94 protein-coding genes and 1 pseudogene (1 of these 95 running past the window's edge) are annotated in these 115,343 nt (G+C 36.0%); 34 read left to right on the forward strand and 61 right to left on the reverse strand.

What is annotated here, in order from left to right; all coding sequences use genetic code 11:
- Position 1: 1 nt before the first annotated feature.
- On the reverse strand, positions 2 to 577 hold the full coding sequence (locus FHY47_RS07045) for a hypothetical protein (RefSeq protein ID WP_148629955.1): 576 nt from the start codon (positions 575 to 577) through the stop codon (positions 2 to 4).
- 118 nt (positions 578 to 695) lie between these two features.
- On the reverse strand, positions 696 to 1,148 hold the full coding sequence (locus tag FHY47_RS07050) for a DUF6434 domain-containing protein (RefSeq protein WP_316245993.1): 453 nt from the start codon (positions 1,146 to 1,148) through the stop codon (positions 696 to 698).
- Positions 1,149 to 1,749: 601 nt separating this feature from the next.
- Here FHY47_RS07050 and FHY47_RS07055 point away from each other — a divergent pair.
- Together FHY47_RS07055 and FHY47_RS19560 are read left to right on the forward strand one after the other, a co-directional pair.
- Positions 1,750 to 2,310 (forward strand): DUF421 domain-containing protein, encoded by a 561-nt coding sequence (locus tag FHY47_RS07055; protein WP_262365976.1) that lies wholly within the window; start codon positions 1,750 to 1,752, stop codon positions 2,308 to 2,310.
- The gene (locus tag FHY47_RS19560) at positions 2,259 to 2,432 is read left to right on the forward strand and encodes a DUF421 domain-containing protein (RefSeq protein ID WP_262365977.1); all 174 of its coding nucleotides are present in this window, start codon (positions 2,259 to 2,261) and stop codon (positions 2,430 to 2,432) included. Before FHY47_RS07055 ends, FHY47_RS19560 begins: the two co-directional genes overlap by 52 nt.
- Before the next feature lie 182 nt (positions 2,433 to 2,614).
- Here the strand turns inward: FHY47_RS19560 and FHY47_RS07060 are convergent, their stop codons facing one another.
- Positions 2,615 to 2,815, reverse strand: a complete 201-nt coding sequence (locus tag FHY47_RS07060; protein ID WP_066107773.1) for a cold-shock protein — start codon at positions 2,813 to 2,815, stop codon at positions 2,615 to 2,617.
- A gap of 328 nt (positions 2,816 to 3,143) precedes the next feature.
- On the opposite strand from FHY47_RS07060, the gene FHY47_RS07065 reads away from it, so the two are divergent.
- Together FHY47_RS07065 and trhO are read left to right on the forward strand one after the other, a co-directional pair.
- Positions 3,144 to 4,142, forward strand: a complete 999-nt coding sequence (locus tag FHY47_RS07065) for an acrylyl-CoA reductase family protein (RefSeq protein WP_139891625.1) — start codon at positions 3,144 to 3,146, stop codon at positions 4,140 to 4,142.
- Positions 4,143 to 4,355: 213 nt separating this feature from the next.
- Complete coding sequence (gene trhO, locus FHY47_RS07070) at positions 4,356 to 5,321, forward strand: oxygen-dependent tRNA uridine(34) hydroxylase TrhO (protein ID WP_066107775.1); 966 nt, start codon at positions 4,356 to 4,358, stop codon at positions 5,319 to 5,321.
- Positions 5,322 to 5,440: 119 nt separating this feature from the next.
- Here the strand turns inward: trhO and FHY47_RS07075 are convergent, their stop codons facing one another.
- On the reverse strand, positions 5,441 to 6,160 hold the full coding sequence (locus tag FHY47_RS07075) for an SGNH/GDSL hydrolase family protein (RefSeq protein ID WP_066107778.1): 720 nt from the start codon (positions 6,158 to 6,160) through the stop codon (positions 5,441 to 5,443).
- A 303-nt stretch (positions 6,161 to 6,463) separates the two neighbouring features.
- Here FHY47_RS07075 and FHY47_RS07080 point away from each other — a divergent pair, with 303 nt between their 5' ends.
- Positions 6,464 to 6,730 (forward strand): ribosomal maturation YjgA family protein, encoded by a 267-nt coding sequence (locus FHY47_RS07080; protein ID WP_306821545.1) that lies wholly within the window; start codon positions 6,464 to 6,466, stop codon positions 6,728 to 6,730.
- Between the two features lie 42 nt (positions 6,731 to 6,772).
- Here FHY47_RS07080 and FHY47_RS07085 read toward each other — a convergent pair whose 3' ends face one another.
- Positions 6,773 to 7,399 carry a histidine phosphatase family protein gene (locus FHY47_RS07085; protein WP_306821544.1) on the reverse strand — a complete coding sequence of 209 codons (627 nt, stop codon included), beginning with the start codon at positions 7,397 to 7,399 and terminating at the stop codon, positions 6,773 to 6,775.
- Between the two features lie 204 nt (positions 7,400 to 7,603).
- Between FHY47_RS07085 and FHY47_RS07090 the strand changes: the two genes are divergently transcribed.
- From FHY47_RS07090 to rarD, 3 genes are all read left to right on the forward strand, one after another.
- Positions 7,604 to 8,956, forward strand: a complete 1,353-nt coding sequence (locus FHY47_RS07090; RefSeq protein WP_139891623.1) for a 3' terminal RNA ribose 2'-O-methyltransferase Hen1 — start codon at positions 7,604 to 7,606, stop codon at positions 8,954 to 8,956.
- Positions 8,946 to 11,537, forward strand: coding sequence for a polynucleotide kinase-phosphatase (locus FHY47_RS07095; protein WP_148629957.1), 2,592 nt, complete (start codon positions 8,946 to 8,948; stop codon positions 11,535 to 11,537). The genes FHY47_RS07090 and FHY47_RS07095 overlap by 11 nt, the downstream gene beginning before the upstream one ends.
- A 160-nt stretch (positions 11,538 to 11,697) precedes the next feature.
- Positions 11,698 to 12,609 carry an EamA family transporter RarD gene (gene rarD / locus FHY47_RS07100; RefSeq protein ID WP_066107787.1) on the forward strand — a complete coding sequence of 304 codons (912 nt, stop codon included), beginning with the start codon at positions 11,698 to 11,700 and terminating at the stop codon, positions 12,607 to 12,609.
- Between the two features lie 531 nt (positions 12,610 to 13,140).
- Here the strand turns inward: rarD and FHY47_RS07105 are convergent.
- Entirely contained in the window at positions 13,141 to 14,781 is a 1,641-nt protein-coding gene (locus FHY47_RS07105; RefSeq protein WP_139891621.1) for a hypothetical protein, read from the reverse strand.
- A 274-nt stretch (positions 14,782 to 15,055) separates the two neighbouring features.
- On the opposite strand from FHY47_RS07105, the gene FHY47_RS07110 reads away from it, so the two are divergent.
- Positions 15,056 to 16,231 carry an ROK family transcriptional regulator gene (locus tag FHY47_RS07110; protein ID WP_139891620.1) on the forward strand — a complete coding sequence of 392 codons (1,176 nt, stop codon included), beginning with the start codon at positions 15,056 to 15,058 and terminating at the stop codon, positions 16,229 to 16,231.
- Positions 16,232 to 16,484: 253 nt separating this feature from the next.
- Here the strand turns inward: FHY47_RS07110 and FHY47_RS07115 are convergent, their stop codons facing one another.
- Together FHY47_RS07115 and ypfJ are read right to left on the reverse strand one after the other, a co-directional pair.
- Positions 16,485 to 16,922 carry a VOC family protein gene (locus tag FHY47_RS07115; protein WP_139891619.1) on the reverse strand — a complete coding sequence of 146 codons (438 nt, stop codon included), beginning with the start codon at positions 16,920 to 16,922 and terminating at the stop codon, positions 16,485 to 16,487.
- 113 nt (positions 16,923 to 17,035) lie between these two features.
- The gene (gene ypfJ, locus FHY47_RS07120; protein WP_139891618.1) at positions 17,036 to 17,863 is read right to left on the reverse strand and encodes a KPN_02809 family neutral zinc metallopeptidase; all 828 of its coding nucleotides are present in this window, start codon (positions 17,861 to 17,863) and stop codon (positions 17,036 to 17,038) included.
- A gap of 255 nt (positions 17,864 to 18,118) precedes the next feature.
- Here ypfJ and FHY47_RS07125 point away from each other — a divergent pair, with 255 nt between their 5' ends.
- On the forward strand, positions 18,119 to 18,409 hold the full coding sequence (locus FHY47_RS07125) for a hypothetical protein (RefSeq protein WP_066107799.1): 291 nt from the start codon (positions 18,119 to 18,121) through the stop codon (positions 18,407 to 18,409).
- 285 nt (positions 18,410 to 18,694) lie between these two features.
- Here FHY47_RS07125 and FHY47_RS07130 read toward each other — a convergent pair whose 3' ends face one another.
- The 3 genes from FHY47_RS07130 to FHY47_RS07140 all read right to left on the reverse strand — a co-directional run bounded on the left by FHY47_RS07130 (position 18,695) and on the right by FHY47_RS07140 (position 33,072).
- The gene (locus FHY47_RS07130) at positions 18,695 to 26,278 is read right to left on the reverse strand and encodes a Cna B-type domain-containing protein (protein WP_187393444.1); all 7,584 of its coding nucleotides are present in this window, start codon (positions 26,276 to 26,278) and stop codon (positions 18,695 to 18,697) included.
- A 503-nt stretch (positions 26,279 to 26,781) separates the two neighbouring features.
- Positions 26,782 to 31,662, reverse strand: coding sequence for a SpaA isopeptide-forming pilin-related protein (locus FHY47_RS07135; protein WP_187393445.1), 4,881 nt, complete (start codon positions 31,660 to 31,662; stop codon positions 26,782 to 26,784).
- A 654-nt stretch (positions 31,663 to 32,316) separates the two neighbouring features.
- Positions 32,317 to 33,072: an aminoglycoside adenylyltransferase domain-containing protein gene (locus FHY47_RS07140; protein ID WP_148629963.1), complete on the reverse strand. Its 756-nt coding sequence runs from the start codon at positions 33,070 to 33,072 to the stop codon at positions 32,317 to 32,319.
- A gap of 993 nt (positions 33,073 to 34,065) precedes the next feature.
- Here FHY47_RS07140 and FHY47_RS07145 point away from each other — a divergent pair.
- Genes FHY47_RS07145 through FHY47_RS07160 form a run of 5 tightly spaced genes read left to right on the forward strand, consistent with a single transcriptional unit; the run spans position 34,066 to position 36,142 of the window.
- On the forward strand, positions 34,066 to 34,371 hold the full coding sequence (locus tag FHY47_RS07145; RefSeq protein WP_148630294.1) for an antibiotic biosynthesis monooxygenase family protein: 306 nt from the start codon (positions 34,066 to 34,068) through the stop codon (positions 34,369 to 34,371).
- Positions 34,371 to 34,556 (forward strand): hypothetical protein, encoded by a 186-nt coding sequence (locus tag FHY47_RS07150; RefSeq protein ID WP_148629965.1) that lies wholly within the window; start codon positions 34,371 to 34,373, stop codon positions 34,554 to 34,556. The genes FHY47_RS07145 and FHY47_RS07150 overlap by 1 nt, the downstream gene beginning before the upstream one ends.
- A 27-nt stretch (positions 34,557 to 34,583) precedes the next feature.
- On the forward strand, positions 34,584 to 34,739 hold the full coding sequence (locus tag FHY47_RS18890; RefSeq protein WP_187393446.1) for a hypothetical protein: 156 nt from the start codon (positions 34,584 to 34,586) through the stop codon (positions 34,737 to 34,739).
- 4 nt (positions 34,740 to 34,743) lie between these two features.
- A complete protein-coding gene (locus FHY47_RS07155; RefSeq protein ID WP_148629967.1) occupies positions 34,744 to 35,394 on the forward strand; it encodes a cobalamin B12-binding domain-containing protein in 651 nt (216 codons plus the stop codon).
- Entirely contained in the window at positions 35,381 to 36,142 is a 762-nt protein-coding gene (locus FHY47_RS07160; RefSeq protein ID WP_148629970.1) for an STAS domain-containing protein, read from the forward strand. Before FHY47_RS07155 ends, FHY47_RS07160 begins: the two co-directional genes overlap by 14 nt.
- Before the next feature lie 451 nt (positions 36,143 to 36,593).
- On the opposite strand, the gene FHY47_RS07165 is transcribed toward FHY47_RS07160, so the two are convergent.
- Complete coding sequence (locus FHY47_RS07165; RefSeq protein WP_187393447.1) at positions 36,594 to 39,113, reverse strand: immunoglobulin-like domain-containing protein; 2,520 nt, start codon at positions 39,111 to 39,113, stop codon at positions 36,594 to 36,596.
- Between the two features lie 413 nt (positions 39,114 to 39,526).
- Here FHY47_RS07165 and FHY47_RS18895 point away from each other — a divergent pair, with 413 nt between their 5' ends.
- A complete protein-coding gene (locus tag FHY47_RS18895; protein ID WP_187393448.1) occupies positions 39,527 to 39,664 on the forward strand; it encodes a hypothetical protein in 138 nt (45 codons plus the stop codon).
- Between the two features lie 91 nt (positions 39,665 to 39,755).
- Positions 39,756 to 40,145 carry a (deoxy)nucleoside triphosphate pyrophosphohydrolase gene (locus FHY47_RS07170; protein WP_139892367.1) on the forward strand — a complete coding sequence of 130 codons (390 nt, stop codon included), beginning with the start codon at positions 39,756 to 39,758 and terminating at the stop codon, positions 40,143 to 40,145.
- 41 nt (positions 40,146 to 40,186) lie between these two features.
- On the opposite strand, the gene FHY47_RS07175 is transcribed toward FHY47_RS07170, so the two are convergent.
- The 10 genes and pseudogenes from FHY47_RS07175 to FHY47_RS07220 form a co-directional block, all read right to left on the reverse strand.
- Complete coding sequence (locus FHY47_RS07175) at positions 40,187 to 42,997, reverse strand: DEAD/DEAH box helicase (protein WP_139892368.1); 2,811 nt, start codon at positions 42,995 to 42,997, stop codon at positions 40,187 to 40,189.
- 635 nt (positions 42,998 to 43,632) lie between these two features.
- Positions 43,633 to 45,108 carry a hypothetical protein gene (locus tag FHY47_RS19205; protein ID WP_257469128.1) on the reverse strand — a complete coding sequence of 492 codons (1,476 nt, stop codon included), beginning with the start codon at positions 45,106 to 45,108 and terminating at the stop codon, positions 43,633 to 43,635.
- Between the two features lie 12 nt (positions 45,109 to 45,120).
- Positions 45,121 to 48,576: a DUF6079 family protein gene (locus FHY47_RS07185; protein ID WP_148629974.1), complete on the reverse strand. Its 3,456-nt coding sequence runs from the start codon at positions 48,574 to 48,576 to the stop codon at positions 45,121 to 45,123.
- 18 nt (positions 48,577 to 48,594) lie between these two features.
- On the reverse strand, positions 48,595 to 49,452 hold the full coding sequence (locus tag FHY47_RS07190; protein ID WP_148629976.1) for a DUF4007 family protein: 858 nt from the start codon (positions 49,450 to 49,452) through the stop codon (positions 48,595 to 48,597).
- Positions 49,453 to 49,871: 419 nt separating this feature from the next.
- Positions 49,872 to 54,107 carry a hypothetical protein gene (locus FHY47_RS07195; protein WP_139892370.1) on the reverse strand — a complete coding sequence of 1,412 codons (4,236 nt, stop codon included), beginning with the start codon at positions 54,105 to 54,107 and terminating at the stop codon, positions 49,872 to 49,874.
- 31 nt (positions 54,108 to 54,138) lie between these two features.
- Entirely contained in the window at positions 54,139 to 54,975 is an 837-nt protein-coding gene (locus FHY47_RS07200; RefSeq protein WP_148629978.1) for a DUF4007 family protein, read from the reverse strand.
- The gene (locus FHY47_RS07205; protein ID WP_148629980.1) at positions 54,972 to 60,194 is read right to left on the reverse strand and encodes an ATP-binding protein; all 5,223 of its coding nucleotides are present in this window, start codon (positions 60,192 to 60,194) and stop codon (positions 54,972 to 54,974) included. The genes FHY47_RS07200 and FHY47_RS07205 overlap by 4 nt, the downstream gene beginning before the upstream one ends.
- 5 nt (positions 60,195 to 60,199) lie before the next feature.
- Positions 60,200 to 61,708: a hypothetical protein gene (locus tag FHY47_RS07210; RefSeq protein WP_139892373.1), complete on the reverse strand. Its 1,509-nt coding sequence runs from the start codon at positions 61,706 to 61,708 to the stop codon at positions 60,200 to 60,202.
- 13 nt (positions 61,709 to 61,721) lie between these two features.
- Positions 61,722 to 63,479, reverse strand: coding sequence for a hypothetical protein (locus FHY47_RS07215; RefSeq protein ID WP_139892374.1), 1,758 nt, complete (start codon positions 63,477 to 63,479; stop codon positions 61,722 to 61,724).
- Positions 63,480 to 64,621: 1,142 nt separating this feature from the next.
- Positions 64,622 to 64,943 (reverse strand): annotated as a pseudogene (locus FHY47_RS07220) (pyrophosphohydrolase domain-containing protein).
- 456 nt (positions 64,944 to 65,399) lie between these two features.
- Here FHY47_RS07220 and FHY47_RS07225 point away from each other — a divergent pair.
- The 5 genes from FHY47_RS07225 (at position 65,400) to melA (ending at position 70,914) form a co-directional block, all read left to right on the forward strand.
- Complete coding sequence (locus tag FHY47_RS07225) at positions 65,400 to 66,407, forward strand: LacI family DNA-binding transcriptional regulator (RefSeq protein WP_148629983.1); 1,008 nt, start codon at positions 65,400 to 65,402, stop codon at positions 66,405 to 66,407.
- A 91-nt stretch (positions 66,408 to 66,498) separates the two neighbouring features.
- Positions 66,499 to 67,755 carry an ABC transporter substrate-binding protein gene (locus tag FHY47_RS07230; RefSeq protein ID WP_148629985.1) on the forward strand — a complete coding sequence of 419 codons (1,257 nt, stop codon included), beginning with the start codon at positions 66,499 to 66,501 and terminating at the stop codon, positions 67,753 to 67,755.
- Between the two features lie 94 nt (positions 67,756 to 67,849).
- Positions 67,850 to 68,731, forward strand: a complete 882-nt coding sequence (locus FHY47_RS07235; RefSeq protein ID WP_148630296.1) for a carbohydrate ABC transporter permease — start codon at positions 67,850 to 67,852, stop codon at positions 68,729 to 68,731.
- Complete coding sequence (locus FHY47_RS07240; RefSeq protein ID WP_148629987.1) at positions 68,731 to 69,561, forward strand: carbohydrate ABC transporter permease; 831 nt, start codon at positions 68,731 to 68,733, stop codon at positions 69,559 to 69,561. The genes FHY47_RS07235 and FHY47_RS07240 overlap by 1 nt, the downstream gene beginning before the upstream one ends.
- Positions 69,562 to 69,588: 27 nt before the next feature.
- Positions 69,589 to 70,914, forward strand: coding sequence for an alpha-glucosidase/alpha-galactosidase (melA, locus tag FHY47_RS07245; protein WP_148629989.1), 1,326 nt, complete (start codon positions 69,589 to 69,591; stop codon positions 70,912 to 70,914).
- Positions 70,915 to 71,085: 171 nt separating this feature from the next.
- Here the strand turns inward: melA and FHY47_RS07250 are convergent, their stop codons facing one another.
- From FHY47_RS07250 to FHY47_RS07290, 9 genes are all read right to left on the reverse strand, one after another.
- Positions 71,086 to 71,610 (reverse strand): FmdE family protein, encoded by a 525-nt coding sequence (locus tag FHY47_RS07250; RefSeq protein ID WP_148629991.1) that lies wholly within the window; start codon positions 71,608 to 71,610, stop codon positions 71,086 to 71,088.
- Positions 71,611 to 71,726: 116 nt separating this feature from the next.
- On the reverse strand, positions 71,727 to 72,410 hold the full coding sequence (locus FHY47_RS07255; RefSeq protein WP_148629993.1) for a GNAT family N-acetyltransferase: 684 nt from the start codon (positions 72,408 to 72,410) through the stop codon (positions 71,727 to 71,729).
- Between the two features lie 14 nt (positions 72,411 to 72,424).
- Positions 72,425 to 73,531, reverse strand: coding sequence for a mandelate racemase/muconate lactonizing enzyme family protein (locus FHY47_RS07260; RefSeq protein WP_148629995.1), 1,107 nt, complete (start codon positions 73,529 to 73,531; stop codon positions 72,425 to 72,427).
- A gap of 12 nt (positions 73,532 to 73,543) precedes the next feature.
- Complete coding sequence (gene nhaC / locus FHY47_RS07265) at positions 73,544 to 74,977, reverse strand: Na+/H+ antiporter NhaC (protein ID WP_148629997.1); 1,434 nt, start codon at positions 74,975 to 74,977, stop codon at positions 73,544 to 73,546.
- Between the two features lie 43 nt (positions 74,978 to 75,020).
- Complete coding sequence (locus FHY47_RS07270) at positions 75,021 to 76,127, reverse strand: amidohydrolase (RefSeq protein ID WP_316245995.1); 1,107 nt, start codon at positions 76,125 to 76,127, stop codon at positions 75,021 to 75,023.
- Positions 76,128 to 76,710: 583 nt separating this feature from the next.
- Complete coding sequence (locus FHY47_RS07275; RefSeq protein ID WP_148629999.1) at positions 76,711 to 77,412, reverse strand: MBL fold metallo-hydrolase; 702 nt, start codon at positions 77,410 to 77,412, stop codon at positions 76,711 to 76,713.
- Between the two features lie 413 nt (positions 77,413 to 77,825).
- On the reverse strand, positions 77,826 to 78,188 hold the full coding sequence (locus FHY47_RS07280) for a YciI family protein (protein ID WP_148630001.1): 363 nt from the start codon (positions 78,186 to 78,188) through the stop codon (positions 77,826 to 77,828).
- Positions 78,189 to 78,982: 794 nt separating this feature from the next.
- Positions 78,983 to 79,180, reverse strand: coding sequence for a DUF4177 domain-containing protein (locus FHY47_RS07285; protein ID WP_148630004.1), 198 nt, complete (start codon positions 79,178 to 79,180; stop codon positions 78,983 to 78,985).
- A 434-nt stretch (positions 79,181 to 79,614) separates the two neighbouring features.
- Positions 79,615 to 80,166, reverse strand: coding sequence for a ribonuclease FAU-1 family protein (locus FHY47_RS07290; protein WP_187393449.1), 552 nt, complete (start codon positions 80,164 to 80,166; stop codon positions 79,615 to 79,617).
- Positions 80,167 to 80,437: 271 nt separating this feature from the next.
- Here FHY47_RS07290 and FHY47_RS18900 point away from each other — a divergent pair, with 271 nt between their 5' ends.
- Complete coding sequence (locus FHY47_RS18900) at positions 80,438 to 80,596, forward strand: hypothetical protein (RefSeq protein ID WP_187393450.1); 159 nt, start codon at positions 80,438 to 80,440, stop codon at positions 80,594 to 80,596.
- Between the two features lie 27 nt (positions 80,597 to 80,623).
- Here FHY47_RS18900 and FHY47_RS07295 read toward each other — a convergent pair whose 3' ends face one another.
- From FHY47_RS07295 to FHY47_RS07370, 17 genes are all read right to left on the reverse strand, one after another.
- The gene (locus FHY47_RS07295) at positions 80,624 to 81,073 is read right to left on the reverse strand and encodes a GNAT family N-acetyltransferase (RefSeq protein ID WP_148630008.1); all 450 of its coding nucleotides are present in this window, start codon (positions 81,071 to 81,073) and stop codon (positions 80,624 to 80,626) included.
- Positions 81,074 to 81,206: 133 nt separating this feature from the next.
- On the reverse strand, positions 81,207 to 81,335 hold the full coding sequence (locus FHY47_RS19210; RefSeq protein WP_262365978.1) for a hypothetical protein: 129 nt from the start codon (positions 81,333 to 81,335) through the stop codon (positions 81,207 to 81,209).
- Positions 81,332 to 81,649 carry a hypothetical protein gene (locus FHY47_RS07300; protein ID WP_262365979.1) on the reverse strand — a complete coding sequence of 106 codons (318 nt, stop codon included), beginning with the start codon at positions 81,647 to 81,649 and terminating at the stop codon, positions 81,332 to 81,334. The genes FHY47_RS19210 and FHY47_RS07300 overlap by 4 nt, the downstream gene beginning before the upstream one ends.
- Before the next feature lie 169 nt (positions 81,650 to 81,818).
- Complete coding sequence (locus FHY47_RS07305) at positions 81,819 to 82,232, reverse strand: hypothetical protein (RefSeq protein WP_262365980.1); 414 nt, start codon at positions 82,230 to 82,232, stop codon at positions 81,819 to 81,821.
- Positions 82,205 to 82,825: a metalloprotease family protein gene (locus tag FHY47_RS07310; protein ID WP_148630010.1), complete on the reverse strand. Its 621-nt coding sequence runs from the start codon at positions 82,823 to 82,825 to the stop codon at positions 82,205 to 82,207. The genes FHY47_RS07305 and FHY47_RS07310 overlap by 28 nt, the downstream gene beginning before the upstream one ends.
- 161 nt (positions 82,826 to 82,986) lie before the next feature.
- Positions 82,987 to 83,505: an NUDIX hydrolase gene (locus FHY47_RS07315; RefSeq protein ID WP_148630012.1), complete on the reverse strand. Its 519-nt coding sequence runs from the start codon at positions 83,503 to 83,505 to the stop codon at positions 82,987 to 82,989.
- 245 nt (positions 83,506 to 83,750) lie between these two features.
- Complete coding sequence (locus FHY47_RS07320) at positions 83,751 to 83,942, reverse strand: YdcF family protein (RefSeq protein WP_187393451.1); 192 nt, start codon at positions 83,940 to 83,942, stop codon at positions 83,751 to 83,753.
- A 285-nt stretch (positions 83,943 to 84,227) separates the two neighbouring features.
- Entirely contained in the window at positions 84,228 to 84,443 is a 216-nt protein-coding gene (locus tag FHY47_RS07325; protein WP_148630016.1) for a PspC domain-containing protein, read from the reverse strand.
- Between the two features lie 180 nt (positions 84,444 to 84,623).
- A complete protein-coding gene (locus FHY47_RS07330; RefSeq protein ID WP_066104513.1) occupies positions 84,624 to 84,803 on the reverse strand; it encodes a hypothetical protein in 180 nt (59 codons plus the stop codon).
- A gap of 237 nt (positions 84,804 to 85,040) precedes the next feature.
- On the reverse strand, positions 85,041 to 85,484 hold the full coding sequence (locus FHY47_RS07335; RefSeq protein WP_148630018.1) for a GNAT family N-acetyltransferase: 444 nt from the start codon (positions 85,482 to 85,484) through the stop codon (positions 85,041 to 85,043).
- A gap of 195 nt (positions 85,485 to 85,679) precedes the next feature.
- Positions 85,680 to 85,919: a hypothetical protein gene (locus tag FHY47_RS07340; protein ID WP_148630020.1), complete on the reverse strand. Its 240-nt coding sequence runs from the start codon at positions 85,917 to 85,919 to the stop codon at positions 85,680 to 85,682.
- Between the two features lie 2 nt (positions 85,920 to 85,921).
- A complete protein-coding gene (locus FHY47_RS07345) occupies positions 85,922 to 86,164 on the reverse strand; it encodes a hypothetical protein (protein ID WP_148630022.1) in 243 nt (80 codons plus the stop codon).
- Between the two features lie 171 nt (positions 86,165 to 86,335).
- Positions 86,336 to 86,983 carry a CPBP family intramembrane glutamic endopeptidase gene (locus FHY47_RS07350; protein ID WP_148630024.1) on the reverse strand — a complete coding sequence of 216 codons (648 nt, stop codon included), beginning with the start codon at positions 86,981 to 86,983 and terminating at the stop codon, positions 86,336 to 86,338.
- 490 nt (positions 86,984 to 87,473) lie between these two features.
- A complete protein-coding gene (locus tag FHY47_RS07355; protein WP_148630026.1) occupies positions 87,474 to 87,794 on the reverse strand; it encodes a hypothetical protein in 321 nt (106 codons plus the stop codon).
- A 145-nt stretch (positions 87,795 to 87,939) separates the two neighbouring features.
- Positions 87,940 to 88,263 carry a hypothetical protein gene (locus tag FHY47_RS07360; RefSeq protein ID WP_139892401.1) on the reverse strand — a complete coding sequence of 108 codons (324 nt, stop codon included), beginning with the start codon at positions 88,261 to 88,263 and terminating at the stop codon, positions 87,940 to 87,942.
- A 237-nt stretch (positions 88,264 to 88,500) separates the two neighbouring features.
- Entirely contained in the window at positions 88,501 to 89,106 is a 606-nt protein-coding gene (locus FHY47_RS07365; protein ID WP_148630028.1) for a uridine kinase family protein, read from the reverse strand.
- Between the two features lie 309 nt (positions 89,107 to 89,415).
- On the reverse strand, positions 89,416 to 89,928 hold the full coding sequence (locus FHY47_RS07370; protein WP_066104534.1) for a GNAT family N-acetyltransferase: 513 nt from the start codon (positions 89,926 to 89,928) through the stop codon (positions 89,416 to 89,418).
- Between the two features lie 280 nt (positions 89,929 to 90,208).
- Here FHY47_RS07370 and FHY47_RS07375 point away from each other — a divergent pair, with 280 nt between their 5' ends.
- From FHY47_RS07375 to FHY47_RS07385, 3 genes are all read left to right on the forward strand, one after another.
- Positions 90,209 to 91,270 carry a YkvI family membrane protein gene (locus FHY47_RS07375; protein WP_148630030.1) on the forward strand — a complete coding sequence of 354 codons (1,062 nt, stop codon included), beginning with the start codon at positions 90,209 to 90,211 and terminating at the stop codon, positions 91,268 to 91,270.
- Positions 91,271 to 91,799: 529 nt separating this feature from the next.
- Positions 91,800 to 92,240, forward strand: a complete 441-nt coding sequence (locus FHY47_RS07380) for a LytTR family DNA-binding domain-containing protein (RefSeq protein WP_148630032.1) — start codon at positions 91,800 to 91,802, stop codon at positions 92,238 to 92,240.
- A 10-nt stretch (positions 92,241 to 92,250) separates the two neighbouring features.
- The gene (locus FHY47_RS07385) at positions 92,251 to 92,700 is read left to right on the forward strand and encodes a DUF3021 domain-containing protein (RefSeq protein WP_225983598.1); all 450 of its coding nucleotides are present in this window, start codon (positions 92,251 to 92,253) and stop codon (positions 92,698 to 92,700) included.
- Positions 92,701 to 92,906: 206 nt separating this feature from the next.
- On the opposite strand, the gene FHY47_RS07390 is transcribed toward FHY47_RS07385, so the two are convergent.
- Positions 92,907 to 93,620 (reverse strand): GntR family transcriptional regulator, encoded by a 714-nt coding sequence (locus FHY47_RS07390; protein ID WP_066104544.1) that lies wholly within the window; start codon positions 93,618 to 93,620, stop codon positions 92,907 to 92,909.
- A gap of 266 nt (positions 93,621 to 93,886) precedes the next feature.
- On the opposite strand from FHY47_RS07390, the gene FHY47_RS07395 reads away from it, so the two are divergent.
- Positions 93,887 to 94,483, forward strand: coding sequence for a DUF624 domain-containing protein (locus FHY47_RS07395; protein ID WP_148630034.1), 597 nt, complete (start codon positions 93,887 to 93,889; stop codon positions 94,481 to 94,483).
- Between the two features lie 85 nt (positions 94,484 to 94,568).
- Here FHY47_RS07395 and FHY47_RS07400 read toward each other — a convergent pair whose 3' ends face one another.
- From FHY47_RS07400 to FHY47_RS07415, 4 genes are all read right to left on the reverse strand, one after another.
- Positions 94,569 to 95,450, reverse strand: coding sequence for a carbohydrate ABC transporter permease (locus FHY47_RS07400; RefSeq protein ID WP_139063833.1), 882 nt, complete (start codon positions 95,448 to 95,450; stop codon positions 94,569 to 94,571).
- Between the two features lie 2 nt (positions 95,451 to 95,452).
- Complete coding sequence (locus FHY47_RS07405) at positions 95,453 to 96,334, reverse strand: carbohydrate ABC transporter permease (protein WP_066104552.1); 882 nt, start codon at positions 96,332 to 96,334, stop codon at positions 95,453 to 95,455.
- Positions 96,335 to 96,470: 136 nt separating this feature from the next.
- Positions 96,471 to 97,775, reverse strand: a complete 1,305-nt coding sequence (locus tag FHY47_RS07410; protein WP_148630036.1) for an ABC transporter substrate-binding protein — start codon at positions 97,773 to 97,775, stop codon at positions 96,471 to 96,473.
- A gap of 155 nt (positions 97,776 to 97,930) precedes the next feature.
- Positions 97,931 to 98,866, reverse strand: a complete 936-nt coding sequence (locus FHY47_RS07415) for a glycoside hydrolase family 113 (protein ID WP_140462073.1) — start codon at positions 98,864 to 98,866, stop codon at positions 97,931 to 97,933.
- A 455-nt stretch (positions 98,867 to 99,321) separates the two neighbouring features.
- Here FHY47_RS07415 and FHY47_RS07420 point away from each other — a divergent pair, with 455 nt between their 5' ends.
- From FHY47_RS07420 to FHY47_RS19215, 3 genes are all read left to right on the forward strand, one after another.
- On the forward strand, positions 99,322 to 100,515 hold the full coding sequence (locus tag FHY47_RS07420; protein ID WP_187393452.1) for an AGE family epimerase/isomerase: 1,194 nt from the start codon (positions 99,322 to 99,324) through the stop codon (positions 100,513 to 100,515).
- A 155-nt stretch (positions 100,516 to 100,670) separates the two neighbouring features.
- On the forward strand, positions 100,671 to 100,964 hold the full coding sequence (locus FHY47_RS07425) for a hypothetical protein (RefSeq protein WP_148630039.1): 294 nt from the start codon (positions 100,671 to 100,673) through the stop codon (positions 100,962 to 100,964).
- Positions 100,965 to 101,047: 83 nt separating this feature from the next.
- Positions 101,048 to 101,182, forward strand: a complete 135-nt coding sequence (locus FHY47_RS19215; protein WP_262365981.1) for a hypothetical protein — start codon at positions 101,048 to 101,050, stop codon at positions 101,180 to 101,182.
- 198 nt (positions 101,183 to 101,380) lie between these two features.
- On the opposite strand, the gene FHY47_RS07430 is transcribed toward FHY47_RS19215, so the two are convergent.
- The 4 genes from FHY47_RS07430 to FHY47_RS07445 all read right to left on the reverse strand — a co-directional run bounded on the left by FHY47_RS07430 (position 101,381) and on the right by FHY47_RS07445 (position 106,957).
- On the reverse strand, positions 101,381 to 102,265 hold the full coding sequence (locus FHY47_RS07430; protein ID WP_148630041.1) for an ROK family protein: 885 nt from the start codon (positions 102,263 to 102,265) through the stop codon (positions 101,381 to 101,383).
- A 95-nt stretch (positions 102,266 to 102,360) separates the two neighbouring features.
- The gene (locus FHY47_RS07435; protein ID WP_066104572.1) at positions 102,361 to 103,752 is read right to left on the reverse strand and encodes a glycoside hydrolase family 1 protein; all 1,392 of its coding nucleotides are present in this window, start codon (positions 103,750 to 103,752) and stop codon (positions 102,361 to 102,363) included.
- A gap of 21 nt (positions 103,753 to 103,773) precedes the next feature.
- Positions 103,774 to 106,008, reverse strand: coding sequence for an alpha-galactosidase (locus tag FHY47_RS07440; RefSeq protein WP_148630043.1), 2,235 nt, complete (start codon positions 106,006 to 106,008; stop codon positions 103,774 to 103,776).
- The gene (locus FHY47_RS07445; RefSeq protein WP_066104581.1) at positions 106,001 to 106,957 is read right to left on the reverse strand and encodes an acetylxylan esterase; all 957 of its coding nucleotides are present in this window, start codon (positions 106,955 to 106,957) and stop codon (positions 106,001 to 106,003) included. Before FHY47_RS07445 ends, FHY47_RS07440 begins: the two co-directional genes overlap by 8 nt.
- Before the next feature lie 531 nt (positions 106,958 to 107,488).
- Here FHY47_RS07445 and FHY47_RS07455 point away from each other — a divergent pair.
- Positions 107,489 to 107,983: a GNAT family N-acetyltransferase gene (locus tag FHY47_RS07455; protein WP_077248051.1), complete on the forward strand. Its 495-nt coding sequence runs from the start codon at positions 107,489 to 107,491 to the stop codon at positions 107,981 to 107,983.
- A 216-nt stretch (positions 107,984 to 108,199) separates the two neighbouring features.
- Here FHY47_RS07455 and FHY47_RS07460 read toward each other — a convergent pair whose 3' ends face one another.
- The gene (locus FHY47_RS07460) at positions 108,200 to 109,279 is read right to left on the reverse strand and encodes a hypothetical protein (RefSeq protein ID WP_187393453.1); all 1,080 of its coding nucleotides are present in this window, start codon (positions 109,277 to 109,279) and stop codon (positions 108,200 to 108,202) included.
- 386 nt (positions 109,280 to 109,665) lie between these two features.
- On the opposite strand from FHY47_RS07460, the gene FHY47_RS07465 reads away from it, so the two are divergent.
- Positions 109,666 to 110,061, forward strand: coding sequence for a SpoIIAA family protein (locus tag FHY47_RS07465; RefSeq protein WP_066104589.1), 396 nt, complete (start codon positions 109,666 to 109,668; stop codon positions 110,059 to 110,061).
- A gap of 311 nt (positions 110,062 to 110,372) precedes the next feature.
- Positions 110,373 to 111,107: a glucose 1-dehydrogenase gene (locus FHY47_RS07470; protein ID WP_066104599.1), complete on the forward strand. Its 735-nt coding sequence runs from the start codon at positions 110,373 to 110,375 to the stop codon at positions 111,105 to 111,107.
- A gap of 84 nt (positions 111,108 to 111,191) precedes the next feature.
- On the opposite strand, the gene FHY47_RS07475 is transcribed toward FHY47_RS07470, so the two are convergent.
- From FHY47_RS07475 to FHY47_RS07485, 3 genes are all read right to left on the reverse strand, one after another.
- Positions 111,192 to 112,451: a cytochrome P450 family protein gene (locus tag FHY47_RS07475; protein ID WP_066104602.1), complete on the reverse strand. Its 1,260-nt coding sequence runs from the start codon at positions 112,449 to 112,451 to the stop codon at positions 111,192 to 111,194.
- 344 nt (positions 112,452 to 112,795) lie between these two features.
- Positions 112,796 to 112,993, reverse strand: a complete 198-nt coding sequence (locus tag FHY47_RS07480; RefSeq protein ID WP_139892411.1) for a GH32 C-terminal domain-containing protein — start codon at positions 112,991 to 112,993, stop codon at positions 112,796 to 112,798.
- A gap of 432 nt (positions 112,994 to 113,425) precedes the next feature.
- Positions 113,426 to 114,400 (reverse strand): ADP-ribosylglycohydrolase family protein, encoded by a 975-nt coding sequence (locus FHY47_RS07485; protein ID WP_262365982.1) that lies wholly within the window; start codon positions 114,398 to 114,400, stop codon positions 113,426 to 113,428.
- Positions 114,401 to 114,585: 185 nt separating this feature from the next.
- Between FHY47_RS07485 and FHY47_RS07490 the strand changes: the two genes are divergently transcribed.
- Positions 114,586 to 115,343: the 5' portion of a YkvI family membrane protein gene (locus FHY47_RS07490; RefSeq protein WP_066104608.1), read on the forward strand. Its footprint extends 340 nt past the window's final position; the window shows 758 of its 1,098 coding nt (coding positions 1-758); it begins with the start codon at positions 114,586 to 114,588; its stop codon lies beyond the right edge, outside the window.

The raw sequence follows: 115,343 nt of genomic DNA on the forward strand, positions 1-115,343 counted from the left end.
ATTAATTCTTTTTACTCAAATCAAAACGAATTATTTCTTCTTTTCCCAAGGATACAATTAAAGTTGCCTCCAGTGCGTTCTCTTTTAAATGTTCTAACTTGTCTACAGAAGGTACTGGAAGAACTTCCTCTGTTTTTTCTTCAACACCTAAATCATAATAGATGGTGAATTCTCCTGTTTCTTTTTCTTCAATAATAGCAGTATAGGAATAGCCGAAGCCCAAGCCTGAACCTTCATAATCTGCCGGTTCAAAAATATTAAAGCCCATCACTTCATTAGAGGCGGTTACTAATTTTTCGTCAGGTTCAATCCTAGCCTCCAAGCCTACTCCTTTACTTATGTCTCCAATCTTTTTATTTCCTACATTTTTAATCACAAATGTGTAATACAGGGCTGTAGGCACGACTTCTTTTCCTGCGTTCTTACCTTCCTGCAGAATAGTGGATCCCGTTTTGTTTTTATCATTCACAATCTCTGCTTCTGCACTGACCAGTTCTAGACGTGTGTTCGTGGAGCAAGCGCTAAAAATGCTGATAAAGACAAATAGGAACGTAAACAACAAACTAAATCGTTTCATGCAACCTCCTTTTTTTTCCTGCCTATTATGTTTGATAGGAAGATCTTGGGGATTTCTCACACATGGTTAGATGAATAGCGATTGCTGCTTGGGAGCTGCTTGATCTTCTTCCAGGCTTCTACCGCATCTTTGTGCTGCTTCCCTTGATTGTTCGGGTCAGCATAATAGTCATGGATGAATTGATTGTATTCAAATTGTGGGGAACTTTTTCCGTATAGGATGGATCTTTTTTCCGTTTTTCTTCCTCATACCAGGCATTTACCGCCTCACGGTAAGTGTTCCCGACATGATTTTTAAAATAATTCTGGATGTGGGTAGTAAAATGAAATGTAGGAATGACCGTTTGAAAAAATACTCTTACTTCTTGACTGCAACGGTGATTTTCTTTGATGATTGTATCGAGGCTTAAGATTTTTTCGGGTGTTTGTGGTTTCACATAGGCCCTTACTTTTCTAACCGGCTTTTTTATTTCTCCTGTTTCATGAAAGGCTTCGATTCGATTGGAAATCTCTATCTTTGCTGAAACAGCAAGTCCATTTTCTCTGCAAAATATTTGCAATTCTTCCTTCACCCAATAAAATTCTCTAAAACTTTGGACACTACTACTTCTAGTAAGCTTATGTCTCAGTATAATCCACCTCCATATATATCCATTTAATTATAGAAAACTAGTACTTATTTAGCAACGTACATGACAAAAATGAATTTACTAAAATTAACAGGAGAAATATATTAGCCACGATTTTAATTATATGCTATAATCTAGTCAACCTTTAAAACTGTTATACTATTTTATGCTTTACTGTTTCAATTGCCTTGCTCTCTTCGCCTTGAGCAGGGCATTTTTATTTCTTCCACTAAACTACCTTATACCAGCACAAAAGAAGTTGATATAATAAGGTTTAAACCACCTTGGATTAATCCTCCGAAATTCATTTCTGAATATCCCAGTACATCTACCCGTTTTAATATGGTTTACATTTCACGCCTGTTACACTAATTCTCTCAGCTGTATAATGTTCTACTTTTATATTATGAATAATGGATAATGCCATAGAACCATCTTGGATTAGCAATTACAGGTAATAGCTAATTGGTATATTCAATGCTTTTTTTAAGCATAATGAGAAGATAAACATTACTGTACTGTGAGAATTTTGGAGGATAGAAACGTGGATTTGATAAGTTTAGGCTTAATAGCAATGAAAGTAATCGTTGGATTTATATCTCTAAACATTATACTCATTTTAACTGGAAGAACCTCCATTTCTCAATTAACACCATTTCATTTTGTTTTTATTCTGTTACTCGATGATTTTTTAGGACGTATCATCTATGAAAATAATGTAAGTATTTTAAAATATCTATATGCAATTGGAATATGGACTTTTTTAATGATTATTTTAGAGTATGCCACGCTTAAGTTTACAAAGATTAGATTTTTCATTCAGAGGAAGCCAGTTCTATTCATTAGAAATGGAATAATTGATTATAAAGCAGCCAAAAAAGCAAGGTTGGATCTAAATCAAATATTGAGCATGTTACGGCAAAAAAGTGTTTTTTCTGTAAGAGAAGTTGAATTTGCAATATTAGAATCTAATAGGCAAATAAGTATCGCTCTGAAATCTAAATATAAAAATCCAACAATCGAGGATTTAAACCTTACTGAAAAACACAAATCGTGCTACCGCAAACCCTTATTAGCGATGGGAAAATTATACTTGGTAATTTAGCAGAATGTGGATTTGATGAAAATTGGTTAATTAGTGAGTTGAATAATAAAGGTTATGATTTAAAAAGCATTTTTTATGCTGAGTGGAAAAGTGATGAAGGAATACACATTTCACCTAAATAAAAACACTGTGTATAAACATTTTCTAGTAGAGATAGATAGTTTTCCGTACAATAGTTCTAAATCCTTACGAAATACATACTAATAATACTCATGCAAAATTAAAATGAATCATTCAACAAAGCTTAAACAAAAGAAAAACAGATCCTGTAACCAGGATCTGTTTTATTTATGTGTCGATCAGATTAGTTTTTTTGAACGTTAGTAGCTTGTGGTCCACGTTGACCTTGTTCTACTTCAAAAGTAACTTCTTGACCTTCGTCAAGTGTTTTGAAACCTTCACCTTGGATAGCTGAGAAGTGTACGAATACATCGTCTCCACCTTCGCGCTCGATAAATCCGAAACCTTTTTCTGCGTTAAACCATTTTACTTTACCATGTTCCATTTTTTGTTGCCTCCTAGTGTGCTAACACACAATTGTATTACTATCCTTGCTTTTCGATCGTAAGACGACAATAATTGTTCAACTTTCAACCACATCAAACAAAAATAATTCTACCTAATAATAACAGGTTCTGGACTGAAGTGCAAACGATTACCTCAATTATTTTTAAATTTTTCTTCAAATCATGATTTTTTTGAAACTCTTTTGCAAAATTATACCTATTAAAGCGATGGTAAATAAAACAAATCATCAAAAATCACTTTTACAAAGACGGTTCAACGTTCATTATATAATGGTATATAGTGAAGAAAAGGAGCTGGTAAGAATAATGGATCAAAGCTATAAAGCGTTAATCGTAGATAAACAGGATGAACAAACAGCAATCAAATTTATAGAAAAACCGTTACATACCCCACAAGATGGCGAAGTTCTCATAAAAGTAAAATATTCAGGTGTAAATTATAAGGATTGCCTAGCTACAATTCCGAATGGAAATATTGTGACTTCCTACCCGATGGTACCAGGCATCGACCTAGCAGGTACAATTATTTCATCGACTGACACTCGCTTTAAAGAAGGTGATGAGGTAATTGCCACGAGCTACGAAATCGGTGTATCCCGTGATGGAGGATATGCGGAATATGCTTATATTCCTGCTGATTGGGTTGTCTCACTGCCAAAAGGGCTCACTCTCAAAGAAGCCATGATCATTGGTACAGCTGGATTTACCGCTGCATTATCCGTCCAGCGTTTGGAGGAAAATAAGGTAACTCCTGATCAAGGTCCTGTGATTGTTACTGGAGCTACAGGCGGTGTAGGCAGTTTCGCGGTCTCCTTCTTAGCAAAACTCGGATTTACCGTTGAAGCCAGCACAGGAAAATTAGAGGAAGCTGAGTACTTAAAATCAATCGGTGCTGCGAATGTAATCTCAAGGGATGAAGTATACAACGGTAAGGTTCGCGCCTTAGGAAAACAGCGTTGGTCCGCTGGTATTGACCCTGTTGGCGGGGAACCTTTAGCATCTCTTTTAAGCCAAATTAAATATGGCGGTTCTGTTGCTGCCAGCGGACTGACGGCTGGCACGAAGATTCCCTCCTCCGTATTCCCATTTATATTAAGAGGGATTAATTTATTAGGCATTGATTCTGTACAATGCCCGATGAATACACGCCAACAAATTTGGGAACGTTTAGCTACGGATTTAAAGCTCAATCAGTATGAGAATCATATCCAGCAAGAAGTAAAGCTCGAAGAACTGCCAAATGTATTTCCTGTCCTTCTAAAAGGTGAAGCACGCGGCAGAACAATCGTTGTTTTCCCGGATTAAAGAACTCTATTCAACACCAATTCTTTTCAATAGAAGAATTGGTGTTTTTTTATGCACTAACCACCTATCTCTTTATTTTCCAGAGGAAATAAGTTGTTTAATTAGCACATTTTACTAACAATTGTTATAATGTTTTGATGTGTAAGAAAAGTATCTAAAAATCACCTTTTGAATACGTATCTTGCAAATATTAAAAAATAGGTGGTAAGAACCATGACAGAAAACAAACCATACAGAGTTTTGCTTTATTATTTTTATACTCCAATTGAAGATCCAGCTGCATTCGCGGCAGAACACCTTGCATTTTGTAAGGGGATTGAACTGAAAGGCCGTATACTTGTGGCCAAAGAAGGAATTAATGGTACGGTTTCCGGTACTGTGGAACAAACAAATGCTTATATGGATAAGATGAAGAACGATCCTCAATTCGAAGGGATTGTATTTAAAATAGATGAAGCAGACGGTCATGCGTTTAAAAAAATGCATGTGAGACCACGCCCTGAGCTTGTTCATTTATCTTTAGAAGATGATATTAATCCGAACGAATTAACTGGACAGTATTTGAGCCCAAAAGAATTTTTCGAGGGCTTACAGGATGAAAACACAATTGTTTTAGATGCGCGTAATGACTATGAATATGAACTTGGACATTTCCGCGGCGCCATCAAGCCGGACATTGAAACGTTCCGCGAGCTTCCTCAATGGGTTCGTGATAATAAAGAAATGTTTGAAGGAAAACGCGTCCTAACCTATTGTACAGGCGGAATCCGTTGTGAGAAATTTTCCGGTTGGTTAGTAAGAGAAGGATTTAAAGATGTCGGTCAGCTCCATGGCGGGATTGCCACATATGGGAAAGATCCGGAAGTACAAGGTCAATTATGGGATGGACAAATGTATGTATTCGATGAAAGAATCGCTGTTCCAATTAACCAAGTAGAACATGTGATCGTCGGAAGAGATCACTTCGATGGTGAACCGTGTGAACGCTACGTTAATTGTGCAAACCCTGAATGTAACGATCAAATTCTTTGCAGTGAAGAAAATGAGCATAAATATATGCGCAGCTGCACGGATGAATGTCGTGTACATCCTCGCAATCGTTATGTTGTAGAGCATAACTTAACTGAGGAAGAGGTTGCAGAAAGACTGCGTAAACTAGAATTAATTTCAGCTGAGTAATATAATTAAAGGAGACCTTTCGATTGAGAGGTCTCCTTTTAATTATACGATTATAACTTTTCATCTGCGGCTATTATAATCACCTTATTCCGCTCTCGAATTCTTCATAATAACCAAAATTATTGTTCCTGCAGTACTTTTTGCGGGGCTAGCTTACCTAAGTTATCATAAATCTCAGCCGCCATAACCTTATAGCCTTTTTCGGTCAGATGAATGCCATCTTCACTAATTAAATCCTTTAACTGACCTCTGTTTTTCAGCGCATTCCTTACATCAATCAGGAATACATCCATTTCTTCTGCTATATTTTTTACGGTTCGATTATACTTACTGTGCCAGTAGGCTATTCCCCCCACCTTGCATATCCATTGACTCACTTCTGTACCGAAACGCGTGGAAATTGTCTGATAATAGCGAGCCGGATCCAATGGAGGCAGCGTGGTTAAAACCGGTGTAATTCCATTTGATTTTAATTTGGTAATAAGCTCTTTTAAATTATTGGCATACCGTGATAGAGGCACTTTTGGCTGATGCTCGTCATTCGGTTTAGCCGCTACTTCCTTCCAAACAAAGTCACAATCATTCCCGCCAATCCCAATAATCACGTAGGTCGGTTCTTCTTGAATAACATCCTTTTCAAGTCTGGATAAAAGTAAATCAGAGTTATCATTGAATACTCCCTTATTGATCACTTCTGCCCGGCTAATCTCTGGATTCAATTTATCCTCTGACATAAGCTTTTGTAAATAGGCAGGATAATTATTTCTTAAAATTCTCAAACGACCCTTAACATAGGATACTCCCCTAGTTAAACTATCACCAAAGCATATTAATTTCATAGGCCATCCCTCATATCTCTTAGTAGTTTCTGTGTTGCAAAGCATGATAATCCTTTGTTACTTTAATTATATCAAGAATATTTCAAAAATTACTTGATAGATGTTTATATTCTTATAGATTAAAATTTGCCGTTATAAAAAATAGTAAATGAGTGAATGAATATGAATCCAACCAACCATATAAATAGATTCTTTTATTTAGCAACCATTACTCTATGTATCATTCTCGGATTAGCTTCCCGTATATATAGTTCGATCCTGCATCCTTTTGTAGCTCAGCATGCCGGAGATGCTTTATAGGCAATGATGGTCTATTTTGGGTTTCGATTTCTTTTCGTTCAAAAGAAACCATTTACTGCTTTTTGGTTCAGCGTCCTATTCAGCTTCGGGATTGAATTCAGCCAGTTATATCAAGCAGCATGGATCAACCAAATACGAAACACAACCATCGGGGCTTTAATCCTCGGTAAGGGATTTCTGTGGATAGATCTATTGCGGTATACACTGGGTATTATGATGGCAGTAATCATAGATTGGTCGAAAATAAACTCTATTAAAACAAATAAATGATAAATTCAATCAGCCTACCTTTCCTCTTCTGATATAGACATCCTATATAATAATCTGTCTATGTGATAAATCCCCTTCCAGGACGATGTTAAAACCATCTTCCTCTATCTTTACAACAGTAAGACTCGTATCATGGATAAAAGGAGGATCCCATAGGCTCTCAATAGAGGTGTTTTTGAAAATAGAATAGAAGCATTTTATGACAACGGAGTGAGTAACAATCAGGATATTGCCTGATTCATATTCATGCTGAATACGATTCAATATGTTCACCGCCCGTTCTTTAACTTCTACAAATGTTTCCCCTTTTACAGGCTTATATAAATGGGGATTGTTCCAGAAAGCATCAAACTCGTCTGGATAGGCAGCCTCGATGACTCCTTGTGTTTCTCCCTCCCACTCTCCCATGTTAATTTCTTGTAGATTTTCATCAAAGGCTAGCGGAATATCCCGATTACCCATAATATATGCTGCTGTATCTGCCGCTCTGCCACTCGGGCTTGAATAAATAGCAGTTAAATTAATATCCTGCAGTCCTTTGCCCAGTGAGATCGCATTTTGGACACCCTTTCCTGTTAAGGGTGAATCTAATCTTCCTTGCATTCTTTTCTCCGTATTCCAAACTGTTTCTCCATGCCTAGTTATATAGAGTGTAATCAAATTTCCCATCCCCCTAAATTAACGCTACTCTGTATTCTGTATAGAATCTCATTGCTATTCTTGCAGATTTCTTCCTAGCAGTAAGTCCACTTAGTTTATTCTATCCTTCATTACCAAACCCCTCTTGGAACCAGAAATAATATGTGACCCTCCATAGTTTAAAATGGTATTATTAGTTTATTATCTTAATATTTTCCATATCGGAGTGATACGATGCAGTTAACTATGAAAGCAACCGGTGATCATGTAAAAGTCTTATCCTACCTGCTTGCTAAAAACCCAGCCTCCTTGTATGAACGGTCCAGTAAAGGACATTTAGTTCGTCTTTTTTATAGTAGATTTGAAGAAAAAGAAGTGGAAGCGACTATATTTGTTACACCTGATCCAATCGAGCTGTTGGATCGCCATTCCAATCAATATGAAATTACACATTATATAAATGATCGAGAATTTGCCGTAAGCAGTATTTTCTGCTCTTTTATACGGAATGCTCTTGGAACTGCCCTGAATGGACAGCCGAAAGAGGAATATAGACAATGGGTCAGCCATGCTTTTCCTTTTCAATTTACCCTTGGACCTGTTTCATCAGAACTAACGGATCAAGAAATAGAACGTTTATTTAGTCCGCTGGGGTTTGAAATCGCCATTACACATGGGAAAAATACGTCCTCCCCAACTAAATCGGCAAGAATGATCACCCTGGATGGGGTAACAACTCTACAAAATGCTTTAAGACAGTTATTTGTCCTCATCCCTGTTCTTGATAACTATAAGCACTATTACATAGACGAAAAGGAAGTTGAAAAGCTTCAACGTTATGGACAAGGATGGCTTGAGAATCATCCAATGAGGTCATTCATTTTACAAAGGGCATTACGATTCAAAGAATTATATGACCCAACAGAAGCACCTAAAAAGCTGGATAAGGAGCAAAAAACTCCATCCAAACCATCTCTGGCTGCCCTTCGCTATGAAAAAATACTGAAAACAGTCAGTGAACTTGATGATAAAGAGACAATTGTAGATATGGGTTCAGGTGAGGGAAAGCTTTCTCTCAAACTAGGATTTCTGGATGGAGTTAAAGAAATCCTGGCAGTCGAGCCATCTGAGCATATGACATTACAGGCAATCAAAAGGTTCGAAAAAGTGGCAGGCAAGGTAGGATTCCTTTCTCCCACACTGATTTGGGGTTCGCTTTTTTATTATGATGAACGTTTAAAGAATAAGGATTGCATGATTTTATGCGAGGTCATTGAGCATATTGATGAGGCACGTTTACCCAAAATCATGAGAATGATCCTGGAGGATTATCGGCCAAAAACTCTTATTATCACAACACCAAATAAAGAGTACAACGCTGTATATGACTTACATGAACACTTCCGCCATTCAGACCATCGCTTTGAATGGTCGAGGCAGCAATTTGAGGACTGGTGCAGGATGAACGTCGCCAATCAGCCATATACTCTTCAGTTTCAAGAAATTGGCGATATTCATGAACTGTATGGCTCACCTACTCAAATGTGCATTTTCAAACGAAAGGAAGGCCAATCAGATGAACATTAACATACCAAGTGCCGGGATTATCCTTTTAGTCGGTCCGTCCAATTCCGGTAAAACCACTCTGTTATCCAAATTAATCAATAATCAAACACTCCTCCCTTCCGAGGTTGTAAGTTCAGATGCTTTCCGAAAAATCGTTGGGGATACCGATTTTATAGATTGGAAGAACCGCTCCAAAACAGAAGCAGATTATCTGGTGGAACACTATCATTCCATCTCAAAAAAAGCATTTGAGGTCATATACTCTGTCATAGAGGCTAGATGTCAGCTAAATAAGCTAACTTTCATTGATGCCACTCATCTTAAGGCCGATGATCGAAAAAAATATATTGATATTGCCAGGAAGCACCACTTACCTATCATTGCCATCATACTGGATACCGATCAACAAACACTTTTGGAACGGGATGAAAAGCGCGAGCAGCCAAGAGGAAAACGCCGAATTAAACAGCAATTTCAGACCTTCAAAAGCGAAAAACGTTTTATCAAAAAGGAAGGCTTCCGAGCAATTTATGCAATTAAGGATATAGATGAAGTCTATCTTCACAGGATGGAAAATCCGCTATATATGGAGGTCGGCAGCGGCCTTGATCTAATTGGTGATATACATGGCTGCTATGAGGAAATGATTGAATTACTTGAAAAGCTTGGTTATCAAGCTCAGGATAGTGGCTTATACATTCATCCAAATGGCAGAAGATTTGTGTCTGTTGGAGATATTATGAGCCGTGGCCCCTACTCGTTAAAAACGATGCGATTTTTCGAGCGTCATATTGAACATGGTTTAGCGTACATGATTGATAGCAATCACGGATGGAAAATCGCCCGCTGGCTGGATGGGCGAAAAGTTACCCTCAAGCATGGAGATGAGCAGACGGCAGACGAGTTTAAACAATTTGAAGACAGGTACGGCTTTGAAGAAGCAAATATACTTAAAAATAAGATGAAGAAGATGCTGATAGAAGCCCCTTCCCATTATGTGTTTTTACAAAATGACGTACCTGTACTGGTTTGTACTCACGCCGGGATAAAGGATGACTATATCGGCAGACAATCTCAGGAAATCAGTGATTTTTGCCGATATGGAGATACAGACGGCTTTGATGAAGCTGGAAAACCGCGCCGGAAGGATTGGTTTGTTAATCATAACAGCAGTCCCCTCATTATATGGGGACATGATCCGAAACCTCAGCCCCTGCGCATCAATAACACGATAAATATAGATCAGGGTGTTGTTTTTGGCGGCCAGCTCACTGCCTTCCGTTATCCGGAGGAAAAATTCGTCAGCGTAAAAGCCCGGCAGGATTATTCAAACAGCGATGACAACCCCTTGATGGAATGGGAAAGGAATCGATTAAATCCGCCTAATATCGGCAGCTTTATAAATGGGTATTCTGTCCTGACAGAAGAGTTCGGTGAAGTAAAATTGTATAAGGAGCATGTGAAGGCTGCCATTGATACAGTTTCCCATTTCACCATCCCTATAGAAAAATTGCTCTATATTCCGCCAACCATGAGTCCAACTCCAAAGCCCTCTCAGCTGCCGGATTATTTAGAGCATCCGAGGGAAGCGATTGATTATTATCGCAGTCATGGTATTGAAAGAATGATTGCTGAGAAGAAGCATATGGGTAGCCGTGCTGTTTTATTACTATTCAAGGATCAGCCCTCCGCTCTTCATTATGTTGGATATGAAACGCTTGGCGTTATTTATACGCGAAGAGGTCGATGCTTCTTTGATTCCATTACTGAGGAGAAGGTAGTTCACGAATTACATTCTGATTTGATCAATCATGGCTATTTCGAGAAATATGATACAGATTTTGTTTTGCTGGATGCGGAAATTATGCCGTGGAACCTGAAAGCGAAGGAGCTTATCCAAAACCAATATGCGCATGTTGCTGAAAATGCCATCATGGATCGCGATTCTCTCAAAAACAAGCTGGAACAGGCCGTATCAGCAAATTCTGAACTGCACGGCTGGCTAAACGAATATACTGAAAAACTGGCAAATGCGCAGAATTTCAAAGAAGTATATGAAACCTATTGCTGGGAAGTCGAGGATATTCACCAGATTCAGATTGCTCCCTTTCATGTGCTGGCCCATAGCAAGGAAACCTTTTTTGACCACCCGCATCTATGGCATATGCACATGAATCATGAATTCGGCGCTCTATCCAAATTCTTTATTGAAACTGAATATAAAGTAATCGATAGCGAGGCGAGCGAGCAAGATGTCATAGAATGGTGGAGGGAAATGACTGAGGAAGGACACGAAGGCATTGTCATCAAGCCTGAAACTTTTATCGCTAAAGAACGAGGCAAGCTGTTGCAGCCCGCTATTAAAGTAAGAGGCAGAAAATATTTATCGATTATTTATGGGATGGATTATTTATCCCCCGCTAATCTAGCACGCTTGAAAAATAGAAACACCTCCAAAAAACAAAAGTTGGCGTTACGTGAATTTGTTCTGGGAGTTGAAGGCATTCGCCGCTTTGTCAACGGAGATTCCCTGCAGCGCGTACATGAATGTGTCCTTGGCACACTCTCTCTCGAATCAGACCCGGTCGACCCAAGGCTGTAAGATACAGAACGAAGGAAGATGAACCTGTTGTGATTGCCAGGTTCATCTTCCTTTAGGTAAAACTATAATGATAACTATCACAATTAATATTTTCGTTTCAACTGTTCAGCAGTATAATAGGTTGATATAAATGAATGTTATAGTAGAAAGAAGTGTAAGCATGGAGAATCAAGCAAAAGAGAAAAAGCTCGGCATTTTAGCTGGTGGCGGAGCTTATTTTTTATGGGGATGCCTACCGGTCTATTGGAAATTAGCCGGTGATGTATCTGATTTGGAAATCCTGGCACACCGTATTTTATGGTCCTTTGTGTTTATGGTGCTGCTCGTCTTTTGTTTCGGAAAGTCAAAGGATGTTTTTGGGGAAATCACCACCATCCTTAAACAGCCTAAATTGACGTTAGCAATCACCCTAGCAACCCTATTAATCTCAGCCAACTGGTTTATCTTTATTTTTTCAGTCAATAGCAATAATATCTTATCCGCCAGCATGGGCTATTATATCAATCCAATCGTCAATGTCATACTGGCAACCATCTTCCTAAAGGAAAGGCTGAGCAATGGCGAAAAGATAGCTGTATTATCTGCGGCAATTGGCGTAATCATTCTGACATGGAGCCAGGGCTCAATCCCGTGGCCTGCTATATGCATGGCAATGACCTTCGGATTATATGGACTCATTAAGAAAATGGTTCAAATCAATCCGTGGACAGGCTTAACACTCGAAACGATGATCATTGCACCATTCGCACTCATTTATCTGTTATTCTTTGCTGAGCATTCCTTTTTATCATACAGTACCCAAGTTGATTTAGTTCTTATGGGAGCGGGGATTGTAACCGCAATTCCGTTATTGCTGTTTGCCGAAGGAACGAAACGAATCAGTTATACGATGATTGGATTTTTACAGTATTTAGCTCCAACCCTCATGCTAGTGATGGCTGTCGTGATCTACGATGAAACATTCACCCTGATTCAAGGTATATCATTCCTGTTTATCTGGATTGCCTTAATCATTTATACAGCATCCAATCTGTTCAGATCCGCAAAGAGCAGAAAAGCTGCAGCGAATTAATGTATTTCGTATGGATGGACCGGTGGAGGAAACTAAGATGTTTCCTCCACCGGTTTTTTCGTTTGTAGCGTAAGGCGGCTTAACGTGTGTCTCTGTTGCTGGCTAAATAATGCGCCAGATGCTATTTTTTCATTGAATTCAACGAGGGATGCTAACTAGATTGCCAGTTTCAAGAGGTAATTCTCTCTATTAGGTGATATGGAATCAAAGATTTCAAGCAATCGAGCCGAATTCTATTGTAATGGAGCCGATTACGAGAATAATAGAGCCAAACTCAGTCTTAATCAAGCCGACCTAGACTATAATTGAGCGAAAACAGCCAATAATTGGGCCAACCCTCATTTTCATGAGCGAAAGTATAAGCAATCGAGCGAAAATTTTACCCATTGAGCGTGCATAACAGTGATTGAGCGAATCTATCAAACTATACACTAATTACTCCTGAAAAAGTACCTCTCTCTTACACCACAAAAAAGAGATGTCGATCAGCCCCCGAAAGACTAATCTAAACATCTCTTTTCATGCTGCTACTTAAAAATAAGCAAGTTGATATTGTTCATAATACTGCTCAAGTTCATCCACAGTAGTTTTATAAAGAGGCAGCGGGTCGGATTCATCTCCATCAAAAATGAAGTTTAAATCCTGTTCGCTTACTTTTTTGAACATGAAGGACGTATCCTCCACATCTGTATCCACTTTAATATATTCAGAGTCGGAGTCTTCTATGTTCAATTCCAATACAAGCTCTTCCTCTTCATCATACATAACAAGATACCCCATATTACAATCGGCACCCGTAATGATTTCGAAAAAGTATGGACCATATTCCTCTCCATACCCATCCAACTTCTCCTCTTCCGTGCCCTCTACTCCCCAAATACCGTCTATATCTGCGAGAGATAATGTCTTGCTATAGACCAGCTGATTACCGTAATAAATCCTCGTATAGGAATCAGCATGGTCAAATGTGTGTAGTTCATCCGTGTCATGAACACTTACGGATTTTATTTGGCCATCCTCGGTATTGTAAACGACATGGTCCACATATGACACGAAACCGGTGACATCATCCGCTATTTTCTTTCCATCTAGAATTAAAGAATGATTAGCAGATAAATAAATAATTTTATCATCTACAATGGACCAGCAAAGCCGGCTGCTGGAATCCATCATCACATTGGGGGCAATTTCCTCAGGAACACCTGATTGTTTTACTTTATACATCGCCTGTGTCTCATCTAAATAATAGATATCATCATTGAGTATAAAGAAGTCCACAACTCCCTCTGCGAGTAAATCAGATTTCTGATCTTCCATCTGCTTCATAAGCAATTGCTGGTTTCCATTTAAATAAATATAGGAATCTTCCTTCATTTCATAATCGAGAACATCAGAAGCGACTCGAACTGGTTCATTTTCAGCAGATAGGCTGTAAAGCTCCCCTATATCACCCTGATAATCTGCTAAATAGGAATAGTGCCCAGAATCATCAACCTGAAATCCCCCGTAATCATGGCTATCTGCATGAAGATGGACATTCTCAGTCTTTTCTAAATCCCTGATGTATAATTCACCATCATCCGTACTGATGAGTAACCTGGTACCACCCTCTGATTCCTGGAAATTAACCACCTTTGAAGCGATTTTTTCTTCACCGCTATCTTTTGTAAAGATATATAAGTCCATATTTTCATTGATATAGAATAATCGTTTACCGTCTATAGATAATCTGTATTGGACAATATCTGAACGAACTTTCCGAGGTTTACTCTCATCAAAGATCACGTATAACTGATTATTTTCATCAGTCAAATAGGCAAGAGTGCTCTCATCAAAGGAAAGCAGATACGGTATTCTACTGGCAGAAACCTGTTTAGCTATTCTTTTTTTCTCCCCATCTTTATAGCTGTACAAATCATCGTCACCATTTATATACATGAGCCCGCGATGCTCATCCCGATAATGAATCGTATCCTCCCTAACATTTGAATCAACCTTTTCGATATCAGACTCATGTTCTTTCATATACAGGTCCGTACCTTTTAACATAACATACGCATCATCATTCACTTCATGCTCCCGATAAGTGGAAGTACCATTCTTGTCCGAACAACCTGTAAGAACAATCAATAAGCATAGAGAAAGCAACATCGATGGTATCTTAATAGCCAAAGAACTCCCCTCTTCCAAATATATTAATAGATAAAAAAATTATATCATAATAATAATTATTATTTTAATATTATAAATAATTATAATATTACATTCTCGTTAGAATGCAGAGGTTCCTGAATGATTAAGTATCGCGCCTTACCCATACCAGTCTTTATGATTGATCATCTATTTCGTTACATTTAGCTTACATTCCTCTGGCGGATGAACTTGTTTTTTGTTTTGAAAGAGTATGGTATAACTATCAATAGAGATAGAAAGAAGGAGTATAGATATGAAGTGGAATCAGCAAACCATTAAAATCAATAATAAACTAAAAATATTGGAGTCCATTCGAGATAATGCACCTATATCAAGAGCTGATTTAGCGCAAAAACTCGGCCTGACAAAGGGCACGGTCTCCACCCTTGTCAACGAGCTTTTGGAAGCGAATATCTGTTATGAAACGGGGCCAGGGGAATCGAGTGGCGGCAGGCGTCCGGTCATGCTTCTTTTTCAGCATTCGGCTGCTCATGTGATTGGTATTGATATTGGAGTGAATTACATACTTGGCGTTCTTACAGACCTTAATGGCAACATCATTAAAGAACTCAAACAGCCAGCTATGAATCCAAACTATGACGAAGCTGTACAGATTATAAATGAGTTAATTCGTTCTCTCCTCACTTCAGCTCCTGCTAGTACATATGGCGTTGTTGGGATTGGGCTGGCTGTTCCAGGAATGGTAAACATAGACGGGGAACTTCTGCTCGCTCCTAATTTAGATTGGAAACAGAAGCAATTAAAGAACCAAATCCAGGACGAATTTAATCTGCCTGTCATAATCGAAAATGAAGCAAATGCAGGTGCCTTTGCGGAGAAAAAGATAGGTCCCGGACAATCATCAAACAATACGGTTTATATAAGTGCCGGAATTGGAATAGGAGTTGGAATGATTTTAAACGGTGAACTCTACCGTGGATCTAATGGGTTTGCCGGTGAAATGGGCCATATGATCATTCAATATGATGGATTGCCATGTTCATGCGGAAGTAAAGGGTGCTGGGAATTATATGCTTCTGAAAAGGCATTGATTAAAAAGGCTTCCACCCTCCTCCCATCAAATGAAGAATGGACGCTCGAAAAATTAATTGAACAAGCAGAGAACAATAAACAGATACAAGCAATCTTTACAGAAACCGCAAAGTACCTTGGGATCGGCATTGCCAGCATCGCGAACACGTTGAATCCCGAGCAAATCATTATCGGAAACCGCCTTGCTATGGCAAAAGATTTATTAAAGAATGAAGTTGAACATGTTGTAGGAGAATGTGCCCTGGATGCTTCCAAATCCCAGTTGCAGATTCAGTTTTCCAATTTATCCATCTATTCAGCTGCTCTTGGAGTCTCAGCCTTCGCGGTTGAAAATTTTATTCAAATGGTTTGTAAACAATCAAAGGTTAACCTATAAAGGTTGGCCTTTTTTATTGCCTCCCGTAACAAAGTGGATAAGAATGTTTAAGCAGAAGTAAATTCTATGGTCAGACTGGAAGAAAACATTTAGACTAGCAAAATCCAATTCTAAAGGTACCCATACAGTCAAAAGAAAAATCACACAAAAATGAACTGTATGAGCGATTACCGTAACGTAGAGCCAGCAATATCGGTTCCAAGGTAACTAAAGTTTTTTTGTACCTATAAAGGTAGATTAACATCCTCCAATTCTATTCAATAACCAACATGTTGGACTCATCAAATTGCCACATCTCACCATATGCCACTTCCCAATAATATCCGTCCGGATCTGTAAAATAACCTCCATATCCGCCCCAGTCTGTCTTTTCAGGCTGTTTCACAATTTTTGCGCCAGCCTGCTCCGCTTTTTCCATAACACGGTCTACCTCCTCGGCTGATTTCGCATTATAGCCTAGCGTAATTCCTGAAAAAGCAGAAGTTAAATTGGGTGGATTACTCTTATCAAGATCACGCGCTAAATCCTCCAATGGATACAAGGAAATACGGGACCCTTCATTTTTAAAGAAAATAACATGCGGACTAGATTTCGGACCAATCATGGACATGTCAAAGCCCAATTCTTTATAAAACCGATGGGATTCTATAATATTCCTTGTGCCAAGCGTTACTAAGTTTAGACGATTCATTTTTTCTCCTCCTAAATGGTTTACTCTATTAGTTCGATATCGATTATTCTTTTCCTGTTTAAAATAGATAAAAACAAAAAACCTGCTTCGCGAAGCAGGCCTTCTTTTCTTCCTTATGGATTTTTCACATTAAAGGTGTCCCCATCCTCTAAATTCCCGGAATTAAATCCTTTTTTAAACCAGCGCATCCGCTGTTCAGATGAACCATGAGTAAAACTCTCCGGAACCACATACCCTTGAGCCCTTTTTTGGATTGTATCATCGCCAACAGCACTGGCCGCTGTGATAGCCTCCTCAAAATCCCCTTCCTCAAGTAAATCCATACTCTCTGCATGATGAGCCCATACACCGGCTAAATAATCAGCCTGTAATTCAAACCGTACTGAATAGTCATTAGAGCTTGTACGCTGCTGATTTTTGTCGGTTTCCAATAAGGTTTGTACATGGTGGCCGACTTCATGGGCGACAACATAGGCCATCGCAAAATCACCCGGTGCTTGAAACTCCCTTTTCAGCTCATTATAAAAGCTTAAATCTATGTAAAGCTTATGATCTCCTGGGCAATAGAATGGGCCAACAGATGACCCAGCCGTTCCACAGGCTGATTGAACACTGTCATTATAGATAACGAGAGTAGGCTCTTCATATACCAACCCTTCTTCTTTAAAAAGCTTAGTCCAAACCTTCTCAGTATCAGCTAAAACGACTGATACAAATTCAGCGAGTTCCTCTTCTTCCTGCGTTCCAACATACTCAGTATTTGTAGTATTGGTAGATGTTCCTCCTCCCAGCTGATTCAATAGTTCAGCAGGATTTCCACCTAGAAACGTAATCACCAACAATAGTATAATACCGCCAATCCCACCGCCGATGATCCCTTTACTGCTCATCCCTCTGCGGTCTTCCACGTTTGTACTGGCCCTTCTGCCTTTCCATTTCATACAATACCCTCCCAATCCTCTCTAATCCTATCTATTGCTTATACCCATAATTAAATGGAAGTAATTCATCGGATTGGTAGATTAGCTTATTTCATATCTGTAATATAGATGGGGCAAATCTCTCACACTGTTCATGCTTTCTAGTAATATTTTATTATTTTCTTTGAAAATTATTAAATTGAGTACTAATTTACAGCAAAGGGTATATATTTTATATAAAGAAGTATAAAAATCAATGATAAAGGATGTTTAAAGATGAAAACATTCAAGGTTGGTAATCCCGTATTTATTATGGAAAAAGGCGAAAAGGTAGAAGGGGTCATTGCCCAAATTGACAATACCAGGCAAACAGCTACTGTCTATTTCAGAAAACCAGTTTATAACCTAAGGAAAAGAACATTTCGGTACGATTATCTCCACAGCTTAGACGAAACAGCCCTAGAAACGGACGACTACTTAGACCTTATGAACCTGGCCAAGTCTTTGGGCCAAAAAGAACTTTACGAAGATTTTATGACAGACTTAAGAAATCTTAATACACACTAACCCCGGCTTACTAATCTCACATCTTAAGATTTACACCTCTACTAAACAATCTACTATCATAAATAGAAATTATATTACCTTCTAAATTTAATAGAGATATTTTCTACCTAAGCAGGACAAGGATTAGTAAGCTGGAATCATTATTATAAAGTCAATTTTTATATAAAATCGTCTTAGAGTGGATTACCATTAATACAACATTCATAAAATAAGAAAAACCAGCTTGAGGGAATTAATCCACCCAAGCTGGTTTTCTATTAATTAGTATTCGCTTATTCTGAAAGCTTAGTGTTTTCTTTTCCAAACATACAAGCCGCTACCAGCGATAAGGAATACACCTAAAACCAACAGAATATTTAATGTAGATTGGCCAGTTTTAGGATTTTCAATGAAGTTTTGTACTACTTCAATAATAGTTGGTTCTTTAGGATCTGGTGTAACAACTGCAGCATCCTCTTCAGATACTGTAACTGTTACAGAACCTTCCTCAACTATTTCCTTGCCATCGATAACCACTTTTGCTACCGCAACGTTCGTTAATTCTCCTACGTTTTCAGTAGTAGCCACATGTTTGACTGTAAATGTTTTAGTTTTGCCAACTTCAAGTTTCTCGATGACAGTATCAAGACCAACCATTTCGTCGACTACCTTCACATCAGTCAAGGCTTTATTGCCTGTGTTGGTTACATTGATTGTGTAAGTGATCGTTTCCCCAACTTTAACCTCTTCTTTATCAGCGGTTTTATCCACTTCTAAAGCGTAAGTTGGATCGACTATGATCGTAGCTTCATCAGATACCGGATCCATTTCCACACCGTCTACAGTTGCTGTAATCACGTTTGTATATGTTGTATCAGCAAGGTCTGTTTCTGGAATGACATAGGTAGCTGTGAATGTAGCTGTTTTACCAACTGCTAAATCAAAGCCATTTTCGGTATCATAGCCTTCTAATTTCAATTGATCAATATTGTCATCTCCATCTTTACTGAAGACGTCTTTAAGAGTGATACGTTTTAAATCTACATTACCTGTGTTCGTAATAGTGATTGTGTAAGTAACAGTTTCTCCTGGTTTATATTGAGATTTGTCTGCTGTTTTTTCTACATCAAGGGCTGGAGCATCTTGCTCAGATACCTTAACGATTTCAGAACCTTCCTCAACTATTTCCTCACAATTCACAACCACCTTAGCTACCGCAACGTTCGTTAATTCTCCAACGTCCTCCGCCGTAGCCACATGTGTGACTGTAAAGGTTTTAGTTTCGCCTGCTTCCAGTTTCTCAATAACCGTATCGAGACCAACCATTTTGTCCACTACGTTTACATTAGTTAAGGTGTGTTTACCTGTGTTCGTAACCGTAATGGTGTATGTGATAGTTTCTCCGACTTTAACCTCTTCTTTGTCCGCTTCTTTATTCACCTCAAGAGCGTAAGTTGGATCAACGATAACAGTAACTTCATCACTTATCTCCACATCGTCTACAGTTGCAATTATCACATTTGTGTATGTTGTATCCGCAAGGTCTGTTTTCGGAATCACATAGTCAACTTTGTACGTAGCTCTTTCGCCAATCTTAAGATTAATTGGACCTGTATAGCCTTCAAGTTCCAATTGTCCAATATTAGCATCGCCATTTTTACTGAAGATGCCTTTAAGTTCGATTCCTTCCAAATCAATGTCACCTGTATTCTTCACGGTGATTGTATAATGGATGGTTTCACCTTGTTTGTACTCTTGTTTGTCTGTTGTTTTGGACACTTCAAGACTAGGCGTTCCTTTGGTATTTTGGATTGGCATTTCAACTACAGAGTGATCGTCGATTGTAACTGTCCATTTTTGTCCTTCTTTAAAAATATACCCTTTAGGAGCCTTCGTTTCTGCTAATTCATACTCTCCATATGGCAAGTTCTCAAAGAACGCTGCCCCTTCTTGATCGGTAGTTAGAGTTTGGACATTTCCATCTTTATCTGTAAGCGTAAATTCTGCGCCTTCCAAGACTTTCTCGTCATCTGCAGAATCGATCTTAACTACTTTCAAGTCACCAACCGGCTCATACTCATTCGTGAAGGTTACTACAGTTCTGTTGTTTTCACTTACCACTATTTGACCTTCAAGTGCTTCTACAGATTCTTCCGCACCGCTGACTTGATAGCTTGTTCCTAGATAGTTATAAGATTCGTTACTGTAAGCTTGATCAGGCTTAACTTCTTTGATGGTATACGTACCAGGGTTCAAGCCTTTAAGTACCCTACTATCTCCGGCAGGTATGATGATTTCTTGCTCAGAATCATCTGGGCCTGTAATAATGAAGGTAAATTCAGCAGCATCCAAATGATCCTCAGATACTCCAGTCACCTCTTTATTCACCATTACGCTACCAAGCTCATAGCTGTTAGCGATGTCGAAATCCTTAATTGTTTCTTTGTATCCAGGAACTGGTTCCTCAGTCACAGTGTACTTGATTTCCTTACCACCAGCGTACTTGTCAAGATTTTTGAAGGTATACTTCCAGTTGCCATACTCATCTGGCGTCACGTTAACACTATCGACTTTCTTGCCGTTAGCCAGCAGATTCACCGTGATAGATTCTGGACGTTTACCATCCTGATCCTTGTTGTCATCCCATGTTTTTGTTCCAGAGATATCGATTTTCTCAGGTGTATGGGTGTTGGTGATGTTATAGCCATTTACGGTTGTCTTGTATTCTTTGACCTCTTCCTCGGTTAAAGTGTACTCGACTTCCTGACCTACCTTACCCACCTTATATTTCGGTAGGTTGGTGAAACTGTATGTCCACTCATCTTCTTCAGTGACAGTCTTGCTGTCAACTTTCTTACCGTCAGCCAATAGGTTCACCATGATGCTTCCAGGACGCTTACCATCTTGGTTGTTGGCATCATTCCATGTTTTTGTACCGGAAACGTCGATTGTTTCAGGATCATGGGTGTTGGTAACCTTAAATCCTTCAGCAGCATCTCCCGTAATCGTATCGGTATAGCCTTTTGGTACGTTAGACTCAACTACAGTGTAGGAAATCTCTTGACCACCATCCCTGTACACATCGAGTTGGGCAAAAACGCCAGTCCAATTATTTTCATCATTCAACTCAATTGTTTCGCCTGTGTCTTTACCATCCGCAAATAGACTCATAGTGACTTTATCCGGACGAACTCCATCTTGGTTGTCCGCGTCATTCCAAGTCTTATTCACTTTCACTGAAGTCTGTTTCGGCAGATGAATGTTATATACTTTATAACCTTCATTTGCATCTCCAGCGATAGTATCGGTGTAGCCATTCGGCACTTCGGGTTCAACTACCGTGTAGTCAATTAACTCTCCACTTTCCTTGTACTTATCAAGCTCAGTGAACGTGTAAGTCCAATCATTTTTACCATTCAATACAATATTCTTACCTGTCTTATTACCATCAGCCATCAGGCTCACTGTTACTTCCTCAGGACGAAGTCCGTCCTGATCATCTGCATCGTCCCAAACTTTGGTCACTTTTACTGATGTCTGCTCAGTATTGGTTATTACATAACCCTGAGATGCATCTCCAGTAATAGATACACGATAGCCTTCGACATCAGACTCAGCTACGGTATAGATGATTTTCTTTCCACCGTCCTTATATACATTAAGCTCGGTGAAAGTATTGGTCCAGTTATTATCAGGGTTCAACGCAACCGTCTGGCCTGTCTCTTTTCCGTCAGCCATCAGGCTCACCGTTACTTCCTCAGGGCGGTGTTTGCCCTCATTGTCCCCGTCATTCCAAGCTTTAGTCACCGTCACAGAAGTTTGCTCAGGTGTATAGGTATTAGTTATTGTCGTTCCTTCAAAATTGGTGCTATAATCTTCAACCCTATTCTCAGTTAGGCTATAGGCAATTTCATTTCCATTTGCATACTTATCAAGATTATTAAAAGTATACTCCCAGTTGTCCTCAGCCGTTACTGTAACAGAGTTGAGCAGATTACCGTTTGCCAACAAGTTAATAGTGACAGATTCTGGACGTTTTCCATCTCGATTGTCTCCATCATCCCAGATCTTCTTACCAGAGATAGAGGTTTTCTCCACCTCATGGGTATTGGTCAACTCAAATCCCTTGGCAGCATCTCCACTAATTGAAACCTCATAGCCTTCAACAGCGGACTCGGCTACGGTGTAGGTGATTACTTCCCCATTCTCATTGTATTTATCAAGTTTGAGGAATTTATCTGTCCAGTTATTTGTATCATTTAAATTAACGGTTTTACCTGTTTCGACTCCATTAGCTAACAAGCTCACCGTGATTTCGTCAGGGCGAATTCCATCCTGGTCATCCGCGTCATCCCACGTTTTCGTCACTTCCACTGAAGTCTGCAAGGTATTGGTTAACACATATCCATCGGTCGCATCACCGGTGATAGATACCTGATAACTATCCACTTTAGATTCAGCCACAGTGTAGGTGATTACTTCCCCATCCTTATCGTATTTATCGAGTTGGTAGAATTTACCTTCCCAATTGTTCGTATCCTTTAATTCAATCGTTTTTCCAGTCTCTTCACCATTAGCCAACAAGCTCACCGTTACTTTCTCAGGGCGAAGATTGTCCTTGTTATCGGCATCCTTCCATACCTTGTTCGCTTTTATTTCAGTCTGCTCCGTATTGGTTATCACGTAACCATCAGTCGCATTTACAGCGATAGATACTCGATAACCTTCGACTTCTTCTTCAACTACGGTGTAGATGATTTCTTTGCCCTCCTCATTGTATTTATCAAGTTTGAGGAATGCGGCTTTCCATTCATTTTTACCATTCAATTCAATGGTTCTTCCCGTTTCATCCCCATCAGCCAGCAAACTAACTGATACTTTTTCTGGACGAAGCTTGTCCTTATTGTTGCTATCATTCCATACCTTCGTTACTTGAACAGAAGTCTGCTCCGTATTGGTTATCACAAAACCTATGTTTGCATCTCCAGTAATGGATGCTCGATAGCCTTCAACTTCAGACTCAGCTACGGTATAGGTAATTTTCTTCCCGCCGTCTTTATACACAGGAAGTTTGGTGAATGTGCTGGTCCAATTATTCTCAGGGCTTAGCTCAACAGTCTCGCCAGTCTCTTCTCCATCAGCCAGCAGCTTCACGGTGACTTTGTCAGGGTGGAGATTGTCCGCTTTTTGCCCGTCATTCCATGCTTTGGTCACCGTCACAGAAGTTTGCTCAGGTGTGTAGGTATTGATAATTGTCGTTCCGTCAATCTTGGTGCTATAGTCTTTAACCGTTGACTCGGTTAGTCTATAGTCGATTTTATTTCCATTTGCATTCTTATCAAGATTATTAAAAGTGAACTCCCAGTTATCCTCAGCCGTCACTGTGACAGTTTTAATAAGATTACCGTTAGCTAGCAAGTTAATGGTAACAGATGTAGGTCGTTTTCCATCCTGATTGTCGCCATCTTCCCAGACTTTCTTGCCGGAGATATCGATTTTCTCTACCTTATGAGTATTGGTTAATTTATAGCCATTCGTCGCATCTCCACTGATAGAAACTTCATAGCCTTCAACAGAAGACTCAGCTACGGTGTAATTTATTTCCGCTCCATTCTCAGCGTATTTATCTAGCCCATCGAAAGTGGCAGTCCAGCCGGTACTGCTATTTAACTCAATTGTCTTGCCTGTCGCTTCTCGATTGGCCAGTAGATTCACCGTTACTTTGTTAGGGCGGATTCCGTCCTGGTTGTCTGCATCGTCCCAAGCTTTACTCACTTTCACTGAAGTCTGCAAGGTATTGGTTAACACATATCCATCGGTCTCATCTCCAATGATTGATGCTCGATATCCTTCTACATCAGCTTCAACCACGGTGTAGTTGATTTTTCCCCCATCGCTCTTGTATTTATTTAGCCCACTGAAAGTTGCAGTCCAGTTATTTCCTTCTTTTAATTCAACTGTCTTTCCTGTCTCTTGATTATCAGCTAACAGCTTCACAGTTACTTTTTCAGGACGGAGTTTTTCCTTGTTATTGGCGTCATTCCAAACCTTGCTGACCTTGACGCTCGTCTTCTCTGGACCAGTTATTGTTGTTGTAACTTCATTCGTGTCTGTTCCATCGATTTGCCCAGTATTGCGGATAACATATTTATTCTGACTATCGAACAGTGAGTCATCGACACTAACATTAGCTTTAAAACTAATCTTAGCCTCAGTGCCAGCCGCCATATCCCCAATTGGGATTGTTAGAACCCTAGTGCTCTCATCGAAGGTTGCTTTAACATCAGAATTCCCATTAGTGATTACTTCGATAGGGTTTCCATTAATAGTTACTGAATCTTTGACTAATGATAATCCTGGATCAAGAGTGTCTGACAAAATAACATTTGTTGCATTCTTTTCACCTGTATTAGATGCTGTGAATTTATACGTTAACTCATCTCCATTTAACGCCTCAGTCTTATTGACCTCCTTCACTGCACTTACATTTGGTTCAAATTGAATAGATGTCGTAATTTTTAAGTTAGACTGAGTTGTGTGTCTTTCCATATAGAAAAAGTCAAAATCGTAATCTTTTCCTTTTTCAAGCCTCAACGTACTAGCCATCTTATCCAAATCTATGGTAGCTTCTTGTTCGCTATGAACCCCACCCAAATCTATAGCTAGCTTACCGTTAATGAAAACCCATACGTCATCATCACCTATAAATGTAAACTTTTCTTCACCTTTATAAGTGAATTTTGTATGCATTTCTAGGGAGAAATGATAGTTGTGATGTCTATATTCATTTCCAAACAGCAGATCATCAATTGGATAAAAATGGTTACTGTGATAGCTATATGTTCCGTCACTGTTTTTATTCAGCGGTAAATATGCTGATAATGACATATTATTCGCTGAATTATTGAATAACTCATCAAGTTTTGCATTGATTTGTTCATCTGTAAGACTTGGAGCATTATGGTAAAACATAAACCGTGTATAATCAATCATATTCTGATTAAAAACAGGCTTTTTATCTTCACCAATTTGTCCATTTACCATATTTTTTCTACCTGAAGTAGAATTTAAACTCATTTCAAATAGATACCCATCCGCCTTAAAATCACGAATCGTAATAGGTAACCTAATGTCTCCACTTGCAGATAAATTCGCATTAGAATCAGCAAGTTCTCCGTCATTAGATGGTACGAATTCTAATGCCCTACTTGCTGCGGAAGATTTTGAATTATCTCCTCCAGTGGAACTATCCTCATTGTTTCCACTGTCTTGAACATTTTCCTCCAACTCATTTACCGTCAGAATATCAGCAGGTACATTTTCCGTTGTTTCTTCAGTTCCTTTTTCGTCCTTGTCTTCAGTTTCTTCCTCTGTAACTTTTGCTGGTTCTTTTGGTACGTCGGTTTCTTTCGCTGTTGCTTCTACTTTTTCGTTTGTTACTTCTGTTTCATCAGTTGTCACTTCTGGTGATGTGACCTGAATCGCAACAGATTGAGTACCTCCGTTCTGAGAAGTTAGTTGTGGCATGTAGTCACCAGCTGTATCAGCTGATACTTGCACTTTCACAACTTGATTACTTTCTTCTTTCCAAGTAAAACTTAAGGATTGAGCATCTTTATTACTGATTTCAATATTGTCTTGACCTTCAGTAAATTCCTTAATACTCAAACCAGTTGGTATAGAGAATGTTAATGTACCAGAATCTTCTCCACTGTCAGTAAGTGTCGCTGTTAGCATATCTCCTTCTTGAGCAGATGGATTGTCGAAACTGATTCCAACAGTTGTACTGTCAGCATTAACATACTGAGTTACCGGAGTTAAAATCGTTTGCACAAGAAGAAAAAGCAATGTCAGAATTGAGAATGCTCTTTTTCTCGTGCGTTTTTTCATGTAGTACCTACTCCGAGTCGATCTCATGATTCACACACCCTTATGAAGTTTTTGGAGCACTTTTAAAGCTTTATCTAATCAATTTCAAAGAATATCTCCTTTCCTTTATATTTGTTTATCAGAATAATATTATAAAATAATTATTATTCTGATAAACTATTTAATACACTATATTATTAATTTTTAAACAATTATAACTAATGTAATTATTTACAATAGTTATATTAATATATTTTTAGTTCTAATAAAACTAAATATCAGCAAGCTCTTCAGATGGATAAGATGTGGAATTAAAGTGGAGTATTTTTTGAATTTACAGGACTGATTTCCTGACCTATCAACAAAAGCAAACGTCACCTTTTTGGTTTATTAAAGAAGGCGAGCATGGCGCTTTTTCTCTTTTTAGTTGGGATTCGATATTAATTTAAACCTAAAAAACCAGCTTGAGGAACTAATCTCCCAAGCTGGTTTTCTATTAGTTAATATTCACTTACTCTAAAAGCTCAGTGTTTTCTTTTCCAAACATACAAGCCGCTTCCAGCGATAAGGAATACACCTAAAACCAACAGAATATTTAATGTAGATTGGCCAGTTTTAGGATTTTCAATGAAGTTTTGTACCACTTCAATAATAGTTGGTTCTTCCTGGTCTACAGCTTGATCATTTTGATCTGCAGTTGTGTCATCTTGACCTAAAACTTGAACCTCTTGATCTGTAGCAGAGTTATCCTGATCCGGTGCAACTACTGGAGCATCCTCTTCAGATACTTTAACTGTTACAGAACCTTCCCCAACTATTTCTTTACCATCAATAACCACTTTTGCTACCGCAATGTTGGTTAGTTCACCAACATTTTCAGTAGTAGCAACATGTTTAACTGTAAATGTTTTCGTTTCGCCAACTTCAAGTTTTTCAACAGTTGTATCAAGACCAACCATTTCGTCGACTACGTTCACATCAGTCAAGGCTTTATTACCTGTGTTGGTTACCTTAATGGTGTAAGTGATTGTTTCTCCAACTTTAACCTCTTCTTTATCAGCGGTTTTATTCACTTCAAGAGCGTAAGTCGGATCAACTACAATAGTCGCATCATCGCTTACAGAATCCATATCCACACCGTCTACAGTTGCTGTTATCACGTTTGTATATGTTGTATCAGCAAGGTCTGTATCTGGAATGACATAGGTAGCTGTGAATGTAGCTGTTTTACCAACTGCTAAATCAAAGCCATTTTCGGCATCATAGCCTTCTAATGTCAATTGCTTAATAGTGTCATCTCCATCTTTACTGAAGACGTCTGTAAGTTCGATACCTTTCAAATCAATATTACCTGTGTTCGTAATCGTGATTGTGTAAGTTACCGTTTCGCCTGGTTTGTATTGAGATTTGTCTGCTGTTTTTTCTACTGTAAGGGCCGGAGCATCCTCTTCAGATACTTGAACAGTTACAGAATCTTTATTGACAATTTCCTCATCATCCACAATCACCTTCGCTACCGCTACATTCGTTAATTCTCCAATGTCTTCGGTTGTAGCCACATGTTCAACTGTAAATGTTTTCGTTTCGCCAACTTCAAGTTTCTCGGTTGTATCAAGACCAACCATTTCGTCGACTACGTTCACATCAGTCAAGGCTATGTTACCTATGTTGATTACCTTAATGGTGTAAGTGATTGTTTCCCCGACTTTAACTTCTTCTTTATCAGCGGTTTTATTCACTTCAAAAGCGTAAGACGGATCCACAGTGATAATTTCTTCATCGGTTACCGGTTTCATGTCAACACCGTCTACAGTTGCTGTGATTTCGTTTGTATACGTTGTATCAGCAAGGTCGGTTTCTGGAATGACGTAGGTAGCTGTGAATGTAGCTGTTTTACCAACTGCTAAATCAAAACCATTTTCAGCATCATAGCCTTCTAATGTCAATTGCTTAATAGTGTCATCTCCATCTTTACTGAAGACGTCTGTAAGTTTGATACCTTTCAAATCAATATTACCTGTGTTCGTAATCGTGATTGTGTAAGTTACCGTTTCGCCTGGTTTGTATTGAGATTTGTCTGCTGTTTTTTCTACTGTAAGGGCCGGAGCATCTTGCTCAGATACCTTAACGATTTCAGAACTTTCCTCAACTATTTCCTCACCATTCACAATCACCTTGGCTACCGCAACGTTCGTTAATTCTCCAATATCTTCTGTTGCAGCCACATGTTCAACTGTAAATGTTTTGGTTTCGCCAACTTCAAGTTTTTCAACAGTCGTATCAAGACCAACCATTTCGTCGACTACCTTCACATTAGTCAAATCATGCTTGCCTGTGTTTGTCACAGCAATCGTGTATGTGATGGTTTCTCCGACTTTAACCTCTTCTTTATCCGCTTTTTTATTCACTTCAAGAGCGTAGGTTGGATCAACAATGACAGTAACCTCATCGCTGATTGAATCCATGCCATCTACAATTGCTGTTATGACGTTTGTATACTCTGTATCCGGCAGGTCTGTTTCCGGAATCACATAGTCAACTGTGTACGTAACTCTTTCGCCAACTTTAAGGTTAAATGGACCTGCGTATTCTTTGAGTTTCAATTGCTCAATGCTGTCATCCCCATTTTTACTGAAGAGACCTTCAAGTTCGATACCTTCTAAATCAACGTTACCAGTGTTCGTCACGCTGATTGTATAATGGATGGTTTCACCTGGTTTGTATTCAGGTTTATCTGTTGATTTTACTACTTCAAGACCAGGGGTTCCTTTTGTGTTTTCAAAAGTGAAAACCTCTTCTTGGCCATCTTTAGTAATGGAGAAATTTGCTGTTGCCTTTTCATTTAGTAGATATCCTTTAGCAGCTTTCGTTTCCTTCACAATATATTCGCCGCCATATGGTAAATCACCAAAAGTTAGGACACCTTTTTCATTTGTTACCATCACTTTTTCTGAACCATCCGGATAGGTTAGAGTAAATTCTGTTCCTGCAATTGGATCCTTGCTTTCAGAATCTACTTTAATTACTTTGACAGATCCTTCAATCGCTTTATTTTCTACTGTGAGTTCGACCAATTGACCGTCTTTAGTGATGGTGAATGGGTCAATTTTCTCAGTATTGAGAACATAGCCTTTCGGTGCTTTTGTTTCCTTAACGGTATATTTCACACCATATGCTAAGTGATCAAATGTTACCAGACCGTCTTTTTCAGTCGTTTTAGTGCGTACAGGTTTGCCATCTTGATCATAAAGAGTGAACTCTGCTCCAGCTAACGGCGTTCTGTTATCAAGAGCGTCCACTTTCAAGACTTTCACAGATCCTTCAATCGCTTTGTCGGCAAATACCAGATTCACAGTTTGTCCATCTGTTACGATATTGAACTCTTTGCTAGCTAAATCACTAATAATGTAGCCGTCAGGTGCTTTCGTTTCCTTGACTTTGTATTTTACTCCGTATGCCAAGTTATCAAATATCACCAGACCGTCCTTATTTGTTGCCTTTGTGTCTACTTCATTTCCGTCTTCATCGTAAACTGTAAACTCTGCCCCTTCTAATGGGGTTGTGTTATCAACAGAGTCGACTTTTAATACTTGAAGAGAGCCTTTGATTGCCCTATTTTCATACTCCAGTTCAACCAGTTGACCATCTTCGGAAATATTGATTTCTTTACTCTCCTGATTGCTGATGACGTAGCCTTCCGGCGCTTCAGTTTCTTTAATGGTGTATTTACCATAAACCAAATTGCCAAATGTAGCTTTTCCATCTTCTCCAGTTACCTCAACCGTTTCGTTTCCCTTGGCATCCGTCAAAGTGAATTTCGCTCCAGACAATTTCTTCGTAGTATCATTCTTATCTACTTTTGTAACAGTGACTGAACCGACAATCTCTCTATTTACAAAAGTAAAGGTTAGAGCTTCATCACTAGAGATGGTGAATTCTTTTGTTGCATTATCACTATTATCAATTACATAGCCTGTTGGTGCTTTTGTTTCTTGAACCTTGTAGGTTGCTCCGTATTTAAGGTTGGTAAAGATTGCTTTTCCATCTTCTCCGGTTACTTCTACAGTTTTGTTCCCATTCGCATCAGTCAATGTGAATTCAGCCCCGGCTAATGGCTTCGGATCATTACTGTTGTCGACTTTGTTCACAACAACAGATCCAGTAAGTTCTTTGTTTATTACACCCTTTTCTACTGTTCTGTTATCTTTTGATACTACAATAGGCCATGTATTCTGATCAGACAGCTTATATCCCTCTGGAGCCTCTACTTCAACTAAAGTGTAATTGCCAAATGGGACTGAAGTGAAGATTATTTTACCATCACTACCTGTAGTGGCAATACCTTCTGCATTGGTTTCAGGAGTAATAAGTTCTTTATTATTCTTATCAAGCAGCTTAAATTTAGCTCCAGCTAAATAAGTTGGGTTTTCTTCAGAGTCTTTTTTGATTACAGTCAATGTACCAGTAGTGAAATATTCACCTAATTGTTTACCGGAAACTTCAAAGTCAAATCCTCTGCTATTTCCACTTCCACCACAAACATTATTCGCATCAGTAAATGTACCTTGATATGGAATAACGCCTGCATCACTCATACCCAGATGCTCTTTAAGAATGTTGATGGTTGCTGCTGTTAAATTAGTCGTGTCAATTTGAATATCACAGGAAATCGTTACTGAAGCAGCAGAACTAATTGAGATATTTGTTTTACGGTATTCATAATCCTTCCTATTAGAATCCCATGTTCCTTTGCTAAAATTTTTCCACTCTTGATTACCGGAGGTAGCCACAATACTACTTTGAATAACATTCCCTTTAATTGTATAAGGAGTTCCATCGATTGTGAAAGTGATATTGCCTGTTTCCATCACAACATCGATATGATCGTAGGTAGAAGCTTTTGTTGTCGCTCCGTCATCATTCTCTGCCACAGTAGATTCTTTTGCCTTAGCTTCACTGTCAGAGTTAGAATTCTTCAAATCTTTTGATTCAGCTTCTTCAGTTACAGCTATTTCTTTTTCAGCTGACTTCTGCACTCTTTTAGTTTTTTCTTCTTTGGCATTCTCTACTACTGCTTCTTGCTTATCAGCAGACTCACCCGTCTTTTCTTCTGTGGTAACCTCTTCTTCAGACTCTTTCACAGATTCCTCTACACTCTCTTCAGAATCTGCGACATCCTCCTCAGTTGTACTTTCTGATGTTTCTTCTGTTACTCCGTCCGTTGTTTCTTCTGTTACCTCTTCTGTCTTCACTTCTGTTTCTGTTAGTACTTCGCCTTCTGGAGCAGAAGAAGTATTAGAGATAACTGTTGTACTATCAGCATTAACATACTGAATTGCTGGAGTTATAACTGTTTGTACAAGAAGAAAAAGTAACGTCAGAACTGAAAATACTCTTTTTCTCATGCGTTTCTTCCTGTAGTACTTACTCCGACTCGAAATCATGATTCACACACCCTTATGAAGTTTTTTCGAACAGCTTGTAAAGCTGTATCAGAGTATCCCTTAATACCTCCTTTCCTTTTCCAGAATAATTTTTGCAACTTAAAATATTCTGGAAAATCATATTACATTATAATCTTATCAACATTTAGATTATTTTAATCAATGTAATTATTGGTATTAATTATATTAATATACATATTAAGAATATTTAATTTTTTAAAAGTGCATAACCCATTGTTGGATATACACCGCTCCAAAAGATAGATTTTTCAAAACAGGATAGTTAACAAAATTGTCATTTTATTAGAGGGGAAGTTTTTGAGCTATAGAGGGTTAGAAATAATAAATTCTCATCTTTGTTTTAAATTTTATGTCTACAGATGGCAAACACTATTTTTCTGAATGCGACACAAAAAAAAAGCCTTATTTAAAGGCTTTTTTAAGTCGAGTGATTTATTCGCATAATGTTGTCCCAAATTAGTCCTGTGTTCTTTCATTAATTCCTTATTTCACTATTTGTTTTCGTTGCCTGATCGAAAACCAAGCCCTCGTTAAAGTTTCCATCGGGTAGAGGTCACTTATGCCATGTCTCTAACAAATAAGGAGGAGGTACCTTTAGTTATTCAACTTATTGTCTATATAATCCTTGAATTCCTGCAGTTCCTTTTCCTCCGGTCTGTTGCCATCCATAACCTTCTTTACGGTTTCAGCTACCATTTTAGGCAGTGTATTAATTGCCCACTGACCTGCTTCTTGCTTAGAAGTAATGATTCCTGCTTTTACATACCAATACACTTTAACCATATTTAACACACAATACTTCGGATCCTTCTCTAAGTTAACAAGACACTCCCGATAATCTTCCATTACGGATGATAGATAATCACTTTGGGGAACTAGCGGGAAAACTTCTTCAATTGGAGGACCCTCAAGGCAAATCCCACGTCTATGAAGAATCGTGATATGGGCAGCTAAATCTGGATCTTTTAAGTCTGCTTTATTAAGATAGTAGTCTGCATCCTCTTCATACTTTTCTCTCCAATATTCACTGTAATGGAAATCATACGGACAAGGATGCTGCCAATTCTTTAGTTGATCTTTGTTTAAAAAACTGACTTCAATCGGAAATGGTTTTCCGGAATTGGATAGAAAATAATTAACTAACTCCTTTTTAGCCTCAAAGGTTAGTGGATTTTCAGTCACTACGATAAGATCGATGTCACTGGACTGCGGATTAAATCCATCCATAGCTAATGAACCATGAACATAGACCCCTTTAAAATTATCTTGAAGACTTTCTTTTATTTGCTCTAAAACCTTATAGACATAATCTTTTATTTCGGTTGTGCTTGTTTCCCATGAATAAATCATACTTACACCCCTCAATGAATTATTTACTCTTACTCTATTTTTTTACGGAATTTTGCTCACACTATCACATTATCTGTAATCAAAAAGCGAGTTAGACCGCATTCACATGAAAATTTTTCCTCCCATACTTACACAATAGTATAAAAACAAATAAATATCCATTAAAGATTGGATAATATGGCTACCAAAAAACACAAATAGTCTATTACGGACACAAAAGTGCCAAACTATTTATGATTTAAATTAAAAATCGATAAGAAGAGGTGGTGTTACGTTCATTCAGGTATCATTCTAGTAAACAAACATGACATCAACTTTTGTCCGAGTAAACTTATACTTCTAAAGGTGGAATATTTCGGATAATAATAAAATGCTAGATTGGATTCTAACATAAGATATAGAAGACATTATATTTATAAAAAATGGACGATCGAATTAGCTTAGAAGATGCAAATGATTCTACTAATATTGCCATGTCTTTATTGGAAAACTCTTATTTAATCTGTAAATAATAAAAAAACGACCCTGCTAGTAACGAAACAGGTCATCTAGATCATCATCTAGCATTCAGCTTCATTCAGTTGCTCTAATGCTCTCATAGCTAAACTCGAAAAATAGTATGCCACTCCGGCAAGGCTTCATCTTTCAACTCAATGGTCGGATGATGCCATTCTTGCGACCATTTACGCCCATCCACATAAAGAATCCCGTCTACACTCGCTTATATTACGAGCTTTTTCTTTTTTGTTCCTTTTCAACCCTCCCCCCTGTCAATGGACAGGAAGGTTCAACTTTTGATAAGGTGAATATGAAACAAATCAAACCATCTGTAACAGATTAATAAGGTAAATCAACAAATTAACAAATTCTATCAAGAGTTCATCATAATATGGACTCTTTTTTCTTAATATTTTGTATTTATGAAAAGGACTCTATTTTATATAATTTTAAAAGAATGTAGTGAAAATCTTTGAATTAAAAGGGAGTGTTACTATCTTTAGCGTATTTTCTACATTTAAGGTACCAGGAGAAAAAAGCGAGGAAGTTATAAAGATTTATAGAAACCGTTCCCGGAAAGTCGATCAAGCTCCCGGATTCATTGATTTTTTCCTCTTACAGAATGAGAAACATCCTGATGAATTGACCGTTCAATTACTATTTGAAGAGAAAGAGGATTATCTTAACTGGGTAAGGAGCAGCCAATTCAAAGAGATTCACGAATTAGAAAAAAAGTATCCTGATCAAGAATTAGCCGGTGTTATACCTACAGTGACAAAATATATGGTGGTCTGCAAGTAATGAATACAACTCTATTCATTGAACAAGTGACAGAACGAATCTATGCACTCGATTCATCCTTACAGGAACGCTATGGTGATAAAGGAAAAGACAAATGCCGGGCAGATAACAAACACCATCTTGATCATCTACAAACGGCCTTTGAATTAGATAATGCAAAAGTATTTACGGATTATACACTCTAGTTAAATGGAATCCTGCAAAAATACGGAATGAAGACACAAACACTGCTGGATAATTTCGTGATAATAAAAGAAGAGATGGAGCAAATTTCAGATATGCCAGATATAAAAAAGAAAATGTACCTATCATTTTTAACAGATGCCATAGACATTCTTGAGTGCGAAAAAGCCAAAGAGGAGGCATAAATATATGCAATCGATTATCGATTTCACCAGCATCTTACTTTCTGGCAATTACAATAAAGCCTGGGATTATATTAAATCTCTTAAACATCTTTCAACTTTAGAGACGTATGATCAAATCATAACACCTGCCATGCAACGAATTGGCGACTTATGGGAAAACAATGAGATTACAGTAGCCGATGAACATATAGCGACAGCCACCTGCGATTTTGTTTTATCCAGATTGGCGTTTGAGCATAATCTAAACCAAACTCCTACTACTAAAAAAGCAATGTTTCTTTGTATAGAAGGAGAGCAACATTATATTGGTCTAAAAATGGCCGCTCAATTATTCGAGGAATATGGCTGGGAAACCAAATATTTCGGACCGAATCTTCCTCTTGAATATGCGCTTCATACTGCCATCGAATGGGAACCAGATGTCATTGGACTTTCCTTGACCATTGTAACCCATTTACCAAAGTTAAAATCATATACAGACAGCTTCAAGGCATTACCTGTGCCTCCGAAAATCCTTATTGACAGCAGATTGGGCAATAAATATGATTTAAAAACGTACTCAAGCGGAGATCCCATCATCGTAACGGATTTATCGGATATAGAGACGTGGCTAAAAGATTATTCTATAGGAGAGACAAAAAATGCAATGTATTGACATACCACTACCACTTCCCTATATAGTAGTAGACTATAACGGAAAAATTCTGCAATACAATTCCCTGTCATCTAATCTATTTAATTTAAACACCTCAGATATTTCAGGGATTATAGATGATGAAAGTATGAACAAGCTTGTCAAAGCAAGTTTGTCGAATGAAAGTACGCAACAAATAGAATTGAATGTTCATACGAAGGAGTCCTCGCTGGCCTTATTTGATGTATATCTATCAGATGACTCAACCGGAAGAATGCATATTCTTTTTGTCTCCAAGGAAAAGAGCAATCAATTATATCTTAATAAAATTATAGAATTGCAAGAAAGACTGGCACACACAGATTTTGAATTACTCGAGCAAAAGGAAAAACTGGAAGATGTACTTATGCGATTAAACAAACTTTCCGGACCCTTTATCCCTCTGTCCAATAAAATGTGCTATATCCCTTTATTCGGGGATATAACCTCTGAAAAAATCAACTTGATATCCGAACATGTCCTTCACTCAGTCTTTAATGGAGAGTATCAAAATATCCTAATCGATTTAACCGCTGTTGGTGAGGTAGAAGATGATGGTATCAAAAAATTAATCGACCTCATCCGTACACTTCGATTTATGGCAGGAAGCAAGATCCAGCTAATCGGCATTCAACCAAGACTGGCAAAGGTTCTTTCTACCTATGAACTTGAAAGTATAGTTGAATTCAAATCATCCCTGCAATATATCTTACAGAATGAATATGCATGATGATTAACAGCGTATTACAAGCTGTCTTTCATACCAACCTCCGAAAAATCACTATTCATCAAGTTGTGATCATACTGATAGGTCAGATTTTTGTCCTTTCAGTATGATGAATCAACATTTCCCTTCCTGCTTCATCCAAACTGATTATCTACATTGAAATGGATCGTTCCTATATTTAAGTCTAATCTTAACCTTATTCAAGGTCAGGATCCGTTCAGTAAGTATAGCGCGGTATCTATTTTGATTTCATTTCTTGATAAAGAGGATTTTCCAACGTTTAATTCGTTACTGTGTTAAAAAGGTATTAATACCAAGATGACAGAGAGAATCAAGAATTTCATAATGAAAAAGCAAAAGAAGTAACCAAAGATATTACTTAAAAAAGGTAGATTAGCATAGTTGCTAATCTACCTTTTCAAACAAACATATAACGATTAAAATTTATTTTCTTCTAAAAAGATAAAGTGTATTCATATATCTTCCCATTATCCATCTTAACTGTGACAACCGCTTTGCCTTTGGACTCCTGAATTCCTCCTATATTAAATCGAACACCAAAGTCCCAACTGCCATATGGTTTAATCTCAGTAGGTAAACCATTGTTTTGTATCTCTTCAGCAGTAAAGGTTCTATATAATGAGTTATTATTATAAAATTGGACTTTCTCGACATATACACTATCGTAAGAATCTAGGTTCATCAATGTAAATGAGAGGCTCTTGATTACACCATTAACACTCGATGACCCAACTGATGAAAAATACATAGTTGGTTTAGTATCTGAAATGACGATAGTTTTGGACCCGCTTTTTCCATCGGCAGTTGCTGTAATGGTTACTGTACCCTCCGAAATGGTACTTAGTATGCCATCTGCACTGATAGCGGCAATAGATTCATCACTGCTCTTCCAAGTAACTTGTTGATCTGTAGCATCTGTTGGTGTAATTTCAGCTGTCAACTGCTGCGTTTTACCTGTTCTCATTTTAGATGGAGCATTAATAGTGATATTAGAGACAGGGATTTTTTGAACTGTGATAATTCTTGTGACTTTTCCAGTGTTTCCTGCAGCATCGGAAACCGTATACGTAACAGTGTATTCACCTTCTTTTTGTGTATCAACTGAACCAGCTGTCAATATTTTCGAAGTGATGTCACCATCGTTATTATCGGAAGCGGAAACGCCATTTAATACGTTAAATTCGGTATATAGACCGATGGTTACATCCGATACTCCCGAGAAAACTGGTTTAACATTATCAATTACAGTTACAGTCCTATCTGCAGTTACAGTATTTCCAGACACATCTGACACTGAATATGTTAGCTTATAGCTTCCAGCCTTGTTGATATCGACCGTGCCATCCACTTTAATTTTAGAAGTTATATCTCCATCACTGTTATCTGAAGCGGTTATGCCTTTTAATGGATTAAAATCTTCTCCAAAATTAATTTGAATATCTTCCACACCGGAAAGAACAGGTGCAGTACTATCAATAACTGTTACAGTACGTTTTACAGAGACGTTGTTTCCAGATTGATCAGAAACTGAATACGTAAGAGAATAGATACCTGCTTTTTCTACATTAACTTCGCCTTCAACCTTAATTTCAGAAGTTAAATCCCCATCATAATTATCAGTTGCCGCAACACCTTTCAAAGAATCAAACTCTTGGCCAAAAGGAATCTCGTAATTTTTAACACCGTTAATAACGGGGGAAACCTTGTCAACAACAGTTACATTACGTTGTTTAGATACTTTGTTACCTGCTTTATCAGAAACAGAATAAGTCAGCTTATAGGTACCAATTTTATTAACATCAACTGTACCCTCAACTTTAATCTTGGAAGTTAAATCCCCATCGTTTTTATCAGAAGCAGACACACCTTTTAAAATATCGAACATTTCTCCAAGAGCAACTTGGGTGTTATTAATCCCTTTAATTACTGGCTTAACATTATCTACAACCTTAATGGTACGATAAACCGTTGTTTTATTTTTAGCTTTATCTGTAATATCGTAGGTAAGCTTATAAGATCCTGCTTTTTTCGTATTTACCGTTCCAGATATTTTAATATTTTTAGTAATATTGCCATCAACATTATCCTTCGCAGTTACACCAGCACGTGGATTAAAAGAAGTATCTATGTTAATAGATTTATTCTTTGCACCAGATATAGTTGGTTTAATAGTGTCCTTTTTAACAGTAATCTTGCGTGTAACAGTTCTCTTATTTTTTGTCTTATCTGATACAGTATAGGTTAGTTTGTATGTTCCTATTTTGTTAGTATTAACTTTTCCAGTGACTTTGATTTTTTTAGTGATATTACCATCTGCATTATCTTTGGCAGTAACACCGGTAAGAGGCTTAAATGTTGAGCCAGCGTAGATCGCCTTATTGGAAACGCCGGAAATGGTAGGTTTGGTTGTATCTTTCTTTACTGTAATAGTTCGAGTGACTATTCTTTTGTTATTCGTCTTGTCTATAACAGTATATTTAATTTTGTATTTTCCGACTTTTTTGGTGTTTACTTTTCCACTTACTTTGATTTTGGAAGTGAGGTTCCCATCGGCATTATCAGTAGCTTTGACACCTGTTTTGGGATTAAAAGAATACCCTTTGTATACGGTCTTATTTGATACTCCAGTGATTATTGGTTTAGTCGTATCTTTCTTAACTGTCACAACACGCTTTACTGTACGAGTGTTCTTCGCCTTATCAGTTGCCTTATATGTTAGCGTGTATTTACCCGTCTTTTTTGTATTCACCTTTCCCGATATTTTGATACGGCTTGTGATGTTTCCATCAACATTATCTTTCGCTACAACCCCTTTTTTCGGATTAAACGAGTGGTTTAAGTAAGCGGTTGTATTCTTTGCCCCAGTAATGGTCGGTTTAGTCTTGTCGGTTGCTGCACTGACAAAATTCGGAGAAAAACAACTGAAAAATAGAGCTAAGCTTACTACAACCATTAACAACCTTTTTTTCTTGTGCATCTTAAACACTTCCTTTCTTCGTTTGGCAAGTAATTAAAATTATCCGTGCATCTGATAAAGTACATACCTGACTTGCTTTAATTATATCATTATAATTAATTATAGATACAATGTTATAAATACAACCACTATTTAGATTACTCTGTATACTAGAATACAAACAAAAAGTGAGATAGGTTATCCCATTCCACTTTTTACTTGCTGTCTTATTTAAATCACTTCAAATCATCCATCTTATCCGTCATTCATTGAGTGCTTTGAAAGCAAGCGAAAATATCCTAGTCATAAAATTAATAATTCATTAAGAAATCGAGCGGATCTGTTTCTACTCTACCTCTTATTTTTGAATTCAGTTTTACTTTGAAGGCAAGCAATATGATATACGAAAAATGAATCATAAATACGTCCAAATCGAGGATGAAGTAGCTACAGATAATACAGGTTTACCCAGTATAGAAGTATTTCGTAGGAAAGTATCTCTTGCATATTTTAAGAGAGTATATCAGGATAGAGTTTCGAAGGATTAATAAATTTCCTCTCCATCTTCTTCTGACAGTAAGATATAGTTTTCAGATATGATATTATATAAAAAGATCAACGATAAAGGATGTATGAAGAATGAAGAAAAAAGTAAAAGTAGTTGGCGCTGTTATGGAAAATGAAAAGGGCGAGGTGTTATGTGCTCTACGCTCTCCTGAAATGGCATTACCAAACCTATGGGAATTTCCAGGAGGTAAAATTGAAGAAGGTGAAAAACCTGAAGAAACACTAGTTAGAGAAATTGAAGAAGAGCTTGAATGCCAGATTGAAGTGGGAGAATTAGTGGCAGATATCGTTCATGAATATCCTACCTTCATTATTAACCTCATTACATATAAAGCGAAAATTACAAATGGTACACCGATCGCTACAGAACATGCTGAACTTAAATGGGTACCACTTAAGGATTTAAGAACATTGGAATGGGCACCAGCTGATTTGCCAACCATTGATGCATTATTAGCCTAGTAAACAAAACAAGGGAAGTGGATACCCACTTCCCTTGTTATTTATACTTTTTTCGTAAACTCCGTATACAAACTAGCTGGAACTTCATGTTCAAGTTCCATTTTCACTGTGATAGGCTTTTCTCCCTCAAACTCAACCGTATTTCCTTTACCGATGTAAATATAAGGCTCCGTTTTCTTATCGATCATTTTATACTTCCTTACAAATAAATGAAGCGTAATTCCTCTATCTTTATTATAGACGATATTTTTACCTTGTTCCGATGTTGGAGCAGTTTTATTAGGTGTTTGCCATTGAAAATAGCGTTCATTAATAAATTCATCGTGATAATTAATACTTTCCTTAATATCCGCTTCCTTATGCAAATCAATAAACAGGAAGTAATCATTCCCGTTAGCTAGTAAACCCGATCCCCTAAAGGCACTATGACTCTTCCGATAGTTAGAAAGTAAAGCCGCATCAGCCATCTGATATTGTTCATACAGCTTAAAATGAGGAACGCCATAATAGTCTTCTTTAAATTCCTTTTCGTATCGAAATATCCCATAATGAATGGTATCCTCTATAAATGGTCTATATATCTCATTGTCTAAAAGACGTTGATAGGCTGGTGTTTTCGTTAACTGACCATTCACAAGTAAAAACAATTTGAAATTACGTTTTTTCTGAGCTGGATCGTAATAATCTTGATTCCAGCATTCAAGCGCATGCAAGACACTATCCTCATCCACATCTTTCACATACTTTAATATTTCTTGTTTAGCTTGGTCTAAAGAAAGCTGATCATGATCTAATAAAAATTTGGCAATCACAAATTCATATACACGTTTAAGTGGCAGCTTACTAGATAGTTCTTTTAAGGCCCCTTCAAATGAATCATTTAATAGCAAATTCTTTAACTGCTCATTCTTTTCTACCTTGGCTACAAACTGTAAGTATGTCTTCTCTCGATCAATAAATTTAATAGGATTAGGAGAACCATCGTACTTCATATAATCCATTAAATAGTAAGGAATATGACCATTATTCATTTTCTTAAATTCGAAATACTCTTCCTTCAAATACTGTAAGGAATTGAAGTTTTCCTTATCAATTTGCGCTAAGATTCGTTCCTTAGATATTTTATCCATCTGGATATGCGTACAACCTGGAATATTAGCAAAGCCAGTAGCAATCGCCACTTTCAAGCTTTCTTTATCATAATAGCGGCTTCCATTTAATGCGATCGCAATCAAGAACGTTTTACTATGATTACCGATGAAATCAAGCACCGTTAAGAAATTCTTATCCTTATATTTACGTAGTCCTCGACCAAGCTGCTGAATAAATACGATAGGTGAATTCGTAGGTCGCAGCATAAGGACTGTGTTAACAGAAGGAATATCAACACCTTCATTAAAGATATCAACCGTAAAGATAAACTCTAATTCATCATTATCATCTTCTAGTCTATTAATAAGTGCTGTACGTTTATCTGATTTATCATCGCCAGACAAACAAACACTTGGGTAGCCCCTCTTATTAAATTCCTCCGCCATAAACTTAGCATGTTCGACCGTTATACAAAATCCAAGGCCCTTTCTCGTTAGACCGTCAAAGCCATAGAAATTCATTTTGTCAATGATAAAATCAACACGTTGATTGACCTTTAATCGCTTCGTAATTTCAGCCACATCATCAATATCCACGTCACTTAAATCTACTTCAGCGATATCTGTTATCCCAAAGTAGTGGAAAGGAATAACTAAATCATCATCAAGTGCTTCATGTAAACGAACCTCTAACGCCACATTATTATCAAACAGATCAAATACATTTTGCTGATCGCTACGTTCTGGAGTAGCCGTCATTCCTAACGTGAATTGTGGAGTGAAATAATCAAAAATCACTTGATAGCTAGGGCTAGTCGCATGGTGTGCCTCGTCAAAAATAATATAATCAAACTCATCTGGTCGATAATCCTGGTGGTACTTTGAGATCGTATTGATCGTCGCAAAAATATAATCAGCATCCTTTTGCTTTGTATTCCCTGTTAATAAGCCGAAGGATAATTTCTCATTAGGCAGAAGCTTTTCAAATGTCTCCTTTGCCTTCTTTAAAATTTCTTCACGATGGACAATAAAGAGTAATCTCTTAGGCTTGAAGGATTTGACATCAAAAGCAGACATATACGTTTTTCCCGTTCCAGTCGCCGCAATCACCAATGCCTTTTTCTCTCCATAAGAGCGAATTCGCTCTAAATTTTCCATAGCCCGTCTTTGCATTTTATTAGGTGTGATATACTCTGCTTTTTCATAGATGAATGATTGATTATTCGTAAAATCACTCAACTTACTCAAAAAGTCCTCATACTTAGCAATAAAAGCATCATCTGCTTGAGTACTACTATTCCATAATATCTCATATTCATTTAGTACATCCTGAAGAAAATGTGTGTCTTCCTTCACAATCATTTCCACATTCCATTCAATATTACTCTTCAATGCGCTCTGAGTAATATTCGAGGAGCCAATAATAATCTTATAATAGTCCTCGTACTCAAAGATATAAGCCTTCGTATGAAACCCAACTGTCTTATCTGTTTCAAAAACCTTCAAGTGTATATTCTCAAATTCATTAATTCTCTTAAGCGCCTTAGCCTCAGTGAAATTCAAATAAGTGGACGTAATAATCTGGCCACGAACACCTCGATCTTCCGCCTCTTTAAAAGCATCCAACAAAAGCTGCAACCCACTAAAATTAATAAACGCCACGCTAAAATAAAACCGTTTGCATTGATTTATAGAAGAAATTAGTTCATTTAACAAATTCCCTTTATCCGAATTGACAATAAGTTTTTTTTCGATTTTCATGGATGTCTCCTGACTGTTGAATGTAGTAAAAGTGTAACACTCATAAACATAGTACCATATAAGTAAATAATCATCTTATACATTAGTAGCTAGTCTACCATGCAAAGTCCTTACTAGACATAATAATAGATGGACTATATTTTTTGTACCTTAAAAACTCTAGGAACATGGAATCAAAAGAATCCTTATATAGTAGCAGTTACTTTTAATTACTGTTAAGTTCTTAAGTCAGTTTATGTACATTCTTTTTTAAGAATAACATACTAGAAAATACTTAAAATGGGGTCTCAAGCTATGTTTAAGATGCTCCATAATTTTCTCTATGTGGTGAAATGACCGTAATTCTTTAGGAACATAGATGAAATGAGTCAATTTAATACTATTGAATTACGTTACTCTTCTACAAAATGAAGAAACATCCTTTTTTTAATGTTTAGTTTAGCATATCATTTACAGCTATCCATCATGCCACCATAAAAATGCCCTATTTTTTATATTTTGGACATACGATTTCCTAAATTTGTTGTGTAAATTCTAGAATAATTCTTGAACCTCCATATAAAAATAATGAAAAAAGAAGCTTTTCATAAGTTCTTTTTACCTATGAAAAGCTTCTTAAATTATTTAAGTTGCGATTAAGAGAACGAACAAACACAAGGAATCGTATCATCCGGCTGGAACAAAAATTTCTCTACACCTTGAAAATCCATATCTTCACGATATTGTTTTAAGGTATACGGTCGCCCATTTTTCTTTAATATGGAAACATCTTTCTTGAAATGTTCACGAAAGCGGTTCTCCATATCCTCCTGCTCTTTATATTGTTCTGGCCAAATGGCATATAATGTCGCATAGTGTTGAAAACCGCCACGAACACAACGTCCACCACAATTGGCATGGGAGAATCCATTTATACCTTTTTTTACCAGTTTTCGCGCAAGAATATTATCTTCCAGCTTTGCAGCCTCTATTGCAGCTGTATACATTCGAGGTAACTTAATACCCCATTCATACTGTATTATTCCCTTTGCATCAATATCTTCTCGTAAGGTTTCTATTAATGGGAACCTTGTCTCAATAGGTTCTAAAGGGAAGTGAGCATAAAAAGAGCGAATTCCTGCAGCCTTACGGATATTCATATCACCGCTATTCTCTTCTACGATATTTTCTCGACGTTTTACATGACTGTCATCTCGACGATGTTTTTCATGTGGTGCAATACCAAAGTATAAAATAGGCTCAACTTTTTCATTATCACGAAGCTCTTCTAAATATATCAAAGTCTGACGTACTTTTAACTCTTCAGAGCATTTAGCTAATCGTGAATTACCTAAATATCTCATATCAAAAAACACTTCTTCTGGTGTACGACCATCTAGAACTTCCGTAATCTCTAAACCGACATATTCAGCAACTTCATCCATAAAACGTAAATTATCTTCATCTTCCCATAAAGTGTTAGTGAAAAACAATTTACAATTCTCTCTTCTATATGCTTGAACCATATAATAGGATACGTAAGCACTTCCAGCACCACCTGAGAACATTGCAATATGAACACGTCTTCTCTCAGATCGAGGTAAATCAATACCCCATACATTTAAAATTTCATCCTTAATATTAACTTTATCAGCTAAATGTTCAATAGTGAATCTTACTTGTACTCCAGGTAATAATTGTTCAAACAAGCTTAACACTTCAAAACTATCATTCCAGTCATTTTCTACACTCTCAATACAAATTTTATTTTGTCCTTTTAAAATTTTCGGTGTAATTGGTAAATGTATTATTACATTAGATAAATTTTCATACGTAGCCTTTATTTGCTCAGCAACTATACTCAATTTAAAAGTAATATTTTCGTCAACATTTGTTTCTATTAAGTTATCAGTTTGCAAAGATAAATCTGATGTAATTAAATCTACCCCTAATTTTTCGGCTACATTACTCATAAATAACGCATTATTTAAATAAAGTGGCTCATCAGAAACATCACTAAATAAATCTATAAAAAATAATTTAATTGAATTTGACTCATGTTTTTTTTGAAGCATTTTTATTGTGTATGCACTATAAATTCCGCCAAAACCAACTACAACATGCTGTTCCATTATTTCACCTCTTTATTCAATATAATCTTTTGTTAACAAATAGATCATATATTCAATTTCATTATTAGGAATGCTTCTACCAGCATTTTTTAAAATACGATCGATATTAGAATAAACTGTTTTTGCCTTTACCGAAAACTCAGTCTTAGTAATAACTTTTTTATCCTCACCAATCATTAATACAACGGAATTCGATTTACTTTCTAAACCATTCTTCGAAGAATCGATTGTTAATTCTTTAAAGCTTTCCGTTAACTCTCCTACAAACTTTTCAAACGTTTTATCTGACCAGTCTTCTAAACGTACACCAGTGAATAATTCGATAAACTCATCAATCCATTTAGGACTAGATTGAGCATAATTTAAAGATTTAACTAGATCGTTAGTTTTTTTATAGTCTTCATACTGCTTTAACCATTCAAACAACCCTTCACGGGAATTAATCGAGGTAATATCCCCAAAAGTTTCTATTACTATTGACCGTTTACTATAAATTAATTGTTCAGCATATTGCTTTACTGCACGTAATGATTCTATACCACACCCAAATATTTCAAATAATTCATTCAAACTTTGTTGAGGTTTAACCTCAGTTTGTTTAATTAATCTACGTAGCTTATCAAATTCATCTGATACATCATGAGAAATTTGAACATAACGTGGCAATGAACGTAACCATTTTACTAGGGTACCACAAGTCTGAATCAATCGAGAAACATTTTGTCCCTCAAGACGATTTTCGTTGAATTCAGCAAAAATTTCATTAATTTGATTATAGAATTTCAAGTGTTCATTAGCAATTTTCTCATATGAATATCTATAGTTTTCTGCTCCTTCTTCCTCTAAAATTTCATATAGTTTATCACCATTCAATCCGGGTACGAAAATGTCATTTCTATATAGCATAAATTCGCTCCAACGATCTCGTAGTAACGCTACTAATAGTAAAGGTACTACTGGTTGACGAATTCCGTATGGTGATGTTGTGAATATTTTAATTAAATCAGCAAAGTTTCCAATCGGTTTTCGTTCTAATTGTTCCAAAATATCGTTGCGTAGTTTAGCATATGGCTCGTAATTAATGTTTTCATAGTCTGTCGTATGGATATTGGTTTCAAAATGTCCATTATTTTTAAATATAGCTGCATAAATTGCATAAGCGGGTCCGGTACCTGAAATTCCAAATTGGGGTTCTTTAGGTTGTTCTAAAATACCATTAATTAATTGTTTTGCGCCGGCTTTTTGTTGTGATGATAGTTTCATTCTATTGAAAAGATCATTAACAATCTTCGGCGTTAAAGGATATAAATTAAAACACAACTCAGATAACCATTCAGACATTTCTTTATCCGTTTTTGGATTTATCGTTTTATTCACATGATGCCATAGTAAATCCTTATCTAATCTTTGAAGTTTATTGATATATTTTGAAATTCCAAAAGTCGCTTCTCTTTGAAGAATTTTAATTTCTTCTAAAATTCCTTTATCCTCTGCCAATAAATTTTTATCCAACATAAACATTTCTAAAATAGTAGCATTTATTAATTCTGTTTTTATTGTTTTAACTGAATCTGGATGAATTACAAAGATTTCTTTTTTGAAGCATTGCATATTACGAATATATTCTAATATCTTTTTCGGACCTGTATTATCAGGAATAATGTAATAAATATTTATATCATGATGATTATTTATTTTTCGATACTGATTTAACTTATGCATTTCAGAATTTAAAATTAGAGTTACTTTTGCAAATCGAGTCATTTCAATTTCATCATTATAATAATTCGGGAAAAAATATTTTGCTTTGCTGTTTGCAAGCAACTCTTTTCTAACTAGTTCTTGATTTAATACAAACGTATTCTTCTTATCAGCAATTTTTTTCTGTAAGTCAACAATACTACCAGTATGAATTTCCCAAGCAGTAATAAGTGGGTTGAATCGAATAGCCTTAACTTCTGATAAGTATTTTAGTGCATAAGATAACTCATCTTCTTCTATTAACAATGCAAATTGGATAAATTCAGTTGTTAACTTTTGGTGCACAGTTAAATTACATACTTGCCAGAGAGAGATGAATTTTAAAATTGCCTCGGCTAAAGAAATATCAATTTGTGTGCTATCTATCCTAGATAATGCTTTACGATATAAAATAAATTGTTCAGTTGCTACACTACTTATATCACCGTCATCTATGGTAGTAAAAAAATAATCAAACAACTTGTATGGCGAATAATAATCTGAACTCTTCGAAATGTGATTTTGAAGTCCACCAGTTTCTTTACTTTCTAAAAATGTAAATAACGTACGCTCATTTTGACCGAATACACTTGAAAGTTTGGGTAGTAAATATACAGTGACTGGATGAACTGGATATAGTGATTCTATAACTACTCTTTGACGATCCTCTACATTTAGAATTGGAAATAATGAAAATGTTTGTATTCCTTTTGTCATTTGTGGGATGAGTTTAGTATTGATATTTGGCTTTTTTTCTAGATTTTCACTTAAAATAACTTCTGCAATTTTCAAAAATGTTGCTTGGTCACTAGAGATGGTGTATTGTCTTAAACGTTTTTCTACACGTTGGAATTCTCTAGCGATTTCATCATTGAATCCTGTGAAGTATTGTCTTAAATTTTTGTGCGTTATCAATAAAACATGCAAAGCTTTTTCACGATCTGCTATTTCAGCTAAATCTTGAATATCTTGCATTGTTTCATTCATTAATTCATTCGGTAGGCCTTGCAAAAATCGCCCAAATTCATCGTAAATTACAATGAACCCTAAATTGTTTTTATTTGCTACAGTTAATAAATATTCTAATTTTTGAAGAAATCCGTCTCCATAATCTACTTCAAATTCAGCTCCAGAAGTCAATTTCGGATAAATTTCACAGAACCATTGAATTGTTGCTTCATCTTCCTCAACAATTTTTTTATATAAGTCTTCTATTTTACAACCGCTATTTATTGCTGATTTTTCAAATTGTTCATATGTTAATGGAAAGTTGTCTTTCCACACATTAATTGATTGAATAATTCTAGAAGAAACACCTGGTAAAACTACCTCAATTCCTTCATTGTGAATTGATTGCACAATTCCTTGAATAATGGACTTTCTAAAACGCCCCTCATTACCGCTTAAAGCTATTGGAATGTATTTTACTTCAGTATTATTAGCTTGTTGAATCTTATCAGCAATTTCATCATTAAAGTGCTTAAATTTGTTCGTCAACTTCTCAACGCTATTTGTTTGTTTTGACATTAACGTACTAACAACTGTCGCTAAAAGGGACTTACCTGTACCATAAGCTCCTACAATGATATGTGAACGGTTTCCAGTTCCTAAAAAGCCATCTAATAATCCAATTAAAGCTTCAGTATGTGATGGAGTTGGGATATAACGATTTACAAATTCTTCTTTACCGATATCAAATCTAATATTTACGCTGGTTTTAAATGTCATTTTTTTCACCTGATCTTTTTATAGCTTAGCTTCCAAAAATTCTAATGCTGAAATAGGAGGAACTTTAACATTATCTAAATTATTTGTACGTACATATTCTAAAGGATATTCTTGATCTGAAGTTAAAGAGTTTAATATATCAATGGCTTGAGATTTTGAAATGTTAAATACTTTTCCCCATAACGTTTCGTGGTTCATAATCTCTTCCAATTGAATAAATTCTACTTTTTCATTTTGAGCATATCGAATTAATAAATAGTAAAATGCTGTTAAATCACTGGAATTATATTGAACTTTACTTTTCCGAATTAACTCGCTTCTCTCCCCCGAACGTTCTTCTTTAATCAAATTTAATGATGTAAAAGGACTAAAGATTGAATCTTCAGGGTCATTTTCATCTGCCTCTTTCGTATATAACTGAATTAAAACATCAATATCACGTTCTAATGATTTCTCCGAAACAGGCTTTGCTTCTTTTTCATCAACCCAAAATTTGAAAGCGGCTTTTAGATTTGCTCTTGAAGTGACCGTTTCTTTATATTTAGTAAAGAACCAATTAAATACTGTGGCTGTATTTCCAATATTTAATAACAGTTCTGAATGTATAATTGCAATTGTTGATTGTTTTTCTAATAAGCGATCCTTATTAAAAATGATTTCTCCTAGCTGAGTTAAATGATGAGTTTTATTATCCTCATAAACCAAATTCAGAGCTGTCAACCAAAATCTTAAAGAACGGACCATATTTTTCCCGAGTCCTATTTTCTCAAAATTATCTTTTTCGTAAAAAAATGTAGGAGAATTTTCTACATGTTTTAAACCTTTACTAATCCATTTATTTCTTAAATAGAAACTTTCATGTCTTCCGTAAGCCATCATTTCCCTCTCTTATATTCTGGTCTTATTACCCAGAAGTAATATGAATTAAAAATGTATAGTTTTTATCTTCTGGAGAGTGCCTCCAGTGTTCATTATAACAATCTTCAGCTGAAATTGCGAATATACATTCGTAAATCTTAAAAAAAGATTGTTCTAATTATTAATAAAATTCCTAATCAAAACCCTAACTTAATTATGATAATTAAAGCCAAACCATTAAAGTGAGCATTAATAAGTAGTGATTATATCAAAAATTTCATTATACAGACATAATAATCAACAGCTTTAGTATGTAAAATTATTGCTAATATAAAAACGGTACATGTAGGTACACGATGAAAGCATCTATAAACCCGAATTGCCGATAACCTAATAAGATTTAAAGCAAGAAGGCAGGAAACCCCTGCCTTCTTGCTTTAAATTAAAATTAACTGCTGCATCTTTTCTAATGCTTCTTTTTTTTCTACTTGTGTTAGATTGTTAAACATACTAATAACGGCTTCTACATTTAACTCATGCATTCTTAATTCCACAACATATGTTATTTCTTCTAATTTTCTAATAGATTTTTCGGTTAAATAGCTTGGTGTATTTTTTATATTATTTATCCAATTTGTACATTCTTGAGCTGACCATAGATTAATTTCTGACCTATCTACCAAATATTGTTTCAACCATTCTATTTCTTTTAAAGATAATCGTTCATCAATCTCTGCTTTATAATTATCTAAAATTTGGACAAAATCAACCTCAGATTCGATTTCACTCCATTTACGTTTTAAAATCTCGAATTCTTGTTGCACTTCGAAACGATTATCTTGTTTTAAGTTTACCGCTTGTAAATCATTCAGGAAGTTTTGAATATTATTGGCAGCTTCCTCAATTCCTTCACGATCCATCTCATTAATATCTTTATTTAAAATTGTTTTGACTTTTTGGAAAAAGTTTTGGCATTGACTCAATGTCTGTATATCATACATTGTTTCGTAAATTTCCCCAACCTCATCATTTAAAGCTTTTACCGCTTCTTTAGCCTGTTCAATAACTTTTTTTACTTCCAATACGCATTTTTGTTTATCTTGTTGTTGTAACTTACTCGAATCGATTAACGGAAGTAACTTTTCACCTATATGTTGTATTTCAGTCAATTTAGAATACCCATGAAACGGTTTAGGCGTATATTTAGAAATGTAATCATTGACCTTATCTTGAATAGGATCTAAATTATCTAAAATTTGTTCAAGCTTTGTAATCAACGCTTTTGCTTCAGTTCGATAATTATATTTATTTAATGATTCTATTAATTTTTTTACCCACTTTTCGAACATAGTAGCTTGGCTTCGAGATTGACACTTCAGATGTTTCAAAAAGTACGGGAAAACCTCTTCTAAATGTTTATGAGCTTCTTCTTCTATTTTCCTTGCATCATCTAATTGTAAAGAATTATAGATATATTTTTCTGATTCTCCAATATAACTTTGAATTTCTTCTGTAGTGTCTAGGATTTCAAAAACAGCTCGGATATCATCTTGTTTATTTTTTAAATTTGATAATTTATACTTCAGTTGACCAAACTTATTTAAAGTTTGGTTATACAAATTATTACCTTCTTTTAGAATCATCTCCATATTAGTAACTTTATCTTCTAATTCCATCGGAATATCTTCTTCAACTTTTAATTCATTAAACTTTTCAAATAAATCTTTTGCTACTATTACATCAGTATTTTGTACTGCTTTTTTATATAAGCTTAAAAACTTATTAGCAGACTCCTCTGGCTTGACCTGAACAACCCTTGTATCAAACATCACATTTAAATTAACAGATTTATCTGTAAATACTTTTATGGACCATTCATCTAAACGTATACGGCTATTTCCTATTTGAGTCTTTGTTTCTTCACGCCGAGACGCTAAGAATACGGCTATAAGAAGTGAAACAGCATAATCATTAATACCATATGGCACTTTTTGATATTTTTCGAAAATAGATTGTATTTCAAATCCACCTTCAGTCTCTAACAGTTGATCCCACTCACTAAATATGGATTGAACCTTTGGATTTCGCGGGGCAATTAAATTATAATCATCATTAAGAACAGCCCAAGATTCTAATGACTTTTGATATAGCACTGATTCAATACGACCTTTAATATCTGCGCTTTCTGCATGGATAGCTTGGTAAATAACATTCGAAAGAATAATTCGAGATATACGAGATAAACCTTTTTTTGCTTTACTTAATGATGGATGAGCAAACTCTGTATATGAGAACGGAATTACTCTTGTATATAACTTCTCAAATAATTCATTTGTAAAATTCAATAAACGAGTTGGCACTTTCTCCATTTTTTCTGATGTTAAAAGTATTCGTTCACTAGCTAACTCACGATACACATCTTCCAAAACCGATTGAGTTTTCACTTGGTAGTCATTAATAAAGCGAAGGTATTTATCGTTCTCTTGCTGAGTAAAACTTTTAGAAAGTCTATATTCTGCTACAGCTTCATAAAATCTATTTTCTTTATCATCTAGAATAAAAAATGCAATGGGTAAAGTATCAAACTTCTCTTCTTTTAAAATTTTCTGGATTACGGATAGTTTTTCGGAATTAATATTATTAGGTACATAAACCCAAATAATCTGGCCCTTAGCCTTATCAGGTTCCAAAGCTTCTAGATGTGTCATTTTTATCTTTGATAAGCCACGATAAGTTAAATCATTTACATGCATTATTGTTTGTGTAAACTTCCATTCACGTGTCCTAATGAAATGTTGTTTACCAAAAGCTGGTTCAATTTCACCAAGTTGAAGTTCGTCATTTAGACCAACATCAAATACAGAAGACATATCAATTTCAAAATTACGTTTCTTTTTACGTAATAACAACTTGAAATCATTCACACCTATTGCGTCAGCAATAAAATCAAATACATTTGCAACTTCGTCGTATGCTAGAACACCAAATTGTTCTTCTAATAACATAACTGATGATTCAATTTCACGAATAGAAGTGTCAGAAATATAAGCAATTAATTCCAATGTTTCCGACCGACTGTGTGTTTTAAAACGTCCGATTCGGCTGATCAAAATTGCTGCTAAAGTTTCCTTTACACGCTCATCAAATTTATCTCCATATTTAGTTAAGATCTGATTATATAAAATACAGTATTCACTTTGTTTTCGACCTTCTTGCTCAGCAGCCAATAATTCGTTAAAAAATTCTGAACGAATTATACGAGTTGATGGAATTAAAATTAAATCTCCAAACTCATTCACTTGCCGATCTGTTAAATCATTAATCATACTCTCTAAGAAAGTTAAAGTCGAACGTTGCTGTAACCATGATGATAAATTTGATAACACCCAAGTAGTTAACGGATGTAACGGATAAATCCCCTCTAAGACTACCTTTTTAAAATGCGAATAATTACTCCAAACACTGGAGCTTCCAGCATCAGGTAACCATTTCATAAGCTTTTTATGAAAAAGTTTCCACTCATCATCATTCTTTTTAATTTTATTTGTAACCAATTCTTGAAACGCATTTACATTTTTACGTTCAATTAGATTTGCGAAAATCGTTTCTAAATTTGATGATAAATGTATTTTTTCACTCGATTCATACCTACCAACATAACGATTAATATTGGCTGTACGATCTACACGAGTTAAATAAGATTTCAAATCAGATTGAATGAAACCTAAAAACACAATCTTATCATCTGCATTTTGTACTGCTTCATAAATCTGTTGTAGTGCTGCATCAGATGCCTTTGTTGGATTACTTGAGGCAAATTCAATATAACGACCAAACTCATCAAAGAAAACAATCACTTTGTTGAATGGTTCACGCTCTCCACACATTTTATCTGCAATTTTTTCAAGTACATCTCCAGCTGATACTCCTTCATCCCATCTAATATATGTACCGTTAATTTCTTTATAAACTTTGTTTATTACTTCAAAAACTTCAGAATCAGAAAGTATATTCTCAATTAAGTATTCTTTTAAATTTAACTTTGCGCCTGAATTACTTAAAGCTGTTGCAGCCGTTTCATATTGCGTTTTAAAATTATCAAATGTATTTTCTACAAATACTCTTGCAATATCATAAGATTTTGTTAACTCTTTCAAAAACTCTGTATCAATATTTTGCTCATTTAAAGTTTTTTGTGTTGCATTAAGTATTTCATAGTTCAAGTTAAAATCACGCATACCATTTAGCATTAAAACTAAGTTTGGCTTTAACTCATGTTTTGCAACTTGTTTTGCTATATTGCTATCGACTGATTGTAAATTATTCAAAATGACATTTTGAGCTTTAGTATTACCACTTAAAAAACTAGCCATTGCGACAGATAAATGTGATTTGCCTGTTCCATACGGAGCAATCGTCAGGAAAAAATTAGAAAGTTGACTATCGCCATAAATTTTATCAACTAAAACGTTCATAAAAGAAGCTGTATCTAGTAATCTATGACTTTTGATTGCAATTTCGTCTGATGAAACACCAAAATATTCTGGTCCATGAAACACAAAACTACTAGCAACATCATATTGTTTTTGTTCATTATAAAACCAATCAACTTGAATCGCACCATTGAAATACAGTTCTTTTTTAAAACGTATTATATCTTGGAATTTAAACATTAGAACTCCTCTCACTTATTCTATATTATAATTAAATAAGTAATGAATATATATTTTTCAAACAATGCTCAGCACTTTGGTTCTTTATAATAGTAATAGGTGATAATTGAGCGTTTAGCTTCACTAACCCTTCATCTCCCATTAAATCTAAGACATCTCTAATCTGCTTTTCACCCCATAAAAATGCTCTTCCAAAATATAAAGTATCAATAATTTCATCAATTGTGATTTCGGTTCTATCTCCCAATAATTCTTCCCATTTGTAAAATAATAAGTAGGAATAAACATACAAAAATTCTTTTCTTAATCGATGCGATGTTAGTGTATATATTTTATCGTCAATTTTAATTAAATTTAAACTACCAAACGATAAATCACTCGTATAACAAGTTCTAAAAGGTGTTAGATTCACACTTGACTCGAATTTACGTTCAACAGACATTTGAATTTGATCATTATTAAAATTACCCATAACTTTCGGAAAAAAATCGTTATATAAGTATGACCATAAAACTGCCGGAGAATATCTATCTACTAGAAATACATGCAATAACAATTTTGTTATATTTTCTACTAGGTATGGGTCTTCACACAAAATTGTTTTTCCAACAGCTGTTAACTCAACCTTATATTTACCAGATACTTTTTCATAAGTAATTAACTTCATGGCAGCCGCATAATAAATATGCGGCTCCACTTTTCCTGATGATTTACCAGTAGGAATAGAAGTCACCTCAGAAATTTCTTCCTTTGTTAAAAAATCTTTACTAGAAGAAGCTAATGACAAAATGCGAATAATTGATTCCGTTTCAGGTGCAAATGTTTGATGAAAGTTCAGATGAAATACATCTACCTCATGATTACTCATTTTTTATTTTTCCTTTCATATAAAGGCGTCACGTCAATTATGTGTTTAGATTTATGACCAAGACTCCCATCAGCTAATCTATTTCCTCCTACAACTATACATTGACCTTTAGCTAATTTAGCAAGTTTAGTAGCCCATATTTTCTGCTCCGTACTGTCAGGACTTAAAAAACTGGCGATATTCCTATTGTCACCTTCTGGAGGTAAAAAGTGAACTTTTTGGCTAGCATTTTGGAATCTAGTAATAGCATCTTTTGTTATCGGATGTTGTAACGATTGTGTAGCAAATAAACCTGACCAGCCAAATTTTCGTCCTTCCGTTAAAATACGTGCACTCGGTGAATTTTCAGACTGATCTAAGTTTTGTGCTTCATCTAAGATAACTGGAAATGGCGTTTCAACGTTACCATGCGATATATTATAACTCCATATATCCCATAAAATGAACTCTGTTAATAATACTTGTGTGAAACGGTCAAAACCTGTTAACTGCACAATAAATACTTTACCATTAGATTTAGGTATATCTTCCCAATCGAATAAATTTTCTGTTGCGAAAGGTTTACGATCAATTAATGGATCAATTTTTGAAAGTACTGTTTTTGCGCTTCCTTTATCTAATAACTCTAGTTCACTTCTTAAATAATCTAGATTCATTTTTTCTCCATATTTTTGTAATCCGTTTAAAGTAGCTTTATAGATAGCATTTTTTTGTTGATCTCCTATACCATTCTTTTTATAAACTGAATAAAAAATACCTGCAACCCTTTCAGCTACGTCAATTTCTGATTCCAAATCAAATTCATCTTCGTCATACTCTTTATAGTTACGCTTAAATGGATTAACAGGAAAACCTGAACGTTGAACATTAAATTGAATAACTCCATCACCCATAGCTTCCTTAAAGTCATCATTTAGTTGGCTTTTCTTAAAACCGTCTGTATAGTCAAATATCAAGGTTGACACACCGTTATTTGCTAACTCTAATAATAAACATTGCATGAAGTATGTTTTCCCAACTCCAGAAGTACCAGTGATTAATAAATGTCTGTTTTCTAATTTCGGATGACCATACTCCCAGTAAATTTCTCTATTAGTTCTTTGTTCTTTCCCTAATAAGATGCGAATTTCATTCAATGGTTTTACATAATCGTTATCTGTATTATCATTTGATGGATCTAACTCTTTTCCAAACTTTTTATCATCTTTATCATCTTTATTATCCAGATGATTCTCCTGTCCTTTTGAATCAATTTCCGATTGGCCATCATTTTTTTTGTTCTCATCATCATTTATAGATTGACCTATTGAATTATTTTTTATCTCTTTAATAGTTTTACCGGGATTTGTTGGTTGTACTTCATAAGGTTCATCTTCGTAATCTACTTTTTCCTTAGTTGACAGTTCTTTCAAGTACTCTTTAAATGAGTTCTCATCGTCTACAAAGATTTCAAACTCTTCATTTAGTGCATTTTCGAATGTAACAGTTTCACGTTGTTCTTCTGGTAATAAACATTTTTGAATATATAACTGACCGTATGCACGGTGTTGTAGTGTAATATCAGTACCTTTTAATAATGATTCCTGTACATTTATTTCTTCTGCATTATAGTCAAGCCAATAGGTCAATAAGGTTGTTTTCCACTCAATAATAAACTCACCGTTCAATATTTTCATTAAGTCACTATTTAACTTTTCACGACTTTGGTCATCATTTGTAAGGTACATTGGTGAAAAGGCAAGGAGTCTATATAATTGAGCAAACCAATAACGACGATCATGATCATTTGAGTCTTTTGAGAATTTTTTTGACAAAAATTCAAAACCGTTTTCTAACTGTCGAACTCCCTTTTCTATATGAGCTGGGTTCTCTTTACCCATTTTGCACTCTACTAAATTTGCTTTAATATGCAACTGCTCTCCTTCATTTCTAACGATTTCTAACTCTAATAAATCTGGTCGATTCGGTTGATCTATAAACCAATGGTTATAAGAATCTAAAGATATAAAACTTTTTAATAAAGTCTCATCTCCAATATGCTCAACATTTAAGGACTGTACTGCGAATAAGGTAGCTAAATAACTATGAATCTCATAATCATATGGATTTAACGCTTTTAATATTTTTATTCCATCAAGTATAACTGAATTATCTAAACAATATTCAGATCCTCTTGAATACATATTTGGATTCCAAGAAGGGAATAATTTACGAAGTCTTGATTCTAAACGATTTTTGATATCTTCTTTCATATCTTTTGAAGCAGAGATAGCAACGTTTAATTCACCATAAACACCTTCGCCAGTTGAAAAACTAATAATATTTTCTTTATTAAAGAGTTGTTTATCTAAACCAGTGTCTATACTAACAACCCATCTCGACTTTTCATGTAGCATTTCTAGTATATGATCCATACCTTTTTGTACTGTTAGCACTTTCTCAACACGATAAAACTCATTTTCTTTTGCAAAATCATTTTCAGACCAAAACACAAGTTGAGAGTGTGCAAATGACGCTTCAAATTGCAATTGACTAATTGAAACTCTTCTTTCATATAAGTCATTCGGAGCTGGAATAGGATTAAATACCATTGGAAATTTCATTTCTGAAGGTGCAATCTTTTTTCCTCTATTAATTTGATATTTAATATCGCTTGTATATAGTAATCCATCAACAAAAGCTAAATCATAAGAATTATATTGTAATTGTTCTTTTAGCTTATCTACTTCTAACGGATTATACGTATTAAAACGTAAATTTAATATAATGTTATCATCTACACTAAACGTATCATCTAACCACATTTTCACATAGTTTTGAGCTTTATAATTTACTTTGGGTGTTAAAATATCAATATTTAATGTGATTTTCCGACTATATTTTTGTTGTTCTTTAATATAGTGTCTTATCCCTTCAATAACTGGATATAAATGTTCAAAGTTAACAAAACATAAGGATAATGAATCTATACTTGAAGGGAATGTTCTTATATATTCTTTAATATGTGCATCAATAATAATAGTCTTAGAATAATTAGATTCCCTCTCTTCTGTAATATCCAATTCATCCATTACACCCTTTTCTATGAGGTATGAACTATCGATAATTTGAGCTCTCGTAGATTCACCATGCAGGGCATAGTAACCTAGCACATGAGAAGGTGCATGATGTATATTTTTCACAGTAATAAGTGTATCTACACCTGATAAAATTTCTGATTTATTTCTATAACGATTAAATTTATCAACAAACATCTTAACATCATTTGTATTAGTATTTATAATTTCTTCTAAAACCAAGTAAAGTCCTCGACGAATAAATGATTGCTGTGCTTCATATTTTTCAAGCATTGCAGGATGGTAAGGAGGGATAATAGCTCCTTGAATTTCCCTATTTAAAGATTCAAAGTCTTCCTCTTCAAGAATAGCGAATAAATTAGATATTAAATAGAAATGCTCTTTTTCATATTGTGGATATGAATTATAAGATTGCCATAATTCATTATAGACCGCTGTATACGTACCAATTAAATCAACAGTATCCATTGATTTATTAATGTTCATTGCACTATAAATACCTTTTTCACTCACCGTATTAATAAACTTCATAAATGGCTTTACTAATCGATACAACTTATATACAACGTTATTTTCTTCTGAACCATTATTACTTGTTTTCTTAAATATTTTTAAAGTATCACGTAAAAGAATCTCTGAGTTGTTAAGCTGAGAATGGAATGATGAAGAATCTGTACTAGTTAATAGATTACCAATATTTTTGCATGTGAAAACAGGCAATTTCATTATGTTATTATCTGAAAGTTCCGCTTTAAAATAAGGTATTAAATTAAACGATTGTAGCCAATAGTCATAAGGTTTAAATAACCATTCGAATAGCCACCTATCACTAATACCAGAAATAGTTATTTCAAAATTAATTTTCGAAACCATACTTGATGATTTACTAAAGTCCAAATTTACAGATGAACTATCTTTTATAGCAAAAGGATCTTCATTATCGCGATATTGTAATTCTACAATGTCTTGTATTTCAACATTTAGGTAATCAAGTAAACCACCTATTGCAATACATAACTCACTCCAACTGTTTTTTTGACCATTGTCAGCCAGTTTTACATTTGTTACATTCATAGTAAGCTTGTCTGAACTATTTAATTCAATAGGTAAACTCGCTATTACTTCAATTAACATTTGTGAATAAGCTTGAATTGGATCACCTTTAATTTTTTTCGCTTTCTCTCTCTTACCTGGTGTACTAGAAGTTTTAACACCTAGGATTTCTATAGTTATTGTTTGGTCAAACTGTGCTAATTTGGGCCGTAAACGATCCAAGTTTTCACCTTTAGCAAAATCTAAGATATCATTACAATATTTTTCATAAGAGCCAAATGAAGCCTGTATTGATACAAGGTATTCCTCAAATTTCCCGTTTTCTCTAAACTTATCAAATTTTTCAAGGAGTTTCTTTTGAGAACTACTACTTAAACCACCTTTATAAGCTTCACGTTTAATGAACTTTATGCCACTATCAAGCAACTTAAAAGAATTACCTTTATAAAGCTCACTTAACAATTTACTGCTTACAGTCTTAATATTAGGAATTCCAAATTCATCCCATAAATTATTCAAAATGAAGTCGACAATTTCATCAACCTCATATAAACCTTTTTCTTGGACTATATCAGCTATATCACTAACCCTAATTAAATCTAAAGGTACATGTTTAAAAATACTAGAAAATAAATTATTAATAATCTTTACAGCGTAATCATCATTTTGGTCAACAGTTTCAAACAGTTCTACAAATTTTTGATTATATTTTGCATTCACATCCTTCGGAGTAATCGAATAAAAATCTTCAAGACCACCTGTATCCTGTACACTTTCAGAAGCAAGTAATACAATAGATTGCTTTTCTGTACCGAACGCATTTCTTAGTTTCGTAAAACGTTGATTGTCACTGACAAATCCCAATTCTTTCAATTGCTTTATTATAGTGGGATATTCGTCTTTCCATGCTTCAACTTTTTCCTCCGAAAGCAGGACTTTTATACCTTTAAATTTTGAAACTAAATATACTGCTACCCCTAAATAAATTGCAGGATGATTAAAATAATCTAATCGAATAAATGACGCATTTGTACTACTATTAATATTTTGTTCAATTAACTTATTTAGCTTGTTAATATAGGTTTTCATTATTATCACCCTTTAAACCGATTTTCTACGATTGATGTAGCATCAGATAAATTTTTCAAGAATCCACAGTTACTAAGTAGCTCAAGGAAAACATGTTCATTCTCGTTAAAATCATTTAAATAAGAGATGTCTCCAAAATGTAATTCCGCTTCTCTTGGACCAATAATAATGTTATAACGCTCATAACATTTTTCTAAGAACGTCGTAAACAATAGTCTTTCGCCTGGTTTAATTAAAGTTAAAACTAAAATTTTCACTAAGTTCTCGTTTAAAGTCATTCGCATATGTGTGCCAGTAGGGGGAATTACCAACCCAATATCTTTTGATAATTTCCTTACTAGTAGACTGGTGTCTTTTGCAGCATTTGTTATAGTATTCTTATTAGCAACATCACGATCTTCATCATAAACTCTGAAAATCGCTCTAAATAAGTTTTCCTCAAGCTGGTCATAGCTTTGAATTGCTTGTTTACGAATGGCACCTTGAGGATTCATAGTCAGATCAATTACCCAAGGTTGTTTTTTTTCAAGATTTAATACCATTCTTGAACGATGTGTCATCATTCGTATAATCTGAAGAGCAATTAACATACCTAGTAACTCAACTTTTTCAAAAGAATCCAGTTCACTGTTTAACAAATTTTGTAGCTCTTTCACAGTATAAGGAGCCACTTTTTCGTACTCTTTGGGAATAACTTCAATAGTTTTAACGATATAGTGAAAATCTTTTTTGTTTTCCGGAGCATCAACTATACATTCCCAATCATTTTGGATGAGATTTGCTAATGTGCTTAACTGAGGAAGTGATGTAACCATTTCTTTTAATTTTTTTGAAATTTCCTCTCTATACTTTGATTCTAATTGATTTAATCCTTGAAGAACATGCAAGTAATATATTTCTCCCCCGCGTGCCATAAACATATGCTGATTAAATTGGAATTTACGGTCAATATCTAAAAAAGAGGAGTCAATTACATTTAAATTATCTGTTCTCGTTTTCTTATTTCCTATTGATTCTGTGAAAATTATTTCTGGAGCTAATGGTAGTAATGACTGCGCAAACCAAGAACGCTTGCCAATAATTGCATTGTAGCCGTAAAATAACTCCTGTATTACATCTAATGCGAAATCTTTGTCATAATTTGAACATTCTACACTTATAGAATTCTTCAAATTATTACGATGGTGTTTTAAGGCGTTACGATCTACCTCAAAACGTTTTTCTAAATCACTACGATTAAAAAATATATAACGCTTTAATCCCATACGAGGTGATGGATAATAATAAATCTGCTTTGATTCATCCGTGGTTTCAATGAAACTAAAACCTTCAGTTTTAATTGTTTCATAATTCACTTCTCCTAAACTCTTTGGAGAGATAAAAACTAATAAAAACTCTAAAAGATATTCATACAAAGTTTGATCTTTATATATACGATGTCCATAAATTTGTATTTGGGGATTTTGTTTATCAATTTCATATCCGCTATATTTAGGAAAGAACTCTAATACCATGTTCATTTTCCTCCTAATTGAAATATAATTTCTTATTTTCTATATCTAACTCAATATCAATAATTTTCGGTCCTCTTAAAGTTTGAATCAGCAATTTTATTACCTCTTCATCATCAGTAAATTTATATTCTCTATATAGTTGAGCTTTTAATTTATATATACCTTGCGACAAAACAGGATTTAATTTTGTCGATAATGATCCATTCGCAATCTGATAAAAGTATTCTAACAAAGGTAACGATAGTATATATTCTTTAGATAGACGATCAAATTTCACTACAATTTGATAAACCGGATTCGTTGAAACAACACTTTCCTTTTCAATTGTTTCAATTGATAAACTTTCATAATCGATTTTCCCTACCAATAAATACACATTTTGATTGTTAAGACCGCTACGTTTTAACGGTAAATACAGTATACTACTTGAAGAAATATCGCCATTATCACCCATAATTAAAATTTGAAGGGCTTTAAAAATAATTTCTTTAAGTTGACGTTTTGCACGCACTCGCATTCCATTTGTACGATAATCTAAATATCTAACAAAAATCGGAGAGTATAAATCTCCGTATAATATTTCTTTTTGCTCATCCGTGATATCTGCAAATAACATTTGCATTCTTCGCATTGCCTTTCGAATTTTTACAGGTGTTTCTCCATATAATAAATGAGTAGTATCATAAATTTGGCGTTTAGTGTAATAGTTCCATATATCCTTAGCTATTGGTTGAACTTCATCTATTAAATTTGAAAAATCTTCTTTCACAAATAACTCTTGATCGAAAATTAACTTCTTTTCATCTAAATTTAAACTTTGAATTTCAGAAATAGATTTAATCTTTTGGGCATCGTTGTTAACATCAATACCTACATAACCAAAAAACAAATTACTAATATGATAGTCAAATAAAATTCTTTGCTGATTAATAACATTAATATTTTGGCATTGGATATTTCCTGTAATGGAATATGACAAATGAGATAAAATTTGTCTAATAGTCAATCGTTTGTCATTATCAGCTAACCAACGATAATAATTCATTGCAAATTGCTTAAAATGCTCTTGGTGCTGTTTTAATGTCTTATAGTTATTATGAATGGGACAGGCTTCCTTTAACTCACATGTGTCTGATCCTTGCCAAAGCTCCTCCTCCAATAAATTATCAATAAGCTTAGATACTATTTCTGTGTTATCGATTAACGCTAGATTAACGACAAGTACAGAAATATCACCAACATTCCCTTCTACAAAGGAATTTTCATCCATTAATTTCAAGATATCCATTTCGATTTCACTTGCACTGAATTTTGAACCATAAAAGTATTTCTTCAGTGCATCTATTAACGTACCTGTGTTAGAAACAATGATACAAGAACCTTCTTCTGAGACAGTTATTACCCCTTGTTTAATACATCCTACCTGCTTATTTGAAACAAGCTCACTCATATCCTTAACATAGTAAATTTTTTTATTGTTATAAGTGTTATCTACATAATCCTCTTCTTTTAATGGAACCCCCGCAGAAATAGCATTAAATTGTCGCAAAATTTGGTATAACAAACTTGTTTTGCCATCACCTGCATGACCAGTTAAAAATATAAATGTTGGTTTTTCTTTGATTTTATCTATCAAGAAATTACCAATATTACTTTCTACTCTTATTTTTTCATAAAAAGGATTTATAAATTGAGATTCAGCAATAGCATTATCATTAGAACTATTAGCATTATTCATAGATTGTAAATAATTAATATAATCAGTATGCATTTTAACTCCCCTGTTTAATTTGGTATTTAAATACTTTTTTATCTTTTATTAATAATTCAATATGCTACTTACTTGAGATACTCCATCTATATATTAAACTATTTTAATCGCAACAAATACTTAATAATATATTCAAAAGAAATTGATTATTAATTGTATAAGCATTACGCTTCACATATTTCATATAGAATTAAGGCCTTTTCAGTAGAAATTTGCTGAAAATGCTCCGTTGATAAAAATCTTTGATTTAGAAATGACTACCAGGGATGATACAATCAATATCAACTAGTTATATGTAAACGCTAAAATAAAAGTTGACCTTCTGTAAAACCCAATGTTAATAGACTAGTGAACTTTGAAGAAATAACTTATTCCTTACCAACAAGATACGCAGGACGAAAAGACGCTCATCTATATACATATTTAAATTATATTGAGATTATAAATAAGGACCACTCTTCAGATTAATAAATTATATCAATATAATTTAGTTTATTCCCTATTTTAATAACAGCTAAACTATTTTTATGTTATTAATCAAGCAATACATCGATCCATCACGGTACTGAATTCTTGCTACCTTTTCTTCAACTCTCTTTTACAATTACGAAGCTGCTCTATATCATTTTGTTTATTACTTAAGTTTCCTTTCAACAGGGGAAGAATACTCACCCCCTCTACCCCTTTTCAAATACAATTTAACTGGTCGATTATATTCGTTTGACATAAATATTCTATGAGAATGTAAACTCTTTTAAATTGACAATATATACTTTATACCATTCGAAAATAAGGGTAAATTTTCCTTTTCCTTATTATATAGAAAAGACAGCTTCTTTTACAGAAAACTGTCTCTTCCACACTACCTAATATCATTTTATAGTTTGAAATAAATTTCTATTCAATTCTATCCCTATAGCTAATAGAATAAAAAGAGCCCGAAAAGAATTTAGCAATCAAGGTCTGATGTATAGGAATTTATATGTCCAATTGTTCTATAATTATTTTATAAAGATATTTACACGCTTCCATTTCAGAGATACCCATGTTCACTATAACCAAATGATTTTGTTGTCGTGTCTCTATCTATTACACCGCCGCTTAATTGGGTTAATTAATAAAACTACCTAACTGAACTTTACTCAATCTTCCATCTCAATCAAAAAGACTTTCTCTTCGAATCCACCACGTTTACCTACCTTTTTCACACGAACCTCTTCCACCTTATCAATATCAGCCCCATGGTATTTACTCAATATATGTATGGTTTCCATTAAATCAGCCAGCTCCTCAATGGCACTCTCATCATCTTTTGCTTCTAAATACTCCTGTAGCTCTTCCTGACATTTTTTTTTAATTCCTTAATTATTCATCATGATCTAGTGTTCTTGTAAAATATTTTTTACCTGATTCCTCTATTATATTGGGGATCAAATCACGAACTAATTTGTTGTGTACTGGCATAATCAATAATTCCAATCCAAAAATGATTTTTTCATTTAATCAATCTATGCGAGATTATATATAGCAAAATAGCCCACTGTAAAAAGGTACTATCTTTCTCAATAATTCTGTTAATATGTTCTCAAAATAGAATCCTAGTAGCTTTCTCATAAGGATATGGCACCATCTTATTCATACTCCTTGTACAATTCATCTGTTTTTTGTCCATCCATCTATCCCCTCACCTTACATCAAAATTCGAAAATCTAAAATTAGATTGTCAGCCAATCATTTAGTGAAATTTTACTGATATAAAAACATCATTTTTATAAGATAAATATTATCTTTGCTAGCCCAAAAAAGTATTTTTAAAATTCTAAAAATATATTGTAAGCGCTTTCTATATAGTGTTAATATATGTTCTATGGATAATGTTTTACTAAATTATCACTTATTTTGAATGATGAGGTAATGGATATGGTGACAATCAAAGACATCGCTAAACTAGCTAATGTTTCTTCTACCACTGTTTCTCGTGTGTTAAATCATGATAAATCATTAATGGTAACTGAAGATACACGGGAGAGGATTTTACAGAATGCTAAGCTGCTTGGATATAAGACAGTTAAGGAAAGAAAACTGAAGAAAGCAAAGATGAAGAAGAAGTACAGTATTTTATTGTTGCTCTGCTTGTCCTCAGAGGAAGAATTAATGGATCCTTATTTTTTATCCATTCGAAAAGGTGTGGAAAGCTCTTTAGTAAAGAATGGTGTAAATAGTTTTGAGGTGGTGCGAATAGATGAAACGATTCATGAACATCAGTTTATGAATAAAGATGGCGCCATCGTCATTGGCAGGATCAGTGATCAAACACTAAAAAAACTAACTCCTAATATGAAAAACTTCGTGTATATCAATCATTCCCCAGATGAAGACCTCTATGACTCTGTCATTATTGACTTTCAAAAGGCCACTAAACTAGCACTGGATCATTTACTTACCAGAGGATACAACCATATTGGTTATATAGGTGGTCTTGAGAAAGAACATCAGGTTGATCGTTCCTACAAAATCGAGGATGAACGGCTCACCACCTTTGAATTCATTTTAAAAGAAAAAGGATTGCTTAAGAAAAAAGATATATATATTGGCGAGTATACGATGGAGTCCGGCTATGCATTAATGAAAGAGGCATTAACGAACAAACTGCCTCAAGCCTTTTTCGTTGCCAGTGATTCTATGGCTATCGGGGCTTTAAAGGCGTTAAAGGAGTCCAATATTTCTGTACCTGAGGAAGTGGCAATCGTCAGCTTCAATGATATTCATATAGCCAAGTTTTCCAGCCCTCCTCTTACTACTGTAAAAGTATTTACGGAGGAAATGGGAGAAACAGGTGTCAACATGCTTTTAGACCGACTAAACGGAAGACAGTTACCTATCAAGGCTGTGCTTCCAACAAAATTAGTAATCAGAGAAAGCTGTTAAGCACACTAACGGAGGTGATTTGGTTAAAGTCATAACAATCTTCCAGATATACATACTGAAAAATAATATGGGATAAGGAGAATAGAATACTATGAAAAAAACATTGAGATTCTTTATTTTACCTGCCTTATTGTTAGTAGCTCTGAATGGTTGTTCGAGCAGCAGCTCTACTGATGAGAAGAAATCAACCCTCACTCTTTTTTCAACCGTAACAAATGAGTCCGACCAAATCGCCTTAGATGAAATAATTGAGAAATTTGAAGAGGAAAACAAAGATATCGATATTAAACAAAACTACCCTGCAAATGACTATGAAAGTATGCTTCGCGTCAAAATGGCCGCAAATGATATGCCAGACTTATTTGATACTCACGGCTGGGCAAAAAATCGATATGCCGAATACGTAGAGGATTTAAGCTCTATGGATTGGGTAGATCGTCTTGATCCATCTTTAAAGCCCTTCTTAATGGATGATGCCGGAAAGGTTTACGCATTTCCCCTCAATCAAGCTAAAGATGGCTTAACCTACAACGCTACTTTACTAGAAGAGTATGGCATTGAACCTCCTGCAACCTTTGATGAATTTATGAGTGCGCTCCAAACGATAAAAGAAAAAGGTAAAGGTGAAGTAACGCCTCTATGGTTTAGTGGTTCTGATAAAAGCTCCTTTGGTCAATACTTCGATCAGTTCGCAACTCCCTTGTTAATAACAGATAGTAAAAATAATCATTCAGAAGAATTATTAAATGGCACATTCAACTGGGACCATTACACGTTTCTGCCTGATAAATTAAAGGAGATGCAGGATAAAGGATATTTAAATGAGGATGTTCTAACGGCTCAACTCCATCAGCAGCCCGAATTGTTGGCCCAAAACAAAATTGGATTTGTCGTCGGCGGAGGCACACAAGGACCAACGGTGGAGGAAATGAATCCAGATGTCAAACTCGGAGTGCTTCCTATGCCGGCAATCCATGAAGGAGATAAACAAAGCTGGATTGGCGGAGAGCGCCATACACTTGCTGTTTGGAAAGATTCCAAGAATAAGGATGCAGCTAAAAAATTTATTGAATTCATGGCAGAGGCTAAAAATGCAAAAGCCATGGCTGAAGGAACTTCTCTTCCCTCCGGCTTAACAGATGTTGAGGCAGATATTTATTACTCCGACTACTTTGCTAAATACCAGGATGTGAAGGTTGAACCTTATTTTGACCGTGTTTACCTGCCAAGTGGGATGTGGGATCCAATGGGTGCAACAGGTCAAGAGTTATTATCGGGGAAAATGAGTCCAGAAGACGTTTCAAATAAAATGGGTGAAGAATATAAACGTCTGTTAGAACAAAAGTAAAACCATCTAACTCTTGAACCGAAAGGAGTTGAACATCTAGTTGGAAGCGCAAGTAGACAGTCAAAAACAGACTAGACCAATCGAAAACGTAAAGATGAAAAGACCTAAATCCAGGCGAAAACCTTCATTAGCATGGATGTATATTCCTTCCTTGCTCGTAGTCTCTTTATTTATTATCTATCCCTTTTTAAATGGGATCCGTATCTCATTTACAGACTGGAATGGATTTTCTCAGACCTTTAAGAACGTTGGATTTGCCCAATATTCTAGAATGCTGCAGGATCCAGACACTTGGTTAATTATGAAAAACACATTGCTGTATGGACTGGGAAGTACATTGTTTCAAAATATCATCGGACTGGGCTATGCCTTATTATTGAATCAAAGCATCCGTTTCCGGACGATCACCCGGACGATTATCTATTTACCTGTTATTATCAGTCCACTAATAATGGGGTACATTTGGTACTTCTTCTTTTCCTTTCAGGGTGGTGCGCTGAATGATTTACTCTTATTTATTGGGATGGATAAAACAAATATTCTGGCTGATCCCAATATCAATAAATGGTTAATCGTATTTGTTAATACCTATCAATATACAGGTGTAGCAATGATTATCTATTTAGCCGGATTACAGAGCATTTCAAAAGATTATTATGAAGCTGCCAATATTGATGGAGCCTCTTCATTACAAAAGTTTAGGACCATTACCCTGCCACTTTTAATGCCTTCTATCACTATTAATATGGTGATTAACATTATTGGTGGACTTAAGCTGTTTGATGTCGTTCTAGCCTTAACCGGAGGTGGACCAGGTAATGCCTCTCAATCCATGTCTACCTATATGTATGATTTATACTTCGATCGCCAGGATGCTGGATATGCGGCAACACAGGGAATCCTAATGGCCTTTGTCATCTTAATTTTAAGTCTGGCAGCCCTCCTATACTTTAAGAGAAAAGAGGTTGAGGCTTGATGGATTATACGTCAAAAAAGAAAAAGTGGTTATTGTCCATTGTGGCTCTAGCTATTGGGTTATTTCATTTGATCCCTTTTTATATCCTTGTAACTACTGCTTTTAAAGAAAGAGGAGATTTTAGTTCGAAATGGGTTTTACCAGAAACGTATTCGTTCGAAAATTTCACTCAAGCATGGGAAACAGCTAATTTAGGGACAGCCTTTATCAACACGGTGATTATTACGTTTTTTTCAGCTTTACTATTAATCTTATTTTCTTCTATGGCTGCCTACCCTTTAGCTAGATTTAAGACCAAGTTAAATAACTTCGTATACATGTTATTAGTAGCTGTAATGGTCATACCTCCTTTAACAGCTTTAGTGCCTCTATACCAATTAGTTGTTGATCTAGGGATGATGAATACCCATGCCATAGCGATATTAAATAATGTTGCTGCTTACACCCCGCTCGCTGTTTTTCTTTACACAGGTTTTATACGATCTACGATTCCAAGAGAACTAGAAGAAGCAGCGAAAATGGATGGAGCCAGTAATATAAAAATTTTCTTTACGATTGTATTTCCATTATTGAAGCCTGTCACAGCATCGATCCTAATCATCTCCTGTGTTTACATATGGAATGATTATCAGTTTGCTATTTTCTTCTTGCAGGCTGATGAAGTTAAAACACTAACCGTCGCTTTGTCCAGTTTCTTTGGGCAAAATTCCAGCAGGCTTAATTTAGTTGCCGCTGCCTCAATCATGGCAGTGATCCCGATGGTTATTTTGTTTCTAGTGCTTCAAAAACATTTTGTTAAAGGTCTTTCAGCTGGTTCAGTCAAGGGATAATCAATTAAAATTGGAGGGATTTTTAAAATGAAAGTAACAATAATCGGTGCAGGAAGTGTTGTTTTTGCCAAAAGACTTATTTCAGATATTCTTAGTTATCCAGAATTAATAGGGACAACCTTCTCATTAATGGACATAAACGAGGATCGATTGCTAACTGCAGAAAAAATGGCCCTTTCTTTAATAGAGCAAAATGGAAACATTGCAACAGTAGAAGCTCATCAAAATCGACGGGACGCATTAAAAGATGCTAGCTATGTGATCAATCTCATACAAGTCGGTATGCATGAATCCACCTTAATTGATTTTGAAATCCCTAAAAAATACGGCCTCAAACAAACCATTGCGGATACACTTGGGGTAGGCGGAGTATTTAGAGCACTGCGGACCATTCCTGTTGTTTTAGACATCTGCAGGGATATGGAGGAAGTTTGTCCAGATGCTCTATTACTAAACTATACAAATCCAATGGCTGCGCTTATCCTCGCCATCGAAAAAGCGACATCCATTAAAACAGTAGGCCTCTGTCATAGCGTACAAAACACCGCGGGAGAATTAGCTGGCTATCTTAATCTTCCAGCAGAAGAACTGGAATATAAGGTTGCAGGAATTAATCATATGGCATGGTTTCTGGAATTAAAGCATAAAGGAAAGGATCTGTACCCTGCTTTGTTCGAGGCAATGAAAGATCCGGTCATTTATAAAAAGGATAAAGTACGCTTTGAAATGATGAATAGACTGAACTACTTCATCACAGAATCAAGTGAGCATCTTTCCGAATACACACCTTATTTCATAAAAAGAGATTCGCTTATTGATGATTTCTCTATTCCGATTGATGAATATATCCGACGAAGCGAAGCTAATTTAAAGCATTTTGAAGAAACGAAAGAGAAAATCGAAAATAATATTCCCCTTAATACAGAGGAAAGTCACGAATATGGGGCTCCGATTATACACTCCATGGAAACAGGTGTTAACCGTGAAATATGGGGAAATGTGTTAAATACCAATTTAATAACGAATCTGCCTAACAATGCCTGTGTTGAGGTCCCTTGCCTGGTCAATAAGCGCGGAATTCAGCCAACCCATATTGGTGATCTGCCTCCGCAGCTTGCCGCTATGAATAGGACAAATATCAATGTGCAGCAGCTGATTGTAGAAGCCGTTCTAACAGGTGACATTGATTATGTGTATCAAGCTGTTATGTTAGATCCTCACTCCTCCTCCGTCCTGTCATTAGAAGAAATTTGGGATATGACGTCCGAATTACTGGACGCACATAAACAGCATTTACCGAAGTTCACCAAAGGGCGACATTTACAATATAAAAAATCAGTCACCATTGGATAGAATTATAAGGACTAAAAAAGGATACATGAACCCATGTATCCTTCCTTTTGGTATTGTCTCCTCTAAATCTACTACGCCCTCTTTAGAAACTCTCAAAAAGGCGAACCGCTCAGTTAAAATAAACCTAGATGATGTCTGTGATAAAGAAATACATTCCCTATGTGAATGTACTTATTTTAATCGTTTTACATTTAATAATTCTTCAATCGGCATTTCGTAAGCACGGTTTCCTAATTCTTTTTTTAGCGCTTCATTGGCATCATATTCTTCCGCTGTAAATGAATCCTCGCGGCCTTTTTTCAAATAGTCATAGAAAATAGGAGGTAAAAAGTCTTCTTTTAACGAAACTTCCACTGCTTCCCCATTTTGTCTTGTGAAAATATAGGCATAGCTGGTCGCACGGTATGGATCGTATTGAGCTACCGGGTAATTCACATCCACTGTATAGACCCCTCTCGTTTTACAACGAGTAATAAACTCAAATACATCACGGAATCCAGGTCCCCCATGCCCCGATTGAACGGAAAGATCATTCCGATTCGGAATCTCGTCTCCAAACAACTCCTGAAAGGCTGCTTCCACTACACGGAACCCAACCCCTAACGCCATATAAGCTGCATAGCCATGATACTTTTTAATATCATCAAAAGAGATTTCAATTAAATCATTACGATCATAAATTTTAATTGTACGCATATTCAGTCCCCTATTCTTAGTTGTTCTCGCAAACTAATTATAGGTAATTTAGAAAAATCACACAAATTATAAGCAACCTTTAACCCTAAATTCCAATATCCGAAATTAGACTTCATTCATCTCCAATATTCCACATAGTATACTTGATCAATCACTACTAGCTTTTGACCACGATAGCCCTGTGCGAGTAGCTTCTGCTGTCCCTTCGTATCGGTCATTTGGCATAATACCGGTTCTCCTTCTCGGTTATTCGAGCTTTCGAGTTCCTTAAAGAAGATATAACGTAAATTCCCTCCATATTTAGGCTTCAATGCAACGATTTCCATTCCTTGAGCAAACTTGTCCTTTAGGCTTGGGATGTTAAACGGAGCAACTGTTGAACATACATATTTATAGGGGTGTTTGCTACGTGCCAGTTCATCCATGATCCATTTTGCCATACGGCGTTGCAGGCTCAATCCACGCCAGTCCGGATCCACATTGCTAATGTCTTGATAAATAACAAAATCCAACTCGCTCTCTGGCAGACCTGCATCGATTCCCAAATGGTCCTCCATCGTATCTGGCACAACTAAAGCGCGGAATGAAATCAATTCTTCCTTAACAAATACGCCGATTAATAGACCATTACCACTCGTTATGTAACGGAACTCCTCTTCTGAAAGAGGCTGAAGGCTCGTTTTATCATCCAGATCCTGTACCACTTTATCCTGCAAACGTAACACAGTTGGAATATCAGTCTCTGTTAAACGGCGAACAACATAAGCTTGTCCGTCGGGAAACATGCCTTTATCGATCATCAAAGTCTCTCCTTTCATTGAACAACATCTCTGTGAACGGTCAATTCTGTAAGTATATCTTCATTCACATCAATTCCGAGACCGCTTTTTTCATTTAATTCAATGAACGGGACATCATAGTGCAAATTCCCAACATCTTTTGCAAATTTTAAAGGTCCTGTCAACTCAACGGATGTGATGATTTTCTTGGAGAAAGCAACATGAAATCCAGCGGCCGAGCCAATGGACGATTCGACCATCGACCCGATTTGACACTCGATTCCAGCCATTTCCGCTTGATTGGCAAGCTTCACAGCTGGATGGATACCTCCACATTTCATAAGCTTTATATTGATTTTATCAGCGGCTTTCTTTTGGATAACCTCTCTCATATCCTTTATACCTTTTAGACCTTCATCAACCATTAATGGCAGGCGTGCTTTCTTTTTCAAATCAGCCATCCCCTCAAGATCATCAGCCAGCACTGGTTGCTCGAGCCAGTCTATTTGCAGTTCTTCAAGAGACGGGAGAGCCCTCAATGTATTGGAGCTATTCCTCCAACCTTGATTAACATCGACACGAATGGCGATTTCATTTCCCACTGCCCTGCGAACAGCTCGAATTCGTTCCATATCCTGCTCTACCTGTTTGCCAACTTTCATCTTAAAGGAAAGATATCCCTCAGACACCTTCCGCACCGCTTCTTCCGCCATGGCAGCTGGTTCCTGAATACTTAGTACATGGGTGATTGGAAAACGATCATGATAACGTCCTCCAATCAGCTGATAAACCGGTACCCCCAGTTTCTTGGCCACTAGGTCATGACAGGCAATATCAATAGCCGCCTTTGCTGCAGGGGCTCCGTATACCGTTTTATTCATTCGCTCATGTATACGTTCGAATTCGCCTGGATCCTGACCAATTAGAAGCGGTGCTAATGTATGCTTGAGAAGGCTATACGTACTCTCCCATGTCTCTCCTGTTACATGTTCATCTGCAACCGCTTCCCCAAAACCAATAAAACCGTCATCACTTTCCATTTTCACAATGATGGAAGGCATATCGTGATATGTATGATAGCTGACAACGAATGGGTCATGAAGAGGCAGGCGGATGGCATATAGTGAAATAGCTTTAATCATATGAAGGACCCCTTATACTGTAATTGTATCCTCTTTTTGCTGTTTAAGTTCTTTTTCTATCTTTGCTCTTTCTTGATCACTCATTTTTTCAATTGAAAACCCTGTTATCGCATAAAGAATCGCAATAATCGGCACGGAAAAGTTCAAAATCGCGTATGGGGCATATTCAAATACACTTACACCAAGAGTACCGAAGATAAAGACACCACATGTATTCCATGGGATGAAAACAGACGTTAGCGTCCCTCCATCCTCAAGCGCCCTGGATAGATTTCTGGAAGATAGTCCTTTATCACGATACGCTTTTGAAAACATACGTGCCGGAATGACAATGGAAATATACTGTTCGGAGCAGGTTGCGTTTGTAGCAAAACAAGATAATATCGTAGAAATAATGAGACTTTTTGCAGTTTTTGCCAATTTAAGAATTTGTGAAACGATTGCGTTCAGCATTCCCGTATGCTCGAGCATGCCTCCGAATGTCATTGCCACGATGGCCATGGATACCGTGTACATCATATTGTCCAAACCGCCGCCATTGAAGAGATCATCCACCATGGAATTACCGGTTTCAATTACATACCCTGCTTGCAGAGCTGAAATAGCATCAGCAAATGTATCCCCCTGTACGAATACCTGAGTAAGGAAGCCCAAAAGAACCCCAATCACCAAGCCAGGTATGGCTGGTACTTTTTTTGCCACCAAAATAATGACGATAAGTGGAATCAGTAATAAGAAAGGAGAAATAAGGAACTCATCCTGCAAGACAGCTAGTGTTTGTTCAATATCAGTTGTACTCACACCGCCTTTACCGAAGTCACGCCCCAAGAACCAAAATACACCTAACGAAATGATTAGGCCTGGGATCGTTGTGTAAAACATGTGGCGAATATGTACAAATAAATCCGTGCCGGTCAATCCGGCTGCTAAATTGGTTGTATCCGATAATGGTGACATTTTATCCCCAAAATAGGCACCTGATATAATTGCTCCCGCAATCATCGGGGCCGGTATCCCAATACTTAAACCAATCCCCATCCCAGCTACCCCAATCGTTCCCATAGTTGACCAGGAACTACCGATGGCAACGGAAACAATACAACAAATGAGCATAATCGACACCAGGAAAAGAGACGGACTGATGATCTTCAATCCATAATAAATCATGGTAGCGACCACACCACTGCCAATCCATGATCCAATTACCAGACCGATTAACATAATGATGATTACAGCAGGTAATGCTAAACGAATTCCATTGTACATGGCCTCTTCAAGCTCGTCCCATTTGTAGCCGGCCATCCATGCCACAAGTGCGGCCGTGATTGTACCAACAATCAACGGGATATGTGGTCCCTCTTCAAAAACAATAATTGTAATAGCCATAACTGCTATCAGCACTACTAACGGTATAATTGCCAGCCCAAAAGATATTTTTCTCTCCATCTGTTCTCCCCCTGTTTGAATTTAATCCGTAATGAAACCTTATTTATTCTTTTATGTGGACAAGCTGCATCGCTTCCGCAAGTACCCTTGCCCCGAGATCTAAGATGTCTGTTTGTATCTGCATTTTGGGATGGTGCAGTCCCGGGCTAACCTGGGCACCGATTCCGATCATAGTTGTTTGTACATCTGGATGCTTCCGGCTATAAAAATGAAAATCATCGCTTCCAGACGTGATGATTGGCTCTTCTAAAGCTTCTTCTCCGGCAACTTTTATGATTGATTCCCTTGCAGACCTTTCTGGCTCTTTTGAAACAGTGGCTCCTGGAGTATAATCCTTCCATTCATAATCAATGTGTACACCAAAGAGCTCAGCTATCCGATTTAAACCAGTCGCGATAGAATCGATCATTGCATCTAAAACAGCATTACACTGCGCACGGACATCAATCGCAAATGAGCCATTACCTGGGATAATATTAGTGTTTTGCCCGCCAGCTATCATTTTAGTCAGCTTAATAGAATAGTTCTCTGCAGGATCAGCATATAAAGTTGCCAGATAACCATGGATGGCAACCATCACATCAATCGCACTTTTCCCCTGATGCGGCCTTGCCCCATGTGCATCAGTACCTCTGATTTTCCCTTCGAGGAAGATACAGGCTCCGTGGTGGATAGAAGGAGTAAACTGACCATATGCTAGTTCATCTTCTGGACGCACATGCATACCAAACAATACCGACACGCCCTCCATTGCACCTCGCTTAATCATCCATAACGAGCCATTTCCCTTCTCCTCGGCCGGCTGAAAAATAAAACGATATTTACGATTCAGCGGCTGTTCCCTCAAATAGAGAATCGCACCGAGTGCCATGGCGATATGGGCATCATGCCCACATGAATGATTCGCTTGCATGATACCTCCAACTTCCTGCCATAGCGCATCAATATCTGCTCTCAGCGCCACTGCACCACTACCTTCTCCCAATTCTGCAATTAATCCGGTACAATCAGAAAAACGTTCGTAACGAACCCCAAAACTATCCAATATCTCGGCAATTGTATTGGTTGTTTCGAATTCCTTTCCGCTGATTTCGGGATGTTCATGAAAATGATGATACCACCCCAAAATTTGTTCCTCATAGCTCATCATGCATCACTCTCCTAACAATCCCCTTATTCTGCCATAACGTTTTCCAGCATATCACTCCACCTGTCAGAGGATTCATTGAACACAGTTGCTCCTATCATTTGCAAAGCCCCAGAGAAAAAAGAACCAGGTAAACCCTACATAAACAAGCATTTCTCCCATTTATTCAGGTAAATTCATACTTGGAGTGCTTCTGACTGTCGATAAGATACCATGTATTGAAATGCTTAAAAAACATTTTATCAAAAAATTCAAATAATTTCTTGTTTAATCCATTCTTTACAAATAAAGTTTCCTATTTAGGTTGGCAAACCCTTATAAATTAGTAACAAAGTCCCACCTTTGCTAATTAACCCGCTAACAGGAGGTATATGATAAACAATTTGTCATCCACACGAAAAAGGACCTGTTCAAAGGTCATTTTCCATAGACTTTTGAGCAGGTCCTTCCTTATATTAATAATCCAGTATTAGTTAAATAATTTTTTAAATTTTTCATTCGAATCTACTACTCTAATCTCAATTTGTATTTTTTTCATTCCCCTATGTATTTACTTAACTTTGCTGACTCCATCATCATGTCCCTGTTAATGACCTTTTGCTCTTTCAATTGCCTGTTTCATGTCTTTTACTGGATTCCTTATTAAATTTCCATGCCCGACTGCCAGTAAAGAAGGTTTATAATCCAACAAATTTTCAACTGACTCGATTGCTTTTTCTTTATTCCAGGTTGCCAATGCCGGGAAAGGAAAACTCCATCGCGTATCACCAGCTACAGCTATTCCGCCCTTTGTTTGAAGAGCATCTCCGACTATTAAACTATGATCCCTAATATCTAAATACGACATCATTCCTGGAGTATGACCCGGGGTATGAATGGCTATCAACGATCCAATCCGATCACCATCCTGTAATAGGGTATCCGGATTTGTCTTTATATTTTTGGGAATACCGCCTTTTATAGGCATATTCCCTTCACCTTCCTCTAACGATGCATCTCCTTTTAGAATTTTCAGCTCTCGTCTGGGAATTAATACTTCAACGTCTTGAAGCTCCTGAGTAAGTCCATCAAGAGCCCCTACATGATCAGTGTGTGCATGTGTTAACACTATTTTCTTAATCGGCTTTCCTATACCCTTTGCTGTCTTTAAAATTGCTTTTTTACAAAAAGGAAGTCCTGCATCGATTACGATTAAATGCTCCTCTTCTTCGATAAGATAACAATTAACAGGAAAAAGATTTGGCATAAAGGAAAGCTGGTAAAGATTATTTATCTTTGTTAATCTCATTAAAACTCCTCCAACTTATATTTTGGGTTATATATTGAATCTAAGGAAAAACAAGGTGAGTGAAAGAAATTTTCTGGAAGGTGAAATATAATTCCGGCGATTGAGACAAAATGTGAGCAAAACATCGTGATTTGCTGGGATAAGGAGGGTTTTGGACGAAAGATTCGACCCATATCAGCGCTACGACTGAGGGAACAATCGCGGCAACACGGAACGTAAAAATTCTGGGGACCAACTTACCCCAATGAAAGAGGTAATCAGGCGGTAATAGGATGGCTCACATCTTTTCAGAAGACCATTTGTGATTGTCTCTTTTATTCTATCTAGTCTATTAACGCCCGATTATCGAATAACAGGACATACGTATTTCGTCGAGAACATTTGTATAGATTTACTCGCTAGATTGATTACTTTTACTCAGGAAACTCAATGACTTGTCGCAACTCAATTTGACCTTCACCAAATCCTTGTGGATCAGGCATTCGCTTAGCCCATTCGATGGCTTCTTCCCTGGACTTCACATCAATGAGAATAAATCCCGCAATCACTTCATTCGTTTCCGAAAAAGGTCCATCGGTGACCACTGGCTTTTCTCCCGGCTTAGGATATGAAAAGCGAACCCCATTTGAACTTGGATGAAGTCCTTTCGCCATAACCCGCACGCCAGCCTTTACTAATTCCTCATTGTAGGTTGACATGGCTTCCCTGAGTTCCTGGCTTGGAAGATTCCCAGCTTCTGAATTCTTTGAAGCTTTAACAATAATCATAAACAGCATGAAATAGCCCTCCTTCATTTATTAAGGGAAAATCCCCTGTTTTTCATTGTTCATACAACGAATCTGCCCTTCAAAAGCAATCACTATCAATATTCAATAAAGTCAAAGGATATTCCTTCCTGCATGCTCACCTGCTCCTTTATTTTCACTTTTGTTATAAAGGTCAGGTATTTAGTTGTACTTCAATTAACTGACCTTTTCATAATGTTTAATTCCGTTTGAAATGAATCATTATTGATTTTTCATTTATTACAGGAATGCTGCCCCTTTAGTAACATAAAGAGTTCAACAGAACGGGGCAGTTCACCCTTGGATCAACGCTCCCGTTTATAAATTTCACTACGCTCACTCCACAACTTTTTAGCTACATCAGTTGGAAGGTAAAGAAATTGAGCGATTAAACTAGTATGAGAATCTATCAAGAATTATATAACCGCATAAAAAAGCAGGAGAAGTTAGCCTGATTTTTTATTTTTTGTGTGTTTCCTTCCTTTTTTTCGAATGAATTATCAAAGAAGTTATTATGAGACCTGCTAACGAAACTAAGGCTACATACAGAAAAACAGGTAAATCAATATCTCTTGTTTTATTTCCTAAATACACAGCTAAGCTAGATAGTGTTACTGTAAAAAAAGCATTATTAATACTTTTAATATATTTAATCATCTACTCACCCTTACATTCCACAATATGTATAGTTCAGATATTCCTTCTTGAACTAAACTGCCCATTTAGCAGCATAAGAAAAGACCATCAATTTGACAGCCTTGATCTTCTGCTATTGCCTCGTTAGTTTATGTATGTTGTGGTCTTTCGAAAATTAGTTCATAGTAAGTACCTACCGCAACCCCGGAAGTTACGAAATCAGGAGCGAAAATCTGAACAAATCTCCAACCTTCTTTTGCGTGATTTTTAATTAATTCTCGATAATCTTCAGTAGGTTTCCCTGATAATCTTTTAAATTCGACTTTCACAAACTTATATTCATACATACTTATTCCTCCTACTACTGTTTATAAATAATTGATAAATAGCTACTTAAAGTTGTTACTTGGATAATAAAGACTTTATATTTTTTATATATACAAATATAGAAATTATACTAATGATTAAATAGTAAATACCTATTATAGACAAAGCATCTGTTGCTACCATTGCAATTTCTTTATTTAGAATCATTGCCCTCCATACGAAAGAACTGACGATAAATATTATTGGAAATACCACAAAATAACCAGCAAAGTATAATTTAACTTTCTTATTACTATCCAAATAAACACCATCCTGTAATAAAATTTAATAAACCTCTCCACCACCACACTAACCATAATATACCATATATTATTGATATAACCTGCCCCATTTCTACAATAAGGAATTCAACAAAAAAGAGCATTAATCCTCCTTGATCAATGCCCCCGTTAGCTTAATAAAGCTTTTTTAATTCATTGACTAAGAATTCTTTATGATGATGAGATAAATCAAGCAATTCAAGGCTCCTAGTATTAATTAACTCAGTTAGGGTATGTACTTCATCCCACGCCGACTCGTAAAGAGACCTGTCAATAATTCCATTTAAAAGAGCCTCTTCAAGCTCATCACCATCTTTTTGAATTACTTCACCAGAAGGCAACAAAATGATATCTAAATATAAATCATCCCAATAAGGGATATCATTTTCTACACCATTTTCAAGGCAAACATCAATATACCATTGCACGATATTTCCGTTATTATCGAACATTGTTGTTACTGAATGCTTTTTTTCTAAGGGGAATTGTTGAAGCCACATATAGCCATCATCAACAATACATATATTCTGTTCCTCATATCGAAAGGATAATGGTTCAGCAACTTTCATTAGTTGCAATAAAGTTATATAGCCCTTGAATTTTTTGGTATCAAGAAACGCTTGGGCATATTTTTTATCCAAGACACGTTTCCATCTTGAACGATTTGCATATTTTCTCTTTATCATTTCCATCCCCACTCCAACAGAAAATCACCTGTTTATTACATTTAGTCTAAAGTAAATCACTATAATAAGGCGGTTTCTTCTTCCGCTAAACTGCCCCGTTAGCTGAATTACAAAAAAAGAGCTGATCTCAGCCCTTGATATTGAAGTAATGCCCCTGAACCAAACCTGTTACATTAACTGATCGCCTTTTATGTTTTACTTATTTTTCAGACAAAAACCAGAAAATAAGATATAATTAACACCTTATGATTTTAATTAAGGAGCTGACAATGTGGAAGATGAACTAATTTTTAAAAGCTATTCTAGGCTGTTATTAAGAGATTTAAAAGACGTAAAAGAGGCTCTTATGGCAAAAGACTATGAGACAGCTGAGAAACTCTTAAATGAGCTTATAAACGATACTCAGAAAGACGTAGAGAGTGGCAATTAAACTAACGTTTTGGATATTCATCCACCTCTATAATGATAGTTTGATGTTCCTATGCAAGAAAATGATTCTTTCTATTTCTTCAAAACCATTTTTCTTATAAAATTCTTCGGCAGGTATACCTCTATCTGTGAGAAGTGTAATGTTACTTATATTGCTGCTATGAAGTTCTTTTATCAAATGATTTAACATCGCTCTTCCAATACCCTTACTTTGACATTGTTTTCTTACACACATTTCATTAATAAAAAACTCATCTCCGCTCCACCATACTCTATTTACACCAAAAATAAAGCCGAGAATTTCATTGTTTTCTACCGCTAAAACGCCTAAAAATCCAGGTGTTTGGTAAAAGTCCAGCAAATATTTTTTAGCCTTTGTAAATGTCCATTCATCATTCCAAGGCTCATCATTGAATACTTCAATAAATGTGTCCGTACATTTAATTAAATCATTTTCTGTTAATAGTTTAACTTCCAAGGTGAATTCCCCTTATCGCTAAATGTATTATTAAAGCCACCTTAACCGTTTTATTTATAGATTATTCTACCACAAAAAAACCAAATTTCTTATTCAGCTAACCTGCCTCGTTTGTTGAAGAGGATTTTTAATTTTAAGTTTGAATTGGTAAGTAAATCTGTACTTCCTCTTCCCCTTCTCCTATAGGGTGATATGTCTCCACAATATAAGAATCGAGGTCTCTTTGATAACCTTGTTTTACTGCCCAATTCAATAAATTCAAATGAAGTTCTCCCAATTTATATTCCCTCTTGTAGTTATGTAACTTTTATCTGTTTCAATATAATCCATTCCTGTTGGTACTTCATATAATTTCTCACTCACAATTAAGCCTACATAATAATGACCCACCTTATGCCCCTCATCCTTTTTGGGCTCAAATAAGGCAATTTCGGTTTCTATCGGATTTAGGATTTCGTTTGAGCGACTTAATAGTTGCTTTGCAAGCAAGGGTACTTCATCACCAAAGTTAACAAACTCCCCAATACCTTTTAATCCAACAAGCTTAAACTCCTTTTTAACTATCATAATCGACATATTAACCTCTCCCATTCACATAAAAATTTCAAAATACCCTAATTTTATTTATTCAAGAAGAAAATCCTTACTTCCTGCATTGAAGTAAGGATTTCATACTGATCTATTAAACATATTGAACTAACCTTCCCCTTTAGCGGAAAAAGAACAAGGCAGGCTACTGAGATCCTTATTCTGCTAAAATGCTTCCCATAGCTAGTAATAATAGAAAAGCAACAACTATAACCGCTAGACTTGTAATTATCCCGACCAATCCGATTAATAATTTGCTTATGCGACCTATAGACATCCTTGAAGATATTCCGGCAAGTATAATACCTATAATGAAGAAAATGCTGACAATAGTAATAAAAAGGTAAATATCAGCAATCGGTCCTCTTTTTGTATAGAAAAAAATAATACTTACTATCACTGGTAATATAGATAAAATTCCTAAAATTGTCCCTACTCTACTTTTATTCAACATCAATCCCACCACCGATTGAAATACTTCGTTTCTTTCATCCTTTTCATTGTATTCAACTATATTTAACCATTGAGCATCAGGACCTATTGTTATGTGAGGAACTTTGTTTTTATCCAATATGTGTTTGGTCCATTGTTTTTTAAAATTGCATTTTTTGGGACTTGTTTAATTATAAGAAGAAGAGTAAGTAAATCAACTGATGATCCCATTGCGTTTAATATTATTAAAAATTTTAATGTCGTTGTTAATAGTCCAAATGAACTTAATACAAGTGGCAAAATTATTGAAATAATAATGAAAGGAGCAATTGAAATGAAGATATATCTTGATTTTGAAATCTCTTCTTCTGTTAACACAAAACCTCCGAACAGCGTCAATCCTATATATGTTTTTTCTGATTTTGTGAAATTTGGAATGAAAATTAAATGGAGTAATTCGTGAAGTAATAAAAATATAATTAACAAAAAAACACTACTCAAGTTAATAGTAATTGAGATTGCATCAGGCGTTAGGCCAAAATCGCTCAAAGAAATACTGGAATAGATATTTATTACACCAATAGAGATGATTGCTGCGACAATCATTAAAGGGGTGGATAACAAAATAGCACTTGCTAAATCTTTGGGTTCTTTCAATAGAATCCATCTATTATTAATTAATTCTAAATGTAACTGCGGGTTACTTTTGGGTAATTTGCTTTGTATTTTCATTAAATCGACTCCATTAATAATTCAAGTTTAAAATACAAGCACCTAAATAAAACCATTTTTTTAGGTGTACACCATTTTTTTGTCAAACTAACCTGCCCTTAAAGGGATCAATATAATCGCTTGTATATGAAGGTTTATGTTTGATTCCTTGCACCTTTCATTTAAAAACGAATAGAGCCATAATGCTTTCGACCCTCAAAAAGAAACGCAATGATACTCTCATAATAAGGTATAAATTTTTTTAATTCGATTAGCTCTAAGATTTTCTCTTTTGAAGCCCATCTCACTGCTTGCAGCTCATCAGTCTGTAACGTCAAATCATTCAAATCTAAATCATATTCAATTAAATAATAATCATCAAATCCACGCGCAAAGTTAATAGTAAATTGCGGACGTATCATTTCAAAGTTATAATGAATACCCAACTCTTCGAATAACTCTCTTGAAGCAGCCTGCTGACTTGTATCGCCTGCAACAGCACTTCCACCACAAGTGATATCCCAAAGATTCGACCAACCTTGCTTAAAGGGCTGACGTTGTTGAATAAGCATTTCTCCCTTTGAATTAAATATACAAACGTGTATTACTAAATGAAACTCGTCTGGTGTCATATCATCTCCACGAGTTATTTGTTTGCCTATTTTATTACGATGCTTATCATATAAATCCCATTTTTCCATTGCTAAGCTCCTTAATGTAGTTTTGCCTTAAGATTCTTAAACTCTGCAAGAATATGTCCCAATGATGAACACAAATAATCACCTATAAACTTCTTGAACAAACCTTCCCCATTTCTACAATAAGAAATTCAACATAAAAAGGCATTAATCCTTCTTGGATCAACACATCTGTTAGTTAAAGAAGAATCTTTACTTCCAATCCTATTTTCCCCTATTCCTCTGTTTGTATGGGTTGTTTTAATAGCCTACGCTTCAGGGATGCTTTCATTGGGGCCTTGTCCCTCAGTAGCAATGGCGACTGTATGAGGGTTATCTTCCAAATAGGCAGAAACGGTGTTAATTCGTTCTTGGAGAAGTGACGAAGGATCAGTTCCAATCACCCTTGCTCCTAGAATAATTAAATAATCAGCATTATCTGGTATAGTTTGATTAGGCATTTGAGCAATTCGAATATGCAAGAATAGAAGATAAAAATACTAAAAACACAAAAAGTTCATAGGTAATAACCTTTAAGTATTTCATTAAATCGTTTCCATGGTTGAAATTGTATTTGGTGAATACAGAGAGTCGAGAAAAGATTTTTTTGAAGGTATTTACGGAGAAAAGGATTTGGAATTACTCAACAATTGAAGCGAATAAGTTCTCTAATGAAAAATGCATATTCCAATACATAGAAAAATGTACGGGGAATATGCATTTGCAAAAATACATTATGATTTTTTTTATTTAGAATTTGGCCATTCTTCATCTTCCAATGGAATAATTACACTCGCCACTAAGTAAATAATTAATCCAGGAAATGCACCTGAAAATACACAGAGGAAAGCAAATGCAAGCCGAAGGATGGTTACATCGATTTTTAAAATCGGTGCTAAACCTCCAAATATACCCGATAATACTTTGTTAGAGCGGGATCTTACTAATTTAACGTCTTTCACACAAACATCTCCTATCTTTATCTTAACAGTATATTAAATGAATTATCTTTATAATACGAAAAGCCTATTTATTAATTCAGGATATGAACTTTGTCCCCGTTACTTCCATAAGAAGTTCAGTAGAAAAGAACATTAAGCTTTCTTAGATCAAAGCCCCTTTTATAAAAAAATATTATCAATCTAATTATCTTCGTTATTGCTTCTCACATTATTTTGAAGATAAATCTTTTTAAGAGTTGAATTTATATTATTTAAAGCAATAAGAATAACCCCTAACATAACAAATGTTACTACTTCCCCGGTAAACCAAGATAGTATTCCTAAAATTACAGCATAAAGTATGTATAGCCAATTACTCATTAATTCAATATCCTCCCAACCAAAATAATTAACTTCTTCAAAAAACCTAGTTCATTTGTAACATTTTGTAAAACCAGACCGAATCTTAATTAAGCTAACCTGCCCTTTTACTTCTATAAGAAATTCAACACAAAAAGGCATTAATCCTTCTCGATCAATGCTTCTGTTTGTTGAAATGTAATCTCTTCTATATCTACCTTAATATAACTCCAATCCTAGCCGGTTAATAACGGTGTGTTATCTTTGTAAAATCATATCGACATGAGGAATATTATCTTCTAAATATGTTTCGGATATAGGTTGAAAACCAAAGGAAGTATAGAATTTTCTTAAATAATCTTGGGCTTGAATTTTAACCTTTGTTTCTTCTAATTCGTTTTGGATAAATTCTAGTCCTTTCTTTAAAAGTTCCCCTGCTATCCCTTGTCCTCTGTATTCTTTCTTTACAATAACTCTTCCAATAGAAGTTTCTTGATAAGCAATACCTGCGGGTACAATTCTTAAATATGCAACGATTTCTCCATTGTCTTCTTTAAAAAGATGATATGAAAAAGGATCTTTACCATCAACTTCAGGATAAGGACAATTTTGTTCCACCACAAAAACTAAAGTTCTTTCTTTTAAAATATTATATAGTTCAATATTTGTTAACTCATCAAATTTTTTGAGTTTCCAACTCATAAAAATTCACCTCTTACTTTTTGTTTCAAATGCATTCAAATATATCTTAAACTTAATCTAACTTTTCCGTAGTTGCAACAAAACACCTATTTCTCTATAAAATTTTCTCGCCTGCCCCTTTACTTCACTAAGGAATTCAACATAAAAAGGCATTAAACCACTTAGATCAATACCCTCTTTAGTTCTACAAGGAAATTATATATTACCTACAATATCTTCTGGTCCCCATATTGCTAAACTATCATTAGGACAAGCTATTATCTCCCAATGCTCACCATCTTCAGAATCCATAACTCCTACTTGCCAACTCTCGTACTGCTCATTCTGGCCCCATATAAACAATACTTCACCAGAGTCAAACGTTAAGAATAAATGTGGACTTTCAACACCTAAAGAAACATCCACAATTTGTTTTAATCTCAACTCACATAACATCTTTAAAGATTCAATCGAACTTTTTTAGATAATTCGTTTAATAATGGGATTTTTTTAGGCATTAACTCAAATAAACAAATTGGACTCTCAATATTAATGTAAATTTGACCATTTATTCGATTAGAATTATTTTCACTCTCCGAAAGAAGTAACCTTAAACCATAAAAATTAAGTCCCTCTAGTCTGGTTCCTTTACATAAAAACTGTAAAGTTCGTAAACCTGCAGTTCTTTCTGCTTTATTCATATTTAACACCCTTTTCTTATAAATCATATATCCTTGTTCCGCTAACCTGCCCCGTTACTTCCATAAGAAGTTCAACATAAAAAGGCATTAATCATCCTTTGATCAATGCCCCTGTTTATTTCTGTATAATACTTCTGATATGAATTTTTGACTAGAAAAAGGTGAATATATTTATAGCTTATTTTTTCTTTTATCAATTATTAATAAAAATGACAACACCACTACACTAAATACCACTATAAACAGAAACGACAAGTATAGAGTCATGAATCCACTAAATGTCTCATCGAATATTAAAAGAGCGACGTCTTGGTCATACATACCTCCCATGGATATATATCTAGTCACTTCAAGATAAACGACATGGAAGATCATACTCATCCATATTGTTCCTGTATACCTTCTATATAACTGTAGAGCAATTCCAAATGTAAAGAGCAATATAATATAATCTATAGTTAACGTAAATGGCTCACTAAAGAATATTGACTCCAATGCCATCACCGCAACCGGAACACAAATGAAGATTAACGGCTGTAAAATCAATGCGATGATGAAGCGAAATTTCTTATGCAACTCTTCAAAGATTAGTCCTCGGATAAAGACTTCTTCTGGAAATGCTTCATACATAAATGCTGTCACTGTATTAATTAAAATGGAAATTATAACAGTGGCTGTCAGGTTCAAGCTGACATTTTCAATGCCACCAAATAAATAAGCTGTTATAATTCCTGTTATGACTAATATAAAAGGCAACGCGATTCCGACGATCAAACTAGATGGTGAATTTACACCCTTTAAGCCAATATTCTTAAACAAGTCAGTTTTTTTCTTTTAAATATATATAGTACAAAAAGCGTTAACCCGCTAAAGATTACTCCTTGTAAAAGCATACTATTTTGTCGATCCATACCTTGAGTTTCAGTCAAATATTGTCCGACATTACCCGAAACAAAGAGAAATAATGATACAAGTACAAAGTACAAAAGCAACCGACTAATACTAAATTTCAAAGAACTCAATTGAATGCCCCTTTTCTATTAATGACGTATTGTTATAGCGATTGTTGAGCAATAGTTAAACAACACTCTTGAACTAATCTGCCCCCTTTACTTCCATAAGAAATTCAACACAAAAAGACATTAATCCTTCTTTGATCAATGCCTCTGGTTGCTTAATTACATTTATTCATAACTTGATATAATTTAAAAATCTGTTAGTAGCTTCGTCTCATACTTAAATCGTATCGTTACTGGAATCTTATTAAAAATATGAAGGGGGATTCCTACTCTATCTTTAATATCAATTTCTATCCCCACATTAAAGTAGGTAAGAAATTCCCAATAAGAAATGAAAACGTTATAAGTTGGCTCATAAATAAACTCCATCCATCCCTCTGCAATATGGTTATCTTTTTCATCAAATATATTAATTCCCGAAAGTTTTCCACGACCCCATCTAAATAACTGGCATCGTTACCCTCTATACAACTTTCAGACCAATCAAATTTAAACTTATTCGCCGTTATTCCATAAAAAACGAGGTCATCACATAGCTGTTTTTCTACTAACATTCTTAATTTCGGACCCATTTTATCTGCGTATCCTAAGTCAGTATAATTTGGTTTCATATTTTCTCTCCACACTTTTGGTTTTATGTAATAGAACATTGCTACCTTTGCTAGTTAAAACCTCATGTAACTAAACTGCTCCGTTTGTGAAATAGCAAATTTGAAATGATCATAGGGCCTCAAGGGTAGAAATCAAACTAATGTATTATGGCCCTGTACCACAAGAGACTTCGTATTTTTCGCTCTCTATCTTTGTTGAATAACACAGTGTTGCCGTATGTCCTGTAGGATTGTCGTAGTCAAACCAATTTACATTGTATAGCTGTCCGTATACTTTATCTTTATAATCATTCTTCGTTATTAAAGCAAAGAAACTTTGATATGGATGCCCGTCTTTGAGTATTTCATCTCTTATTGCAGATTTTGGCGAATCATTATTGTGTACCATTTGTCCTAATATAGGCGGAAATATTATTATCACTAATAATACCAGCAAGCCGACTACTAAAAGTCTTTTTTTCTTTTTCAAATTGATTCCTCCTTTCACCACTTTTATTCCGTTAGCCTGCTCCTGTATTCCAATAAGAAATTCAACACAAAAAGACATTAATTCTTCTTAGCCAATTAGCATAATAGAAATTGTACTGATGAAATCAAATTCTATCCTTATACCCTTTTTCAGTTTTAAATTTCTCTGGAATCAATTGCTCAATATTTACCCTTCTTTAGAAAAGATAAAAATCTGTTTATCCTGATGTTAGTATATTTATTCAATACCACTTACTATTAAGTTAGCTTTTTCAAAAGGTTTATAGGTTTCAACATAAACGTCTTCTGATAGCATCCAATTATTTTCCCACCTATCACGTGCTGTTTCTCCGTCTCTTTCAAGACCTCGTGAAAGCCTTGTTTCTCGTGGGCATTCAACCCATATCGTTAAATCATATTTACTAAAAAATTCGTGACATATTGCATAAACACCTTCTATTATGACAATTCCCCCAACTGGAACAGTATGCCACTCCGCTAAACCATCCATTATCCAATCATATCGCTGATAATGTCCTTCTTTATTTTGAGCTATGGGTTCAAGAACCTGATTTAAAATACGCCTCCTATCATAATCTGCACCTATAGGCTTGTTCTTTGGAAGTGTTTTTAGAATTTGAGAAGATGGTAAATAAAAATCATCCATATGCACAATAGTTGTATTTAATAATCTCCCTTTTAACTTATCAGCGAGTGTGCTTTTCCCAGAACCTCCACAGCCATCTATCCCAATTAACAAAGTTGATTGTTTTTGAGGAACTGAATCAATCAGCCTAACCAAATGTTCAAAATCATTACTGCTTTTAAGAATTTTATCATTCATAACCTCACCGCCTTAAATTGGAAAACCATCTTGTTAACTAACCTGTATAAAATATTTTCTATTAATTTATTATTAAATCCTTCTTCCCTGCCCTACACCTTATCTAAATCTATGATTAATTTATTACCTTCGATTTTAAAATCTGTGGAATAATTTTCAAACTGGATTTTGATAGTTCAATTTTATTCTTAACTTATGTTCACTATAAGACCATAATGCTGCTTAACCAATTTGATTTCATTGACCAATAGCATAATCCATAAGCTTTCCTTCTTATTTCCATAAAGAAAAGTCATCATAAAGATATCTCTATTTCACTGCTAATTTTAGTACCATCAAATCCTCATCATAATATCGGCCATTAAACTTTAAGGCATTTCTTTCTATACCATAGACCTCAAATCCCAACGACTTATATAATTTCTTTGCATAGTGATTATCAGATACAACAGTTAAATTGATTTGCTCCAATCCCTCAGAGTTCTTCGCTTTACTGATAAGTTCATTCATCAATAACTTTCCTAAACCCTGACCTCGATTGCCTGGAGCTATGTACATTCCATAAACATTTCCTTTATGCCTGGTTTTGAGATTGTCTTCACGTATAAAGGTAACAATGCCAACTAAAGATTTTCGATTATCAAAGGCACCTACAATATACTTGTCCATTGTTGGTTTTATTCGTTCCTTTACCATGTCTAAAGAATATCCCACCTCTCTCTCATAGGTTGAACCGAATGCTTCCGGGTTCATTTTCAATGCATTCAATCGCACTTTCTGATATAAATGAGCATCGGACTCTTCTAAAATACGAATATTCATCAACTACTCACTCCTTTAATTTGATGGAATTATGTATTGCATAATCTATTCTTTTTTTCGCTCCTAATATCCTTCTTGCACTAACCTCCCATCTTATAAAAAGCTTAATTATTTCCTGTACACTGCTGTCTCTTTTCTCACAAACAAATTCTTCTATTTTCATATTTTTTGTTTAACACTATTTATATAGGGAAAATAATTCTATTGAGGACTATTCCGGTTCAGAAGCAGTGGCTGAACCGTGCCTCAAATTCTTTATAATACTACGAATGGAGGAGACATGAAGAATATTATTAAAATAGCCAGTGCATTTATGGGAATTATCATAGGTGCCGGTTTTGCATCAGGACAAGAAATTTTACAGTATTTTACTAGTTTTGGAATGAAGGGAACGATTGGAGCCTTTCTCTCGATCCTATTGTTCGGATATTTGGGAATGGTTTTAACTAAGCTGGGCAGCCGGCTTCAGACAGACTCACATAAGGAAGTTATTTATAAAATCAGTGGACGTTACCTCGGCGTTCTCATCGATTCTATCCTCGTATTTATCCTTTTTGGAATTGGAATTGTCATGATTTCTGGTTCAGGGTCTATTTTCAATCAGCAGTTTGGGTTGCCAAGTTTCGTTGGCATCATTATCATGACGATTCTCATTTTAATCACAATCCTTTCCGACGTAGACCGGGTTGTAAAAGTTATTGCTATGATAACCCCTTTTCTCATATTGGGAGTGGTCGTATTATTTATACATAGTATGGTGACCATGGAATATTCTTTCTTTGAGCTTGACTCTATAGCGAACGAACAGTCTTCGGCTACAAATCATTGGCTGAGTTCTATTATTAATTATGTTTCACTTGCAATCGCAATGGGAGCATCCATGACTCTGGTAATGGGCGGCGATGAACCCAAGGAGAAAATTGCTTCGATCGGAGGACTGGCGGGAGGTATAGGTGTAGGAATTTTAATTGTCCTGCATCATCTAGCCATCTTTGCACAAGTTGATAAGGTAGGGCACTTGGACATGCCCTCACTAGGGCTGGCCAATCAAATATCACCACTTTTTGGAGTTCTCTATTCCATCATTCTATTCGGCATGATTTTTAATTCAGCTGTTAGTATGTTCTTTTCGTTTGGTACACGCTTCTTTACCCCGAAAACGAAAAAATACAATTGGTTCGTGGTTATTTCTGTACTCGTCGCCTTTGCAGCAAGCTTCTTTGGATTCAAGCAGTTAGTTTCCTTTTTCTACCCACTGTTTGGATATTTGGGTATGATTTTAATTGCCGTACTCGTTATCGCTTCAATTAGAATGAAGCCTTTAAAAGATAAAACGGATTAATCGCTATCAGTTACGCGTTTCAATAAAAGATTAAGGAACGCATTCTTCCGAAAAAATAAAAAATCCACTGTAATAGAAAAAGAGATTCGTCAATTTTGATGAATCTCTTTTTCTATAGTACTAATTTCCCCTGTTAAATTAACCTGTACTTCCAATTATCAATTCAAATTTAACTGAGTGTATTCGATTTCTCTTGAGTATCATCTGGAGATTATCAATTGTAGATCTTTCACGCTGAATATAGCATCTCTGCTTCCCATCTAACCCTAACTAACTGTTTCTTCATTAAAAAAGGATTGTCCCCTGCTTTGTAGGTTTTCGGTCATTTAAGTTCACCCCCTTAAACTTCGGCTCATAGTTGGCCACGGGTTTAATCCCTAAGGATTGGTTCCACTGATTATCATGCTATTATTCATTTTCATCCATATATATTAGAAATCTGACCAGGTATATAAATGATGTAGTACTATATCCAATTGCTTCCTATAATAAAGGGAGAAAGATCCATAAAAAAGGGTGGGGGTGGAATATGAGGATAGAAATCCAGTTAGATAGTGAATGTACAGATCCCAAAATCGTCATACATGCTAGTGAAATGACAAATGAAATTTCAAGTTTACTTGAAAAACTTTCAGGCAATGAATACCAATCACTGATGGGTTATAAAGGTGATGAAATTCTTTTGATACAAATGGACGATATCTTGCGGATTTATACTGAAGGTCAATATGTTTATGCACAAGTAAATAATGAAAAATTGCGCTTACGACAAAGATTATACCAATTAGAAGAAATGGTCCCGCGCCAACAATTCATCAGAATTTCAAACTCTGAGATTGTCAATTTTGAAAAAGTTAAAAGCTTAGATATGAGCATAAGCGGAACAATCACTCTGAAATTCAATACCGGCGATCAATCATATGTCTCGAGGCGTTATATTAATAAGATAAAAAAACATTTAGGAATATGAGGTGATGAAGATGAAGACAATTATCGTAAGAGGGGCAATAGGATTTCCGCTAGGCGTTTTTATATCAACCTTTATAACCCTTTGCATTTCACTTGGCATTGGGGATGGGACGTTTTACGCTGTAGTACCCAGCTTAATAGAGACCATGGGTACAGAATTAAATGCCTATCTACTGCAATTTATTTTAAGCGGATTATTAGGAGTTGCTTTTGCTGCAGGCTCTATCATTTTTGAACATGATAATTGGAGTCTTACAAAACAAACAACTCTACACTTTTGCTTAGTTACCATCGCCATGTTTCCTGTCGCCTATTACTCCCATTGGATGGAGCATTCCTTTATAGGATTTTCACTTTACTTCCTTATCTTTGTGGTCATTTATTTAATGTTCTGGGTCTTCCAGTATCTATTTTGGAAGCGAGAAATTAATCGTTTGAATCATTCATTAAATAAACCATAGACACCCACTTTAGAATTACAGTTTTCCTACTAGCAATAAGGTATTCTGCCTCCTTTTAAAAATAGTTTTGATAGGAGGTAAACTTAATATCTATAAAGACACCCCAATAAGATTTGTACAACTCAAGTTATTCTTACAATAAGAAAAGGTGACCCTCTTCTCTCTAGAGTCACCTTTTCTTTTTCTGAGCCAAATTATGCGGTTTCCTATCGATTTACCGTTACCGTTGTAAAGACGAACTTGTCGTGATGATGCCGTGAGAAAGAGTATTCAAATGGTATACCAGTAATCAAAAAGGCAACTTGTTCGACTTCCAAGATAGGATCGTCAGCTCTGCAATCCAGGTATTTTTGATCCAGTTCATTTGATTTACATGCTCTGATTTTACGGTGTGCTCCACCCATTTTTAATTCAAGTGTTTCTTTAATATGCTTATATATGGAAGAATGAAGAACCTCATCATTAATACCGGGAACCAGATTAGCCGGCATGTATGTTTTTTCTATTACATATGGTTCATCATTTACAATCCTGAGACGAATAATATGATAGACAGGTGTATCAAGGCTGATCCTTAGTTTACTGGCTACTTGCTCAGAGGGAAATTGAATTTCAAAGGCAATTACCTTGCTTTTTACCTCATCATTATTGGCCAGATTGGATAGTCCAATATTTTCTTCACTGATGATATTCACTTTATTGTCATCAAATGGAGGCTCGATAATAAAGGTACCATGTCCTCTTTTCCTATATAAAAGCCCCTCTGTAACAAGAATATTCAAAGCTTTTTTCATCGTTACCCTGCTGCTGTCAAATTCTTTCGAAAGAGTATATTCGTCTGGAATCGGCTGGTCCTTTGAGTAATAATCACTCTTTACCCTTCGCCTCATTTCATTTGCAATGGCCTCGTACTTGTTCATTCCTAACACCTTCCTAAACGCTTCTTATAAGTCAATCATAAATACTATCACAGGAAAAATATAGTGTAAAAGTAAAGGTATGCAAATTATAGTAATCAATGACCTGATTCTTTGTTCTATTCCATATAACGTATTACATCGAAATATCAAATCATGCTTGAAGATATGATTATACTTATATCTTTAAATGATTATAACTTTCCCTTGAATTTGTAATCATTTAAAGGTATATATAGAATATATTGTAAAAGTTAGGGTGGGCCAACATGAAGAATCTGATAAAACTTTTTATTGATTTCGTCTCTCAATATACTATTTCCAGCTATTATTTCTGGCTTTATATACTTAGAGGTGGAATCATCTATGGGTTTGTTTCCGCTTCAGTCGGACTGATCCATGCTGTTGAACTCATTCACCGGAAAGAAGATGATTCAATCCGTTCAGCTTTTCAAGAATCCTATAAAAAGAATAAAAGTTATATAGGGTTATCGTTTCTATTGTTTTTATTCAGCGGACTTTCACTGATGTCTATCTATCCACCGCTTCACGAGGCCTTGCCTATCTTAACATGGCTGCAAATACCGATTTTGATCTGGACTTTTCTTTTATGGACCATTGCTATTTATAGCATTTACTTCCTTGCTCATGATCAACGGAATACTCATTCCGCAAAATGGATCTATGCACTGGCTTTTGATACTTGCATTCGCCATCCACTCCGTAGCCTGGTTATATTGCTGATGATCTTAGCTTTCACATTGATAATCAAAGTAAATTTAGTCGCCTTTATTTTTTTGGCACCGCCTCTATTAATCATTGCGACCAAAAAAATTGTCTTCATCCCTAAGATTCTGACAAACTAATACCTTTATAAAAAGAGCTGCTTGAAAAGAAGGGCTTTCCTTTCAAGCAGTTTTTTCTTCCTCTACTATAATGGACTTGAAATACTTATTTTACTGAACCAGAAACTCCGTTATAAATATACTTTTGAAGGGCCAGGAAGACGATTAGTATTGGTGTAATTACGATAATAACACCCGCCAGAATGACCGGCCAATCCGTTCCATATGGTCCTTTAAAGGCAAATAACGCTGTTGAAATAACCTTCAATTCAGGTGACGGCATATACAGGAATGGATTGTAGAAGTCATTGTAGATTCCCACACCGCTAATAATAAGAATCGTAATCATTGGAGCTTTGAGCAAAGGCAAGATAATCTTGCGGTAAATTTGAAAGTAAGATGCGCCTTCCATGATTGCTGCTTCATCCAATGAAACTGGAATATTGTTAAGGTACTGCAGGAATACATAGACAGCTATTACGTCTGTGCCAAGATTCAGCACAATAACCGACCAAATCGTATTGAATAAGCCCATTCCTTCAATAATCTGGAATGTTGCAACCTGTGTAGTGATTGCCGGAATCAGGGTTGCAAGGAGGAAGAGTCCCATAATAGGTTTCTTCAATTTAAAATCAAATCGGTTCAAAACATATGCAATCATCGTTCCAAGCAAGAGTTTTCCTACAATTGAAACAATAAAGATGATAAGCGTATTTTTAAACCCAACAGTCATTTGGCCATCTATGAATGCTCTTGTATAATTGTCAAACGTAAATTGTTCCGGTAAAGCAAGAACACCAGTTGTCAGGAATTCCTCTTTTGACTTGAATGATCCAATAAACACAACCAATACAGGTAAAATAGCAACCGCTACTCCAAGCAGTAAGCTGCCGTATTTTACAATGGCGCCAAGCAGTTTCTTAATGTTGTATGCATGATCCTGCTTTGCTGGTATCTTTGGTTCTGTCACACTGACATTTGCCTTCATGGTCACACCTCTTTCTCTCTAGTCATGTATTTTTGAATTAATGTCACGACGATGACAATGACTAACAATATGAGGGCCATGGCAGACGCCAGTCCTAGCTTCTGGTACTTAAAGGCTGTATCGATTGTTTGAATGACAAAGGTTTTCGTTCCATTTGATCCACCCGTCATAATGTATGGGATATCGAATACACTTAGAGAACCGCTTATTCCTAAAATGATATTCAGGAACACAATCTGTTTGATACTCGGTAAAATAATGTATAAAAATTGCTGGAACCGGCTGGCACCATCAATTTCCGCTGCTTCATAAATTTCAGGATCAATGGACTGAATAGCTCCCAGGAATATGATGAAGTTGAACCCCATATATCTCCAAATCGACGTAAACGCCAGGGACATATTGTTTATAGAACGGTCTCCAAGCCATAATTGGATTTGACTATCTAACCCAAGGAAAGTCATGACCGTATCCAATGTTCCTCCGGCTTTGAAGAAATACAAGAAGATGAACCCAATAGCCACTCCATTTAAAAGGTACGGAAAAAACAAAATACCCTTCCAAAAGTTTGCGAATTTCACCTTGAAAGTTAGGATCGTGGCAAAGTATAAAGCAATTCCCAGCTGGATAAATGTCGCTACAAAATAGTAGAGACTGACTTTAAATACGGAAAAGTACTCTGGGTTTGTAAAGACCTTTAAATAGTTGGCGAGACCAACATTCTCCTTCGTCGGACTAATCCCATTCCAATCCGTAACACTGTATTGAAGCATTTTTACTAGCGGATAATAAGAAAATAATAAAAGCAAAAAAACAGGTAAAGCTGAAAACAGAAAAATGATAATACGACGCTGCGCCTTATAACTCAAATTTATTTTTTTCATCGCTTTTACTCCTCTTATCTCATTAGCTGGCCCTAATGGACAAAGATACTTTTCAAATCCTTCTTTATTAGAGGAACTGGGGTGTTACAGTATGAATTCTGCAAACACCCCAGTATATTCAATAAGATGATTCTCCTTACTTGCCAATCTCTTCCATTGCACTGGACCATTTTTTGTTCAAGTCTTTCATAATGGCATCAAAGGATTCTTTTGTATTGCCTTTTGCCGCATCGATAATACGTTGCTTCGTTGCTTCTGTTGTATCAATTCCGATTTCAGATGTGTTGTTGATGTCACTAAATAGAGATTCTTCTCCTTTAGGTGATGGATTAGCCTGGATAAATTCTACTCCAGCTGTTTCCATCGTTTTAAGAGCTGCTGGCATTTCTTCGCCAACCTTAGGAGAGATGGCTCCTGTATCTTTAGTATAGTTAGATTCATCAATAAACCAGTCTACGAACTTACGAGCAGCTTCTTTTTGTTTGCTGTTCGCATTAATACCGATATTGTAGTCTCCGCCAATCGCTGCATACTGTTTGCCATCTTGTGCGGTAATTGGGAACGCTGCATACTGAATATCTTCTGGATCTTCAGCAAGAGCTTGAACTTGTTCAATTGCCCAGCTGCCTAGAACCATAACAGCAATTTTTCCGTCTGCCAAATCTTGTTTGGATTGTTCCCAGTCAGTAGTGGAAGGATCAGCTTCAGTTAAGCCTTTTTCCGCTAAATCATATAAAAGTTTGTAGCTTGTGTTCATTACTTTACCATCTGCAAACGGTTCTTTATCTTTCACCATTTTATTCGTAACATCCGGATCACCGGAAGCACCTGTACGGATGAAGTCCCAGTTAGTTAATGTCCAGCCGGAAGCGTAGTTTGTGTATAAAGGAGTTACATCCGCGTTCTTTTTCTTGATTGTTTCTAATGCAGCTACGAAATCTTCTGGTGTTGTTGGAACAGTATCAATACCTGCATCTTTAAATACCTTCATGTTAAGGATGACACCAGTCGTATTAACTGCAATCGGAATACCATAGGAAGTACCTTCATAAGAACGGTCACTTAAAAGCATATATTTCTTTGATAATTCATCCTGTTTACCAAGCGGCTCAAGGAAGTTTGCATTGTCTTCAGGCTTAATCGTTGTTGGAATCATGAACACATCACCGTAGTCTTCTGAGTTCATCCTAATTTGCATTTGACCGGCATAGTCTGTAATCGTTTCCACTTTTACTTCTATATCGGGATGATTTTTATTAAACTCTGCTATGTATTCATCCCATTTCCCATTACCTGTCCAGTCTGTCTTGTGGTTGATAAAAGTGATTGTTTCTTTTCCTGACTCTTTAGAATCGGAATCACTATTGCTCTTATCACTGCAACCTGTTAATGCAAGGGCCAGAGCACTTGCGGCAACCCCCATACGGAATAATTTCTTCATTCCAGTCCCCTCCAAAGTATAATTTGGTAAACGCTTACAAAAATATTGTAGCATCCTATGTTTTAGTTTGTATAGTCTTTTATTACAAAAAAGTAATACTTTTGAAATGTTGTAACTTTTTATCAACAAAACAGACAATCTTTCAGTCTTGTAAATTAAAAGATTTCCTTATAATATCGATAAATAACTTTTTCTGCCGGCTTTCCATAGACAGCATAGTCCTGATCAGAATCTGCCTTTTCTATAGGATATAAATGAGCTTTCCAGTCCCATAAGGCAAATCCTTTTACCCAATCTCGCTTTACCGTTGTGCTAAACATCTTTTCGTACCACTCTTTTTGGACATTGACATCTGCTTTCCCTCTTAATGTCCAGTCATTTGGGAGCAAATCTCCACCCTCCCAGCTCGGACAGCCGGCTTCACAGAAGAAAAATGGTTTAGTGTGTTTCTTGACAACGCTTTCAATACGGTCAAGCTCTTGTTCCCATTTATCAATCGGATAATAACCGCTAGAAGAGATCACATCAACAGCGTCCCACCATTTTAGAATATCTTCTTGGTACTTATCGCAATTATAAGTAACAAGTCCACTGTACAGCTTCCGGACCTCATTTATTAAATCACGCCATTCCTTTTCACGGCGGTCTGCATTGACCATTTCACAGCCGACCACAAACATGGAACACTTCGTTTCTTCAGCTAGTTTCGCGTAATGAAGAATGAATTCATTGTAAGAGGCAAACCATTCAGACCATTTAGGCTCACACGGAACATCGGTATCAAAGAAATTAATATGGGCACGCCATGTCCCGTCCGAAACATTCACCATCGGTTTTAAAATAACCTTTAAACCCAGTGATTGTGCAAAATGGACCATCTCGATGATTTCTTCATCACTGACCACATTCGGATGTTCCCTCCAGTTAATTACAGTGGACTGGGGTCGATCTTGCTCTGCCACAACCGTTAAAACGACATGATCAATTCCGCATCTTTCTTTTAAAGATTTTAAAGACTGTTTTGCCTTCACATCCTCCCATTCTCCGCGCTTACTCATATAACCAAAGCTAAATCCCTTAATAAAATCCATCATATTCTCCTTTCAAATGATTTAACAAAATGTAACAAAAAGTAATATTAATAGATTGATAAGTATATACATTTGTTGTAAATTAATTATATATTTTCCATTTATTTTCGTAAAGAAAAATTAAAAAATTGAAAGTACGTGCAGATATGGATCATAAACAAGAATACTACCGTAAAATGCTTTACTTCACCATTCCAATCACGATTCAGTTATTAATCATCTCCAGTTTGAATATGATTTCGTCCAGACAAGTTTTCTTTTCATGTTGCTTGTTAAAAAGGATTTTATTTCCTGGAAAATGATCAAAGAAAACCTAGAGCAGACGCTATATTAAGTTGCTATATATGCCCTTGCAAGCTCACATGAAATCATTCGGGCTCTTCTCGGTGTAAAACGAACGTTATCTAAGAAATGGATCCAAAATATTGTCGTAGAACATGAGGAGGCTGTTCCAGTTGGAAAAGGTTGAATTTAAAAAGGAATTAAACGAAAGAATTCTCCCCTTTTGGATGAAACTATTAGATTATGATAATGGCGGATCATATGGAATTCTAGATTATAATTTAACCATGCACAAAGATAGTCCTAAAGGAGGTGTGGTAGGAGCACGTCACCTGTGGAGCTACTCGGGCGCTTACCTTCTCACGAAAGATGAAAAATATTTGCGGGCCGCTGAGCATTCCTACCATTTCTTGATTAATGCGTTATGGGACCAAGAACATAAAGGAATCTATTGGCTTGTCGATCACCTTGGGCAGCCTCTCATCTCAACCAAGCACATCTATGCACAAAGCTTTGCTATTTATGGACTTAGTGAATATGTCAAGGCATCTGACAATAAGGAAGCCTTAACCTATGCCATTGATCTTTTTCATCTTCTTGAAGATACATGTTTTTCTACTACATACGGAGGTTACAAAGAGGAATTTACACAGGACTGGATACAGACCGAGCATCATCTGCTGAATGAAGGTGCTAATGCTGTTTTTACTACTAACAGTCATCTTCACCTATTAGAAGCCTATACAAATTTATATAGTGTTTGGCCTGATAGGCAGCTGTTGAGCAAAATCAATTATCTGTTGGATTTGTTTTATTCAAAAATCTATCACCCTACAGAACATGTTTGCAGAGTCGCTTTTGATGAAAACTGGCAGTCTACAAAAGAGGCGTACTCCTACGGCCATGATATCGAAACGAGCTGGCTCTTAACCGAAACCTTACATATAACCGGTCTTGACCGGCCAGATATTGTAGAAATGAATAAGCAGATTGCTTACAAGGTTGCAGCTGAAGGCATTGATTCGGATGGATCTATCTATGATGCTAAAAAAGAAGGAAACATACATAAGACAAGGGTTTGGTGGGCGCAGGCAGAGGCAGTTATCGGCTTTTATAATGCTTATCAGCTTACTAAAGATGAACAATTTATCCAACTCAGCGAACGTGCTTGGACGTATATTCAGAAAAAGATTCACGACCCTCGTACGGGAGGAGAATGGTTCTCAAGGATAGATGAGCACGGAGAGGTAATCTCCTCACTCAGAAATGATCAATACCAAACACCTGAAAATATCGCTGACTCCTGGAAAGGATTTTATCATAACGGCCGCATGTGTTATGAGCTAATTAAAAGACTACCAGAATAAATAAAAGGCTCTGTTTTAAGCAGAGCCTTGTTTTTTATCCCTCTTCATTAATATTAGCTCAATTAATATAGTTGCATAACTATAAAAATGGTAAACTATTACAGCAAAGTAATTTTGAGCTGATTGTTCCTGAAATGATTTATGGGGGATAAAATATGAATTCTATTATGAAAAATATTATGAGCTTGTTCTTTGAAAAAGACGAACATCCAGTTAAACCTCTTATGTATGCACAAATTATTGTATGGATTGGTGTGGGTATTGCATCTTTTTCAGTGGTGTATACTAGTCAATTTCATTGGATGTACCTTATGTTTGGAACTAGCTTCCTATTAATTGGTATAGAACATTTTTTAGTAAAAGAAACAAAACGTAATAGCTACTTAATATGGTTTATTTCTGCACTACTCTTTTATTTGATAGCAGTGGGTGACTATTTCTTCATTTAACAAATTGTGCGATTAAGAAATCTTATTTAAGAGTAAATGTTTTTGCTCCAAATCAATCATTTTTAATGAGGAGTTAAAAGAGGATGAGACATAGAAGGAGAAATAGAAATGGCTTTTTTAAAGAATCCCTGTTTGAGATTATTGGTGAAATCATTTGGGAGATCTTAATGTTTATACCAAGAATGATCATTCGCTTTATAAGTAATATTTTTGATTAACCTATTTACCATAGGCACTACATTGAGGTCATCAAGTATACTTGAACGAGTTTACGAAGCATTTCACTTAAACAATCAGATGGACATGAATAAACAAATGAGACCAAAAAAACACCTCTCCTCTACTCACCCTTCGCAATAGCCTATATAAACGGGCCAAATAAAAATCCTGCATGGTATAGATGCAGGATTTGTTTGTTATTTGCTTTCGCCGTGATTTAAATGATAATTGTATACTGCTCCAATAAGGTTGGCATCATTTTCAAACTGGCAAATAGCAATGTCCGGAACCATTTTTGCAATTTGAACCTTATCTAAGATTTCCTTAAATTTACGTTGTAATTGCGGAATCAAATCTGGTTTAGCTGAGACTCCCCCGCCAATAATGATTTTTTCAGGGTCATAGCTGTACTGCAGGTTATAGATTCCTTGTGCCAGGCTATAATAGAACTTTTCTGTTTCCTCTATTGCTATATTATCACCCTGCTCCGCCAGTTCAAATACTTCTTTTCCGCTAATTTTTCCGCTTGGCAGATTGATTCGTTTCGCATAGCGGACAGCCATTTTGACCGGGCTTGCCAATGTACTGAAGGTCTCATCATGGTTCAGAAGCATATATCCAAATTCTCCACCAAAAAGATGTTTCCCATGATGAATCTTCCCGTCGACAATCACGGAACCGCCAATACCTGTGCCGACTACTACAAAAATAATATCCTTCAGCCCCTTCGCTGCACCCTTCCAAATTTCTGCAAGCGCTGCGCAATTCGCATCATTTTCCATGGAAATGGGGCATCCGAATAGCTCTGTTAACTCAGGGTAAATCTCAAAGTCATGAAGATAGGGCACAGCACTTGCTCCTTCCACGACTCCTCTACTTTGATTGACAGCTCCAGGCGAACTGATTGCAACACCCTTAATCATGAACTGATCAGCAAATTTCTGTTTAACCTGTAATAAGGATGTTTTCATTTCCTCCCATGTAGAAGGGGTGATAAATGATCCTTTATCTACTATTTCTTCCTTATCCCAAACCGCATATTTCACAGCCGAACCACCAATATCATAAACAAGTAATGACATGATTTTCACTTCCTGCTCCCAGAGAATAATAAATAAACACCTAATTTGCAGAACAGTTTCGTCACCCTATACAAATTAGGTGCTTGATCCATCACTTACTTTAATCCATTATTTTCACTAACTTCTTTAATCCAATAACCCGATTTCTTGATGGTCTTCACCTGGGTATGGATGTTATTCGAGATAAACCCATAACGGTTGCGGTATGCATTCTTCCATGACCAGCAGTCAATAGGCGTCCATAGATGATACCCATAGCAATTTGATCCTTCCTCTATTCCTTTGTGGATCCATTCTAAATGCTCCTCGATAAATTCAATCCGATAATCATCCTCAATCATGCCTTCATCATTCAAGAAACGTTCCTCACGCGAAACACCCATCCCGTTTTCAGAAACAAACCATTCAATATTCTTATAATTATCACGAATATTGATGGCAATATCATACAAGGCCTTTGGATAGATCTCCCATCCTTTGTCCACATTCATCCTTCTGCCAGGCATATCATAATGATCATAATAGCGGTCAGGCATCCAGTCAGCTGTACTGTTTGGTGAGATATCCGGGGCCTTTACGCGAGACGGATGATAGAAATTAACACCAAGGGTATCAATCGTATTTGCCTTCAAAATCGCCAGTTCTTCCTCCGTTGATTCCCAAATCACTTTATCTTTTGTTAAAATCTCAACCAATTGTGCCGGGAATTCTCCATATATAGCCGCATTTAAGAACATCTCATTGCGCCATAGATCCGCAATTTTCCCTGCTTTTACGTCTTCTTCCTTATTGGATGCCGGGTAGGATGGAGTCAGGTTGAGAATGATTCCAATTTTTGCACCCTGATTATGAAGACCCAACTCCCTGAAAACCTTAATCGCTTTAGCGGAAGCCAGATTTAAGTTATACGCAACTTGGACTGCCTTTTTTCCATCAACCACCTTTGGATAATGGAATTGATATAAATACTGGCCGTCCACAATGACCATCGGCTCGTTAAAAGTAAACCAGTACTTAACGCGGTCGCCAAACAGCTCAAAGCATTTGCCCGCAAACTTAGCAAACAAGTCAACTACATGCTTTGATTCCCATCCGCCATACTTCTTGTATAGCTCAACCGGAAGGTCAAAATGGTGGAGTGCCATAACAGGCGTGATTCCTTGCTTAATGAACTCATTAATCACATCATTATAATAGCGAACACCATCCTCGTTGACAGTCGCTGTTTCAAAATCGTCAATCAATCTTGTCCATTGAATTGAGGTCCGGACAGAATTGAGACCAATTTCCTTCATTAATTGAATATCTTTTACATAACTATTGTAGAAATTGGAGGCGGTATCAGGTCCAACCTGTTTGTAAAACTCCTCGGGTTCCAATTCGTACCAGTAATCAAATACATTTGCATGTTTTTTATTAAATCTACCTTCACTTTGGGGACCAGAGGTAGCTGCACCCCACCAAAAATTATCCGGAAACTTTTTCATGATTGCCTCTCTCCTAAACAGTTAGTTTATTGAATTCAAATAAAATAGTTTGCTATTGTAATCCTTCGTTTTCTCTCTGGACCAAAATTCATCCGCTTTTCCGGTAAAGTTTTCTCCGAAAAGAAGACCGATTTGCATTAAATCATCGCCAAACCTTTTCCCGTCTCCATTGATTTGGTACATTTTGTCCTCTGCCAATCCTTTTAGCTTTAATCGTTCATATGGACGATTTGGCTTTGATAAAACCTCATAATAGCCAACAATCGCCTCCGTTTGATCCTTTGAAACAACCATCCATGCCGTTTCATTGTTGGTAAACGGACTTAATAACCGGAAAAATGTCCCTTGCTGGATCAAAGCGCGATGCTGCTTGAAAAAGGTAATATCCTTCTTAATCTGGTCCTTTTCCTCCTCCGATAGAAGGGTAATATCCAGCTCATATCCAAATGTACCGAAGAAGGCAACATTAGCGCGCATTTCCATGCTTGTTGTCCTTCCCACCTGATGATTCGGAACAGCAGATACATGACTGCCAATACTGGATAATGGATAAACGAATGAAGTTCCATATTGAATTTTTAACCGTTCAACTGCATCTGTATCATCACTTGCCCAGCCTTGAGGTGCATAGTAGAGCATCCCTGGATCGAAACGTCCTCCACCGCCTGCACAGGATTCGAATAATATATCAGGATACTTCGCTATCAGCCTCTCGTATAAGGAGTAAACACCTAAAATGTAACGATGCCATACCTCTCCTTGCTGATCCGCCGGCAATGCTATGGAATAGGCCTCTGATATATAGCGGTTCATATCCCATTTGATGTAGTCAATTTGACAGTCTGATAGAATCGCATCCATTTGTTCGTATACATTTTCGACTACTTCAGATCGGGAAAAGTCCAGGACAAACTGATTTCGGCCGTGAGATAGTCTCTTGCCAGGAACCTGGATTAGCCAGTCTGGATGTTCTTTAAATAGCTTAGTATCCTTGCAGACCATTTCCGGTTCAAACCATAGACCAAACTTTAATCCCAAGGCGTGTATCTTTTCTGATAACCCCTTCATTCCATTAGGCAATTTAGCACTATTAACAAACCAATCCCCTAATGAAGAGCTATCATCATTACGCTGACCAAACCAGCCGTCATCAAGGACGAACAGCTCCATTCCAAGCTCAGCACCACTACGTGCAATCTCAAGAATTTTTTCTTCATTAAAATCAAAATAGGTCGCTTCCCAGTTGTTAATAAGAATCGGACGTTCTTTATCCCTCCAAACTCCCCTCGCCAATCGAGTACGATAAAGGTCGTGCAATGCCTGACTCATTTCGTTTAAACCAGAGTCAGAATAAACCAGTACGGCTTCTGGTGTTTGGAAACTTTCACCCTGCTTCAGCTTCCATGCGAATTGGAATGGATTAATGCCCATCATCGCTCTTGTTACTTTGTATGTATCCACCTCAATCTGGGCGAGAAAATTACCGCTGTAAATTAAACTGAAGCCATATGCCTCACCGGCATGCTCCGTTGTCTCGGGTCGAACCAACGCCATAAATGGGTTATGAGCATGACTGCTTGCTCCACGTGTACTGGAAATCGATTGGACGCCTGTTATAACCGGTTTCCTTTCAAGATGATTTTCGCGGGTCCAGGCACCATTTAAGTGAATCAATTCAAAATTATCATCTGAAAAATCGATGCTTAAGCTCATCGCTGTTTCAAGCTCGTAGTCTTCAGAACCATTATTCGTAAATTTAGCACTTCTGGCAATAACCGGCCGATCTTTATAAATCGTATAGAATATATATAATGTCAGCTCAGAATACGCATCCTTCAGCAGAATTTCGAGCGTCTCTGCCTCCTCAGGAGATTCCGTATATGTAGCCGGCAGACCATCAAGGACTGGTTTCCCTTCCATGACTCGATAATCTGCATATTCAAAACGACTGATTCTGTCACCCGCTGGATAGCGAACCTGCTGTGCTGGGTAGCGAAAATCCGAGGTACCAAAACCAGGATACTCTTGTCTGATATGTTCCAGTGATGAAGTATGATCACCCTCAAACTGATTATTCGATGGACGTACTTCTCTTTCCATTAAAAAGTCGAAGTTTTCCTGATGACGAATACTTTTCCCAAAATATAAATGCTCCAGCTGATTGATTTGGTCCATCACGCGGAATAAATAACTTACTTTACTGTTTGATAGATGAAACTCAAGCTTGTTTTTATTTACTTTAATCAATTTATTCATATAATAGGAACCCCTTTACGCGGTCACCAAGCTTCGGCAAATATTCGTGACCATATTCCGGAAAGATAATCATTTCCTTTGGCGAAGTGATTTGATTGTAGACCGCAAATTGCTGGGCTGGATAACAAACATCATCCTCAAGGGCAATCGCCCATTTTACTTCCGCCTTAATTCGCGGTGCAAAGTGTTGCAAATCTATGTATTCAAGAGTGTTGAAGAATTCATCTTCACGCTCATGCATCGGATCACGGAAACGAAACCAATAATGAAGTTCCTCATAGGCAGAAGAAGTAATATTAAATTCAAAAGCTTTACGGTAATCACTTAAAAATGGATATTGCGCAACAACCTTTTTCACTCTTGGTTCCAACGCTGCACAAATCAATGATAGAGCTCCGCCCTGTGAGGCACCCTGAATATATATTTCCTCTTCATTGACCTCATCCATCGACATCAAAATTCTGGCAGCCTGTACAGTATCAAGAAATACAGAACGGAAATACAAACTTTCCGGCCCTTCTTCGACACCGCGGATGATGAGTCCCTTCATCGTTGTTCCTTTTACTTTAGAGTTGTTCTCAGAAAGCCCGCCCTGTCCGCGGCAATCCATAGCAAGGACAGAAAAGCCTTCAGCAGCCCAGCTTACTTTATCGCCAAAATCACCACTGTCTCCATGATATCCATGGAACATAAGCATTCCGGGTATTTTTCCATTTACTTGTTTCGGACAAACATATTGGCATCTCACCCTTGCTCCTTCAACACCAATAAAATACAAATTATAAAAATCAGCGACTCGGGAAGGAATTTCAACTCTCTCTAATTCATAATCCAATGGAAGCCGTTCAAGCTCTTCCAGTTGTTTATCCCAAAATTCATCAAAATTCGCAGGTTTTATTCCACTTCCAAGATAATTCTGATATTGATGGATGACTTTTTCTGCTTTCATAAGAACACCCCTTCTTTTGGTATCGCTTTCATTATAAAGAATATACAAAATTATGTAAATGTATATATTTTATGAAAATATGTAAATCCTTTTAAATTTAATTTTACTAGTAAAATAGACTTATCATTTTACATAAAATATTCACATTTTACGGTCATATTGTATTTATAAAGCTTGTTAGTATGGCTGAACAGAGGATTAAACAGTAATGGCGGAGAATAAGTTATCTAGTAAAATGCAACAAAATAATCTAAGGATGGGAGATAAACTTGGCTTTTAATGATACTTTTAGATTTGGTTCTCATGCCATCATATTTAATTCGGAGGGTCATATCCTTCTATTAAGTTAAAGCCTAAGTCATTATATATATATTCACTACTAACAGAGCATTGTTACAAGTAGGATTAATATCCCTTTCTGTTGAACTCTTTATGTTGCTAAGATACAGTTTAGTGCAATTAGAATAGAGGTCTTAATAACCTTAAAATCAAAAAGAAAATATAAACCGTATAAATACAAGGAGATATACTTTGAGAAAAATTAGGGAAGCAACAAAAGAGGATATGATAGAAATTTATAAGATGGGCTATGATGTTTGGGGAGATAAATTACCATTTAAAGAATATATAACTATGTGTGAAAACTCTAGTAAGTATAAAAAGGGGAAATGGTACGTTCTTGAAGCAACAGGAACAAAGCAATTATTAAGCTCCCTCGTCGTATATGAACTAAATCTTTCTGGAAAACAAGTTGTAAAAGGTATTGGTTCAATTGTTACTCCTTTTTATTTAAGAAAAAACGGATATGCTACTACTTTGGTCAATAAAACAATAAATAAATTAGAACAGGATGATAACTGTAATAACTTTTTCCTTTATAGTGATATTGGGATAGACTTTTACAAAAGATTAGGTTTTGTTGTTCTACCAAATGATAGTCAAAAATATGAAGACAGCATTTGCATGTATTATTCGAAGAAAAATGTTTTCGCCACGCTATCACTTGATATTCCTGACTACTTCTAAATACCTCCTTATTATGCTAACGACTGCAGAGGCACAAGCAGACAGCGGTATGCTATCTCTCTTTTTTCATTAACAACAATGTTTACGAATAGAGCCTTCTCAAAACAAAAATACCCCAAAAGTGAACTGCCCCCCAATTGTTAGACACACGTTTAACAATTGGGGGTGCAGTTCACTCTAACTTTCGGGGTGAAACATCATTCTACTGAGCTGTTTTTATTCTTCTATCTTAATTGACCATTTTCCATCGGCTTTGACTACAATCGCAAAATCACCGTTTTCCAGTTTATTGCGGGTGGAGCCGCTATAGTTTCCGATTTCATTGACAAGTAAGCCCGTTTCATTAATACGAACGATAAAATTAGAGGATCCCTGATGTGTGGATGTAAATTTATAGTTTCCGCCGCCGGCTCTTACAAAAACAACATCATCCCCTTCTCCACTGATTTCAGTTGGAAGTTCAGCTGGGGCTGGTGGAATTTGCTGACTTATAGAGAAATTCCAGTTACCAGATGCCTTAATATCTAAATAATAGTTACCAGTCGTATTAATCATGGCAAACGTCTTTCCTTTGTAGCTGCCAATCTCGTTGACTAACAATTCTACATTATTGCCTGCTTCATCCATCAATTTCACAATGAAGTTACTACCGCCAGTGTAGTTTCCTTCAAAAACGGCAAATCCAGCTTGCAGATTAATCATATCTGTTGATTCATCACCTGAACCGCTTAGTTTTATTTTGGACTCTTCATAGATTTTTTCCTTTGCAGCCAACTCAGCTGCCTCAGCTTCTTTTACTAATCTGTCTGCATAGGATTTAGCTTCTTCGTTACTCGCAAATGATTCAACTGACAGCACTTTCGAATAGTCCGTTCCAACTACCACGTATCCATCTGTCGCTTTTAATACATGTCCTTCATTTCCATTTCCAATTGAGTAGGTCTCTCCTGTTTCCACGTTCAATTGATCTTGCTCTATTTGCTTATAATCCTGATAATCCATCCCTTTTTGAATGGCATTTTTTACATCTGCTACGGCAGAAGGAGCAATCTCTTCCTTTTGCTCTTCTTTTGCTGTTTCTTGCTTTTCATCCGTTACGGTTGCCTCTGTTTCCACTGGAGCTTCTTCCAGCTCATCTGAACTGTTCATTGCACCAACCATAAACACGACAAACATGATTGCAGCCATTTTAAGATGTTTCTTTGCCTTACCTGTTTTTCGTAAGCCGGAAATCACTGACAAAATCAAATAAACTATAAATGCTAAAAAACCAGCCATACCGATAAACATAAACACTGTACATATCTCCAATCTATGATGTTATTTATAGGTTAATCCTGCCAAGGTATATGGCAATATACCTGTCACCTCTATTGTTTTACTAACGCTTCCTTTACCACTTGGATTTTTAGAGGCCTAAATACCTTTTCGCTTCTATTCCATGCCAAGAATCCATGTTACGGTCGAGCGTTAAAACTAAAGAATAGATAAAAAAATTGTTATATCACTTTATATAGTCCAAGTTACCCGCCCTTCTAATTGATTTATCAGTATAAAATACCTAAAATTTGCTCATATGTATTATGATGGTTTTTTCAAGTATCTGTAAATAGTAAATTATTGGTTTGACATTGTTCTACAGGGGAATTGTGTAATAAAACGATGCATAAGGAGGAATAGAAATGCTAACATTTTTACCAAGTAAGGATCCTTCTACTATCGCAGTAGAAATGTACGGGAAATCGACTGAAGAAGATGCACGTAAATTAGATAACTTTGTAAAAGAAAATTTATTGGATGGTAAGGAATTTAATTTACTAGCTGTCATTGAAAACGTTGATGGAGCCAGCCTTAAAGGTCTGGCAGAAGGAATCAAATTCGATACAAAACGAATGAATCAATTTAACAAGATTGCAATTGTAGCAGATCAGAGTTGGTCCAATATGATTGCAACGCTCAGTAATTTGGTACCGGGCATTGAAGCTAAGCATTTTGACTCCGATCAGCTGGATGATGCTTGGAATTGGATACTCGGATATAGACAACTCAGTGACGATCCGACAAATGTCATTCTTTAAAATAGCCAGTAATTAACTCCCTACAGTTTTTTAGGGAGTTATTTTGGTTGTGTTATTAATCTATTAGCTAGCCATACTTCGATTCAGTTATAAATTAACGATCCTTAAAAGAGAGTAATCTTCTACTATATTACTTTCTTTTTTCTAATGAAAGCAGTGCCTTCTTAACATTCGTCAAAAATGGATAAATTATGTAAATATAATGATATTTAATCCTAAATAATGGACAAACGGAACATTTATTTGGTAATTTATAAGTGTAGGATAATATGCCTAATACTAAATATTAGGCGCTGAGGGGGAATGCCATCATGGCACGTATGGAAGGTAAAGTTGCTATTATTACTGGAGCGGCTCAAGGTATGGGCGCGGCACATGCTCGTAGATTAGTAGAAGAAGGCGCTAAAGTAGTTTTAACAGACCTTAATGTAGAAAAAGGTCAAGCTACAGCTGCTGAACTTGGGGAAAACGCTTTATTTGTAAAACAAAATGTTACTAGTGCTGAAGATTGGGCAAAGGTTGTAGAAGAAGCGGAAAAAGCATTTGGAAAAGTCGATGTCTTAGTCAATAACGCTGGTATTACAATGGCAAAATCTATTTTAGACATGACTGAGGAAGATTATCGCCGTATCGTGGATATTAACCAACTTTCTGTATTCTTAGGAATGAAAGCAGTTATTCCAGCCATGCAAAAAGCTGGCGGTGGATCAATTGTTAATATCTCGTCTATGAACGGAATCGTTGCTGGTGCTATCGGTTATACAGATACTAAATTTGCAGTACGCGGTATGACAAAAGCAGCTGCAATCGAATGTGCAAATTACGGTATTCGTGTAAACTCTATTCACCCAGGTGTCATTGCTACACCAATGGTTGTACAAGAAGATACAAAAGCAGCCGTAGAAGCATTTGCTAAACACATTCCTCTTAAACGTGTGGCTCAATCTGAAGAAGTTTCTAACTTAGTGCTTTACTTGGCATCTGATGAGTCCAGCTACTCAACTGGCAGTGAATTCATCATTGATGGTGGTTTAACAGCACAATAAAACTTAAAGGCATTAATTTAATACTTATAACCAAAAAGCCAAAACCTTTTAAATCAAGGTCTTGGCTTTTTGCTATTATATATACTAAAAAGCAACAGGAAGTGAATCGATTCCTTTTGAGGAAAGGGCAAATTGCCATTGAATTTCCTCCTGAGGTACATTCAGTCTTAAGTCAGGAAAACGTTTTAATAGGGTAGTAAATGCAATATCTCCCTCTACTCTTGCAAGCGGAGCTCCTAAGCAGGTGTGGACACCATGTCCAAATGCTAGGTGATGATCTATTTTCCGCTTCACGTCTAACCCTTCTGAATCAGTAAATACTTCCTCATCTCGATTCGCGGCTTTTACCGTCACAAGAACCATATCTCCTTTTTTAATATTTTTGCCGCCTATCTCTACATCCTCTTTTGCAAAGCGTGGACCCACACTTGTAGATGGACCGTTGAAACGTAATAATTCCTCTACAGCTGATGGAACTAAACTTAGATCGCTTTTTAATGCTTCAAGTTGTTCAGGATGTTCAAACAACAACATCGATCCCGTTGCGATTAAGTTTGAGGTGGTTTCATGCCCAGCAAAAATTAATAAAGTAATCATTGAGATTAATTCTGATTCTTCAAGACGTTCTCCTTCTGCTTCAATCGCAATAAGCTGACTAATTAAATCATCAGAAGGATTGGCTCTCTTTTCTGCAACCAGGTTTTGGGTGTATTCTCCAAATTCCTGTAAATGGGCTGCTACAGTAGGGTCTTGTCTCCCCCAGCCCATCCCCTTCGCAATCGCGGAGGACCATATATTGAGTTTTTCACGATCTGCGTATGGCACCCCCAACATTTCAGAAATCACATTAATTGGTAATGGGTAAGCATAGTCTTTTACAAGATCCATTTCACCCTTAGATTGAACTTTATCAAGTAATTCATCTGCAATTTCTTGAATACGCGGTCGCAAGCCTTCCATATATCTTGGTGTAAATGCTTTTGAGACCAACATCCGTAATCTCCTATGGTCCATACCATCAACAAAAAGCATTGATTTGCCGGTAAAAAATGTGTCAGGTGCTGATGTATCTACCTCGCTATAAATTTTATCTCTAAAACCCTTTTCTCCATCAATAGAGGAAGGATCTACAGTAAATTGTTTGTGATTTTTAAGGATTTGGACTGCCTCATCCATATGTACAACCATCCAAGCTTGACGATCTGCCTCTCCCAAAGGGTTGGGAATAGAAACGATAGGCCCAAGCTCGCGCATTTTTGCAAATACAGAAAATGGATCTTCATTACTCTTTCCACTTAATACACCCAGAACCTGGTTGGAAACCATTTCTTCTGTCTTATTCATCAATCTACCTTCCTTCCATCTTTTCTTTTAGCCTTACATATTCTTAATGATTGTAAGCTCTGATACAATACTCTATTTTTAGTACTCTAATTTGTGTACTATTTCTAAGGATACTATTACCCTGCTATAGAGTAAATGCGAGTAAAGTACTTTTTTAATATAGGTAGAATGAATGTGTAGCTTCAAAGAATCCCTTTCTGTCATATGCAAATATATCCCTTTTATAATAAATACTTTTTGCTCATCTAGACACAATGTCATGGGTGAAAAAACTTATATTTACAAAAAAAGACCTGCACAAAAGCCATAATAGGCATTTATACAAGTCATGATAAGGAAATTATTTAAGCAAGATCCCATTTCATCAAATCAAATCGTCCTTCTCTACTAAAAAGAATTTCTTTTTCTTTTAGCTTAGGGAAATAACGGGCTGTGAATGTTTCTTCTCCTTCATTAATAAATATTTCTAATGAAGAGGTATCTATAAATATTTGCATCGTCTTTAGGCTATCCAGTTTACACGTTCTTGACTCTATCTTCATTGCTTTCTATAACCCACTTTTTTTTTCAAGCATACGTTACTAACAAGCTAATAAAAATGAGCTATAGAAGTATTTTAAGTTAAGTCTCAAGCCCTAGAAAACTCTACTGCCTATTATAGATAACCATCAAGATAGCTTCTCCCGTCTAAAAGTTTAATTTATCTGATTAGCCTGCTCTTCAGCCGAATATGTCTTTTTACAATACCATAAAAAGTAAATTATTCTTGTCATACTTTTTACGAAAGGTTGAGATTAATGGGATTTCACTACCTTTAGACATATTTATCTATATAAGAAGTACTTCTTTCTTTCTATTCAGAGCGACAATCTATGCGAAAAAAAAGCCTTTTAAAAAAGACCTGTCCTAAAGTCGTTTTTGCAGACTTCCTGAGCAGGTCTATTTTAGTGATTTCATATATTTTATCTATAAAATTATTTCGCTTTCTCCACGCAATAGCCATAAAAGCGATCACAGAGGTCTATGATTTTATCTTGACTGACCAGGGCATTCACCCATTTTTCCGGAATATTTTTCATCCCGTAATACATACCAGCTATAGTTCCCGTTATAAAAGCAATCGTATCAGTATCATTGCCCAGATTGACCGCTTCAAGAACGGCATCTTCATAGGTTTGAGATTTAAAGAAACACCACAAAGCAGACTCAAGTGAGTGAACAACATATCCATCCGAGCGAATATCATCGCGGTCTGCTTCAAGCAAGCTTAGACTAAAGATTCTTTCATATAAAGCAAATTCTTGTTGATACTCATTCTCTGATCCAAGCTGTTCCCAGCATGTATTGAGTGCAATTTTCAAGGATTCTAAAGGTAAATGTTGATCGTACATATTCAGCAAAAATTCCACATAAATAATTGTACCAAGGGTAGATCTTGGATGGCCGTGCGTGACATGCGCAATTCTCTCTATTTCCTTTTTCCTCGTCTGAAAATCTGGCTCTTTCGATAATGTAAATACAAGTGGCACTATACGCATAAGTGCGCCATTGCCATTATCATATTCCGTTTTCCCACCACACTGAACAGCCGGTACACCTTGCTTATAACGGCTAATAGCATTTGCAGTTGCAATGCCGATATCGAACATTTCACCATATGGGGTCCAGTAGCCTTTATCCTGGTAGGAAACAAAGCGGTTCATCAAATCATTTTCATCTTTTCCTGCAATTAAATTTTCAATCAGGCACATCGTTAGTGATGTATCATCAGACCATGTTCCAGGAGGCATATTATAGGTTCCATAACCGATCATATCTGTAACGCCGGCATTTCTGGCTTTAAATTCTACCGGTACACCAAGAGCATCCCCAATAATCCCGCCTATAATGGTTGAATATATCTTTTCCTTCATTGTATCTGCTGGAACTCCATCTACTTTTCTTGTCATATGGAATCCTCCCTTATACTGTCTTTTATCTCATTTTACCAAACTAACCTTTCTTCTATAACGGGATTTCCCAAAAACTTAATTCCATTTCCTTCAATTTGTTAAAATAGAATGAATATGTTAATATATCAGAATACTTAATTTTTGGATATCCCTCCAAACTACCATAAAAGAGGACTGATAAAATGAAACAAAGTTTATACCTAGCAGGTGCATTTGTAGGAGTCATTGTTGGAGCGGGATTTGGCTCTGGCCAAGAAATCATGCAGTTTTTTACGAATTTTGGCTTTTACAGTATACCTGCTATTTTGCTGGCAACTGTCTTATTTTCCTTTATTGCCATGCAGCTCTCTCAACTGAGCAGCCATATGCAAGCCACCTCACATAAAGAAATCATCGAGGTTCTTTGCGGACGTTTTCTTGGTCAAGCACTGGATATAATTTTATCGTTCTTTTTATTTGGCGTTGGTGTAATTATGATAGCAGGCGCAGGATCAATTGTTGAGGAACAGTTTGGGATTTCTGCCATCTGGGGTTCACTATTTATGACAGTTATCACCATCCTGACCATGCTATTGAAGGTAGAGAAAATCATCTCTATCATTAGCTCAATCACACCATTTTTATTAGTTATTATGATTTTTATATCAGGATACGCGCTAATTAAAAATGGAATCACTCCTATAGACATAGAGCGTAATGTTGATTTAGACAAAGCAGCGGCTTCAAATTGGTTCATGTCCGCATTACTTTATGTATCCTTTAATGTTGCTGTCGGTTTCTCTATGCTATCTGTTATTAGCGGAACGTTTAAAAATAAAAAACAAGCAGCTATTGGCGGAATTATGGGCGGTATCCTGCTCGGTGTACTCATGCTGCTGATTAATATAGGTATGATGACTGATATGGCTAATATGCAAATTGTAGAAATGCCTACTTTATT

This window comes from Bacillus sp. E214, assembly GCF_008087365.1.
Lineage (GTDB): Bacteria > Bacillota > Bacilli > Bacillales > Pradoshiaceae > Pradoshia.

Excerpts from the sequence above, each read along its gene's own strand:
- FHY47_RS07065 (WP_139891625.1), top strand. The coding sequence starts at position 3,144 with ATGGATCAAAGCTATAAAGCGTTAATCGTAGATAAACAGGATGAACAA.
- FHY47_RS07275 (WP_148629999.1), bottom strand. The coding sequence starts at position 77,412 with ATGAGATTAACAAAGATAAATAATCTTTACCAGCTTTCCTTTATGCCA.
- FHY47_RS07260 (WP_148629995.1), bottom strand. The coding sequence starts at position 73,531 with ATGATTAAAGCTATTTCACTATATGCCATCCGCCTGCCTCTTCATGAC.
- FHY47_RS07250 (WP_148629991.1), bottom strand. The coding sequence starts at position 71,610 with ATGCGTACAATTAAAATTTATGATCGTAATGATTTAATTGAAATCTCT.
- FHY47_RS19205 (WP_257469128.1), bottom strand. The coding sequence starts at position 45,108 with ATGGAACAGCATGTTGTAGTTGGTTTTGGCGGAATTTATAGTGCATAC.
- FHY47_RS07125 (WP_066107799.1), top strand. The coding sequence starts at position 18,119 with ATGAAAACATTCAAGGTTGGTAATCCCGTATTTATTATGGAAAAAGGC.
- FHY47_RS07190 (WP_148629976.1), bottom strand. The coding sequence starts at position 49,452 with ATGGCTTACGGAAGACATGAAAGTTTCTATTTAAGAAATAAATGGATT.
- FHY47_RS07370 (WP_066104534.1), bottom strand. The coding sequence starts at position 89,928 with ATGAATATTCGTATTTTAGAAGAGTCCGATGCTCATTTATATCAGAAA.
- ypfJ (WP_139891618.1), bottom strand. The coding sequence starts at position 17,863 with ATGAAATGGAAAGGCAGAAGGGCCAGTACAAACGTGGAAGACCGCAGA.
- FHY47_RS07345 (WP_148630022.1), bottom strand. The coding sequence starts at position 86,164 with ATGAATAAAGCAGAAAGAACTGCAGGTTTACGAACTTTACAGTTTTTA.
- FHY47_RS07300 (WP_262365979.1), bottom strand. The coding sequence starts at position 81,649 with ATGTCGATTATGATAGTTAAAAAGGAGTTTAAGCTTGTTGGATTAAAA.
- FHY47_RS07090 (WP_139891623.1), top strand. The coding sequence starts at position 7,604 with ATGCAGTTAACTATGAAAGCAACCGGTGATCATGTAAAAGTCTTATCC.
- FHY47_RS07380 (WP_148630032.1), top strand. The coding sequence starts at position 91,800 with ATGAGGATAGAAATCCAGTTAGATAGTGAATGTACAGATCCCAAAATC.
- FHY47_RS07210 (WP_139892373.1), bottom strand. The coding sequence starts at position 61,708 with ATGGTATTAGAGTTCTTTCCTAAATATAGCGGATATGAAATTGATAAA.
- FHY47_RS07160 (WP_148629970.1), top strand. The coding sequence starts at position 35,381 with ATGCAATGTATTGACATACCACTACCACTTCCCTATATAGTAGTAGAC.
- melA (WP_148629989.1), top strand. The coding sequence starts at position 69,589 with ATGAAAGTAACAATAATCGGTGCAGGAAGTGTTGTTTTTGCCAAAAGA.
- FHY47_RS07365 (WP_148630028.1), bottom strand. The coding sequence starts at position 89,106 with ATGAATGATAAAATTCTTAAAAGCAGTAATGATTTTGAACATTTGGTT.
- FHY47_RS07080 (WP_306821545.1), top strand. The coding sequence starts at position 6,464 with ATGATGGTCTATTTTGGGTTTCGATTTCTTTTCGTTCAAAAGAAACCA.
- FHY47_RS07290 (WP_187393449.1), bottom strand. The coding sequence starts at position 80,166 with ATGATAAAGAGAAAATATGCAAATCGTTCAAGATGGAAACGTGTCTTG.
- FHY47_RS07165 (WP_187393447.1), bottom strand. The coding sequence starts at position 39,113 with ATGGTTGTAGTAAGCTTAGCTCTATTTTTCAGTTGTTTTTCTCCGAAT.
- FHY47_RS07150 (WP_148629965.1), top strand. The coding sequence starts at position 34,371 with ATGAATACAACTCTATTCATTGAACAAGTGACAGAACGAATCTATGCA.
- FHY47_RS07430 (WP_148630041.1), bottom strand. The coding sequence starts at position 102,265 with ATGTCATTACTTGTTTATGATATTGGTGGTTCGGCTGTGAAATATGCG.
- FHY47_RS07415 (WP_140462073.1), bottom strand. The coding sequence starts at position 98,866 with ATGGATTTTATTAAGGGATTTAGCTTTGGTTATATGAGTAAGCGCGGA.
- FHY47_RS07440 (WP_148630043.1), bottom strand. The coding sequence starts at position 106,008 with ATGAATAAATTGATTAAAGTAAATAAAAACAAGCTTGAGTTTCATCTA.
- nhaC (WP_148629997.1), bottom strand. The coding sequence starts at position 74,977 with ATGGAGAGAAAAATATCTTTTGGGCTGGCAATTATACCGTTAGTAGTG.
- FHY47_RS07410 (WP_148630036.1), bottom strand. The coding sequence starts at position 97,775 with ATGAAGAAATTATTCCGTATGGGGGTTGCCGCAAGTGCTCTGGCCCTT.
- FHY47_RS07405 (WP_066104552.1), bottom strand. The coding sequence starts at position 96,334 with ATGAAAAAAATAAATTTGAGTTATAAGGCGCAGCGTCGTATTATCATT.
- FHY47_RS07110 (WP_139891620.1), top strand. The coding sequence starts at position 15,056 with ATGAAGTGGAATCAGCAAACCATTAAAATCAATAATAAACTAAAAATA.
- FHY47_RS07045 (WP_148629955.1), bottom strand. The coding sequence starts at position 577 with ATGAAACGATTTAGTTTGTTGTTTACGTTCCTATTTGTCTTTATCAGC.
- FHY47_RS07485 (WP_262365982.1), bottom strand. The coding sequence starts at position 114,400 with ATGACAAGAAAAGTAGATGGAGTTCCAGCAGATACAATGAAGGAAAAG.
- FHY47_RS07195 (WP_139892370.1), bottom strand. The coding sequence starts at position 54,107 with ATGTTTAAATTCCAAGATATAATACGTTTTAAAAAAGAACTGTATTTC.
- FHY47_RS07170 (WP_139892367.1), top strand. The coding sequence starts at position 39,756 with ATGAAGAAAAAAGTAAAAGTAGTTGGCGCTGTTATGGAAAATGAAAAG.
- rarD (WP_066107787.1), top strand. The coding sequence starts at position 11,698 with ATGGAGAATCAAGCAAAAGAGAAAAAGCTCGGCATTTTAGCTGGTGGC.
- FHY47_RS07285 (WP_148630004.1), bottom strand. The coding sequence starts at position 79,180 with ATGTATGAATATAAGTTTGTGAAAGTCGAATTTAAAAGATTATCAGGG.
- FHY47_RS07205 (WP_148629980.1), bottom strand. The coding sequence starts at position 60,194 with ATGAAAACCTATATTAACAAGCTAAATAAGTTAATTGAACAAAATATT.
- FHY47_RS07465 (WP_066104589.1), top strand. The coding sequence starts at position 109,666 with ATGCTAACATTTTTACCAAGTAAGGATCCTTCTACTATCGCAGTAGAA.
- FHY47_RS18895 (WP_187393448.1), top strand. The coding sequence starts at position 39,527 with ATGAATCATAAATACGTCCAAATCGAGGATGAAGTAGCTACAGATAAT.
- FHY47_RS07425 (WP_148630039.1), top strand. The coding sequence starts at position 100,671 with ATGAATTCTATTATGAAAAATATTATGAGCTTGTTCTTTGAAAAAGAC.
- FHY47_RS19215 (WP_262365981.1), top strand. The coding sequence starts at position 101,048 with ATGAGACATAGAAGGAGAAATAGAAATGGCTTTTTTAAAGAATCCCTG.
- FHY47_RS07140 (WP_148629963.1), bottom strand. The coding sequence starts at position 33,072 with ATGATTTATTCATGGGAAACAAGCACAACCGAAATAAAAGATTATGTC.
- FHY47_RS07240 (WP_148629987.1), top strand. The coding sequence starts at position 68,731 with ATGGATTATACGTCAAAAAAGAAAAAGTGGTTATTGTCCATTGTGGCT.
- FHY47_RS18890 (WP_187393446.1), top strand. The coding sequence starts at position 34,584 with ATGAAGACACAAACACTGCTGGATAATTTCGTGATAATAAAAGAAGAG.
- FHY47_RS07230 (WP_148629985.1), top strand. The coding sequence starts at position 66,499 with ATGAAAAAAACATTGAGATTCTTTATTTTACCTGCCTTATTGTTAGTA.
- FHY47_RS07320 (WP_187393451.1), bottom strand. The coding sequence starts at position 83,942 with ATGCCTAATCAAACTATACCAGATAATGCTGATTATTTAATTATTCTA.
- FHY47_RS07085 (WP_306821544.1), bottom strand. The coding sequence starts at position 7,399 with ATGGGAAATTTGATTACACTCTATATAACTAGGCATGGAGAAACAGTT.
- FHY47_RS07395 (WP_148630034.1), top strand. The coding sequence starts at position 93,887 with ATGAAGAATCTGATAAAACTTTTTATTGATTTCGTCTCTCAATATACT.
- FHY47_RS07330 (WP_066104513.1), bottom strand. The coding sequence starts at position 84,803 with ATGAGTAATTGGCTATACATACTTTATGCTGTAATTTTAGGAATACTA.
- FHY47_RS07310 (WP_148630010.1), bottom strand. The coding sequence starts at position 82,825 with ATGAAAATACAAAGCAAATTACCCAAAAGTAACCCGCAGTTACATTTA.
- FHY47_RS07235 (WP_148630296.1), top strand. The coding sequence starts at position 67,850 with ATGAAAAGACCTAAATCCAGGCGAAAACCTTCATTAGCATGGATGTAT.
- FHY47_RS07355 (WP_148630026.1), bottom strand. The coding sequence starts at position 87,794 with ATGAAACCAAATTATACTGACTTAGGATACGCAGATAAAATGGGTCCG.
- FHY47_RS07215 (WP_139892374.1), bottom strand. The coding sequence starts at position 63,479 with ATGCATACTGATTATATTAATTATTTACAATCTATGAATAATGCTAAT.
- FHY47_RS07255 (WP_148629993.1), bottom strand. The coding sequence starts at position 72,410 with ATGATCGATAAAGGCATGTTTCCCGACGGACAAGCTTATGTTGTTCGC.
- FHY47_RS07130 (WP_187393444.1), bottom strand. The coding sequence starts at position 26,278 with ATGAAAAAACGCACGAGAAAAAGAGCATTCTCAATTCTGACATTGCTT.
- trhO (WP_066107775.1), top strand. The coding sequence starts at position 4,356 with ATGACAGAAAACAAACCATACAGAGTTTTGCTTTATTATTTTTATACT.
- FHY47_RS07385 (WP_225983598.1), top strand. The coding sequence starts at position 92,251 with ATGAAGACAATTATCGTAAGAGGGGCAATAGGATTTCCGCTAGGCGTT.
- FHY47_RS07400 (WP_139063833.1), bottom strand. The coding sequence starts at position 95,450 with ATGAAGGCAAATGTCAGTGTGACAGAACCAAAGATACCAGCAAAGCAG.
- FHY47_RS07480 (WP_139892411.1), bottom strand. The coding sequence starts at position 112,993 with ATGAAGATAGAGTCAAGAACGTGTAAACTGGATAGCCTAAAGACGATG.
- FHY47_RS07075 (WP_066107778.1), bottom strand. The coding sequence starts at position 6,160 with ATGAAATTAATATGCTTTGGTGATAGTTTAACTAGGGGAGTATCCTAT.
- FHY47_RS07475 (WP_066104602.1), bottom strand. The coding sequence starts at position 112,451 with ATGAATAAGACAGAAGAAATGGTTTCCAACCAGGTTCTGGGTGTATTA.
- FHY47_RS07470 (WP_066104599.1), top strand. The coding sequence starts at position 110,373 with ATGGCACGTATGGAAGGTAAAGTTGCTATTATTACTGGAGCGGCTCAA.
- FHY47_RS07225 (WP_148629983.1), top strand. The coding sequence starts at position 65,400 with ATGGTGACAATCAAAGACATCGCTAAACTAGCTAATGTTTCTTCTACC.
- FHY47_RS07375 (WP_148630030.1), top strand. The coding sequence starts at position 90,209 with ATGAAGAATATTATTAAAATAGCCAGTGCATTTATGGGAATTATCATA.
- FHY47_RS07340 (WP_148630020.1), bottom strand. The coding sequence starts at position 85,919 with ATGTTATGTGAGTTGAGATTAAAACAAATTGTGGATGTTTCTTTAGGT.
- FHY47_RS07115 (WP_139891619.1), bottom strand. The coding sequence starts at position 16,922 with ATGAATCGTCTAAACTTAGTAACGCTTGGCACAAGGAATATTATAGAA.
- FHY47_RS07060 (WP_066107773.1), bottom strand. The coding sequence starts at position 2,815 with ATGGAACATGGTAAAGTAAAATGGTTTAACGCAGAAAAAGGTTTCGGA.
- FHY47_RS07435 (WP_066104572.1), bottom strand. The coding sequence starts at position 103,752 with ATGAAAAAGTTTCCGGATAATTTTTGGTGGGGTGCAGCTACCTCTGGT.
- FHY47_RS07135 (WP_187393445.1), bottom strand. The coding sequence starts at position 31,662 with ATGAGAAAAAGAGTATTTTCAGTTCTGACGTTACTTTTTCTTCTTGTA.
- FHY47_RS07175 (WP_139892368.1), bottom strand. The coding sequence starts at position 42,997 with ATGAAAATCGAAAAAAAACTTATTGTCAATTCGGATAAAGGGAATTTG.
- FHY47_RS07280 (WP_148630001.1), bottom strand. The coding sequence starts at position 78,188 with ATGCTGTTTATGATTATTGTTAAAGCTTCAAAGAATTCAGAAGCTGGG.
- FHY47_RS07390 (WP_066104544.1), bottom strand. The coding sequence starts at position 93,620 with ATGAACAAGTACGAGGCCATTGCAAATGAAATGAGGCGAAGGGTAAAG.
- FHY47_RS07095 (WP_148629957.1), top strand. The coding sequence starts at position 8,946 with ATGAACATTAACATACCAAGTGCCGGGATTATCCTTTTAGTCGGTCCG.
- FHY47_RS07185 (WP_148629974.1), bottom strand. The coding sequence starts at position 48,576 with ATGACATTTAAAACCAGCGTAAATATTAGATTTGATATCGGTAAAGAA.
- FHY47_RS07315 (WP_148630012.1), bottom strand. The coding sequence starts at position 83,505 with ATGGAAAAATGGGATTTATATGATAAGCATCGTAATAAAATAGGCAAA.
- FHY47_RS07335 (WP_148630018.1), bottom strand. The coding sequence starts at position 85,484 with ATGAGTTGGAAACTCAAAAAATTTGATGAGTTAACAAATATTGAACTA.
- FHY47_RS07445 (WP_066104581.1), bottom strand. The coding sequence starts at position 106,957 with ATGAAAGCAGAAAAAGTCATCCATCAATATCAGAATTATCTTGGAAGT.
- FHY47_RS07155 (WP_148629967.1), top strand. The coding sequence starts at position 34,744 with ATGCAATCGATTATCGATTTCACCAGCATCTTACTTTCTGGCAATTAC.
- FHY47_RS07270 (WP_316245995.1), bottom strand. The coding sequence starts at position 76,127 with ATGATGAGCTATGAGGAACAAATTTTGGGGTGGTATCATCATTTTCAT.
- FHY47_RS07200 (WP_148629978.1), bottom strand. The coding sequence starts at position 54,975 with ATGAGTAATCATGAGGTAGATGTATTTCATCTGAACTTTCATCAAACA.